Origin of the sequence: Roseivivax lentus, assembly GCF_900156805.1 — a bacterium.
Classification (GTDB): Bacteria; Pseudomonadota; Alphaproteobacteria; order Rhodobacterales; family Rhodobacteraceae; genus Roseivivax; species Roseivivax lentus.
Genome location: NZ_FTOQ01000007.1, coordinates 55,551 through 168,850 on the forward strand (window position 1 = coordinate 55,551; position 113,300 = coordinate 168,850).

The 113,300-nt window shown below is 65.5% G+C and carries 108 protein-coding genes (2 of these 108 cut by a window edge); 41 read left to right on the plus strand and 67 right to left on the minus strand.

Annotation, left to right across the window (positions count from 1 at the left end):
* From BW990_RS12605 to glpD, 10 genes are all read right to left on the minus strand, one after another.
* On the minus strand, positions 1–368 hold the 5' portion of the coding sequence (locus tag BW990_RS12605; protein ID WP_076448399.1) for a tripartite tricarboxylate transporter TctB family protein. 118 nt of this gene lie to the left of the window's left edge; only the first 368 of its 486 coding nucleotides appear in the window; it begins with the start codon at positions 366–368; the stop codon falls past the left edge of the window.
* A 126-nt stretch (positions 369–494) separates the two neighbouring features.
* On the minus strand, positions 495–1,481 hold the full coding sequence (locus BW990_RS12610; RefSeq protein ID WP_076448400.1) for a tripartite tricarboxylate transporter substrate binding protein: 987 nt from the start codon (positions 1,479–1,481) through the stop codon (positions 495–497).
* A 239-nt stretch (positions 1,482–1,720) separates the two neighbouring features.
* Positions 1,721–2,881, minus strand: a complete 1,161-nt coding sequence (locus tag BW990_RS12615) for an iron-containing alcohol dehydrogenase (protein ID WP_076448507.1) — start codon at positions 2,879–2,881, stop codon at positions 1,721–1,723.
* A 194-nt stretch (positions 2,882–3,075) separates the two neighbouring features.
* The gene (locus BW990_RS12620; RefSeq protein ID WP_076448401.1) at positions 3,076–4,797 is read right to left on the minus strand and encodes an ABC transporter substrate-binding protein; all 1,722 of its coding nucleotides are present in this window, start codon (positions 4,795–4,797) and stop codon (positions 3,076–3,078) included.
* Positions 4,798–4,886: 89 nt separating this feature from the next.
* The gene (locus tag BW990_RS12625; protein WP_076448402.1) at positions 4,887–5,159 is read right to left on the minus strand and encodes a DUF2160 domain-containing protein; all 273 of its coding nucleotides are present in this window, start codon (positions 5,157–5,159) and stop codon (positions 4,887–4,889) included.
* 237 nt (positions 5,160–5,396) lie between these two features.
* On the minus strand, positions 5,397–6,266 hold the full coding sequence (locus BW990_RS12630; protein ID WP_407690137.1) for a carbohydrate ABC transporter permease: 870 nt from the start codon (positions 6,264–6,266) through the stop codon (positions 5,397–5,399).
* A 4-nt stretch (positions 6,267–6,270) separates the two neighbouring features.
* Positions 6,271–7,140 carry a carbohydrate ABC transporter permease gene (locus BW990_RS12635; RefSeq protein WP_076448403.1) on the minus strand — a complete coding sequence of 290 codons (870 nt, stop codon included), beginning with the start codon at positions 7,138–7,140 and terminating at the stop codon, positions 6,271–6,273.
* Between the two features lie 346 nt (positions 7,141–7,486).
* Positions 7,487–8,563 (minus strand): ABC transporter ATP-binding protein, encoded by a 1,077-nt coding sequence (locus BW990_RS12640; protein ID WP_076448404.1) that lies wholly within the window; start codon positions 8,561–8,563, stop codon positions 7,487–7,489.
* Between the two features lie 12 nt (positions 8,564–8,575).
* Positions 8,576–9,664, minus strand: a complete 1,089-nt coding sequence (locus tag BW990_RS12645; protein WP_076448405.1) for an ABC transporter ATP-binding protein — start codon at positions 9,662–9,664, stop codon at positions 8,576–8,578.
* A gap of 13 nt (positions 9,665–9,677) precedes the next feature.
* Positions 9,678–11,276, minus strand: coding sequence for a glycerol-3-phosphate dehydrogenase (glpD, locus tag BW990_RS12650; RefSeq protein WP_076448406.1), 1,599 nt, complete (start codon positions 11,274–11,276; stop codon positions 9,678–9,680).
* Between the two features lie 269 nt (positions 11,277–11,545).
* On the opposite strand from glpD, the gene BW990_RS12655 reads away from it, so the two are divergent.
* Both BW990_RS12655 and BW990_RS12660 read left to right on the plus strand, forming a co-directional pair.
* Positions 11,546–12,337 (plus strand): DeoR/GlpR family DNA-binding transcription regulator, encoded by a 792-nt coding sequence (locus BW990_RS12655; protein WP_076448407.1) that lies wholly within the window; start codon positions 11,546–11,548, stop codon positions 12,335–12,337.
* A gap of 32 nt (positions 12,338–12,369) precedes the next feature.
* Positions 12,370–12,993 (plus strand): class I SAM-dependent DNA methyltransferase, encoded by a 624-nt coding sequence (locus BW990_RS12660; RefSeq protein ID WP_076448408.1) that lies wholly within the window; start codon positions 12,370–12,372, stop codon positions 12,991–12,993.
* A 9-nt stretch (positions 12,994–13,002) separates the two neighbouring features.
* Here the strand turns inward: BW990_RS12660 and BW990_RS12665 are convergent, their stop codons facing one another.
* A complete protein-coding gene (locus BW990_RS12665) occupies positions 13,003–15,537 on the minus strand; it encodes a hybrid sensor histidine kinase/response regulator (protein WP_076448409.1) in 2,535 nt (844 codons plus the stop codon).
* Between the two features lie 257 nt (positions 15,538–15,794).
* Between BW990_RS12665 and BW990_RS12670 the strand changes: the two genes are divergently transcribed.
* A complete protein-coding gene (locus tag BW990_RS12670; RefSeq protein WP_076448410.1) occupies positions 15,795–16,412 on the plus strand; it encodes a response regulator transcription factor in 618 nt (205 codons plus the stop codon).
* A gap of 115 nt (positions 16,413–16,527) precedes the next feature.
* Here BW990_RS12670 and BW990_RS12675 read toward each other — a convergent pair whose 3' ends face one another.
* The gene (locus tag BW990_RS12675) at positions 16,528–17,052 is read right to left on the minus strand and encodes a putative pterin-binding protein (protein ID WP_083950588.1); all 525 of its coding nucleotides are present in this window, start codon (positions 17,050–17,052) and stop codon (positions 16,528–16,530) included.
* A 96-nt stretch (positions 17,053–17,148) separates the two neighbouring features.
* On the minus strand, positions 17,149–17,295 hold the full coding sequence (locus tag BW990_RS21865; protein ID WP_159441647.1) for a hypothetical protein: 147 nt from the start codon (positions 17,293–17,295) through the stop codon (positions 17,149–17,151).
* Between BW990_RS21865 and BW990_RS12680 the strand changes: the two genes are divergently transcribed.
* The 4 genes from BW990_RS12680 to BW990_RS12695 all read left to right on the plus strand — a co-directional run bounded on the left by BW990_RS12680 (position 17,294) and on the right by BW990_RS12695 (position 22,498).
* Positions 17,294–18,247: a response regulator gene (locus tag BW990_RS12680; protein WP_076448411.1), complete on the plus strand. Its 954-nt coding sequence runs from the start codon at positions 17,294–17,296 to the stop codon at positions 18,245–18,247. The two genes, BW990_RS21865 and BW990_RS12680, sit on opposite strands and share 2 nt — an antisense overlap.
* Positions 18,248–18,553: 306 nt before the next feature.
* On the plus strand, positions 18,554–20,146 hold the full coding sequence (locus BW990_RS21870; RefSeq protein WP_076448412.1) for a hypothetical protein: 1,593 nt from the start codon (positions 18,554–18,556) through the stop codon (positions 20,144–20,146).
* Positions 20,147–20,258: 112 nt separating this feature from the next.
* Positions 20,259–21,278, plus strand: coding sequence for a phosphotransferase (locus tag BW990_RS12690; protein ID WP_076448413.1), 1,020 nt, complete (start codon positions 20,259–20,261; stop codon positions 21,276–21,278).
* 14 nt (positions 21,279–21,292) lie between these two features.
* Positions 21,293–22,498, plus strand: a complete 1,206-nt coding sequence (locus tag BW990_RS12695) for a GNAT family N-acetyltransferase (RefSeq protein WP_076448414.1) — start codon at positions 21,293–21,295, stop codon at positions 22,496–22,498.
* Between the two features lie 99 nt (positions 22,499–22,597).
* Here BW990_RS12695 and BW990_RS12700 read toward each other — a convergent pair whose 3' ends face one another.
* A complete protein-coding gene (locus BW990_RS12700) occupies positions 22,598–24,973 on the minus strand; it encodes a YbcC family protein (protein WP_076448415.1) in 2,376 nt (791 codons plus the stop codon).
* Between the two features lie 23 nt (positions 24,974–24,996).
* Positions 24,997–26,562, minus strand: a complete 1,566-nt coding sequence (locus BW990_RS12705) for a proton-conducting transporter transmembrane domain-containing protein (RefSeq protein WP_076448416.1) — start codon at positions 26,560–26,562, stop codon at positions 24,997–24,999.
* 107 nt (positions 26,563–26,669) lie between these two features.
* On the opposite strand from BW990_RS12705, the gene BW990_RS12710 reads away from it, so the two are divergent.
* Positions 26,670–27,566, plus strand: a complete 897-nt coding sequence (locus BW990_RS12710; RefSeq protein WP_076448417.1) for a LysR family transcriptional regulator — start codon at positions 26,670–26,672, stop codon at positions 27,564–27,566.
* Here the strand turns inward: BW990_RS12710 and pobA are convergent.
* Positions 27,539–28,726: a 4-hydroxybenzoate 3-monooxygenase gene (pobA, locus tag BW990_RS12715; protein WP_076448418.1), complete on the minus strand. Its 1,188-nt coding sequence runs from the start codon at positions 28,724–28,726 to the stop codon at positions 27,539–27,541. The genes BW990_RS12710 and pobA overlap by 28 nt on opposite strands.
* A 222-nt stretch (positions 28,727–28,948) precedes the next feature.
* On the opposite strand from pobA, the gene BW990_RS12720 reads away from it, so the two are divergent.
* The 6 genes from BW990_RS12720 (at position 28,949) to BW990_RS12745 (ending at position 33,829) form a co-directional block, all read left to right on the plus strand.
* Positions 28,949–29,833, plus strand: coding sequence for a helix-turn-helix domain-containing protein (locus BW990_RS12720; protein WP_076448419.1), 885 nt, complete (start codon positions 28,949–28,951; stop codon positions 29,831–29,833).
* 208 nt (positions 29,834–30,041) lie between these two features.
* Positions 30,042–30,356, plus strand: a complete 315-nt coding sequence (locus tag BW990_RS12725; protein ID WP_076448420.1) for a hypothetical protein — start codon at positions 30,042–30,044, stop codon at positions 30,354–30,356.
* 373 nt (positions 30,357–30,729) lie between these two features.
* Positions 30,730–31,734: an ABC transporter substrate-binding protein gene (locus BW990_RS12730; RefSeq protein WP_076448421.1), complete on the plus strand. Its 1,005-nt coding sequence runs from the start codon at positions 30,730–30,732 to the stop codon at positions 31,732–31,734.
* A gap of 54 nt (positions 31,735–31,788) precedes the next feature.
* Complete coding sequence (locus tag BW990_RS12735; protein ID WP_076448422.1) at positions 31,789–32,577, plus strand: ABC transporter ATP-binding protein; 789 nt, start codon at positions 31,789–31,791, stop codon at positions 32,575–32,577.
* Entirely contained in the window at positions 32,577–33,341 is a 765-nt protein-coding gene (locus BW990_RS12740; RefSeq protein ID WP_076448423.1) for an ABC transporter permease, read from the plus strand. The genes BW990_RS12735 and BW990_RS12740 overlap by 1 nt, the downstream gene beginning before the upstream one ends.
* Before the next feature lie 86 nt (positions 33,342–33,427).
* Entirely contained in the window at positions 33,428–33,829 is a 402-nt protein-coding gene (locus BW990_RS12745) for a hypothetical protein (RefSeq protein WP_076448424.1), read from the plus strand.
* Between the two features lie 83 nt (positions 33,830–33,912).
* On the opposite strand, the gene BW990_RS12750 is transcribed toward BW990_RS12745, so the two are convergent.
* On the minus strand, positions 33,913–35,202 hold the full coding sequence (locus BW990_RS12750; RefSeq protein WP_083950589.1) for a PQQ-dependent sugar dehydrogenase: 1,290 nt from the start codon (positions 35,200–35,202) through the stop codon (positions 33,913–33,915).
* 282 nt (positions 35,203–35,484) lie between these two features.
* Entirely contained in the window at positions 35,485–35,814 is a 330-nt protein-coding gene (locus BW990_RS12755) for a c-type cytochrome (RefSeq protein WP_076448426.1), read from the minus strand.
* Positions 35,815–36,030: 216 nt separating this feature from the next.
* Here BW990_RS12755 and BW990_RS12760 point away from each other — a divergent pair, with 216 nt between their 5' ends.
* Positions 36,031–36,705 (plus strand): DUF1045 domain-containing protein, encoded by a 675-nt coding sequence (locus BW990_RS12760; protein WP_076448427.1) that lies wholly within the window; start codon positions 36,031–36,033, stop codon positions 36,703–36,705.
* Between the two features lie 198 nt (positions 36,706–36,903).
* Here the strand turns inward: BW990_RS12760 and BW990_RS12765 are convergent, their stop codons facing one another.
* From BW990_RS12765 to BW990_RS12785, 5 genes are all read right to left on the minus strand, one after another.
* Positions 36,904–37,227 carry a DUF3775 domain-containing protein gene (locus BW990_RS12765; RefSeq protein WP_076448428.1) on the minus strand — a complete coding sequence of 108 codons (324 nt, stop codon included), beginning with the start codon at positions 37,225–37,227 and terminating at the stop codon, positions 36,904–36,906.
* A 208-nt stretch (positions 37,228–37,435) separates the two neighbouring features.
* Positions 37,436–39,031, minus strand: a complete 1,596-nt coding sequence (locus tag BW990_RS12770; protein WP_076448429.1) for a gamma-glutamyltransferase family protein — start codon at positions 39,029–39,031, stop codon at positions 37,436–37,438.
* Positions 39,028–40,542: a tripartite tricarboxylate transporter permease gene (locus tag BW990_RS12775; RefSeq protein ID WP_076448430.1), complete on the minus strand. Its 1,515-nt coding sequence runs from the start codon at positions 40,540–40,542 to the stop codon at positions 39,028–39,030. The genes BW990_RS12770 and BW990_RS12775 overlap by 4 nt, the downstream gene beginning before the upstream one ends.
* Before the next feature lie 3 nt (positions 40,543–40,545).
* A complete protein-coding gene (locus BW990_RS12780; RefSeq protein ID WP_234990245.1) occupies positions 40,546–41,052 on the minus strand; it encodes a tripartite tricarboxylate transporter TctB family protein in 507 nt (168 codons plus the stop codon).
* Positions 41,049–41,999, minus strand: a complete 951-nt coding sequence (locus BW990_RS12785; protein ID WP_076448431.1) for a Bug family tripartite tricarboxylate transporter substrate binding protein — start codon at positions 41,997–41,999, stop codon at positions 41,049–41,051. Before BW990_RS12785 ends, BW990_RS12780 begins: the two co-directional genes overlap by 4 nt.
* A gap of 130 nt (positions 42,000–42,129) precedes the next feature.
* Between BW990_RS12785 and BW990_RS12790 the strand changes: the two genes are divergently transcribed.
* From BW990_RS12790 to BW990_RS12805, 4 genes are all read left to right on the plus strand, one after another.
* Entirely contained in the window at positions 42,130–43,011 is an 882-nt protein-coding gene (locus BW990_RS12790; RefSeq protein ID WP_076448432.1) for a LysR family transcriptional regulator, read from the plus strand.
* A gap of 313 nt (positions 43,012–43,324) precedes the next feature.
* Positions 43,325–44,551 carry an ATP-grasp domain-containing protein gene (locus BW990_RS12795; RefSeq protein ID WP_076448433.1) on the plus strand — a complete coding sequence of 409 codons (1,227 nt, stop codon included), beginning with the start codon at positions 43,325–43,327 and terminating at the stop codon, positions 44,549–44,551.
* A 27-nt stretch (positions 44,552–44,578) separates the two neighbouring features.
* A complete protein-coding gene (locus BW990_RS12800) occupies positions 44,579–46,555 on the plus strand; it encodes a hypothetical protein (protein ID WP_143526177.1) in 1,977 nt (658 codons plus the stop codon).
* Positions 46,556–46,731: 176 nt separating this feature from the next.
* Positions 46,732–48,513 (plus strand): SLC13 family permease, encoded by a 1,782-nt coding sequence (locus tag BW990_RS12805; protein ID WP_076448434.1) that lies wholly within the window; start codon positions 46,732–46,734, stop codon positions 48,511–48,513.
* 144 nt (positions 48,514–48,657) lie between these two features.
* Here the strand turns inward: BW990_RS12805 and BW990_RS12810 are convergent, their stop codons facing one another.
* The 4 genes from BW990_RS12810 to BW990_RS12825 form a co-directional block, all read right to left on the minus strand.
* Positions 48,658–48,843, minus strand: coding sequence for a hypothetical protein (locus BW990_RS12810; protein ID WP_234990246.1), 186 nt, complete (start codon positions 48,841–48,843; stop codon positions 48,658–48,660).
* 300 nt (positions 48,844–49,143) lie between these two features.
* The gene (locus BW990_RS12815) at positions 49,144–50,499 is read right to left on the minus strand and encodes an arylsulfotransferase family protein (protein ID WP_076448435.1); all 1,356 of its coding nucleotides are present in this window, start codon (positions 50,497–50,499) and stop codon (positions 49,144–49,146) included.
* A gap of 4 nt (positions 50,500–50,503) precedes the next feature.
* Positions 50,504–52,024, minus strand: a complete 1,521-nt coding sequence (locus BW990_RS12820; RefSeq protein WP_076448436.1) for a sulfotransferase — start codon at positions 52,022–52,024, stop codon at positions 50,504–50,506.
* Positions 52,021–52,230 carry a hypothetical protein gene (locus tag BW990_RS12825; protein ID WP_234990247.1) on the minus strand — a complete coding sequence of 70 codons (210 nt, stop codon included), beginning with the start codon at positions 52,228–52,230 and terminating at the stop codon, positions 52,021–52,023. The genes BW990_RS12820 and BW990_RS12825 overlap by 4 nt, the downstream gene beginning before the upstream one ends.
* 330 nt (positions 52,231–52,560) lie before the next feature.
* On the opposite strand from BW990_RS12825, the gene BW990_RS12830 reads away from it, so the two are divergent.
* Positions 52,561–53,955 carry a tetratricopeptide repeat protein gene (locus tag BW990_RS12830; protein ID WP_076448437.1) on the plus strand — a complete coding sequence of 465 codons (1,395 nt, stop codon included), beginning with the start codon at positions 52,561–52,563 and terminating at the stop codon, positions 53,953–53,955.
* A 24-nt stretch (positions 53,956–53,979) separates the two neighbouring features.
* On the opposite strand, the gene BW990_RS12835 is transcribed toward BW990_RS12830, so the two are convergent.
* The 8 genes from BW990_RS12835 to BW990_RS12870 form a co-directional block, all read right to left on the minus strand.
* Positions 53,980–54,822, minus strand: coding sequence for a glycosyl hydrolase (locus tag BW990_RS12835; RefSeq protein WP_143526178.1), 843 nt, complete (start codon positions 54,820–54,822; stop codon positions 53,980–53,982).
* A 144-nt stretch (positions 54,823–54,966) separates the two neighbouring features.
* Entirely contained in the window at positions 54,967–55,248 is a 282-nt protein-coding gene (locus BW990_RS12840) for a hypothetical protein (protein WP_076448438.1), read from the minus strand.
* A 302-nt stretch (positions 55,249–55,550) separates the two neighbouring features.
* Positions 55,551–56,441, minus strand: coding sequence for a glycoside hydrolase family 26 protein (locus tag BW990_RS12845; RefSeq protein WP_076448439.1), 891 nt, complete (start codon positions 56,439–56,441; stop codon positions 55,551–55,553).
* A 4-nt stretch (positions 56,442–56,445) separates the two neighbouring features.
* Positions 56,446–58,311: a glycosyltransferase family 2 protein gene (locus tag BW990_RS12850; protein WP_076448440.1), complete on the minus strand. Its 1,866-nt coding sequence runs from the start codon at positions 58,309–58,311 to the stop codon at positions 56,446–56,448.
* On the minus strand, positions 58,295–59,293 hold the full coding sequence (gene galE / locus BW990_RS12855) for a UDP-glucose 4-epimerase GalE (RefSeq protein WP_076448441.1): 999 nt from the start codon (positions 59,291–59,293) through the stop codon (positions 58,295–58,297). Before galE ends, BW990_RS12850 begins: the two co-directional genes overlap by 17 nt.
* Entirely contained in the window at positions 59,290–60,345 is a 1,056-nt protein-coding gene (locus BW990_RS12860; protein WP_076448442.1) for a UDP-glucuronic acid decarboxylase family protein, read from the minus strand. Before BW990_RS12860 ends, galE begins: the two co-directional genes overlap by 4 nt.
* A 446-nt stretch (positions 60,346–60,791) precedes the next feature.
* The gene (locus BW990_RS12865) at positions 60,792–61,805 is read right to left on the minus strand and encodes an alpha/beta fold hydrolase (protein ID WP_076448443.1); all 1,014 of its coding nucleotides are present in this window, start codon (positions 61,803–61,805) and stop codon (positions 60,792–60,794) included.
* 199 nt (positions 61,806–62,004) lie between these two features.
* Positions 62,005–62,937 carry a LysR family transcriptional regulator ArgP gene (locus BW990_RS12870; protein ID WP_268794337.1) on the minus strand — a complete coding sequence of 311 codons (933 nt, stop codon included), beginning with the start codon at positions 62,935–62,937 and terminating at the stop codon, positions 62,005–62,007.
* A gap of 240 nt (positions 62,938–63,177) precedes the next feature.
* On the opposite strand from BW990_RS12870, the gene BW990_RS12875 reads away from it, so the two are divergent.
* The 3 genes from BW990_RS12875 (at position 63,178) to BW990_RS12885 (ending at position 66,593) form a co-directional block, all read left to right on the plus strand.
* Complete coding sequence (locus BW990_RS12875; RefSeq protein WP_159441648.1) at positions 63,178–64,050, plus strand: fatty acid desaturase family protein; 873 nt, start codon at positions 63,178–63,180, stop codon at positions 64,048–64,050.
* A 1,326-nt stretch (positions 64,051–65,376) separates the two neighbouring features.
* Complete coding sequence (locus tag BW990_RS12880; RefSeq protein ID WP_076448446.1) at positions 65,377–65,844, plus strand: hypothetical protein; 468 nt, start codon at positions 65,377–65,379, stop codon at positions 65,842–65,844.
* Positions 65,845–65,924: 80 nt separating this feature from the next.
* Positions 65,925–66,593 carry an invasion associated locus B family protein gene (locus BW990_RS12885; protein WP_083950593.1) on the plus strand — a complete coding sequence of 223 codons (669 nt, stop codon included), beginning with the start codon at positions 65,925–65,927 and terminating at the stop codon, positions 66,591–66,593.
* A 45-nt stretch (positions 66,594–66,638) separates the two neighbouring features.
* On the opposite strand, the gene BW990_RS21395 is transcribed toward BW990_RS12885, so the two are convergent.
* The 7 genes from BW990_RS21395 to BW990_RS12915 all read right to left on the minus strand — a co-directional run bounded on the left by BW990_RS21395 (position 66,639) and on the right by BW990_RS12915 (position 70,920).
* Positions 66,639–67,049: a hypothetical protein gene (locus BW990_RS21395; protein WP_159441649.1), complete on the minus strand. Its 411-nt coding sequence runs from the start codon at positions 67,047–67,049 to the stop codon at positions 66,639–66,641.
* An 11-nt stretch (positions 67,050–67,060) separates the two neighbouring features.
* Complete coding sequence (gene csgH / locus BW990_RS12890) at positions 67,061–67,423, minus strand: curli-like amyloid fiber formation chaperone CsgH (protein ID WP_076448448.1); 363 nt, start codon at positions 67,421–67,423, stop codon at positions 67,061–67,063.
* 245 nt (positions 67,424–67,668) lie between these two features.
* Positions 67,669–67,998, minus strand: coding sequence for a hypothetical protein (locus BW990_RS12895; RefSeq protein ID WP_143526180.1), 330 nt, complete (start codon positions 67,996–67,998; stop codon positions 67,669–67,671).
* Between the two features lie 156 nt (positions 67,999–68,154).
* Positions 68,155–69,081, minus strand: a complete 927-nt coding sequence (locus BW990_RS12900; protein WP_083950594.1) for a CsgG/HfaB family protein — start codon at positions 69,079–69,081, stop codon at positions 68,155–68,157.
* 78 nt (positions 69,082–69,159) lie between these two features.
* Complete coding sequence (locus tag BW990_RS12905) at positions 69,160–69,486, minus strand: curli assembly protein CsgF (RefSeq protein ID WP_076448450.1); 327 nt, start codon at positions 69,484–69,486, stop codon at positions 69,160–69,162.
* Positions 69,487–69,645: 159 nt separating this feature from the next.
* Positions 69,646–70,251, minus strand: coding sequence for a curlin repeat-containing protein (locus BW990_RS12910; RefSeq protein WP_083950595.1), 606 nt, complete (start codon positions 70,249–70,251; stop codon positions 69,646–69,648).
* Positions 70,252–70,329: 78 nt separating this feature from the next.
* On the minus strand, positions 70,330–70,920 hold the full coding sequence (locus BW990_RS12915; RefSeq protein WP_076448452.1) for a hypothetical protein: 591 nt from the start codon (positions 70,918–70,920) through the stop codon (positions 70,330–70,332).
* A 764-nt stretch (positions 70,921–71,684) separates the two neighbouring features.
* On the opposite strand from BW990_RS12915, the gene htpX reads away from it, so the two are divergent.
* Positions 71,685–72,611 carry a zinc metalloprotease HtpX gene (gene htpX / locus BW990_RS12920; RefSeq protein WP_076448453.1) on the plus strand — a complete coding sequence of 309 codons (927 nt, stop codon included), beginning with the start codon at positions 71,685–71,687 and terminating at the stop codon, positions 72,609–72,611.
* Between the two features lie 128 nt (positions 72,612–72,739).
* On the opposite strand, the gene BW990_RS12925 is transcribed toward htpX, so the two are convergent.
* The 5 genes from BW990_RS12925 to BW990_RS12945 form a co-directional block, all read right to left on the minus strand.
* Positions 72,740–75,040 carry a xanthine dehydrogenase family protein molybdopterin-binding subunit gene (locus BW990_RS12925; protein WP_076448454.1) on the minus strand — a complete coding sequence of 767 codons (2,301 nt, stop codon included), beginning with the start codon at positions 75,038–75,040 and terminating at the stop codon, positions 72,740–72,742.
* A gap of 3 nt (positions 75,041–75,043) precedes the next feature.
* Complete coding sequence (locus tag BW990_RS12930) at positions 75,044–75,496, minus strand: (2Fe-2S)-binding protein (RefSeq protein ID WP_076448455.1); 453 nt, start codon at positions 75,494–75,496, stop codon at positions 75,044–75,046.
* A 322-nt stretch (positions 75,497–75,818) separates the two neighbouring features.
* Positions 75,819–76,211 carry a VOC family protein gene (locus BW990_RS12935; protein WP_076448456.1) on the minus strand — a complete coding sequence of 131 codons (393 nt, stop codon included), beginning with the start codon at positions 76,209–76,211 and terminating at the stop codon, positions 75,819–75,821.
* A 218-nt stretch (positions 76,212–76,429) separates the two neighbouring features.
* Complete coding sequence (locus BW990_RS12940; RefSeq protein WP_234990249.1) at positions 76,430–77,176, minus strand: NHL repeat-containing protein; 747 nt, start codon at positions 77,174–77,176, stop codon at positions 76,430–76,432.
* A gap of 400 nt (positions 77,177–77,576) precedes the next feature.
* Positions 77,577–78,155, minus strand: coding sequence for a hypothetical protein (locus BW990_RS12945; protein ID WP_076448458.1), 579 nt, complete (start codon positions 78,153–78,155; stop codon positions 77,577–77,579).
* Between the two features lie 146 nt (positions 78,156–78,301).
* Here BW990_RS12945 and BW990_RS12950 point away from each other — a divergent pair, with 146 nt between their 5' ends.
* A complete protein-coding gene (locus BW990_RS12950) occupies positions 78,302–78,676 on the plus strand; it encodes a c-type cytochrome domain-containing protein (RefSeq protein WP_076448459.1) in 375 nt (124 codons plus the stop codon).
* Between the two features lie 97 nt (positions 78,677–78,773).
* Here BW990_RS12950 and amt read toward each other — a convergent pair whose 3' ends face one another.
* The gene (gene amt, locus BW990_RS12955; RefSeq protein ID WP_076448460.1) at positions 78,774–80,825 is read right to left on the minus strand and encodes an ammonium transporter; all 2,052 of its coding nucleotides are present in this window, start codon (positions 80,823–80,825) and stop codon (positions 78,774–78,776) included.
* A 416-nt stretch (positions 80,826–81,241) separates the two neighbouring features.
* Here amt and BW990_RS12960 point away from each other — a divergent pair, with 416 nt between their 5' ends.
* From BW990_RS12960 to BW990_RS21400, 3 genes are all read left to right on the plus strand, one after another.
* Positions 81,242–81,934, plus strand: a complete 693-nt coding sequence (locus BW990_RS12960; protein WP_143526181.1) for a cyclic nucleotide-binding domain-containing protein — start codon at positions 81,242–81,244, stop codon at positions 81,932–81,934.
* A gap of 135 nt (positions 81,935–82,069) precedes the next feature.
* Entirely contained in the window at positions 82,070–82,213 is a 144-nt protein-coding gene (locus tag BW990_RS21875; RefSeq protein WP_159441650.1) for a hypothetical protein, read from the plus strand.
* On the plus strand, positions 82,203–82,481 hold the full coding sequence (locus BW990_RS21400; RefSeq protein WP_143526182.1) for a hypothetical protein: 279 nt from the start codon (positions 82,203–82,205) through the stop codon (positions 82,479–82,481). Before BW990_RS21875 ends, BW990_RS21400 begins: the two co-directional genes overlap by 11 nt.
* Before the next feature lie 120 nt (positions 82,482–82,601).
* Here the strand turns inward: BW990_RS21400 and BW990_RS21050 are convergent, their stop codons facing one another.
* The 3 genes from BW990_RS21050 to BW990_RS12970 form a co-directional block, all read right to left on the minus strand.
* Positions 82,602–82,949: a sulfurtransferase gene (locus BW990_RS21050; RefSeq protein ID WP_143526183.1), complete on the minus strand. Its 348-nt coding sequence runs from the start codon at positions 82,947–82,949 to the stop codon at positions 82,602–82,604.
* Positions 82,924–83,529 carry a sulfurtransferase gene (locus BW990_RS12965; RefSeq protein ID WP_083950597.1) on the minus strand — a complete coding sequence of 202 codons (606 nt, stop codon included), beginning with the start codon at positions 83,527–83,529 and terminating at the stop codon, positions 82,924–82,926. The genes BW990_RS21050 and BW990_RS12965 overlap by 26 nt, the downstream gene beginning before the upstream one ends.
* 205 nt (positions 83,530–83,734) lie before the next feature.
* Complete coding sequence (locus BW990_RS12970; protein ID WP_076448462.1) at positions 83,735–84,631, minus strand: LysR family transcriptional regulator; 897 nt, start codon at positions 84,629–84,631, stop codon at positions 83,735–83,737.
* A 101-nt stretch (positions 84,632–84,732) separates the two neighbouring features.
* Here BW990_RS12970 and BW990_RS12975 point away from each other — a divergent pair, with 101 nt between their 5' ends.
* From BW990_RS12975 to BW990_RS13020, 9 genes are all read left to right on the plus strand, one after another.
* On the plus strand, positions 84,733–85,458 hold the full coding sequence (locus BW990_RS12975) for an SDR family NAD(P)-dependent oxidoreductase (protein WP_076448463.1): 726 nt from the start codon (positions 84,733–84,735) through the stop codon (positions 85,456–85,458).
* A gap of 560 nt (positions 85,459–86,018) precedes the next feature.
* Positions 86,019–86,642 carry a class I SAM-dependent methyltransferase gene (locus tag BW990_RS12985; RefSeq protein WP_234990250.1) on the plus strand — a complete coding sequence of 208 codons (624 nt, stop codon included), beginning with the start codon at positions 86,019–86,021 and terminating at the stop codon, positions 86,640–86,642.
* Positions 86,643–87,546: 904 nt separating this feature from the next.
* Entirely contained in the window at positions 87,547–89,556 is a 2,010-nt protein-coding gene (locus tag BW990_RS12990) for a TadE/TadG family type IV pilus assembly protein (RefSeq protein WP_076448465.1), read from the plus strand.
* 14 nt (positions 89,557–89,570) lie between these two features.
* Positions 89,571–90,083: a TadE/TadG family type IV pilus assembly protein gene (locus BW990_RS12995; protein WP_234990251.1), complete on the plus strand. Its 513-nt coding sequence runs from the start codon at positions 89,571–89,573 to the stop codon at positions 90,081–90,083.
* Positions 90,084–90,094: 11 nt separating this feature from the next.
* Positions 90,095–90,649 carry a TadE/TadG family type IV pilus assembly protein gene (locus BW990_RS13000; RefSeq protein WP_076448467.1) on the plus strand — a complete coding sequence of 185 codons (555 nt, stop codon included), beginning with the start codon at positions 90,095–90,097 and terminating at the stop codon, positions 90,647–90,649.
* A 267-nt stretch (positions 90,650–90,916) separates the two neighbouring features.
* Positions 90,917–91,450, plus strand: a complete 534-nt coding sequence (locus tag BW990_RS13005) for a ZrgA family zinc uptake protein (RefSeq protein ID WP_076448468.1) — start codon at positions 90,917–90,919, stop codon at positions 91,448–91,450.
* A gap of 6 nt (positions 91,451–91,456) precedes the next feature.
* On the plus strand, positions 91,457–92,152 hold the full coding sequence (locus BW990_RS13010; RefSeq protein ID WP_076448469.1) for an ABC transporter ATP-binding protein: 696 nt from the start codon (positions 91,457–91,459) through the stop codon (positions 92,150–92,152).
* Positions 92,149–93,399 (plus strand): ABC transporter permease, encoded by a 1,251-nt coding sequence (locus BW990_RS13015; RefSeq protein WP_076448470.1) that lies wholly within the window; start codon positions 92,149–92,151, stop codon positions 93,397–93,399. Before BW990_RS13010 ends, BW990_RS13015 begins: the two co-directional genes overlap by 4 nt.
* A gap of 178 nt (positions 93,400–93,577) precedes the next feature.
* Positions 93,578–94,042, plus strand: coding sequence for a DUF3299 domain-containing protein (locus BW990_RS13020; RefSeq protein ID WP_234990252.1), 465 nt, complete (start codon positions 93,578–93,580; stop codon positions 94,040–94,042).
* Positions 94,043–94,177: 135 nt separating this feature from the next.
* On the opposite strand, the gene BW990_RS13025 is transcribed toward BW990_RS13020, so the two are convergent.
* The 4 genes from BW990_RS13025 to gspD form a co-directional block, all read right to left on the minus strand.
* Positions 94,178–95,722, minus strand: a complete 1,545-nt coding sequence (locus tag BW990_RS13025) for a M28 family peptidase (RefSeq protein ID WP_076448472.1) — start codon at positions 95,720–95,722, stop codon at positions 94,178–94,180.
* 316 nt (positions 95,723–96,038) lie between these two features.
* A complete protein-coding gene (locus BW990_RS13030) occupies positions 96,039–97,244 on the minus strand; it encodes a type II secretion system F family protein (protein ID WP_076448473.1) in 1,206 nt (401 codons plus the stop codon).
* Positions 97,241–98,668 carry a GspE/PulE family protein gene (locus BW990_RS13035; protein WP_076448474.1) on the minus strand — a complete coding sequence of 476 codons (1,428 nt, stop codon included), beginning with the start codon at positions 98,666–98,668 and terminating at the stop codon, positions 97,241–97,243. Before BW990_RS13035 ends, BW990_RS13030 begins: the two co-directional genes overlap by 4 nt.
* A 1-nt stretch (position 98,669) precedes the next feature.
* Positions 98,670–100,532: a type II secretion system secretin GspD gene (gspD, locus tag BW990_RS13040; protein WP_268794338.1), complete on the minus strand. Its 1,863-nt coding sequence runs from the start codon at positions 100,530–100,532 to the stop codon at positions 98,670–98,672.
* A gap of 266 nt (positions 100,533–100,798) precedes the next feature.
* Between gspD and BW990_RS13045 the strand changes: the two genes are divergently transcribed.
* The gene (locus BW990_RS13045) at positions 100,799–101,332 is read left to right on the plus strand and encodes a hypothetical protein (RefSeq protein WP_076448476.1); all 534 of its coding nucleotides are present in this window, start codon (positions 100,799–100,801) and stop codon (positions 101,330–101,332) included.
* Here BW990_RS13045 and gspM read toward each other — a convergent pair.
* The 7 genes from gspM to gspG form a co-directional block, all read right to left on the minus strand.
* Entirely contained in the window at positions 101,329–101,790 is a 462-nt protein-coding gene (gspM, locus tag BW990_RS13050; RefSeq protein WP_076448477.1) for a type II secretion system protein GspM, read from the minus strand. The genes BW990_RS13045 and gspM overlap by 4 nt on opposite strands.
* A complete protein-coding gene (gene gspL, locus BW990_RS13055) occupies positions 101,787–102,767 on the minus strand; it encodes a type II secretion system protein GspL (protein ID WP_159441651.1) in 981 nt (326 codons plus the stop codon). Before gspL ends, gspM begins: the two co-directional genes overlap by 4 nt.
* A gap of 113 nt (positions 102,768–102,880) precedes the next feature.
* Entirely contained in the window at positions 102,881–103,777 is an 897-nt protein-coding gene (locus BW990_RS13060) for a type II secretion system minor pseudopilin (protein WP_076448479.1), read from the minus strand.
* The gene (locus BW990_RS13065) at positions 103,774–104,307 is read right to left on the minus strand and encodes a PulJ/GspJ family protein (RefSeq protein WP_076448480.1); all 534 of its coding nucleotides are present in this window, start codon (positions 104,305–104,307) and stop codon (positions 103,774–103,776) included. Before BW990_RS13065 ends, BW990_RS13060 begins: the two co-directional genes overlap by 4 nt.
* Positions 104,304–104,651, minus strand: coding sequence for a type II secretion system protein (locus tag BW990_RS21880; protein WP_159441654.1), 348 nt, complete (start codon positions 104,649–104,651; stop codon positions 104,304–104,306). Before BW990_RS21880 ends, BW990_RS13065 begins: the two co-directional genes overlap by 4 nt.
* Complete coding sequence (locus tag BW990_RS21885) at positions 104,651–105,076, minus strand: pilus assembly FimT family protein (RefSeq protein WP_076448482.1); 426 nt, start codon at positions 105,074–105,076, stop codon at positions 104,651–104,653. The genes BW990_RS21880 and BW990_RS21885 overlap by 1 nt, the downstream gene beginning before the upstream one ends.
* Positions 105,061–105,519: a type II secretion system major pseudopilin GspG gene (gene gspG / locus BW990_RS13080; RefSeq protein WP_076448483.1), complete on the minus strand. Its 459-nt coding sequence runs from the start codon at positions 105,517–105,519 to the stop codon at positions 105,061–105,063. The genes BW990_RS21885 and gspG overlap by 16 nt, the downstream gene beginning before the upstream one ends.
* Positions 105,520–105,599: 80 nt before the next feature.
* Here gspG and BW990_RS13085 point away from each other — a divergent pair, with 80 nt between their 5' ends.
* Positions 105,600–106,349 (plus strand): prepilin peptidase, encoded by a 750-nt coding sequence (locus BW990_RS13085; protein WP_076448484.1) that lies wholly within the window; start codon positions 105,600–105,602, stop codon positions 106,347–106,349.
* Here the strand turns inward: BW990_RS13085 and BW990_RS13090 are convergent.
* Entirely contained in the window at positions 106,341–106,964 is a 624-nt protein-coding gene (locus BW990_RS13090) for a hypothetical protein (protein ID WP_076448485.1), read from the minus strand. The genes BW990_RS13085 and BW990_RS13090 overlap by 9 nt on opposite strands.
* Positions 106,965–107,212: 248 nt before the next feature.
* Here BW990_RS13090 and BW990_RS13095 point away from each other — a divergent pair, with 248 nt between their 5' ends.
* Positions 107,213–108,934 (plus strand): hypothetical protein, encoded by a 1,722-nt coding sequence (locus BW990_RS13095; protein WP_076448486.1) that lies wholly within the window; start codon positions 107,213–107,215, stop codon positions 108,932–108,934.
* Between the two features lie 178 nt (positions 108,935–109,112).
* Here BW990_RS13095 and BW990_RS13100 read toward each other — a convergent pair whose 3' ends face one another.
* From BW990_RS13100 to BW990_RS13110, 3 genes are all read right to left on the minus strand, one after another.
* Positions 109,113–110,252 carry a patatin-like phospholipase family protein gene (locus tag BW990_RS13100; protein WP_076448487.1) on the minus strand — a complete coding sequence of 380 codons (1,140 nt, stop codon included), beginning with the start codon at positions 110,250–110,252 and terminating at the stop codon, positions 109,113–109,115.
* Between the two features lie 378 nt (positions 110,253–110,630).
* Positions 110,631–111,062, minus strand: a complete 432-nt coding sequence (locus BW990_RS13105) for a DUF302 domain-containing protein (RefSeq protein WP_076448488.1) — start codon at positions 111,060–111,062, stop codon at positions 110,631–110,633.
* A gap of 295 nt (positions 111,063–111,357) precedes the next feature.
* Complete coding sequence (locus tag BW990_RS13110; RefSeq protein ID WP_234990253.1) at positions 111,358–112,323, minus strand: LysR substrate-binding domain-containing protein; 966 nt, start codon at positions 112,321–112,323, stop codon at positions 111,358–111,360.
* 126 nt (positions 112,324–112,449) lie between these two features.
* On the opposite strand from BW990_RS13110, the gene BW990_RS13115 reads away from it, so the two are divergent.
* Entirely contained in the window at positions 112,450–112,935 is a 486-nt protein-coding gene (locus BW990_RS13115) for a cupin domain-containing protein (RefSeq protein WP_143526186.1), read from the plus strand.
* Positions 112,936–113,237: 302 nt separating this feature from the next.
* On the opposite strand, the gene BW990_RS13120 is transcribed toward BW990_RS13115, so the two are convergent.
* A protein-coding gene (locus tag BW990_RS13120) for a flavodoxin family protein (RefSeq protein ID WP_076448490.1) crosses the window boundary here: on the minus strand, positions 113,238–113,300 show its 3' portion. It continues 423 nt past the right edge of the window; only the last 63 of its 486 coding nucleotides appear in the window; the start codon falls outside the window, past its right edge; the stop codon is at positions 113,238–113,240.

Here is a 113,300-nt window from a genome sequence, read left to right on the forward strand (position 1 = left end):
CCGAGGATGATCGCGCCGCCCGCAAGAAAGCCGATCGTGGCCAGGATGAAGCCCGCGGGCCGCAGCATCAGCGCGTAGAGCACCATGAGCCCCAGCAGGGAAAGCGCTTTGTAGATGTGATAATCGCCCAGGCGGCGGTAGTCGATATCGGGGGTATTGGCCTCATCGGCGGGTTTCTCGAGCCCCAGAACGATGATGAGCGCGGTCAGGATCGCCAGCACCGACAGGACCTTGGGGAAGGTCGAGGGCCAGATCGGGTTGCGCTGCATGAAGGGCGGCAAGAGCTGGTCCATGGTGAAGAAGGCGGCATAGCCATAGGCGAGGCAGATGCCGAGGATGATGAGGGCGATCCAGCGGTCGAGAGCCATGGGATCCTCCGTTCGGGCAAGGGCGATCCGGTCACCGGGGGCGCGGATTTTTCGTGAAAAATCCGTTCGGAATTTTGCGAAAATTCCGGCGCGCCGGACCGGGATCGGGCGCGCCGGGGGCAGGGCTCAGAGGAAGCCCAGCTCGCGCATCAGGTCGCCGATTTCCTGCTCCTGGCTCTCCAGGAAGGCACGGAACTCGTCGCCCGGGTTGTGGATGTTGACCCAGCCGTTGCGGGCGCGCACCTCTTCCCATTCGGGCGTGTCGTACATCTTGGCGATGGCGTCCTGGAAGGCTGCGACCTTGGCCTCGTCGAGCCCCGGTGCCGCAAAGAAGCCGCGCCAGTTGATGAAGGTCGTGTCGATGCCCTGTTCCTGCATGGTCGGGGCATCCTCGTAGGCCGGCACGCGTTCATCCGCGGTCACGCCGAGGATCTTCACCTCGCCCTGTTCGGCCAGCGCCACGGCTTCCGAGAAGCCCGTGGACAGCGCCTGGATCTCGCCCGAGAGCAGCGCCGCCATGGCCTTGCCGCCCGCGTCGTAGGGGATGTACTTGACCGCCGTCGGATCCTCGCCCGCGGCCTTCATCGTCATCGCGGCGACGAGGTGGTCCATGCCGCCCGGCACCGAACCGCCGCCCACGGCGAAGGCGTTGGGATCGGCCTTGTAGGTTTCCAGAAGCTCACCCATCGAATTCAGAGGGCTGTCCGCGGGCACAACGATCGCGGCATAATCGCCGATCGTGCCGGCCACGAGCGTCAGGTCGCGGAAGCTTTGCGGGAAGACGCCGGTGAGCGAGCGGATCACGATGGGGGTGGAGTTCACCATCAGCACGTTGTCGAGGCTCTCGGCATTCTCGATCATGTAGCCGATGGCCTTGCCGCCACCGCCGCCCGACATGTTCTCGTAGGATGCGGTGCCCACGAGACCGGCATTGGTCAGCGCCTCGCCGGTGCCGCGCGCGGTGCCGTCCCAGCCGCCGCCGGCGCCGCCGGGGATCAGGAAATGGATGCTTTCGACAACCTGATGCCCGCCCGCGAAGACCGGCGTGCCGAAGCTCAGGGCAGCCGCCGTGGCGGCGATCAGGGCGCGGCGGCCCAGTGTGAATGTGGTCATGTTTTCCTCCCTTATGACGAGCGCCGCTGCGGGCGCTTGGCAAAAGCCTATGCGCCAAGCGCAGTTACGTCGAGGGGGGATTCGGCCAAAACGGGCGTTCGGCGCCGTCTCCGGGCCGTCGCCATTGCGGCGGGGCGTCCGGGACGCGGCTCATAGGGCGCCCCGGATGGCGCGGGGGCCGTCCCGGCGTTGGCGCGCCCGGGGCAGGCGCGGCGGATCGGCTTTTCCGCAAGGCTGGCTCAGGCGCGTGGATCGGCGCAGGCGGCATTGACCACCTGCATCAGCGCCTCGGTGCCAAGTTCGACCGGGTTGGCCTTCATCGAGGAGGAGGCCGCCGCATCCGCGACCCATTCGGCGCGTGTCGCCTCGTCGGGGTCGGGCCGGTCGATGAAGGGCAGGCCCTGCGCGTCGATCCAATCCTGCGCGGCATCGAGCGCGTCGCGCTTCGGCACGCCGAACTGGTTCGCCAGCACACGCAAGACCCAATCCATCCGTTCGGTTGCGGCGCGGTCGCTGGCAAGGGCCGCGGCATTGGCCCGCAGGACCGGCACCAGAAGCCGCCCGCAAAGCGCGCCATGGGCCATGCCCGTGCGCCCGCCGATCACGCCCGCAAGCCCGTGCACCGCACCGAGGCCCGCATTCGCCAGCGCGATGCCGCCCATGAGGCTGGCATAGGCCAGCTCGTCCCGCATCGCCGGGTTTTCCTCCGACATCAGCCAGTCCAGCGCCTCGAGCGCACGGGGGATCGCGTCGCGGCAGAGCGCGTCGGTCACCGGGTTGGCGCGCGCCGAGAGGAACGGCTCGATCACCTGCGTCAGCGCGTCGAGGCCCGAGGCCAGCGTCACGTCGCGGGGGCAGCCATCGGTCAGCGCGGGATCGACGATGGCGCGCCGGGGCAGCATCCGCGCATCGCGCAGGCTGACCTTGCGACTGTGCTCGGGCACGCCGATCACCGCGTTCTTGGTGGCCTCGGCCCCGGTTCCGGCGGTGGTCGGCAGGGCGATCAGCGGCAGCGGCGCCGCATCGAGCGCCCGGCCCGCGCCCACCACTTCGAGATAATCGAGCGGTGCCGCGGGCTGCGGCAGCAGCGCCGCCAGCGCCTTGCCGAGATCGATCACCGATCCGCCGCCGATGGCCAGCACGCCGTCGGGCGGGTCCGCGCGCAGGGCGGCGAGATGGGTTTCGAGATCGGGCAGGGCGGGCTCGCCCCGGCCCTCGATCACCCGGACGCGCAGCCCGCGCGCTTCGAGGTCGCGGACCGCCTGATCGGCGAAACCGGCCGACCGGGATCGGACCAGAAGGATGCTGTCGCCCAATTGGCTGGCATGCTCGGCGGCGCTTTGGGCGCTGCCACGGCCGAAATCGATCTGGCCGGGAAGGGTCAATGAAAAGCTTTGCATGAAATTGAAGTAATGCAGGGCCGGGGCATGGAAAGTCCCGCCGCGCGGCAATGGGCGTGGGGACGGGTGCGGAGGGGGGGGCGCTGCCGGGGCGGTCAATGGGGCAGTCGGTGGGAGCGGCCAGCCTGGGCGGGCCCGCGGGCCCAATCGCTCAAGGTGAAACGGGGCCCGCGCGGGGCCCCGTTCCGGATCGTTTACTGCCAGGACTTGATCAGCTCATCGTAGGAGATGGTGATCGGCTCTTCGTCCTCGTTCTCGAGCTTGGCCTTGGGCGAGCCTTCCTGGCTCAGCCAGTACTCGGGATCCTGCTCTTCGTTGAGCTTGGGACCGATATCGCCCTGGATGCCGGCACGCTCGAGACGCGCGAGCACGTCTTCCTGGTCCTCGCAGAGCGCATCGAGCGCTTCCTGCGGGGTCTTCGCACCGGACATCGCGTCGCCGATGTTCTGCCACCAGAGCTGCGCGAGCTTCGGGTAGTCCGGAACGTTGGTGCCGGTGGGCGACCACTGGGTCCGGGCCGGGGAGCGGTAGAATTCCACCAGGCCGCCGAGACGCGGTGCGCGCTCGGTGAAGCTTTCGTGCTGGATGGTGGATTCGCGGATGAAGGTCAGGCCCACATGCGCCTTCTTCACGTCCACGGTCTTCGAGGTGACGAACTGGGCGTAGAGCCAGGCCGCCTTCGCACGGTCTTCCGGCGTCGACTTCATCAGCGTCCAGGACCCCACGTCCTGGTAGCCGATCTTGGTGCCTTCGGTCCAGTAGACGCCGTGCGGCGAGGGGGCCATGCGCCACTTGGGCGTGCCGTCCTCGTTCATCACCGGCAGGTCGGGCTCGACCGTGGCGGCGGTGAAGGCGGTGTACCAGAACATCTGCTGGGCGACGTTGCCCTGCGCCGGGATCGGGCCGGCCTCGGAGAAGGTCATGCCGGCAGCGGCGGGCGGCGAGTACTTGTTGAGCCACTCGATCGCCTTGGTCACGGCATAGACCGCGGCGGGCGAGTTGGTGGCCCCACCGCGCGCGACGCAGGAACCCACGGGCTGCGAGTTCTCGTTCACCCGGATGCCCCATTCGTCAACCGGCAGGCCGTTCGGCTCCCCTTCGGATCCCATGCCGGCCATGGACATCCACGCATCGGTGTACCGCCAGCCGAGCGAGGGGTCCTTCTTGCCGTAATCCATGTTGCCGAAGACTTCGCCCTCGACGCCCATATGCGACAGGTCGCGGCCGGTGAAGAACTCCGCGATGTCCTCGTAGGCCGACCAGTTGACCGGAACGCCGAGCTCGTAGCCGTAAGCTTCCTGGAAGTCGGCCTTGTTCTTCTCGTCGTTGAACCAGTCGTAGCGGAACCAGTAGAGGTTCGCGAATTGCTGGTCGGGCAGCTGGTAGAGCTTGCCGTCGGGCGCGGTGGTGAATTCCGTGCCGATGAAGTCCTCGATGTCGAGGGTCGGCAGCGTCACGTCCGCGCCTTCGTTCGCCATCCAGTCGGTGAGGTTGCGCACCTGCTGGTAGCGCCAGTGGGTGCCGATGAGGTCGCTGTCGTTGATATAGGCGTCGTAGATGTTCTCGCCCGACTGCATCTGCGTCTGCAGCTTCTCGACCACGTCGCCTTCGCCGATCAGGTCATGGGTGACCTGAATGCCGGTGATGGCGCTGAATGCGGGGGCCAGGACCTGGCTCTCGTATTCATGGGTGGTGATGGTTTCGGAGACGACCTTGATCTCCATGCCCTGGAAGGGGGCTGCGGCGTCCACGAAGAACTGCATCTCCGCTTCCTGCTCCTCGCGGGTGAGCGAGGACAGCTCGCCGATTTCCTCGTCGAGGAAGGCGCGGGCCTCGTCCATCCCGGCAAAGGCCGGTCCGGATGCGAGGCCGAGCGCGAGCGCCATGGCCGTGGTTGATTTCAAACTCAGGTTCATTGGTTCCTCCCTGATTGAACCGTTATTCCGAGGAAGTGGACAGGACACGCGGACGTCCTCGTTCGTCGCGCGCGCATTCGGAGCCTCACCTAGACCCAGCGGAAGACCGCCGCGGCATAGATCAGGCAGACGATGAGGGCGAAGGGTTGGTTCGCCCCGATCAGTCCGAGCCAGGCCAGGTTGATGAAGGCCGAGCCCAGAAGGGTGATGAAAAGCCGGTCGCCCCGCGTGGTCTCGATGCGCAGGATGCCCACGCGCGGGGTTTCGGGAAACTTGATCGCGAGGATCGTGAAGGTGACCAGAAGGCCTGCGATGACCATGAAGAAGATCGCCGTGGGCCAGGTCCATGCCATCCATGCCATGTCAAAGGGTCTCCTTTTGCAACGGGTTGAACGGGGCACTTAGGCGCGGAACAAGGCCGGAGGCCGCCGCGCCAGCGCTGGACCGGCCCGACGGTCCGGCGCTCTGGGGCCGCTTGCACGCCGCTCGGGCAGCAGAGGTCCGTGGCCGGTATAAAGCGGCGACCTCGGCGGTTGCAGCGCCGAACCCCGGTCCAGCGCTGGCGCGGCTCCGCGCGTGGGGGAAAGCGTCGCGCCTCATCACACCCGCCCCAAGGCGAAGCCCTTCGCGATGTAGTTGCGCACGAAGTAGATCACGAGCGCGCCCGGCACGATGGTCAGAACCCCGGCCGCCGCCAGCACGCCCCAGTCGATGCCCGCGGCCCCTTGTGTCCGCGTCATGATCGCCGCGATGGGCTTCGCGTCCACCGTGGTCAGCGTCCGCGACAGAAGCAGCTCCACCCAGGAGAACATGAAGCAGAAGAACGCGGCCACGCCGATGCCCGAGGCGATCAGCGGCATGAAGATCTTCACGAAGAACCGCCCGAAGGAATAGCCGTCGAGATAGGCGGTCTCGTCGATCTCCTTCGGCACGCCGCGCATGAAGCCTTCGAGGATCCACACCGCGAGCGGCACGTTGAAGAGGCAATGCGCCAGCGCCACGGCGATATGCGTGTCGAACAGCCCGACCGATGAATAGAGCTGGAAGAAGGGCAGGGCGAAGACCGCCGGCGGGGCCATCCGGTTCGTCAGGAGCCAGAAGAACAGGTGCTTGTCGCCCATGAAGTGATAGCGCGAGAAGGCATAGGCCGCGGGCAGCGCCACGGCGAGGCTGATCACCGTGTTCATCACCACGTAGATGAGCGAGTTCACGTAACCCAGATACCAGGCCGGATCGGTGAGGATCGTGGCGTAATTCTCCAGCGTCAGGTTGTTCGGCCAGAGCGTGAAGGTGTTCAGGATCTCGGTGTTTGTCTTCAGGCTCATGTTCAGAAGCCAGTAGATCGGCAGCAGCAGGAAGGTGAGATAGAGCGTCATCACCACCGCACGGCTGTTGATCGACACGCGCGGGCGGCGGTTCGAGCCCTGCGCGGTCAGCTTGCCGGGGATCTGGTCGGTCGCATCGGTCACAGGTTCAGCCCTCCCGCTTATCGAGGTTGGTCATGACGGTGTAGAACACCCAGGAGATCAGCAGGATCACGAGGAAATACATGATCGAGAACGCCGCCGCCGGGCCGAGGTCGAACTGACCGAGCGCCATCTTCACGAGGTCGATCGACAGAAGCGTGGTGGCGTTGCCGGGTCCGCCGCCGGTGACCACGAAGGGCTCGGTATAGATCATGAAGCTGTCCATGAAGCGCAGGAGGATGGCGATCATCAGCACGCCCATCATCTTCGGCAGCTCAATGTAGCGGAACACCTTCCAGCGCGACGCCTGGTCGATCTTGGCGGCCTGGTAATAGGCATCCGGGATCGACTTGAGCCCCGCGAAGGCCAGAAGCGCCACGAGCGAGGTCCAGTGCCAGACATCCATGACGATGATCGTGACCCAGGCCGCGAAGATATCCTGCGTGTAGTTGTAGCTTATCCCGAGCGCATCGAGCGTGTGGCCGAGAAGGCCGATATCGACGCGGCCGAAGATCTGCCAGATCGTGCCCACCACGTTCCACGGAATGAGCAGCGGCAGCGACATCATCACGAGGCAGAAGGACGACCAGAAGCCCGATTTCGGCATATTGAGCGCCACGAAGATGCCGAGCGGGATCTCGATGGCAAGGATGATGCCCGAGAACATGAGCTGGCGCTGCAGCGCGTCCCACATGCGTTCGTCCTCGAGCATCTCCTCGAACCATTCGAGCCCGGCCCAGAAGAACTGGTTGTTCCCGAAGGTGTCCTGCACCGAGTAGTTCACCACGGTCATCAGCGGGATCACCGCCGAGAAGGCGACGAGGACCAGCACCGGGAGGACGAGGAACCAGGCTTTCTGATTGACGGTCTTTTCCATCACGGGGCCTTTCGGGAAATCGTTTGAATGGCGACACGCGGAGCGTTGCGTGCCGGGGCTGCGCCGGGCCGGTGCTCTGGCGCTGACCGGGGTGAGGGATGCGCTTTATCCCGCCACGCCATTGCGTTTGAGGAGCGGTGCGCTGTCGGCATCATTGCGCCAGACCGTCCGGGACTGGTCCGGCGAAGGCCCGGCACCTTCGGTGCTGTTCGGGCCAGGCACTTTACTCGGCCCGGTCCAGCGCCGGCGCGGCTCGTCCTCCGGTCGAACGAAGCGCCGTCATCCTCGGGCGTGACCCGAGGATCTCCCGCCGCCCCGACGCGCGGATAATCAAGGAACGCCCACATCACGCCGCTGCCCCCTGCACGCGCCAATCGTTGGCATAGACGTTCACATGGGCCGGATCGAACACCACGCGGTTCATATCCGCGCCGACCACATCATCCTCGCCGGCGATGATGTTGATATCGCTGCCGAAGAACTCCGCCCGGATGATCTTGTGCCGGCCCACATCCTCGACCCGGCGCACCTTCACCGGCAGCCCCTCATCAGCTGAAAGCCGCACGAATTCGGGCCGCACACCCAGCTCGACCTTGCCCTCGAGCGGGCCGTAGCCTGCCCCCAGAGGCACTTCGGAGCCTTCCACATAGGCCGTGCGCCCCTCGACCTTCGCGGGGATCACGTTCATGCCCGGCGAGCCGATGAAATAGCCCACGAAGGTGTGCTCGGGCCGCTCGAACAGCTCGTCGGGCGTGCCGATCTGCACGACGCGCCCGTCATACATGACCACCACCTTGTCGGCGAAGGTCAGCGCCTCGGTCTGGTCGTGGGTGACGTAGATCATGGTGTGGCCGAACTCGTGATGCAGCTTCTTCAGCTGGGTTCGAAGCTCCCACTTCATATGCGGGTCGATCACCGTCAGCGGCTCGTCGAAGAGAAGCGCGTTCACGTCCTTGCGTACCATGCCGCGCCCGAGCGAGATCTTCTGCTTGGCATCGGCGGTCAGCCCGCGTGCCTTGCGGTCGAGCATGTCCTCCATGTCGATCATGCGCCCGATTTCCTGCACGCGCTCGGCGATATAGGCCTCGTCATTGCCGCGATTGCGCAGCGGGAAGGCGAGGTTGTCGCGCACCGTCATGGTGTCGTAGACCACCGGGAACTGGAAGACTTGGGCGATGTTGCGCTCGGCGGTCGCCTGATGCGTCACGTCGCGGTCGTTGAAGAGAATGCGCCCCTGGCTCGGCTGCAGAAGCCCCGAGATGATGTTGAGAAGCGTGGATTTGCCGCAGCCCGAGGAGCCCAGAAGCGCATAGGCGGCGCCGTCCTCCCAATCGTGATTGAGCTCCTTCAGCGCGAAATCGTCCTCGCTGCCGGGATTGGGCAGATAGGAATGGGCGAGGTTGTCGAGGGTGATCTTGGCCATGTCTCTCTCTCCTCAAGCCGCAAGCGCGTAGGCGGCGGGCGCGATCAGCGCGCCGTCCTCGCCGAAGACATAGACATGCCGGGGATCGAGATAGACCGACAGATCCGCCCCCAGCTCGAGATGGTGAATGCCGTGGATCAAGCCGACCCATCGTTGTCCCTGATGGTCGAGATGCACGAAGGTCTCCGATCCGGTCAGCTCGGTCACAACGAGCCGCGTGGTGAATTTCATCGCGTCTTCGGCATGTTTGCCGAGCTCCAGATGATTGGGCCGGAACCCGGCGGTGAACCGTCCGTCTGGCAACTCGGCGAGCTTGCCGCGGGCCGGGGCGCTTTGGCCGTCGCCGAACATCAGCTTCGATCCGGTCTTCGAGACCGGCAGGAAATTCATCGGCGGGTCCGAGAAGACCCGCGCGGTGGTGGCATCCACCGGCTGGCGATAGACATGGGGCGTTGGGCCGAACTGCGTCACCCGGCCCTCCCACAAGGTCGCGGTATTGCCCCCAAGAAGCAGCGCCTCCTCGGGCTCGGTCGTGGCATAGACGAAGATCGAGCCGGATTTCTCGAAGATCTTCGGGATCTCCACGCGCAATTCCTCGCGCAGCTTGTAATCGAGGTTCGCCAGCGGCTCATCGAGCAGAACGAGCCCTGCATTCTTCACCAGCGCCCGCGCAAGCGCGCAGCGCTGCTGCTGGCCGCCGGACAATTCCAGCGGCTTGCGGTCGAGCATCGGCGTCAGCTGCATCAATTCGGCGGTCTCGCGCACGCGGCGGTCGATCTCGGCGGCGTCCACGCCCATCAGCTTCATCGGCGAGGCGACGTTGTCGTAGACCGTCATCGAGGGGTAGTTGATGAATTGCTGGTAGACCATGGCGACCTTGCGGTCCTGCACGCGCTGGCCGGTCACGTCCTGCCCCTGCCAGAAGATCTGCCCCGTGGCCGGCACGTCGAGCCCCGCCATGAGCCGCATCAGCGAGGTCTTGCCCGACGAGGTCGGCCCCAGCAGGACGTTCATCGTGCCTTTTTCCAGCGTCAGATCGGTGGGGTAGATATGCGTCTGGCCCTCGACCGTCTTCGATACGCCTTTGAGTTCGAGCGTCATCGCCTGTGTCCTCTCATTCCGCCGCGCGCGCGTGACCGTGATGCGCTTGGGCCATGAAGGCGTCGAGCGCGGCAATATCCTGTTCCGTCATGCGAAGGCCGAGTTTGCTGCGCCGCCAGACGACGTCCTCCGCAGTCTGAGCGTATTCGCGCGCCATGAGCCAGCGAATTTCGGCTTCCGTGAGGTCCGCGCCGAAGCTTTTCCCAAGTGCTCCGGCGTCCTTGGCGTCGCCCAGGACCTCCGCGGCCTCGGTGCCGTAGGCGCGCACGAGACGGCGGGCCCAGCGATCGGTCAGGAACGGGTAGCGGGCCTTCAGCGCCTCGATCCGGGCGGTCACGCCATCCACCGGAAAGTCCCCGCCGGGCAGGGGCACGCCCGCGGTCCACGGGCCCTTGGCCACGGAAAGATGGGCGCCGATCTTCTCGAGCGCGGCCTCGGCCAGCCGGCGATAGGTGGTGATCTTGCCGCCGAAGACGTTGAGCATCGGCGCGCCGCCATCGGCATCGACCTTGAGCGTGTAGTCGCGGGTGGCCGCCGTCGCGCTGGAGGCCCCGTCGTCATAGAGCGGCCGGACGCCCGAATAGGTCCAGACGATGTCGTTCGGGGTGATCTCGCGCTTGAAATACTGGTTGGAGAAGTCGATCAGGTAGCGTTGCTCGGCTTCCGTCGCGACCGGCTTTTCGGCGGGATCGGCATGTTCGGCATCGGTGGTGCCGATCAGGGTGAAATCGGTCTCGTAGGGAATGGCGAATATAATCCGCCCGTCGGTGCCCTGGAAGAAGTAGCACTTGTCGTGATCGTAGAGCTTGCGGGTCACGATATGGCTGCCGCGCACCAGCCGCACGCCTTCGCGGGTGTTGAGCCGCACCTTGGTCTGGATGATGTCGCCGACCCAGGGCCCGCCCGCATTGACCAGCATCCGGGCGTGATGCACCCGCACGGGGCCGTTTTCGTTTTCTTGCGTTTTGATCTGCCACAGATCGTCCGCGCGCTCGGCGCTCAGAACCTTCGTGCGGGTCAGGATCTCGGCGCCGCGCGCTTCGGCGTCGCGGGCATTCAGCACGACGAGGCGCGAATCCTCTATCCAGCAATCGGAATATTCGAACGCCTGCTCGAAGCGATCCTCGAGCGGCGCGCCCTCGGGAACGCCCGTCAGATCGAGGGTCGACGTGCCCGGCAGGATCTTCCGCCCGCCGAGAGTGTCGTACATGAAAAGCCCCAGCCGAATGAGCCAGGCCGGGCGGCGCCCCTTCATCCAGGGCATCACCACCGACAGCAGTTTCGAGGTCGGCGTCTCACTCTCGAACCGCATATCCTTATGATAAGGAAGCACGAATCGCATCGGCCAGCTGATATGCGGCATCGCGCGCAACAGCGTCTCGCGCTCGATCAGCCCTTCGCGGACCAGCCGGAATTCGAAATATTCGAGGTAGCGCAGACCGCCATGGAACAGCTTCGTCGAGGCAGAGGAGGTGGCGGAGGCCAGATCGTTCATCTCGGCCAGCGTGACGGACAGACCCCGGCCAGCCGCATCCCGAGCGATGCCGCATCCGTTGATGCCGCCGCCGATGATGAACAAATCGCTGATATCCGTATCTGGCCGCTGGGCCATGCCGCTCCTCCCAAAACAACAGGCAGGAAGATCGTCGCAAACCGGCATGCGGCAATCAAGCTCTTTTTCGTTTATTTTCGCTTTTGCTGATTTTTCTTGATTTTGTCGGCAGCGTCCGAACAATCCTGACACGGGACGTAATGCCTCAATTCTGGTCAGGTGTCTCAAAAACAGGCGGAAAAGCGAATCGCTTCCGGGTCCGGGGCCCGGCGCGCCATCCACTCACCGCGCGGCAGATGCGTGCCAAGCGAACGAAAACGAAAGCCACGATGTCCCAGACATTCCGGCATAGCGAGATCATCGACATCGCCCGGCGCGACGGGCGCGTCACCGTCGAGGGGCTCGCCGCGCATTTCGGCGTGACGCTGCAGACCATCCGGCGCGACCTTTCGGATCTGGCCGAGGCGGGGCGGCTCGACCGGGTGCATGGCGGCGCCGTGCTGCCGTCGGGCATCACCAATATCGGCTACGAGGAGCGCCGCGCGCTCAATACCGATGCCAAGACGGCCATCGCCGCGGCCTGCGCCGCCGAGATCCCCGACAACATCTCGATCTTTCTCAATATCGGCACCTCGACCGAGGCCGTCGCCCATGCGCTGGGCCAGCATGCGAACCTGCTCGTCGTGACCAACAACATGAACGTGGCCAATATCCTCGCCGCGAACGAAGGCTGCGAAGTCGTGGTGACGGGCGGCAGACTGAGACGCTCCGATGGCGGGCTGGTGGGCAACCTCGCGGCCGAGACGATCCGCAAGTTCAAGTTCGACCTTGCGGTGATCGGCTGCTCGGCGCTGAGCGAAGAGGGCGATCTTCTGGACTTCGACATCGAGGAGGTGGGCGTCAGCCAGACCATCCTCGCGCAGACCCGGCGCACCTTCCTGGTGGCCGATCGGTCGAAATTCACCCGCTCCGCGCCCGCGCTGATCGCCACGCTGGCTGAGATCGACACCTTCTTCACCGACGCCGTTCTGCCCGATGCGCTGGCCCGAAGCTGCGCGGAGTGGGAGACCGGCGTCGTCGTGGCCCCGCCTGGCGGGGGCTTGCCCCAGCCCGGGTCCTGACTAGGCTGGTCGGGCAGGAGAAGGGGAGCGCCATGTCCGACACACATCTCGACCGGGTCTACGGGGCGCGCACGCGCGACGAGGCGCGCGCCGCCTATGACGATTGGGCGGAGCGTTACGAGCGCGATCTCTGCGCGATGGGCTACCGCTTGCCGGCGGCCTTCGCGGCGGTCTTCGCGGCTTATGTGCCGCGCGGTGCGGGGCCCATCCTAGACGCGGGCTGCGGCGGCGGCATCCAGTCCGAGCCGCTGGCGCTTCTGGGGTATGGTCCGCTGATCGGCATCGACCTTTCCGAAGGCATGCTGGCCGTGGCCGAGGGCAAGGGTCTCTACGCGGAGCTGCGCGCGATGGCGCTGGGCGGACGGCTCGATTTCCCGGACGATCATTTCGCCGCGACCTTCGCCTGCGGATGCATCTCGCCGGGCCACGCGCCGGCCTCGTCCTTCGACGATCTGATCCGGGTGACGCGTCCGGGAGGGCTCGTGCTATTCTCGCTGCGCGCCGATGCGGGGCAGGACCCGGACTTCCCCGGCGCGGTCGCGCGGCTGGAGTCGGCCGGGCTCTGGCGCGAGGTCTTCTCGACGGCCCCGTTCCAGTCGATGCCTTACGGCGAGCCCGAGATCACCCACCGCGTGCATGTCTACGAAGTGCTCTGAAGGGGCGTCTCAGGCGCCTGCGCGGCGTGGCGCCGCCTGACGGATATCGTCGGGGCAATCCTGCGCGACGAGCCTCTGTAGGCGGATGACGAGGCGCCGGAACGCACCGGCATCGCCCTCCACAGCGGCTTCCTCGATGGCGATGAGCGCATCGCGCAGCGCGACGTGCTCCAGCGCGGCGGCGGTGCCTGCGATCTTGTGGCAACGCGCATCGACGCCCGGGGTTGTGGGATCGGCCTGCGACAACCAATCGGCGAGGTCGGCCACTTCGGCAGAGAGCGCGGCGTGCAGCTTTGCGACCGTCGCCTCGGAAGGGCCCGAGGGGCGCGCGTGCTGCGGGGCGGGTGCGGGATCCGAGACGGCGGGATCGAGGATCGCGCCGGTGATCGCCGCATGCAGCGCGTCCCGGGTGAAGGGTTTCTCGAGAAAGCCCTGCAGGCCCGCCGCGGCGAAGCGCGCCTGGTTGCGCGCCAGCACGTTGGCCGAGAGCGCCAAGATCGGCGAGCCCGCCGACGGACCTTCCGAGGCATGGATGCGGCGCGCGGCCTCCAGGCCGTCCATGACCGGCATCGCGATATCCATCAGGATCAGGTCGAAGCGCCGTGCCATGGCCATGGCGACCCCGGCCTGTCCGTCGGCGACCGTCACCGGGCGATGCCCCAGCGTCTCCAGCATCTCGCGCACGAGGTCGCGGTTGATGTCGTTATCCTCGACCACGAGGATGTCGAGCGGCCCCGGCGCTGCGTTGGGGGCCACATCCCTGGCCTCCCGGGGCGCGCCGTCGGCGGGGGCCGCCGCGCGCGGCAGCGTCAGACGCAGCCAGAAGACGCTGCCCACGCCCGGCGTGCTTTCCGCGCCGATCTCGCCGCCGAGGCTTTCGGTCAGGCGCCGCGCGATGGCAAGGCCGAGCCCGGTGCCGCCGGTCTTGCGCCGGTAGCTCGTATCGACGGTGGTGAAATCGTCGAACACCGTCTCTAGCGCCGCCTCCTCGATGCCGATCCCGGTGTCGATCACCCGCATTTCCACCGCGACCTGCCCCGGATCGGGTGCCTCGGGCAGCGCCTCGGCCTCGATGGTGACCTGGCCCGCCTCGGTGAACTTGATCGCGTTGCCCACGAGATTGAGCAGGATCTGCTCGAGCGGCACGGGATCGACCGAGACCCAGCCGACCGGCGCGCCGATCCAGTGCCAGGAAAGCTGCGTGCCGCGCGCCAAGGCCGCGCTGCTCTGCCCGTCCACCACGTCCTGCAGAAGCTGGCCCAGATGCACCGGCTCGGCGGGGCGGGGGGATGGCTGCGCCTCGAGTCTTGTGAGGTCCATCACCGCATCCACCTGCCGCATCAGGATATCGCCCGAGATGGCCATGTTGCGGGAATAGCGCGTCTGATCCTCCGACATTTCTGTGGTCTGCATCAGGTTCAGATTGCCCAGAAGGCCGGTGAGCGGCGTGCGGATCTCGTGCGTCATCACGGCAAGGAAGTCGGACTTGGCCTTCTCGCCCGCAACCGCCTGGTCATGGGCCTCAACAAGCTCGCGCGCCGCCGCGACGCTTTCGGAGATATCGCTTACCGAGCAGATGAAGATGTCCTCGCCGCCCGCTTCGGCGCGGGCGAGTGCGATCTCGATGGGAAAGGCGGTGCCATCGGGGCGCAGGCCTTCCATGGTCAATTGCCCGCGTCCGGCGAGATCCTGCAGGCGCAGGGTGCCGCCAGCGTCGCCCTTTCCGGGCCCTTCGCGCAGGAAACGCGTAAAGCGCAGCGTTGTCACCTCGGCGGCGGAGCGGCCGAACATGGCCTCGGCAGCGGCGTTGAATTGCAGGATACGGCCATGACGGTCGGCGACGACGATGCCGTCATGGGTGGTGTCGAGAATGGTGTTGAGCCGGGTATTGGCCGCGCCCAGCAACCGGCTGCGCTCCTGCAGCCGGTCCGTGATCCGGCGCAGCAGCACCAGCATCAACGCCATCGCCAGGATGAGTGCGGTGGTCAGCAGCGCCACCCGGCTGAGCGTCAGCGCGATCCTGTCGCGCCGCGCCTCGGAATTGGCGGCGAACACGCTCAGGCCCGATATTGCAAGCGCGCGCACCGCCGTGCGCAATTCTTCGAGCTGCGGCGGCCAGTTCCGGATCTCCGCGCGCAACACCGTGTCGGGGCCGTCGATGAGCGGAACGGCGGTGTCCAGAAATCCGCGCAGCTCGGCCAGCGCCGCGGCGAAATCGGGCTGCGCGCGCAGCGACGCGAATTGCGCGCTGACCTCGAGCGTGGCCACGCGGCTGTAGAAAATGTCGAACTCGGTGCGCACCTGCTCCAGCTCGCGGGTGCGCCCAAGCGCCACCAGGTAGGATTCGCGGCGGAATTCCTGGAACTCGATTTCGGCCTGGGACAGCGTCCAGAGCATGTTGTCGGTCGAGGCCGAGCGCAGCAGGCGCAGATCGCGCACCACATCCTGCACCATCACCGCGATCAGCGGCAGACAGACTGCAGCCAGCAGGACGAGGCCCGCAATGCCGCGTTTCGCGAGGAATCTTGAAATATCGAGTGCCATACACGCCGCGTCGGAAAATCGCCCCGAGCATAGCCGAAAGGATCTGCGCGACCAGAAAATTCCATCCTGTTGGCAAGCGGTTGTGGGGCTGTGGTGCGCCGCGCCGGGCCGTTTGGCCGCCGTGCCCCGGGCGCCGCACCTGTCGTGACGTGACGCTATGACATCTACCAAGTCTTGCCTTGAAGGGGATAGTATTGCATCCCGAGCGCCTCATCGGGCGGTCGGTGCCCGAATGTCTGGAACACCGGAGCCCTCATGTGCGCGTGCTGATTGCCGATGACCACGACCTTTTGCGCGACACGCTCGTCGCCTATCTCGCGGGTGAAGAGGGCGTCGAGGCCGAACAGGCCGCCTCCTACGACGAGGTCCGCACACGGGTCACAGAGGGTCCGCGCTTCGATCTGATCCTGCTCGATTTCCGGATGCCGGGCATGAAGGGCCTCGCGAGCCTCGCCGAGGCGATGACGCTGAGCGGCGGCGGTCAGCGTGTCGCGCTGATGTCGGGCGAGGCGTCGCGCGCGGTGGCGGAAGAGGCGCTGGGCATGGGGGCTGCGGGGTTCATCCCGAAGACGCTTGGCGCGCAATCGCTGGTGCGGGCGATCAAGTTCATGGCGATGGGCGAGCAATACGCGCCGATCGACTTCCTGACCGCCGACGCGCCGGCGCCCGGCCATCCGCTGGCCGAGACGCTGACTCCGCGCGAGCGGGACGTGCTGAGAGGTGTCGTCGCCGGCAAGTCCAACAAGGAAATCGCCCGCGACCTCGCGATCTCGGAGCCGACGGTCAAGCTTCACATGAAGACGTTATTCCGCAAGCTCGACGTGCGCAACCGCACCCAGGCGGCGCTGCTCGCCCGCGAGGCGCAGATCGACTGAGGGTGCTTGGCCCCAGCAGCTCGTATTTCTGACTCCATGCTGATCGGGTGGCGTGCTTCAGCGGCGCCCGCCTGAGGAGGCTCGACGCCGCTTGCCCGGCCGCGCGGATCGCGTGTCAGGGCAGGACGTGGATGCGGTCCAATTGCCAGATGCTGCGGGCATAGATCACTTCCGACCGGAATTGCGTGCCCGAGTCGAAGGGATAGACCAGCCAGAGCGGCCCCTTCTGCCGTCGTGAAATCGGACTGCCGTCGATGGCGAAGGCCAGGATCGCCGCCTGCGAGGTCGGATCGTCGAGCGGGATCTCGATGGCGTAATCGTTGATCGCCGTGGCCCTTATCGTGCCTTGGTCGACGCCGAGCCGTGCCATCAGCGCCTGCAGCGGCACGCCGGTGAAGCTTTGCGTACCTTCGGTCCAGATCGTGGAGGTTTCGAAGGTCTCGGTGCCGACTGCCTGCAGCATGTCCAGATCGAAATGTGCCGCGTCTTCGGCGTTCGTCGTGTCAATTGCGCCGGTCACCGTCAGAAGGACGGGACCCTCGGGCACGGGCAGGTCGTTGGCCGCGACAGGGGCGGGATGCCAGAACGCGGCGAGACCGAGCGCGGCAATGCAGAGGATGAGGCGGGCTAAAGAATTCATGGTTAACCAATTTGAGTTTACTTCGGGAAGGGCAGTATGCGGCACCAGAAATGGCAGAAAACAAGCGCGTTAACATCGGCGCGAATGGATCGTGAACTATACTTTGGGATAGTCGGCGTGAAATGCGCGAATATGCGCCTGTTTAAGCGGATTCTTCATGGAAGCGGCGGCAAAGTGTCCAACCTTCGCCGCATTCCCGGGGCCTTTTGACGCCTGATTTTTGCGCAAAAGGGGCAGCGACATGCGAATACTGGCCGTCGACGACGACCCCGTTGTCCGGGACCTTCTCAAGATTTCGCTGAGCCGCGCGGGCTATTTCGACGCGGTCTTCGCCGAAAGCGGCGCGGCGGCTTTGGCCATGATGGCGGCGACCGAGCGTCCCTTCGACTGCTTCCTTCTCGACGTGAGCATGCCGAAGATGGACGGGATCGAGCTGTGCCGCCGCATCCGCGCGCTGCCGCGCTATGCCGAGACCCCGGTCATCATGATCACCCGCCTCGACAAGAGCAAATACATCACCAAGGCCTTCGATGCGGGCGCCACCGATTACATCGTGAAACCCTTCGAGCAGGCCGAGATCGGCATCCGCGTTGATCTCGCACGGCGCCGGATGACCAGCCAGGCCGCCCCGGCCGCACCCGCGGGCACGGCACCGGCCAAGGATCTGCCCGCCGCGCTGTCCGACGCCTTCACCCTGCGCAAGGTGCCGGGGGCCGTCAGCTACGAGGACATGGAAAAGACGCTGCTGGGCCTGCCCAGCTTCTCGCGGTTCCGCATCTGCGTGCTCAAGATCGTCAATATCGAGGAGCTGCACGCGGAATGTCCGCTGCCGGTCTTCCGCCAGAACGTCCAGACGGTCGCGCAGATCCTGGCCGAGCTGCTCTGGGACGAGGACATGCAGATGACCTATATGGGCGGCGGCGCCATCGCCTTCGTGCTGCGCGGACCGAGCGCCGTGGATTGCCAGGCGCTGGCGGTCACGCTCAATGACTGGCTGGCGGATGCCATGTCGCCCGACGGGATCGAGCCCGTGGTCGCCGTCGCCAGCGACGGCCCGGCCCGCTACATCCCGAAGCTCGACCGCATCGCCTGCCTGACCTTCGCGCGCGAACTGGCCGACGACCTGGCCAGCGAGATCATCCTCAATGCCGGCATGCGCGCCCGGCACGTCCTGCCGCGCGTCGCCTCGAACTGAGCGTCCCGGCCTTTGGGCCCGGGGCATCCGGCCGCGCGTGATGCCCGGCCCGCTCTGCCGCAATTGGCCTGGTCTGAAGACGATTCGCCGGAACCGACGCGCGGCTCTGTTGACGCTTTGCCATCGGTGCTCGGGCGGGGTCTCCATTGATCCCGGGGCAGCGACAATGACACCCGCGAAACGGCTGAATTAAGGCAAATTATTGCAAAATTGTGGCGGTTTCCGACACTGGCTTCTCTCGGCTCCACCTGCGTTGGCGCGCAGGAACGGTGCCCGGGTCCACGGATCAATAAGGGGAATCAGGGGATGTCACTGAACAGCGGGACCGGTGCAACGGGCCATGACAGCGCCAGCACGACGCAATCCTATCACAACGGCGGGGTGGAGGGAGACTCCTTCGCCTCCTGGTACGACGAGAACCTGTCGCAGGACATGAGCGCGATGGGCGGCACGCCGTCCTCCACGCTCGATCTGTCGCAGGTGGGGACCGTCAAGATCATCAACGTGACCACCAATGCCGATGGCAGCCAGAACGGCTCCGTCGAATTCGTGGGACCGGACGGCACGCCCGTCGCATGGGGGCATTTCTCGGATGTGGACCAGATCATCCTGCCCGACCCGGCCGTGGCGCAGGGCGTCGAGATCGCCAGCCTGAACGTCATCGGAGAACACGGGCCGGGCCTGCCGGTGAAAGTGTCGCTCGATCCCTACCTGGGCGAGACCACGGATCCCGAGCCGGTGCCTTCCGGCTCCGGCGAGATGATGGGCTCCGGCTCCGGCGGCACCAAGGGTAGCGGCTCGGGTGGCACGCAGGGCTCTGGCTCCGGTGGCACCAAGGGGTCCGGTTCGGGTGGCACGCAGGGCTCTGGCTCCGGTGGCACCAAGGGTAGCGGCTCGGGCGGTACGCAGGGCTCCGGCTCCGGTGGCACGAAGGGCAGCGGTTCGGGTGGGACGCAGGGCTCCGGTTCGGGCGGCACGCAGGGCTCGGGCTCGGGCGGCACGCAGGGCTCCGGTTCCGGCGGCACCAAGGGTTCCGGCTCGGGCGGTACGCAGGGCTCCGGCTCGGGTGGCACGAAGGGCTCTGGCTCCGGCGGCACCAAGGGTTCCGGCTCGGGCGGTACGCAGGGCTCCGGCTCGGGTGGCACGCAGGGGTCCGGTTCCGGCGGCACCAAGGGTAGCGGCTCGGGTGGCACGCAGGGCTCTGGCTCCGGTGGCACCAAGGGGTCCGGCTCGGGTGGCACGCAGGGCTCTGGCTCCGGTGGCACCAAGGGCTCTGGCTCCGGTGGCACGAAGGGCTCTGGCTCCGGCGGCACCAAGGGTTCCGGCTCGGGCGGTACGCAGGGCTCCGGCTCGGGTGGCACGCAGGGGTCCGGTTCCGGCGGCACCAAGGGTAGCGGCTCGGGTGGCACGCAGGGCTCTGGCTCCGGTGGCACCAAGGGCTCCGGCTCGGGTGGCACGCAGGGCTCTGGCTCCGGCGGCACGAAGGGCTCGGGCTCGGGCGGCACGCAGGGCTCCGGTTCCGGCGGCACCAAGGGCTCCGGCTCCGGCGGCACGAAGGGCTCCGGCTCGGGTGGCACCAAGGGTTCCGGCTCGGGCGGGACGCAGGGCTCCGGCTCGGGTGGCACGAAGGGCTCCGGCTCCGGCTCGGGCGGCACGCAGGGCTCCGGCTCCGGCGGCACCAAGGGCAGCGGTTCGGGTGGCACGCAGGGTTCCGGCTCGGGCGGCACTTCCGGATCGACGAGCACGACGCTCGCGGGTGGCCTGCCGGCCTTCCACGCCTATGCCGAGGATGGCGACGATTATATCAGCCTCATGAACCAGGACATCTATGCCAGCGGTGGCGGGTCCGGCGGGGCGACACATTCGGGATCGACCGCGGAGGAGTGCGACATCTTCTGAACGTGAACCGAAAACGCCGGGTCACACCGGCTGGGGCTGGGCCTGTCAGGGGTCCGGCCCCGCATCATCGCTGGGGGGCGGGCCTTCGGGCCGAAATGACGGAGAGACGACCATGTCCGACACATCGCGCAAAGCGCGCCGCGCCCGCATCCTGCGCTCGGCCGAACGGCAATTCGGCGAGCCGGTCCGCGACATCGAATATCCCGGCGGCGAAGGCCGCTCGAGCTGCCGGCTGATCTTCGCCGAGCGCAGCGTCATCGCCACTCTGCGCCCGAATTTCCGCCGCGCACATCTGGAGGCCTTCGTGCTGAAGGCGCTGTCGCGCCACAGCGCCGATGCGCCGGCCTGCCTCGGCGTCGACGGCGAGATCATCTACCAGTCCGACGTGGGCGGACGCCGCCTCAACATGGAGATCGCCAAGGTAGGCGGGGCCCGCCGTCGCGCCCTTGCGGAGGAGGCTGTCGCTGCGATCTTCCGCATCCAGCGCGCCGGTGCGACCGCCGGGCTGAACACCGCGCTGCCGCATCTCGGTGTCAACGCGGCCTGGATCGACAACCTCGCGCGCGCCCGCGCCGCGCTCGAACCCTATTCGGCGGGCCGGTCCGCATCGGTCGATCACGCGCAGCTCTGCGCTGCGGTGCAGGTGCCCGCGCGGCAATTCGTGAAATGGGATTGCCGGTCGGGCAATGCGGCCATCGGCGCGGATGACCGCCTGCGCTGGTTCGATTTCGAATATGCCGGGGTTCGCCACGGCGCCGAGGATTTCGCCTGGCTGATCGGCGACGAGGCCTGGCCGGTGCCGCCGCAGGTCATGGAGGAGATCGTGCGCGACGGGCTGATCGCCCTGCCGGAGGCGGAGCGCCGGGACTGGCTCGATTACCTCGCGGTCTACACGACGCTGCATTGCATCCAGCGCTTCAAGCTGATCGTGAAGGAGGCCAAGAAGCGCGGCTGGCTGTCCAAGACCCGGGTGCGGCGCTTCGACGACGCGGGCGTGCATCCGGAATTCGCCGCGCATCTCTGCAGCGTGGGCGCCTATTTCGGCGATCGCGTGGCGCTGACTCGGCCCATCGCGCAGGATTTCGAGGAGGCACGCCGCGTCTTCGAACAGATGATCCGACAGGCGGCGTGAGGCCGGCGATGCACATGGACCCGACACCGATCACCGCGGCCGCACCCTCCGATCCGTTCGAGGTGGAAGTCGTCCATACCGAGGCGGGCCTCAAGGCGCTCAAGGCCGCGTGGGACGATCTTTGCCTGCGCGATCCCGACGCGCATATCTTTTTGTCTTGGGCCTGGACCCGCGCGTCCTTCCATGCGGCGGGGCAGGGCTGGAGCGTGCTCGTCGTGCGCCGGGCCGGGGACGGCGGTTGCGTCGCCATCCTGCCGCTGAGCCAGCGGACCCGCTGGAGCGAGAGCGCCGGCATGGTCCAGACCGAGCTGAAGGCGGGCGGGCGCGGGCTTCTGAGCCCCTTCACCGGATTTCTGTGCGACCCCGCCGAGGAAGCCCCGGCCATCGCCGCGCTGGCGCGGTCGCTGGCGGCCATGCCCTGGGCGCGGCTGTCGCTGCTCTATGCGGCACCCGCGGCGCGGATGGATGCGCTGGCGGCGGCGCTCGAGGCCGAGGGTCTGGAGACCGCGCAGAAGCGCTACGTCGATCGCGTCACCAAGGCCGACAAGCTGACCACGCCGGTCTTCTCGCTGCCCGCGAGTTTCGGCGCGGTCTTGGATACGCTGATCCCCGGCGACCTCGCGCGGGCCTACAGCGCCTGGCGCGACAAGCGCGGCGCGCCCGAGGCCCGGCTGACGCTGGTCAAACCGGCCTCCATCGAGGCGGCGCTCACCGTGCTCGAGGCGCTTGCCGCGCGTCTCGGACCGGAGGAGGCCGACCGCATCGCCCGCGCCGCGCCGCTCTTGCGGGCCGCGGCCGCGCAGGACCTGCTGTTTCTTCCGATCCTGTGGAAGGGCAAGATGCCGGTGGCCGCAGCGGCCCATGTCTTCGACGCGGATTTCGGCGACATGATCCGGCTTTTCGCGCTCGCGCCCGAGGATGCGGCGGGGCAGGAGGCGCTGCATTTCCTGACGCTCTACGCGCTGGAATGGACCTTCGCCAATGACGGGATCGATTTCCATTTCGGGCGGGATGCGGATTCGTCCGCTGCCCTGTTGCCGACGCGCGGGGTGGAGAGCCGCTATTTGAGCGTCCGCCGCCCGGGCGCCACGCCCGAGACGGGTTTCGATCCGCGCGCGCTGGGCGATGCGCTCGGGCTGATGCGGCGCTTCATCGAGGCGGGCGAGACCGCGAAGGCGCTGGCGCTTTGTACCCAGATCGAGGAAGTCGTGCAGGGCTGAGGCTGCGAGGGCAGCTGAGCTTTGCAAAAACACCCGTATGACGGACAGAAGAAAGCCCCGGCATCGCGAAGCATGCCGGGGCTTTGATGGTCGGGCAGGTCAAGCCGCCAGCTGTTCCGCCGCCGCCCGCTTGAAGGTGCCGCCCGGCTTGTAGCGCGCCGCGACCCGGCCTTCTTCCAGCGTGAAGAGGTGCAGCCAGCCATTGTCGAACAGCGCCCGCACCCCGTCATGCCGGTCGAGCACGTCGAGGATCGCGGCCTCGGGGGCCTCGATCATCACCGACAGACGCAGCGGTTCATGCGCGAAGGCATCGCCGTCATGGATCGCCTGCCAGGGCAGGCCGGTGCGCAGCCGCCCGCCATTGCCCTGCACCACGCCGATGCCGCCGGTGACGTTGTGGATCAGCTTGTTGCCGCCGCCGAAGGCCTCGGGCGCGACCGCGGAGCCGTAATATTGCAGGCTGATCCAGCTGGCCACGACCACGGGCGCGGTCAGGATCAGCTCCAGCGTGCCGAAGCCCTCATCGGCCTGCCAGTCGTAATTGTGCAGGAAGGCCCGCCCGCCGAGGTCGATGCCCTCGGTCGCGGCGCGCGGCGCAGCGATGAAGGCGGCACAGCCCGCGAGACCCCATTCGGGCCGGATCTCGGCCCAGTTCACCGCGCGGCGGGCGATGTCGTGGGCCTTCGCGCCCGGCAGCCGCGCCGCGCGTTCGGCCCGGGTCTGCGCGCCCGCGGCCTCGAGCGCTGCGCGCGCCTTTGCGAGATCGTCCGCGTGATCCGGCGTCGCCTCTTCGGTGAAGAGGGTGACCGCATCGGTGGTGGTCTCGTGCAGGCCCGCGACAAAGAGCGTGTCTTCCGGCAGCTCGATGCCCTGGGCGGGCAGGCCCGCGCGGGTTTCGGGATCGTTCAGCAACTGCGCCAGAAGCCGCGCCGAGACCTCGCCGGTCTGCCCGCCGCAGGCGCCGCAATGATAGGCGCTGGCATGGGGGTTGTTGGTGACCTCAGCGCCGTGGCCCAGCAGCAGCACCAGCCGGGCATGGTTGTGCGTGAAGCTCATCGCCCGCAGCACTTTCGCGGCGGTCGCGGCCTTCTCCTCGGCGGAGAATTGCGTGGTGAAGCGCGGCGCGGGGTTCGCCGCGGCCTTGCCACCGCGTCCCAGCGCGTCCTTGACCAGCTTGGCGCCATAGAACGGTCCCGCCGCCTCCACGAAGGCGAAGGAGGACACGGCGGCCTGCCGGAATCGGCCCCAGGCCCGCGCGGCCCGCGCCGAGATGCGGGCGTCCTGTTCGGCCTCGGGGGGGCGGTGGCTCGTGGCCTCCACGCCGGCCTGCAGCAGCACCGGCAGATGCGCCTCGTCGAGGTCGGAGCCATGCGCGCGGTGCGACACCGGCAGGCCGAAGAAGCCCGCGAAGCCGATGGTCTCGATATCCGGGCCGGTGCCTTCGAGCGCGCGGCGGAACACCTCGGACCGCACGTCGATGCAGAAGGCCGCCTGCAGGGCGGGCCTGGTGCCGCGCGGCGTGCCGCCCATGAGCTTCATCTCGAGCTGGCGCTGATGCGCCCGCTCGGCGGCGTCCTGCAGGATCGCGTCGGCGACTTCGTCCGGCGTGGGCGTGATCGGGGCGGCATGGGCCGCCAGCGTCGCCTCCCAACGGGGGGCGATCTCCGGCACATGGGCCGACAGCGCCTCTTCCCAGATCAGCCGGATCGCCAGGAGGTCGGTCAGCGCGGTGTCGCTGCCGCCCGCAAGCTCGGCCTGCCAGAGCTGCCAGCGCGCGTGATGCGCCCAGCCGCCCAGATCGACCAGCAGCCGGTGGAAGACCGTCTCAGCGGCGTCTTCGGTGATGCCGAGCGTCTCGCAGGCGCGCAGGATGGCGCGTTCGGGCGTGTCGGGGGCGTCGGCCACATGCGCGCAGAACCCCGTGAGACCCGCGATCTCGGGGGTGAGGTCGTTCGTCGCCCAGTCGCGCCAGGCGGCGAAGGCCGACCGGCCCGGCGCCGGGGTCCAGAGCGCCTGACCCTGGTCGAAATGCCCGCCCGCCCAGAGGCCCGTGGCGCGCAGGATGAGCGCGGGCCAGTCGGTGCCCTGCGCCTCGGCGGCCAGCTCGGCCACGGTCGGAAGCGCCTTCGGGGCCGGGTGCGGCCGCTTCATCCGGGCCTTGAGCGCGGCGAGGTCGACGGGCTTCAGCGGATCGTCGCTCTCGAACAGGGCGGCGGCGAGGTCGTCGTCGCTGATCGCGCCCTTGGCGATCTCGGCGGCGTAGTCGTCGCGGCTCCGGGTCAGGCGCACGCCGGCCACCCGGGCCAGCCGGGCCGCGGCCATGGCCAAGGGCTCGCCGGTCTGGCCGAGGAAGGGATTGACCGCGACATTGGCCGAGAGGGGAAAGGCCGGCGGGATGGCGCGGCCCGCCCGCTCGGCGGCCTTGAGAAGACCCGACACCCGGGCCGGGGCGATGGTGCTGTGCTTGAGAAACATTGGGGTCGCTCCGTCTTGAGGGATCAATTAGATTTCGCGGTCCGGAAGCCACCGATCAGGCGGTCCAGCACGGCATTGAGGTAAAGCCCGTTGGCGAGATGCACGCGCAACCCCGCCGTCGCCGGGTGATGGGCCCAGAGCGGGAAGAGCGACTGCGCCAGCGCGATGAGGCCGAAGGAGAAGAGCGCAAGCACGATGAGCGCCCATTCCAGCGGTCCCGGCGCTTGCGGGGCGGGCAGATGCGCGCCCCAGAGCATGTGGGCGCCCTGCTGGAAGGTGAAATAGGCCAGTGCCGCGCCGAGCGAGGCCAGCGCCGTGCGCTGCGTCAGCGCCTTCGGCGCCTTGTCGGCCAGGCCCTGCGCCACCAGGTAGGCGACCCCGAAGATCAGCATCGCGCCGAGTGCCAGCGCCTGTGCCGATTTGGGGGCGACGAAGGCCATGAAGCCCGCGGCCACCACCCCGTAAAGCACGAGCGCCAGGACGAAGGCGCGCGCCACGGCGCCCAGATCGGGCGCGGCCACCGGGCCGGGGCGGCGCGCATCGGTCACGGCTTTGACCGCGTTGCCCGATCCGAGGAAGGCATGCGCCTTGTAGAGCGAATGGGCCACGATATGCAGCAGCGCCAGCGTCCAGAGCCCGAGGCCGCATTGCAGCAGCATGAAGCCCATCTGGCTGATCGTCGACCAGGCAAGACCGGTCTTCACCGCGCTCTGGGTCAGCATCACCGCCGCGCCGAAAAGCGCGGTCAGCCCGCCGAGGATCACGAGAGCGGCCATCGCACCGGGGCTTTCGCGCATCGGCTCGGCCATCCGGATCAGCAGGAAGCCGCCCGAGTTGATGATGCCCGCATGCAGCAGCGCAGACACCGGGGTCGGCGCCTCCATCACCTCGGTCAGCCAGCCATGCAGCGGGAAGGCCGCGGTCTTCAGCGCCGCGGTCAGCACCAAGAGCGCCACCGCGACATGCGCCGTGGCGGGCAGGCCGGTCTGGGCCGCGGCGGCGCTGATCGCCGCGAGATCGGTGGTGCCGTATGCGATCCAGAAGAGCAGGCCCGCGACGATCAGGCTTGCATCGCCGAAGCCCCAGACGAGGCTGAATTTCGCCGCCGCGCGCCGGGCTTCGGGGCGGTCGGGATAAAAGAGCAGGAGCGCCCGGAGGCCCGCGCCGATGGCGAGGAAGGCCGCGATCAGCACGATGAAGGAGCCCGATTGCACGAGCACCAGAACCGCCGCCAGCGTCGCCAGCATCAGCCCGTGAAAGGCGCCCTCGCGCGGCTCGCCGTCGAGATAGCTGCGCGAATAGCGCAGGACGATCCAGCCGACGAAGCCCACGAGCACCGCCATGGTCGCGCTCAGCGCATCGAGCCGAAGCGCCAGCAGGCCGAGCCCGCCGCCGATGCTGGCCGTCGCGGGGCCCTGCATCAGAAGCTGGACCAGCCCGAGAAGGGTCAGGCCAAGCGCCGCCAGCGCCGCGGCCTCCGCCCAGCGGGTCAGCGCACCCGGACGTGCACCCGGGGTCAGGGACGCGCGGGCAGCCACGGCCAGAAGCACCAGCGGGGCGAGGAACGAGAGCGGTAGAAGCGATGACATGGCATGTCTCCGATCAGATCTGCGGTTGAGCGAGCAGATAGCGCGGCCGCGTATTCAAGAAAAATACTTATATTGAGAGATATCGTTCTGTTTGATAGAAGGGTCGCATGTTGAACCTGCATCACCTGCGCCTCTTCCGCGCCGTGGCCCGCGATGGCACCCTGACCGGCGCGGCGCGCGGGCTGAACCTGTCGCAATCGGCGGTCTCCACCCAGATCAAGACGCTGGAGGCGGCGCTGGGCCACGCGCTGTTCGAACGACGGGGCCGGGGCCTCGTGCTGACCGAGGCGGGGCGCATCGCGCTCGATCATGCGGAGGCGATTTTCCGCACCGCCGATGACCTGACCGCGACCCTGCGCGAGACCCGGGCGGCGCGGCGGCCGCTGCGCGTCGGCGCGCTGGCCACGCTGTCGCGCAACTTCCAGATCGAGTTCCTGCGCCCGCTGATCCAGCGCCCGGACGTGGAGGTGATCCTGCGTTCGGGGCCGCAATCGGCGCTGCTGTCGGGGCTCGAGGCGCTGTCGCTCGACGTGGTGCTGACCAACCTGGCCCCGGCGCGGGACGCGGCCAGCGCCTATCTGGTGCAAAGGCTCGACGCCCAGCCGGTCAGCCTGATCGGCACGCCCGCGCGTCTGGCCCATGCGCCCGACACGCTGGAGCGGATGCTCGCCACCATGCCGCTGATCCTGCCCACGCCCGAGACGGCCTTGCGCGCGGCCTTCGATGCGCTGATCGCGCGGCTGGGGATCGCGCCGCAGATCGCGGCGGAGGCCGACGACATGGCGATGCTGCGCCTTCTCGCGCGCGAGGATGCGGGTCTCGCGGTGATCCCGCCCATCGTCGTGCGCGACGAGCTCGGATCGGGCCTTCTGGCCGAAGCGATGCGCCTCAGCGACATGGAAGAGACGTTCTACGCGGTGACGCTGCAGCGCCGCTTCCCCAACCCGCTGGTGGCCGAGCTTCTGGGCGCGGCCCCTCAGCCTTCGAGGGGAAGTCCCACGTAGTTTTCCGCGATGGCGCGCGAGGCGGCCTCGGAACTCGCGAGATAGTCGAATTCCGCGCGCTGCATCCGCGCCTCGAAGGGGCTGTGATCGGGGAAGTGGTGCATCAGCATGGACAGCTGCCACGAGAAGCGCTCGACCTTCCAGACCCGGCGCAGCACCGTCTCGGAATAGGCCTCGAGATGGGTGTCGGTGCCATCGCGGTAATGCGCGATCAGCGCGCGGGACAAGAGCCGGATATCGGCGACGGCAAGGTTCAGCCCCTTGGCCCCGGTGGGCGGCACGATATGCGCCGCATCGCCCGCGAGAAACAGGGTCCCGTAGCGCATGGGCTCGGCCACGAAGGAGCGCAGCGGCGCGATGCTTTTCTCGAAGGAGGGGCCGGTCTGCAGATGCGCGGCGGTCTCGTCCCCCAGCCGCAGGCGCAACTCGTCCCAGAAGCGGTCGTCGGACCAGTTGTCGACATGGTCGTCCAGCGAGCATTGCAGGTAGTAGCGGCTGCGCGTCCCGGACCGCATCGAGGCCAGCGCGAAGCCGCGCGCGTGATTGGCGTAGATCAATTCGTGATGCACGGGCGGTTTCTCGACCAGGATGCCGAGCCAGCCGAAGGGATAGACCCGCTCGAAGGTCTTCAGGACATCCGGCGGGATCGCCTGCCGCGAGGCGCCGCGAAAGCCGTCGCAGCCCGCCACGTAATCGCAGCGGATCTCGATCTCCTCGCCGTTTTGGACGCAAAGCACGCCGGGCTTGGCGGTCTTCAGATCGACCGGACGGACGTCGGAGACGTTGAACAGGAAGTCCTGCCCGTCGGCCATGCGCGCCTCGAACAGGTCCCGGGTCACCTCGGTCTGCCCGTAGACCGTGACCCGGCGGCCCGTCAGCCCTTTCAGGTCGATCCGGTGCCGGTCGCCGTCGAAGGCCAGATCGAAGCCGTCATGGGGCAGCCCCTCGGCATGGAGCCGCGCGGAGACACCCGCCTCTTCCAGCGCATCGACCGTGCCCTGTTCCAGCACGCCCGCGCGGATCCGCCCCTCGATATAGGCGCGGTCGCGCCGGTCGAGCACGATGGAGGCGATGCCCGCCTGCGCCAGAAGCTGCGACAGCAACAGCCCGCTCGGGCCGGAGCCGATGATGCAGACGGAGGTGGTGAGACGACGTGCCATGCGCGCGGTCCTCGTTGCGGGACGAAAGGAAGGGCAGGGACACGCGCCGCGCATCGCCTGTCGGTGCGGGTGGCCGCCCGCAAAGATCGGCGCCCGGACCGATCGCGCTTCAGTATACAGCCAGCGCGCTGCGCCACCATGGACGCATCCACCAAAATATTGCACTTTACGATCCGAGTATCGCCTTTTTGCCCCGAATGGCGCCGCGAATCCGGAGTTTTCATGCCAAGCCGCATTCCCACATTCGAGCTTTACGGCGAGTTGCTTTCGGGCGAAATCACCGAGCCCTTGCACCACGAAACCATCCGGGAACGCAGCGATCCACTGGGCTGGACCATCCGGATGCACCGCCATGCGCGGCTTGCGCAGATCTTCCTCTTCCGCACCCCCGGGGTCGAGATCGCCGCGGACGAGATCGCCTTCCGGACCACCGGACCCACGCTGCTGATGATGCCGCCGGGGGCCGCCCACGGTTTCCGCTTTCCCGTAGGCACTGAGGGCGATGTGGTCAGCCTCGCCATGGCAGCGCTCGATCCCGACACCCGCGCGCGGTTCGACCGGCTGACCCAGGGCGGCGCGGTGATCCTGCTGCCGGACACGGCACGCCATTTCGACCGGATCACCGAGCTTCTGGGCCAGGTCCGCGCGGTCTTCGGGGCGATCACCGCCGAACGTGGCCCGCTTCTGGCCGCGCTTGCCCGGCTCATCGTGCTTTATGCGGGCGCCGAGCCTGCGCCCGTGACAGGGCGCGCCGCATCGGCGCCGCGCACCGAGCAGACCCGCCACGAGGCCCAGGCGCAGGCCTTCTGCGCCGCGGTCGAGGAGGGCTTCGCCGAGGATCGGGGCGTGGACGAGTATGCCCGCGCGCTGGGCATCTCGGCGCCGCATCTGACGCGGCTCTGCCGCCGCATCCTGGGCGCGCCGCCCAAGGCCATCATCCGCCAGCGCCGCATGGTCGAGGCGCGCCGTCTGCTGCAATTCACCCGCCACGCCATCGCCGATATCGCGCTGCGGTCGGGCTTTCACGATACCGGCTATTTCAGCCGCGCCTTCAAGGCCGAGACCGGCATGACGCCGTCCGAGTTCCGCCAGCGCCATGGGGCATGAACGCGCCGCCTGCGGATTCTGCCCGGTTTCGCGCCATTCCGCCGCTGCTTTCCGCGCCATCTGCCGCCCTTCGCGGCGTTCCTTGCGCAAAGCGCCGTCTTCTCACGCTGCAGTGCAGAAAATTTTAGATATTTCCGTCGGGTCAGGCTACGCTATCTCCCGAAGGAGCGCTGCACTTGCACGCGGTCCACGCGCGAAGGAGGGTCCGATGGATACCTATTGCGAGAACACCATGGAATTCGCCGATTTCATGTTCGAGCGCCAGAAAGTGGTCTGCTACGGGCTCAAGAACAACATGGGCGGAACGACGACGATCCTGAACTTTCCATCCCGCGCGCTGGCCGATGAATTCGTCAGCGCCTTCCTGCGGGGTCGCGCCTTCGACATCGTGCGCAACGATGCCCAGGTGATCTGCCTTGCGGATTACGACCGGGTGATGCGCCGCTCCGATGACGACCCGCGGGTGCGGTTTCTGAATTACAACCGCGATTTCATGATGGGCACGCTCGCTCACGTGGTGTGAGCCTGCGCGCTCGGTCCTTGGCGCGCCGCGCCTTGCATGTCGGCCCGGCCGCTGGGCAAGCCTGCCATCTTGCGGACGCCCCTGATTTTGGTACGCCAGATACCTGAGCGCGTGCCCGGGAAGCTCGCCGCGACCGGGTAGGGCATTTGCACTTCGTCATCAGGCCGCGTGCCGGTCGCGACTTCTGCGCGTGCCGGGCAAGCGGCACCGTGGCGCCGGTCCTTCGCGGGCGACTGCAAGAAATCCGACCGGATGCACAAAAAACGTTCACTCCCCGTGCAGGGATCGGATATCCCCTGTGGAAGCGGTGCATGGGGCTGGTTTTCGCCTGCGCGCCGCAGGACAAAAAACGCTCCAACAGGGGAAAACCGATATGCTGAAACACCTCGTTCTTGCCGGGAGCGTCGCCGTCACGGGCGCTGCCGCCTCGGCGCAAACCGAAATGCCCTTTGCGCTCGACTGGAAATTCGAGGGCCCCGCCGCGCCCTACACACATGCGGTCGATGCGGGCCTCTTCGAGGCGCAGGGCCTCACCGTCACGATCACCGAAGGGGCGGGCTCGCTCGACGCCATCCCGAAGGTCGCCACCGGCGCCTTCCCGGTGGGCTTTGCGGACATCAATTCGGTCATGCGCTTTCTCGACCAGAACCCGGGCGCGCCGGTGATGCCGGTGATGATGGTCTACGACAAGCCGCCCTTCGCGGTGGTGGGCCGGATCAGCCAGGGCGTGTCCGAGCCCTCCGATCTCGAGGGCCGGACCCTCGGCGCGCCGCCGCCCGATGGCGCCTGGGCGCAATTCCCGATCTTTGCTGCCGAGAACGATCTCGACATGGACGCGATCACCGTGGAGCCCGTGGGCTTCCCGACGCGCGAGCCGATGCTGGCGCAGGGCGAGGTGGATGCCGTGACCGGCTTCTCCTTCTCCTCGACGCTGAACCTGATCCGGCTGGGCGTGCCCGAAGACGACATCTCTGTCATCCTGATGGCCGATTACGGCGTCGATCTCTACGGCAACGCGATCATCGTCAACACCGACTTCGCCGAGGCCAATCCCGAGGCGGTGACCGGCTTCCTGACGGCCATCGCGCAGGGCTGGCAGGCCGCCATCGACGATCCCGACGCCGCCATCGACGCGCTGCTGAAGCGCAACCCGGCCGCCGATGCGGATCTCGAAAAGCGCCGTCTGCAACTGGCCATCGATGCCAACGTGATGACCGAATACGTGGGCGAGAACGGCATGGGCAACATCGATCCCGAGCGCTTCGCCGCGGCCATCGAGCAGACCAAGACCGTCTACGAGTTCCAGAACGAACCCGACGCGGCCAAGTTTTTCGATGACAGCTACCTGCCCGAGGGCGACGTGCTGATGCTGAAGTGACGGGCCGGGCGCCGGGCCTTTCATGGTCCGGCGCCTGCCGATACGGCGGGACAGATGGATAACCTCATAGAAATCAGGGGCGTGCGGCACGCCTACAAGACCAAGTCCGGGCCGCTTCCGGTGCTGGACGGCCTCGACATCACCGTGCCCGAGGGCGAGTTCTGCGCCGTGGTGGGCCCGTCGGGCTGCGGCAAGTCCACGCTGACGCGGCTTGTCGCGGGGCTGATGAAGCCCGATGCGGGCGAGGTCTGGCTGCACGGGCAGAAGGTCACCAGCCCGCGCAAGACCGTGGGCATGGCGTTCCAGAATCCCGTCCTGCTGGAATGGCGCACGATCCTCGACAACGTGATCCTGCCGCTCGAGATCGTGGCGCCGTCGATGCCGCGCCGCGACCGGGTGGCCCGCGCCGAGGCGCTGCTGGAGATGGTGGGCCTTGCGGGCTTCGAGGCCAAACGCCCGTCCGAATTGTCCGGCGGGATGCGCCAGCGCGCTTCGCTGTGCCGGGCCATCGTGCACAAGCCGGACGTGCTGATCATGGACGAGCCCTTCGGCGCGCTCGACAATTTCACCCGCGAGGACCTGTGGCAGACGATGCACGATCTGCGCGCCAAGGAACCCTTCACCGCCGTGCTGATCACCCATGATCTGCGCGAGTCGGTCTTTCTCGGCGATCAGGTGGTGGTGCTGTCGGGGCGCCCGGCGCGGACGCAATTCATCCTCAACGTCGACCTGACGCAGGACCGCGATATCGACGTGCTCTATACCCAGAAGGCCGCCGATATGCTGCATACGCTGCGCGACCAGATCAAGATCGCCCAGGGCCGCGATCCGGAGGCCGCCTGATGGACAGCCTGCGCAAGATCGCCGTCCCCGTGGGCGCCATCGTGGTCTTCCTGCTGTTCTGGGAAGCCCTGGTGCAGATCAACAACTGGCCGAACTACGTCATGGCCTCGCCCTCGGACCTGCCCGCCGCCTATGCGCAATTCTGGGAGCTGTTCCTCGTGGGGTCGTGGCAGACGCTGTGGCGCACCGTCGCGGGGCTGGCGCTGGCCGTGCTCTTCGGCCTGCTGCTCGGCATGATCATGGGCTTTTCGCGCATCGCGCGGGACGCGCTTTACCCGCTTCTGGTGGGCTTCAACGCCATCCCGAAGGCGACGCTGGTGCCGGTGCTGGCGCTCTTGTTCATCGGGCAGCACGATTTCAACACGGTGATGATGGCCTTCCTGATCTCGTTCTTTCCGATCGCCGTGTCGGTGGGGATCGGCCTGTCGACGCTGGAGCCGGAATACCGCGATATCCTGCGCTCGCTCGGCGCGTCGCGTTTCACCATCTTCCGCAAGATCGCGCTTCCGAAGACGCTGCCCGAGTTCTTCGGCGCGCTGAAAGTGTCGGTGACGCTGGCCTTCATCGGCACGAACCTCGTCGAGATCGTCTCGCCGCATGGGCGCGGGCTGGGCGCCTTGTTCCTGTCGGGGCAGACCAATTCCAACTACCCGCTGATGTTCGCCGTGCTGATCGCGCTCGCGATCCTCGGCATCGCGCTTTACTACGGGGTGGTGGCGCTGGAGCGGATCTTCGCGGGCTGGGCGGAGCGGCAGGCGACCTGAGCCGGGACGCTGCGAGAATGGCGCTTCGGTATCGGCGGGCCGCGCGCTTTCCTTGGCCGCGATCCGACCTCGAGAGGCGCGCCGCCATGCCCGACCGCAAGCCCCGGATCCTTCTTGCCGCGACTGTCGCGGCCTTGGCGTCGGTCGCGGCCGGCGCCACCGCCGCGGGCGAGAGCGCCGCGCACGCCAAGGCGGGCGATTTCGACGCCAAGGGCCGCATCGCCTGTGTCCAGCGCGACGGATTGCCCATCGGGACCTGCACGGCGCGCGTGGCGCGCGGACCGGCAGGCGAGGCCACCCTGGAGGCCACTTTCGAAAACGGTTTTGCGCGCATGCTGTTCTTCGAGGAGGGCGCCTTTCTGCGGGCCAATACCACCATGTCGGGCGTCGGCACCGATACCGACTGGCGCCTCGAAGAGGGCATGCTGTTTCTCAGGGTCGACGATCAGCGCTTCGAGGTTCCGGAGGCGCTGGTTTTCGGCGACTGAACCCTGCATCCCGGCGCCCGGACACGAAAACGCCGCCCGGAGGCGGCGCATCGCAGTTTTTCAGGCGAGCTCTCAGGCCAGCATCACATGCCGGGTGTGAGCTTGTGGATCATGCCTTCGTCCACGGCGGTGTAGAGGCTGCCATCCGGGCCCAGCACGACCGAGCGGAAGCGCGCCGGTTCCATGGGCAGCGTCATCTCGGTCACGTCCTCGACCTGCAGGTCGTCGGTCAGCTCGATCACGTCGATGCGCTGGCCGATGGGCGTGCCGCCGAAGCCGATGCCCATGATGCCGACGACCATCGCGCCGTCCCAGCTGCCCCATTGCTCGCCCTCGAGGAAGGCCGCCGAGGAGGTGCCTTGCGACCAGCCATTGTTGGTCCAGATGGGCGGCATGGCGTCGGGATAGGTCTCGAAGTCGGTCATCGGCATGAAGGCCGCCCGCTCGTAGCGGTTCATGCCCTCGCCCTGGTTGGGCATGTAGCCGCAATAGCCGTCCGGGCAGTCGCCGCGTCCGGCCATGTTGTCGCGCGGATCCCAGCCGGCATTGCCACCATTCTGCAGAACGGTGATCTCGTCCGAGTGCCACGGGCCGTGCTCGGCGGTGATCGGCGTGTCGGTTGCCGGGTGGAAGGCGATGCCCTGCACGTTGCGGTGCCCGTAGGTATAGGTCCGCGGATCGAAACCCTCGGGCGGGGTGTTGTCGGGATGGGCGTTGCCATCCGTGTCGATGCGCAGGACCTTGGAACCCATGAGCGTCGGGCTTTGGGGGATTTCCTCGTTGTGGTTGTCGCCAGTGGTCAGCCACAGCGCACCGCTGGAGTCGAAGCGGACGCGCCCGCCGTTATGAGCGCCCGGGCCGCCGAAGGGGTGATCCGAGGCTTCCATCTTGTAGGGCACGTCATCGACGATGTCGGTGCGGTTCGACACCGAGGTGAAATCCTCCGACACCTCGAAACGCATCAGCCGGTTGGTGTGCGGATCGGACATGTTGGAGGTCGAATAGACGTAGATCCGCCGGTTGTTGGCGAAGTCCGGATCGAAGGCGACGCCCATCATGCCCGCCTGTCCCTCGCAGAACAGATCCGCGCCGTTCGACGCATAGCCCTCGGTCTCGCCCATGCCGTAAAGCGCGTTCACGGTGCCGTCGGGCATGCGCACGGACAGGCCCTTGCACTTCTCGGTGAACAGCATCGTGCCATCGTCCAGGAAGGCCATGTCCCAGGGGCTCTCGAGATTGTCGAGCACCACTTCGTGCTGCAGGGCCGTCGTGTTCATGCCCGTCTGTGCCAATGCCGGTGCCGTGCTGAGCGCCGTGCCCATGAGCAGCGGCAGCAGCCAAGCGGATGTGCGAGCCTTTGATTTGTTAACCATTTTATCCTCCCTGATACGATGGTGGCCCGGGAGACGTGCGGCGCACCGAATATGGTGACGCTGCGTCAGCCCGGAGTTCAACCCTAGGCCGCCGTTCTTTTGTGCAGCAAGAAATTTTTCATAGGCCTGAAGTCGGATAAGCGAGAGCCCGCTCTTGCAAAATCCGAACGTTTTCGGGTGTTCCGGGCGTGTCCGAACACCCCACGGCACACGGCACACGGCCCACGGTCTCGGCCAAGCGGCCGGGCAGGCGTCGGTCGTGACCGGCGCCCGGCCAGTGGCTCAGTCGAAGGCGGTGGTCACGTAAAGGGCGAGGCCCGCGATCTCTTCGTCGGACAGGCGCATCGCATGCGGGATCATCAGCGCGGAATTGGGGCCGATCTTTTCGCCGTCGCGGTAGCGGATCAGCAGACCGGCGATGTAATCGGCATCCTTGTCGTTGAGCTTGGGATAGCTCGCCATGCCCTGCGCCTTGGGACCGTGGCAATTCTTGCAGACGCTCTGATACACGTCCTCGCCGATGGCCGCGTCCTGGGCGAATGCGCGCTCCGCCGTCGCGGCGGACAGCGAAACGGCAAGGGCGGTCAGCGTGAAAAGGCGGGTGAGGGGCATGGCATCTGTCCTTTCGCGAAAGCGCGCACACTGTTCATGGGGAGCGTCGTCCCGGGCCGCCATTGCTACGCATTCGCGGGCGGCATTCAAGGGGCGTCGTCACCGGGTACGACGCGCCGGGTGCGGGGACTTGGCAAGCGCCCGGGGCTTTGACAAGCAGAGCGGGGGCGTCGCGGGCGCCACAGAGCGCGCCAGCCCGGTCGAGAAAGGCACAGGATGACGGATCATTCCCGCCACGCGGTCTATTACATCCCGCCCGAGGGCCCGCTGGCGGAGTTCGGGGCGCGCTGGCTCGGATGGGACCCGGTGGCGGCGCGCGCGGTTCCGTCCTTCGACGTGGACCGGCTGGACGAGATGGTCGCCACGCCCCGGAAATACGGCTTTCACGCGACGCTGAAACCGCCGTTCCGGCTGGCGCCCGGCCGCACCGCGGCGGAGCTTGGCGCCGCAGTGGCCGCACTGGCGGCCCGAACGCCACCGGCGCGCGCGTCTGGGCTGCGGCTGGCGCGGCTCGGACGGTTCCTCGCGCTGGTGGTCGAGGGCGCGGAGGACGAGATCGCGCGCGTCGCGGCGGCCTGCGTGCGGGATCTCGATGCGTTCCGCGCGGCGCCGGGCCCGGAAGAGCTGGCGCGCCGGGACGGCCCGCATCTCGACGCCCGGCGGCGCGCGCTTCTGCACGAATGGGGCTATCCCCATGTGCTCGACGCCTTCCGCTCTCACATGACGCTGACCGGGAAGTTGCCCAAGGCCGATCTGCCTGCGGCGGAGGCGGCGCTGCGCGCCTACCTCCCGCCCTTGCCTGCGCCCTTCGTGATGGGGGAGATCGCGCTTCTGGGCGAACGGCCGGACGGGCGGTTCGAACTGATCTCGCGCCACGCGCTGACCGGGTGACGCGGCGCGCGTCGATTTCGTTGGGCGATGTGATGCCGGGGGGCGGGACCTGAGAGGGTGCACAGTATTGGGCAAAGCCTGTCGCTGAATTACCGGTGGGATAGGGGCGGACAGGAAGGCCGATGGGACGCCATCACCCGAACGCAACGTCGGGGCTGGCGGCGGCAACGGATCACGCCGGGGCCGCCCCGCGCAGTCTCACTTGTCGCGGAAATGATCTTCCGCATCGGTGACGTCGATGCCGAGCGCCTCGAGCCCTGCCTCGAGGTAATCGGCAAGCTCCGGCATGCCCGAGAGGTAATCCTCGGTCGGCGCGGTCGCCTCGGCGCGCGCGGTGGCCAGCGCCTCGTCCCATTCCTCCGCGTCGAAACTGTCGCGCCCGACCCAGAGGATCGCGACGAGGTTGTTGGCCTCGTCCTCGTTCAGACCCGAGATGTAGTCGCGCAGCGCGCGGCTTTCCGGCCCGTATTCCCGGGCGAGAAAGACGATTCGGACCACCTTGTTGACGCTGATATCTGGCATGGAGGCGGCCTTTCCTGCGAACCTGCGCCCGTATCCGCGAAGTGAAGCGCGCCGGGGCCGGATTTGCAAGGCCGCATGCCGAGGCGGAGGAGGGGGGCGTCCGGTTTCATGGGGGGGCCGGGCGGGCACGACGCAATTGGCCGTGTGTCGGGCAGGCAGCCGCCCGACGCGTCACGGGTTGCGATGCCGACCCCCCAGACGGCCGAATTCAGAACCCCGCCGCCTGTCCGTCCTTGCGCGGATCGGAGCCCGCCATGTAGCCGCCGCCTGGCAGTTTGCGGATCAGCTGCGCGCCGCCGAAACCGAAGGCGCTGTCAGGCGTCTCGACCTTGATCTCGTGGCCCATCCCGGCAAGTTGCGCCTGAGCTTCCACGGGCAGCGCTTCTTCGACGGCCACTTCGGCGCCCGCCACGAAGCGCCAGCGCGGCGCGTCGATGGCGGTCTGCACGTCCTGCCCCCAAAGCTGGGTGCGCAGCATCATCTGCACATGCCCCTGCGCCTGCATCGGCCCGCCCATCACGCCGAAGCTCATCTCGGGGGCGCCGTTCCTGGTCACGAAGCCCGGAATGATCGTGTGGAAGGGGCGTTTGCGCGGTCCGACATCGTTCTGATGACCTTTCTCGAGGGTGAAGCCCGCGCCGCGGTTCTGCAGGCTGATCCCCGTGCCCGGCACCACCACGCCCGAACCGAAGCCCGAATAGTTCGACTGGATGAAGGACACCATCATGCCGCTGGCATCCGCCGTGGTCAGGTAGACCGTGCCGCCATGTTTCGGAGCACCAGGGCCGGGATGCTGCGCGCGTGCGGGGTCGATCAGCGCCGCGCGGGCCTTGAGGTAGTCGGGCGCGATCAGGTCCTCGACCGTCGGGGCCGTCATCGCGCCGCGATCGGCCACGTAAGCGTAGAGGTCGGCGAAGGCCACCTTGATCGCCTCGATCTGCAGGTGAAGCGCCTGCGGATCGTCCGGGCCATGGTCGCGGATCCCGGTATGCTCCAGCATCCCCAGCGCCATGAGCGCGGCGATGCCCTGCCCGTTGGGCGGGATCTCGTGCAGGGTCCCGTCATCGAAACCGGTCTCGATCGTCCCGCACCATTCGGGCCGATGCGCGGCCATGTCCTCGACCGTCAGCGCCGCGCCATGCTCGGCGGCGAAGGCCGCGATCTTCTCGGCCAGTTCGCCCTCGTAGAAAACGCGGCCCCCGGTCGCGGCGATCTTGCGCAGGCTGTCGGCCTGGGCGGGGTTGGCGAAGCGCTCGCCCGCCCGCGGTGCGCGTCCGCCGGGCATGAAGGCCTCGGCGAAGCCCGGCTGCTCGCCCAGCATCTCGGCTCCCTTGGCCCAGAGCGTGCCGATCACCGGCGAGACGCTGAAGCCGGCCTCGGCATAGCCGATGGCGGGCGCCAGCACCGTCTCGAGATCGAGTTTGCCGAACTTGTCGATCAGCTCCACCCAGGCGGCGATGGCCCCCGGCACCGTCACGCTCTCCCAGCCCCTAAACGGGATCTCGGACATGCCCGCGAAGCGCTCGGGCGTCCAGGCGGCGGGCGAGGAGCCCGACGAGTTGAGCCCGTGCAGCTTCTCGCCATCCCACAGGATGCAGAACCCGTCCGAGCCCAGCCCGCAGCCCGTGGGCTCCACCACGGTCAGCACTGCCGCCGTGGCGATGGCCGCGTCAACCGCGTTGCCGCCTTTCGCCAACATCGCGACCCCGGCCTGCGTCGCCAGCGGATGCGAGGTGGCCACCACGTTCTCGGCGAGAACCGGAGAGCGGCGCGAGGCGTAAAGGGCATCGTGACGGAAATTCATGGTGCAGTTCCTTCTGCATTTTCTTGTGTCTTCTTGGATTTGAAATGCGCCCGCACCGCCCAGGCGACCGAGGCCACAGCCGCGATCAGGAAGATCAGGCTTACCGGGCGCGTCAGGAACAGCGACCAGTCGTCATCGGTCATCAGCGCCCGGCGCAGGTTGGTCTCGGCGATGGGGCCGAGGATCACGCCGAGAACGAGCGGCGCGAGCGGGTAGTCGAGCGCGCGCAGCGCGTAGCCGAAGAGCCCGATGAAGCCCAAGAGGTAGAGATCGTTCACCCGGTTGTTGAGCGCGAAGGACCCCACCACGCAGCAGACGAGCACCACGGGCACCACGACCCATTTCGGCACTTCCGCCACCCGCAGGAAGGCGCGCATCGACAGCACGCAGACCACGAGCATCATGAAGCTCGCCACCACCATCGCGATGAACATGCCGTAGACCAGATCGGCATTGTCCATGATGAGCCGCGGGCCGACCGAGATGCCGTGCACCATCAGAGAGGCCATCAGGATCGCATCGACCGCCGAGCCCGGAATGCCGAGCGCGATCAGCGGGATGAGCCCGCCGCCCGCGGTCGCCGAATTGCCCGCTTCCGAGGCCACGACCCCGTCGGTGATGCCGGTGCCGAATTTCTCGGGCGTTTTCGAGGCCCGCTTGGCCTGGTCATAGGCCACGAGGTTGGCGATGGAGCCGCCGGCCCCCGGCAGCGCCCCGATCAGCACGCCCACGATGGACGAGCGCACGAGGTTCACCGGGCGCATCAGCACCTCTTTCATCACCGCCCAGGTCTTGAAGTCGATCTCGCCGGTCACGAGCTTCTGGCCGGACTTGATCTTGCCCGCATCCTCGACCTCGGAGGCCAGCTGCGAGATCGCGAAGATGCCGATCAGCACGACGAGGAACGGAAGACCGGCGGCCAGCATCTCGATGCCGAAATCGAAGCGCGGGCGGCCGAGGATCGGGTCCGTGCCCACGGTCGAGATCGCGAGCCCGATGAGCGCCGCGATGAGGCCGCGCTGCAGCGAATGGCCCACAAGGCTCGCCACGATGGTCAGCGCGAAGACGATGAGCGAGAAATATTCCCAAGGGCCCAGCTTTACCGCGAAGATCGCCAGCGGCGGGGCTGCCACGATCAGCACCGCGGTCGAAATGACCGTGCCGAAGAACGACGCCCAGACGCCGATCGAGAGGGCCCGCCCCGGCTCGCCATTGCGCGACATCGGGAAGGCGTCGAAGGTCGTGGCGACCGAGGAGGGCGTGCCGGGAATGCCCAGAAGGGCCGCCGAGATCAGACCGCCCGTATACCCGCCTACATAGACCGACAGCATCACCGCGATGCCCTGCAACGGGTCCATGGTGAAGGTCAGCGGCAGCGTCAGCACGATGGCCATGGTGACCGTGAAGCCCGGGATCGCCGCGGCGATGATGCCCGCGATGGAACCCAGAAGCATGTAGATCAGCGTCTCGACGGACAGGACCTGTCCGGCGCCGAGAAGAAAGGCGTCCATGATTTACCCTCTGGGCAGGAAGACGTTGAACACTTCGGCGAAGAGCCAGTTCAGGCCGAAGGAGAACAGGATCGACAGCACGATCAGCACGGCCATCGCCCCCTTCGTCTTCGGCGCGAGCGCGAATTGCAGCACGGCGAGGAAGACGAGCGTCGCGATGGGATAGCCGATGACGGGCATCGCCGCGAGGTAGAGGCCGAGGCAGACGAAGACCACGAAGACCAGCCGCCGCTCGGAGACCCAGATCGAGAAGGCCGTCGCGAAGGCGGCATAGGACCCGGCGGGCAGGCCGCGGAGGGTCTGGACGATGGTGATGACCAGCAGCAGCATCAGGCAGCCATGCACGATCATCGGGAAGGCCCCGGCGCCGAGCGTCTCGAACCGCGAGGCGGGAATGTTCGTCGCCTCCCAGAACAGCCCCGCCGAGACCGCCAGAAGCGCGATGTAGGAGAGAAGCCGGGCAACCTCGCCCGGCTCCTTTCCACTCAGATCGGGCGCGGGCGCGCTCACGGGGCGAGGACCTCTGCGAGACGGTTCACCGTCTCGTCAAGCCGCGTGAGGTAGGCACCGTAGCCCTCCTGGCCGCGGAACTGCACCTCGGCCCCGGCATTGTTCACCTGCTCGATAAAGGTGGCGTCCTGCGACAGCTCCGAAAGGGCCGCCTCGAGCCCCGCGCGCGCCTCCTCCGGGGCACCCTTCGGCATCACGATGCCGCGGGTCACCGCAAGCTCCATATCCGCGCCAAGCTCCATGAAGGTCGGCACGTCGGGGGTCTGCGGCATGCGCTCGGGCGCGCCGGTCGCGAGGAAGATCAGGTCGCCGTTCTCGACGAACTGGCCGGCCGAGGACACGTCGCCGATGGCCACGTCGAGATTGCCGCCCACCAGCGCGCGGATGCGCTCGCCGGTGCCTTCGTACCCCACGTAGTTGAGCTCGAGATCGAAGGCTTCCTCGATCATCGCCGCATGCAGGTGCGGCACGCCGCCCAGGGTCACGCCGATGGACACTTCGCCGGGGTTTTCCTGGGCGTAGGTCACGAATTCCTCGAAGGTTTTGTAGGGCTGGTCGGCATTCGCCACGAGGAATTGCGGCGAGGCGGTCATCAGCGCGATGGGATCGAAATCCTGCCAGGTCAGATCGGTCAGCCCGGTGGCCGTGGCCGTCAGCAGACCCTCGTGCACCTGGCTGATCGTGTAGCCGTCCGCGTCGCGCTTCGACGCTTCGGTCAGGCCCACGGTGCCGCCCACGCCGGGCATGTTGATGACCGGCATCTCCGCGCCGAGATAGGGGGTCACGTTGTTGGCCACGATGCGCATCAGCGTGTCGCTGCCGCCGCCCGGCGACCAGGGCACGATGAATTCGACGGGGCGTTCGGGGTAGGATTGCGCCTGCGCGGTGCCGGCCACCGAGGCGATGGCAATGGCGGCGCCGGCGGCGATGCGGGACAAGTGTGTCATGTCGGACGGTCTCCCTGATATGTCGGTATGTGAGTCGTGGCTCGGTTGTGCCGCCTCGCTAGAAGATTAGCCATGCTATCGGTAGCGAATTGTTTTTGCGTTTTGATGAAGCGTTGCTTAACAAAGCCACATGGACCTGCGCCAATTGGAAACCCTCGTCGCCGTCGCCGAGACCCGGAGCTTTGCCGGCGCGGCGCGGATCGTGAACCTGACGGCTTCTGCCGTTAGTCAACAAATTCAAGCACTTGAGGCAGAGGTCGGGGTGTCGCTCTTCGACAGGCGCACGCGTCCGCCCCGGCTGAACGCGCAAGGCGAAGAGATGGTCCGGGCGGCGCGCCAGATGGTGCAGACCATGACCGAAACCCGGCGCACCATCACCGGGGGCCGCACGTCGGGTGTGCTCAATTTCGGGGCGATCCGCACCGTCTCGCTCTGGCTCGCGCCCCTGGCCTTCGCGGCGATGCGGGCGCAGTTTCCGGCCTTGTCCTTCGATCTGCGGGTCGGCGTGTCCGAGGCGCTGATGGCCGATGTCTCGGCGGGCCGCCTCGATGCGGCGGTGGTGGCCGAGCATGTGGGCGTGCCCGCGGGGCTGATCTGGACCCCGGTGGTGACCGAACCGCTGCTGCTGGTGGCGCCCCCCGGGGCGGAGGGGCAGGATGCGCGCGCGCTTCTCGCCGAATATCCCTTCATCCGCTACGAGACCGACGTGCCGCTCTCGCGCCAGATCGAAACCGAGCTGTCCCGGATCGGGGTGCGTCGCCGCGAGATCGCGGTGTCGAACACCATGCCCTCTATCGTCGGCTGCGTGCAGGCGGGCCTCGGCGTCGCGGTGGTGCCGAAACTCGCCACGCTGAACCTGCCCACGGGCAGCCTGCAGATCCTTCCCTTCGGCCAGGAGCCGATCACCCGCCGGATCGGGCTTGTCCAACGCGAAGTGTCCGCGCGTTCCAAGGTGCTGGGCGCCATGCGCGACACGCTCGCGGCCACGGCCGGGGAATACGGGCTCGTCTGAGAGTTGTTGGGGTCGGGCCGGGGTCTTCGGACCCGGCAATTCCGTTCGCGGGCGGCGCGCGGATCGGGCCCAACCTGCGAAGGCACGCACGTTCCGGCGCAACCGGACTTGCCGCAAGCCATTGAATAAAATTCGAAAACACCTTCGGGTTGTCATGCAGACCACCGCTTGATAGGCATGGGGCAGATAAAAAGCCCAACCGTCGAGAACGGGCTGTTCTTCCCTGCACATGACACGCTGCGGAAGTGACCGGTCGGTTACGGAGAGCGCGCATTTTGCGCGCCGCGACGCATTGGCACATGAAGGAGGCACTATGAACGACTTCAATCCGGAAAAGGGCTACGTCGCCCTCTTGGGCTGGTCCCTCAACGCCATCGACGCGGTCGACCGCTTCGACCGACGCTATGTCGTCGTGGCGCCGCCCTGGGCCGAGGATTACTGCAAACAGAACGACATCCCCTTCATTCCGTGGGATTTCGACCGCCTCAACGAACGCTCGCACGAGCTGGCGCACCGGCTGGCCGATGAAGGCGTCGACGTGGCGATCCCGCTCTACGAGGAGACGGTGGAATGGGCCGGCGCGATCAATGCCGTGCTGCTGAAGAACCCGCGCCTTCTGGGGCAGTCGATGCTGTTCCGCGACAAGTCGCTGATGAAGCGGCGCGCGCAGCTCGGTGGCATCCGCGTGGGCGTCTTCGAGGAAGCGCATGACCGCGGCGACGTGATCCGCTTTCTCAAGCGGGTGAACCAGACGCTGCTGAAGCTCGATGGCGATCCGAACGATCCCATCCATTTCAAGGCCTTCGACAAGTCGGGCACGGCCGGTCACCGAGTTATCCGGACGCCCGAGGACGTCGACAACATCCCCGATGACGAGTTCCCGGCGCTTCTGGAAAGCCATCTCGACGGCTGGGAATTCGCGGTCGAGGCATGGATCAAGGATGGCAAGATCCAGTTCCTCAATATCTCGGAATACGTCACGCTGGGCTATTCGGTCTTCGTGCCGGCCACGCCCGAGCTCGAGGCGCATCGCGCCCGGGTGACCGAGGAGATCGAGAAGCTGATCGAGGCCTTCGACATCGATTTCGGCTTCATCCACCCTGAATACTTCCTGACCAGCGACAACAAGCTCTATTTCGGCGAGGTCGCCTACCGCCCACCGGGCTTCAAGGCGCTGGAGCTGATCGAGCGCGCCTACGGCTTCAACGGCTATCAGGGCCTCGTGCTGATGTTCGATCCGAACACCACGCAGGATGAAATCGACGCCTTCTTCCCCGAGGAAGTCACCGGCGCGAAGGGTCACGCGGGCTGTTTCGGCGTCTATCCGCGCCGTCGCGTCGTCAGCCGTCTCGAAGTGCCCGAAGAGACCGCGAACCATCCCTATTTCGAGTTCCACGAGCTGGCCGAGCCCATGGAAAGCAAGGTCACGAAGCGCACCGCCTTCGGCACCCATTGGGGGCTTGCCTATTTCTTCGGCGAGGACCCGCATCAGCTGCGGGATCTCTTGAAGGCGCAGGAAGAGCTTGATTTCTATGTCTGAGGGAACAAACGAGGCGCCCAAGCGGTGATGAACCTGATGGACAAGGGTGTTGGCGATGTCGCGCGTCTGACTGCGACGCTCGATGTCGCGCTCGACCGGCTCGACCGGTCGCGCCCGTTTTCCAAGATGTCGAACCAGCGTCCCGTTCTCGACGTGCTGTCACGCATGATGGCCGCCGAGGGCGGGCTCGACGCGATCCTCGCGCGTGCGCCCGATCTCGACCGGGCGGGGCTGTTCGCCGGGTCCGACTGGGATGCGCCCAATGCGCTTCTGCCGCAACTCTCGGGCCAGACGCTCGAGGGCGAGGACCGGCTCTTGGCCGCGCTCGAAGTGGCGAGCGTCATGCGCTTTCTCGCTGTCGCCATGGGCGAAGCGCAGCATCCCGCGCTGCAGCAGGATCACGCGCGCCATTTTCTAACCCAGCTTCTGGCGCTCAACCTGCGGCGGTTCTTCGATTTCTCCGACGAGGCGAGCCGCGCCGCGGGTCCGCGCGCCGAGATCACCGCGCGCGTGCTGCGCATGATCGCCGACCGGATCGGCCTGCAGGACGTGCTGGGCCAGATGGTGCACGAGATCTGGCGCATCCTCGAACAGCGTCCGGTGCAGATGGGCCCGGTGAAGGACATGATCACCCAGATCGCCATCGTCCTTGCGCGCGAACACAGCCCCTCGGGGCCGGAGCGGCTGGGCGCCGAGCGGCTCGTCAGCGCGCTTTTCGGTCCGACCGGCGAAAGCCGCGACGATCCCGGCATCGACGCCTATGTGGCCCGGCTCGATCACCTCGACGAGGTGGCGCTGTCGCGGGAGGCGATGGGCTTTGCGCGCTCGATGCACGATACCGGGCTCGTCTCGGATTACCATGCGGGCTTTCTGGTCTGGGCGCTGGATTACCCCGACCGTCCCTTCGTGCCCGAGGCGCTGGGACTCGGGTCGACCGGTTCCAATTGCTGGCAGCAATTCCAGGGTCTGATTGCCGATCTGATCCGCATGAGCGTCACGCCCGCGACCGCGCAGGCGGTCTACGGCCTCGCGCAGCTTCTCGAACGCGGGGTGCTGCATGCCCCGCCCATCGCACCTGCGCTGCGCCGGGCGATGACCATCGACTTCGCGCCCGCGGTGTCGGACCGGCTGGCGCTGGGCTTCGGACCCAAGATCGACCCGCACAGCCTGATGATCGCCGGTATCCTCGACGTGCTCGGCAAGCCGCTGGGCGTGGGGCAGGGGGCCAACCCGACCTGCCAATCGGCGCGCGCGCTATCGATGTGGGCGCTGAACGATCCCGATTTCCTGCTGCACCTCGTGGTTCAGGCCGCCGAGGCCGAGACGGTCGTCATGCATTTCGAGGGCCACCGGATCAGCTCTGCCGATCTGCCCATGGGCCTTGCGGGCGCGGGGCCCATCGACGCCGATCCGGTCTCGGTGCTGCTGGTCCCGCATCTCGACCGCATCTATGCCGAGATGGGCCGTCTTTGCGCAGGGCGCGGCGGCGATCCGCATCGCTGGATCAATCCCGAATTTCACGGCTGGTGGGTGGCGCGGGACTGCGCGGTGGCGGTGGATGTCGCCACGGGCAAGCTCGACGATTACGAGCGCTTCGTCGCGCGCTTCCATGAAAGCTATCACCCGGAATACAACGGCGACCGCCCGCTCATTCACCCCCAGCCCGCGGGGATCGCCTTCACCGACCCCACCGGCGCCTTCATCGGCTGGCACGCCATCACGATCCTGCGCGTGGCACCGGGCCGGACCGGGGAAATGCGGGTCTATTTCTACAACCCGAACAACGACAGCGGGCAGGATTGGGGCCACGGGCTGACCGTGACCACGAGCGGCAACGGCGAGCGGCACGGCGAAGGGTCGCTGCCTTTCGAGGAATTCGCCTCGCGGCTCTATCTTTTTCACGACCAGCCGCACCGGACGGAGCGCCTCAAGGCGGTGCCGCCGGAGGTGATCGCCCGCATCCGCGACATGGCGGTCGAAAGCTGGGCCAAGACGCGGGTCTGATCGGGGCGGGGCATCTACGCCCAGACATTTTTTCCCTCGGTCAGGCTGGTTCTTCTGTATTGGAGCGACCCGAGCCCGCGACCGCGCGTAGATTTCCGCGCCCCGGGCCTTGATCCCGGCGCGCGGGCAGGCACGTTGAGGCGCGAAGAGACGCAGCGCGGCGGGATGCGGACGGCATGACACAGATCCAGACCATACTCGCGCAATACGACGCCTGGATCGCCCTCACGATGGTCGTGACCCTTTTCGCGATCCTGATTACCGAGATTTATCCGCCGGAGGTCCCCGCCGCCGGCTTCGCCGCGCTTTTCGTGGTGCTGGGCTTTGTCCAGCCGGACGAGCTGATGTCGGTCTTCTCGAACCCCGCGCCGCTGACCATCGCGGCGATGTTCGTGCTGTCGGGCGCGCTGGTGCGCACGGGCGTGCTGGAGGCGATTTCCAACCTCGCGATCTCGCGGGCGCAGACCCAACCGCGCCTCGCGCTCGGCGTGATCCTCGGCATCGCGCTCCTGGCCTCTGGCTTCATCAATAACACCGCGGTCGTGCTGGTGCTCATCCCCGTGATGATCCGGCTCGCCGCAGCCTTGGGCAAGTCGGCCACGCAGCTGCTGATGCCCTTGTCCTACATCGCGATCCTTGGCGGGACCTGCACGCTGATCGGCACCTCGACCAACCTGCTGGTGGACGGCGTCGCGCGGGATACGGGGCTCGCGCCCTTCCGCATATTCGAGATCACGCCGGTCGGCCTTTTCGTGGCGTTCTGCGGGGCGGCGACGCTTGCCCTCTTGGGACGGCGCCTTCTGCCCAACCGCGAGGCCACCGATCCCGACCAGATGCTGGGCGAGACCAACTTTCTCTCCGAGGCCCAGATACTCGAGGGCGGCTATGACGGTCTGCCGCTCGGCGAACTCGGCCCCTTCGATCGTTCCAGCGTCGAGGTGATCGCGCTGCGGCAGGGAGGCAAGCTTCACCGGTCGCCGTCACCGGAGATGACCGTGTCGAAGGGCGATACGGTGATCTTCCGCGCGCCGACTTCGGAGTTGCTGACCATGCGGGAGGATGCGGGCCTTGCCATCGGCCTCAACAATCGCCGTCAGGCCGATACGGATGATCTGCTCACGGTCGAGGTCATCGTCTCGCCGCGCAAGTCGAGCATCGGCAACGCGCTGGGGCGCATGTCGCTCGGTCGGCGCTACGGCGTGCGCGTGCTGGGCGCGCATCGCCACCGGCGCACCATCGGGCCGGAACTGAAGGATGTAAAGCTGCGCCCGGCGGACAAATTGCTGATCGAGGGGCCGTCCGAAGCCTACCAGATGCTGGCGGACGAGGCCGAGCTCGTCTCGGTCAGCCGACCGACGGGCCGGGCCTTCCGCCGCCGGCGCGCGCCCCTGGCGCTTGCCGCACTCGCCCTCGTGGTGGTGCTGTCGGCCTTCGGTCTCTTCGATATCGCGACGCTGTCGATCATCGCGGTCTGCGCCATCCTCGTCTTGCGCTGCATCGATGCCGATGAAGCCTGGGGGGCGGTGGACGGCTCCATTCTCGTGCTCATCTTCGCCATGCTGGTGATCGGGATCGGGTTGCAGAATGCCGGGGCGGTGGCGCTTCTGACCGGCTGGCTCTCGGGATTGATCAGCGATTTCCCGCCCTTCTTCGCGCTGTTGTCGGTCTATCTTCTGGCTTCCATTCTGACGGAAACGGTGACCAACAACGCCGTCGCCATCGTCTTCACGCCCATCGCCATCGGTCTTGCAGGCAGCACCGGGCTCGATCCGCGGGCGCTGACCATGGCGGTGATGTTCGGCGGCTCGGCGAGTTTCGCGACTCCGATCGGGTATCAGACGAACACGATGATCTACGGCGCCGCGAATTTCCGCTTCACGGATTTCCTGAAGATCGGCCTTGTGATGAATCTGACCACGGGTGTGGCGGCCTGCGCCGGGATCATCTGGATGTATTAGGACCGGGTTCGAGGGGGCGAGCATAGGCTCGGCAAAGCGCTCGGCACGCGCCGCCCCTGCGCCGGATGCAGACAGAGCGCGGCACGCCGGATCACGGGGCGGACACATCCGGTCCGCCCGTCCCGTCGGCGTCGCGGGGGTGGATCAGGCCTGGTGAGCCCCGCGCATTTCGCTGATCGACCGCTGGATCGCGCGCCAGATATCGGCCTCGGCCTTCGCGCCCGTCTCTTCGAGCTGGCGGGCTTTCTGGGCGGCTTCGGCCTGCGCCTTGGCCCCGCGGGCATGGTAGAGCGCGCGGGCATGTTCGTGGATCTTCATCATGTCGATCATGTATTTCCTCCTCCCGGGTGGGTCTGGAATCGGGACGACACAGCCTTGCATGGGCGTTGTGACGTCCTCATGACTTGCGTCAATCGCGAGGTCCCGGCGCGGCGGCGCCGGGATTCGCGCGGGGACACCCTAGCATATTTTGCGGCCCGGCGCGCGGTGTCCCGCCGGGGCGCCGCGTCCGGGCGAGGGCGCTGGCTGATCCGCAGGGCGCCGGATTGGGACTGACGCAGCGCATCCGAGACGCCAGGCCTTCGGCCCATTCGGTGGCACACGACCCGGACCTTGCCCGGCCATCCGGCATCACCGACTGCTGCAGTCGAGAGCCGGAAGTGCGCGTTGTCCGAGCTCTTCCGGCACGTATCGGCTCCAGCCCATGCGATGGGCCGCGCGCGCGGCGTCGTTGTTCACGAAGGCCGCGACGAAAGCGCCTTCGGGCGAGAACAGCAGCAGGCGGCCAGCGTTCTCTTCCTCGAGCAGCAGATGCCCGCTCGGCAGGATGTCGAAGAGCCCCTCGGTCGGCGTGCGCACCGCATAGGTCTCGAGCGTCTCGCGGAAGGGGCTCGTGGTCTGGCCGGTCTCGAAATCGTGGAACAGCACCTCCGAGATCCCCTCCACCCGCGCGCCGCGCCCGGTATTCGCGGTGTTGTTGTTGAAGACCGCGATGGTGTGGTCGTCGATCACGTCGACATCGTGCTGATCCATCCACGGACCTTCCTGCATCCAGACAATTTCATCCGTCCCGGGCCGGTAGAGCACGATCATCGAATAGCGCCGTAGGCTCAGAAACAGATCGCCCTTCCGCCAGAAGGGACCATCCGCGAGAACCGGCTCGATATCGTTGAGGTGCAGGGGATCATTGGCGTGCAGGCCGGCGGCGAAGATGCGGTGCCGCAGGCCGTTCTCGATGAAGATCTCCGGCAGGGAGCGTGCGAAGGTGACCGTGCCGTCATGGGACATGCGGGTCAGCGTGTCGTCGATGAACCACTCTTCCACGCCGGGCAGATCGGAGGGCGCCGCGGCGGTGGGGATCCAGAACCCGCCGGCGCCGTCCGGTTCGGTCGAATGGTGGTAATAGACGTCATCCTTCAGCCAGACCCGGTCCCCGCAGGCCGACACCCGCAGCAGCGGCGAATAATGGTCCTTCACGATCAGGTCGCCGTTTTCCAGCAGCAGCGGATGGATGGCGCGCCAGGCCGAACGGCGCCAGCCGGTATAGTCCATCCACGCCCAGTCCCGGCGGGCATCGGCCAGCAGCGTTTCGGCATCCGGCCACCAGCGATGGACGAGGGAGAAATCGCTGAGGTCGTACATCTCGATCACGTGCCGGCCGGCATCGCCGTCATGGCGACTGACCAGCACGTATCCCGGGATATCCGCGCCGACTTCCCCATCCTCGATCCACCAGCCGCCGGGCCCGTCGAAGCGCCCGGGCTCAAGTGCCAGGGTCCGCGTGTCTTCGTTGCGCATCTCCTCGAATGTCCAGGGCGCCCGGGCAAGGTGGACCGAGGCCGTGCCCAACGCCCCGAACCGCGCCTTGCCCTTCGTCGTGTCGTAGACCACGGCGGCAAGCCCGATGACGAGAAGGGCCGCGAGGACCAGGAGGAGCGCGACCGCCCAGAGCTCCACCTTGCGAAACAAAAGCCTTTCGATCCACATGCGCTCAGCCCCCGGAGGTCTGAGAGGTGGCGCCCTGCGGTGCGTTGGCGCGCGATTCCGGACCCAGAGCCCAGGCGGCGATCTCGTCGTAAAGTGTAGTGGCCTCGGACATGAGGGCCGGATCGAAGGGATCGGTCGGCGCCTGATCGGGCGTGGGGCGGAAATAGCGATCGAAGCGCATCTCTCCGGGTTCCGCGCCGATCGCGGCGCAAAGCCGGGTCATCGTCTCCTGCGGGGCCGCGCGAAGATCGTCCTGAAGCACGAAGAGGCACCGGTCGCGATAGGCGCCGAGATGCCGGAACGCCGATATCCAGTAGCACATCCAGTAATCGGGCTCTGCCAGGTCGAACGCCGCCAGCCGGGCCGGGTCGTACAGGATCGGCCTGTGCACCGCGCCGAACTCGAAATGACCGATATCGCGCATGTAGCGCCGGGTGAAATCATCCGCTTCGTGGCGCGCGGTGAAGTTCCGGTGCTGCCGGATCAGCGAGGCGACATGGCATTCCGGCCGCCTGAACGGTACGACGATGCGCGCATCCGGAAAGGTCTCGGCCAGAAAACCGATCCGGGCGATATTGGCATTGTTCTTCGACAGATAGCGCCCGGGCGCCGTCGCAGGCAGCCGCCCCTGATCGCGCCGGGCCAGCAGGACTTTCGCCATCTGACGGCTGAGAAACATTTCGCTTTCGGGCTCGTGCTGCGCGGATTGCCAGAGCCTGATCCCGTCGCCGGTATACATCTGCGGCCAGAGCAATTTCCAGATCACCTCCTCGAAGGCTTCGGGCGTGTCGAGATCGATGCTGAGGCCATCGCCATGCGCGCGGGGATGGCGCGCCACGGCCCGCCGCCTACCGCCCGAGAGCCGGTTCCACAGTATCGGCGCCGTCACGAAGGGCATGTCGCGATAGGTATGCGACGCCGTCCCCGGCAGGTCGTAAAGCGCATTCAGCAGCGCGGTCGTGCCCCCCCGGGCGAGCGATGTGATGAAGACCGGGCCCTGATCCGGCGCGGCCGGGCTGCGCGCAAAGGTCCTGTCCTCGATCCAGGAGGCGGCTTTGAGAACGGCGGGCGCGGCAAAGGCCAGTTCGTGAAAGAACCGGTCGGTGGCCGAATAATCGTTCAGCCGCTCGGGCGCCGCGTTGGGGCGCGCGCGCATCCAGAGCAGCGCCGCCGCCATCAGAACGAGCGAGGTGACGAGGATGACATCGACCCGAAGCAGGAACGCGAGCACATCGGCGCGCGCCCCGAGGCGCAATGCCTCGGCGGCGTAGATCACCAGCGCGGCGGCGCCGAAAGCCAGCGCGAAACGCCAGCTCAGGCCAAGGACGGCCATCAGAAGGGCAAGGCCCGCGCGGCGGGTGGCGACCTCCTTCGCGTCGTCCTGCAGCTCGGGGTCCAGCATGGCGGAGACGCCGCCAGATGCGGTCTGCACCGCGTGCCGCGCCAATGCGGCGATGCCGCTCATGCCGAGGGCAAGGCTGAAGGCAAGGATGGCGCCGACTGCGATGACCGGCACCGCGGTCATTCGGACCGGCCGTCCTGTCCCGCCACATCGGCGGTCGTGGTCCTGCGTCGCTTCAGGGCGCGTTTGAGGGGAAACCAGACAAGCCCGGCGATGAGCAGGGCAAACCCCACGACCAGCGACAGCGCCACGGCAATCGCGCCGAGCCCGACGCCCGGCCCGATATAGGCGAGGGCCGATTGCGGTATCGCGATTGCGGCCAGGGCCAACAGCCATGGACCAAACCGCGCGCGCCGCCCGTGACGATCCGACATGACGATACCCTTTCCCAAACGGCGCCATCATCGGTGATCTGCCGATCCGCGCGGTGCCTTGCGACGGGGCGTGCCGGGATCGCCGATCCACCCTCGCGCCGGACCCATTACAAGCGACCTCACCATGGCGCACCTTGATTAGGATCAAGGGAATAGGGCAAGATACGCGCCAGGATCCGCTGGTATGCGGCGCTGCGTATTGGCGTCTTGCCGCATGCACGGCAGAAGGGTGGGACAATGCACAGCGTCACGATTTTTTCGCCACGGGGACCGCGCGCCACCGGCATGCGCGCCGCGCTTCGGGCAGGCGGCCTGTCGCTCTGCCTTGTTTTCGCGGCCGGTGCCGCAGCCGCGCAGACGGCGGACGCGGTCGCACCCGATTTGCGGCAGGTGGAGGCCACGCTCTGGAACGATCCGGACGCGGACGCCATCCGATCCGTGCGCGGCGTGCTTGAGGAGGCCGCCGATGCAGGCGACGCCACCGCGCAATTCCTTCTGGGGCGGCATCTGCTGAACGGCTGGGTGCTGCCGCAGGACCGTGGCGCGGGCTTGCGGCTTCTCGAAGCCGCGGCGGCGGCTTCGCATGTCGAGGCGCAAGTGGATCTCGGCGAGGGCTATCTCTGGGGGTTGAACCTGCCGGTCGATCCGGCCCTCGCAGCGGAGTATCTCGGCGCGGCGGCGGAGGCGGGCAGCAACAAGGCAAAGCGCGTCCTCGGCGCGCAGCTCATCACCGGAGAGCGCCTTGCGCAGGACAAGGAGCGGGGCCTTTCGCTGATGCAACAGGCCATCGCGGCCGGCGATGCCGAGGCGCAGATCGCGCTCGGAAAGCTCTACATGTCGGGCCACGGCGTCCCGCGCGAGCCGCAGACGGCCTTGGCCCTGTTCGAGGGCGCGGCAGAGGCCGGGAACGGCCACGGGCTTGCGGCTTACGGCGATGCGCTGATGTGGTCGCAGGAGGATCCGGCCCGGGCCGAGGCAATCCTGAACCGCGCCGGGGAGCTTGGCGCTGGGGAAGCTTGGCTCAGTCTCGCCAACGGCGCAATGTACGGATATCTCGGCGGCGGGCGCGTGTCGCGGGCGAAATTCGACGGCTACGCGGAGAAGGCCCGCGCGGCGGGGCAGGAGCGGATCGCCGTGCTCGAGGCCGAGCGCAACATGTGGGGGATCAACATGCGCGCGAGCGGCCCCGAGACGCTGGCGCGTTTGCGCCAAGCGGCGGAAGAGGGCAATGCGGCGGCGGCGGGCACCCTGATCGAGCTTCTGCGCGACGGCAACAAGTTGAATATCCGGCGGGACAGGGCAGGCGCCCGCGACGCGCTGGAGGAATTCGGCGCGCTCTTTTCGGATCAGATGCGGGTGCAATATGCCCTGTCGATCGACGCCTCCGAGGCCCGCGCGGCGCGCGCATACGCGCCCATGGCCGAGATCATCAGCGCGCGGCCCGATTTGCACAATGCCTGGTTCGGCGCGCAGCTTGCGAAGGCCAATCCCAACCTCGCCTTCTACATGTTGCAGCAGCGGATGGCCGCGGACGGCGTCTATCGTGGCGCGATCAACGGCTACGCGACCCCGGCGACCCTGCGCGCGGTGCGGGATCTGTGCCGACAGGAAAGGCTCAGCGAAAACTGCGGCGACAACGTCCTGCAGCCGAGCGTGGTCGGTGCGCTGCTGCTGAACTAAGTTTCGGCGTACCGCGTCGGGATATCACTCGGCGCTGGCGATCTGTTCGGGTGCACGGCTGGCGACGAGGTCGGTGAAGACCTTGCCCAGCGAGGTCGGGCGCATGTTGTGATCGACGAGATTGATCTGCGGTGCCTTGCCCTTCCACGGATAGGGGTTTGCCGCGAACCAGGCGTGCCGTTCGACGAAGGGCAGATCCTCCATCATGCGGATCGCCTTCTGGGCGAAGACGGCATTGGCCTCGTAGGTCGCGCGGCCGGGCCGGTTCCAGTCGATCAGCGCGAATTCGGTGACCCAGATCGGGCGCTTATACGCCTTGTGCACCGCGATCAGCCAGTTCCGGAAGGCACGCACATCGCCATCGGGCGAGTAGTAATGCACCGCCATGAAATCGACCCGCAGGCCGCGTCGCTCCACCTCACGCATGAAGCGCCCCTGCCAGGAATCGGGGCCAAGGGTTCCGAATTGCGTGGTTGCCGGGCTGCCGAGGCGCAGGCCGCGCGCCTCGAGCTTGGGCCAGAGCGCGACCGCCTCGGCGACGGTCATGCCCGCCTGATGCTTGCCGCCGCGGCCATCGGGTTCGTTGAAGCCGAGCAGGGTCCGGACCTTCCGGCCCGACCGGATCCGATCGTTCACATTGCTCGCATTGTGGATCATCGGCACGAATTCGACGCTGCGGCGCTGTCCGCCGCGGGTCTGCATCTGGTCGGTGCGCCAGTTGTAATACCAGCTGAGCCCCTTCTGGCTTTCGATCCAGTTGAGCGTGGAGAGCGCCTTGTTCTCCCATGCGCCGATGCCGGCCTGCTGGGCCGGGGCTGCCTGTGCCATCAGCACCAGGCCAAACAGGAATACCAGCCGTTTCAGCATGTCGCACGCGCCTCCTTTTCGAGGAACGTGCCAGCCGATGAAGGCGTGGACGGGGCGCAAAGATGGCGGTGCTGTGCAACCGCGACCGGCGGCATGACGGGCTTCAGCCGATATGTCGGCGACAGGCGCGGCAAGGTCCTGCCGTCAGTTGCGGCTGCAGCGGGATTTCCGGCCGAGACCGGCGGGCGAGCAGACATAGCTGCCATTGCCCATCGAGTGGACGCGCACGGTTCGCGTTCCCTCGCGCGGCGCCCCCAGCAGGTTGAGCGAGGCAACCGCATCGACGCTCTTGGACGACAGATGGGCGGTGCGGGGGGTCTTGGTTTTCTCATGCGCCGATGCCGGGTTCGCCCCGGTGATCGTCAGCGCCAAGATGGATGCAAAAATGCTCGCGCAGATGCGCGCGGGTTTACGCGTCGTCTTCATGCCTGTTCCTCGCCTCGTGCCCATGGCCCTTGCGGTGGTCTTCGCCCCGCAGGATCCGGTTATTAGGTTAAGAATTTACCAAAATTAAGGCAGCGCGCCGAGAGACAAACATCTCGGCGGTGAATGTGTGGATGTTCTTGGGGAAAGTTGCGCGTCCGGGCCGCGTCATCGCGCTGCGGCGTGGATCCGACCGCGGCGATAAACGCTTGAACCCGGACCGTTTTCACACGGCCCGGGTCCAAGCTTTCATGACGAAAACCGGGTCGGCAGAATTTCGCCTGTCTGCCGGCCCGGGCGTGGCCTCACTCGAGGATGTTCTCTCCGAACCGCCAATCCGGAAGGCCGAATCCATCGGGCCAGGGATAGACCTCTTTCTGATTGAAATAGAGCACGGCCACGAGCTCGGTCAGCCCCTCGATGTCCTGGCGCACGTCCTGGAACCAGCGGTCGTAATAGGCCTGATCGCCGACGAAACCGAGTTCGGCCACCACGATGGGCAGATCGAAGACGAGCGCGCGGTTGTAGCGCGGCTCGAGGATTTCGCGGAACGTGCGCTCTCCGCCGAGGATCTCCTGCTCCCAGGGTTGCAGGCCGAAGACCGACAGGCCGACCACATCGGCATATTCCGGACCGGGGAAGTATTCCTCGAAATTCTCGATGCCGAGGGGCGACCACATGAAGTCGACATCCGGCGCCTCGGCGCGGCAGACATCGATCATCCGGCGATAGGCGGCGATGTACGTCTCGGGTTCCCATCCGGCCCAGATGAACTGGCCCGACAGGTCCTCCATCTCATGCGCCCAACGCACCGTCACCCGGCTCTGGAAATCGTCGAAGATGGCGCAGATCGTGGCCATGTTCTCATCGTATTCGCCGCTTTGGATGCCCGCGATCAGAACGTCAGGGGAATTGCGCTCGTCCCGGGTCCAGGTCCAGGGCTCGATCGTGGCCAGCACCGACCGGTTGCGTTCGGTCGCATAGGCGTCGGCATCGTAGAGCGATTGCAGAAGCACGTCCTCCCACGGCAGGAACAGATGCTCGATCGAGACGTCGGGATCGTCGGCGAAGGCGCCGCCCGGATCGTAGACGCCGAAGGGTAGGGAGCCCGGCGGTGCCGCGAGCGCGATGCTTGCCGAGAGCATCGGGCCCGCCAGACCGGCCAAGACTGCCTTGGTTGCTGTGAAATGGGCCATGGTTCTACTCCTTTTCAGAGGTGAAGAGCGACTTCAGGAAATCGGGATCCCAGCGGTAGCGGACGGTTCCCGCTTCGCCCAATCCCGCGCCCGAAACGACGTATTCGTAGCGGACCATCTGGTCCTGACCGATGCCCACCGACAGCGCGAGCAGGCTTTCGGGCCCCCGCAGGACAAGCGCGTGAACGACCAGCGCCAGAAGGATCGGGATCGACAGGACCTGAACGGGAATTGCCTTGAGCGCGCTCAAGGTTTTCATGCGGTTGTCACGCACGTGCCGCACGACGATGACCGCGGCGATGGCGGCATAGATCGACCCGTTGAGAAGGGTCAGGAAATAGAAGCCCTTGGCCTCGATCACATGGTCGACGAGAAGGACCGGCACGATGCAGCCCAGGGCCAGCACCAGGTAGGGCGCGAGCACGCGCAGCGGCAGCTTGGCCTCCGCTGCGGCGCCCTTGGGCGTGATGCGGAAATCCACGAAATGCCCGGTGAACCGGTCGCGGGCCGCCATCACGCAGCCCCACAGCACCCAGGGCCATTGCAGCGCGAGGAAGACCGCCTTCTCCCAGCCGAGGACCTTGGCGTCGGTGGGGCGGAAATGGCCGTCGTGCCGGATCAGGAAGGCGATGGCCGTCAGCACCGCGGGCGGCCAGATCGCATGCAGCAGAAAGTCCGGATAGGTCACCGCCGCGTAGCGCATGTCGAAGATCACCGCGAGGATCGGGATCAGGTAGAGCACCAGCATGAAGACCGCGAAGAGCGGGTACCAGGACTGGCAGAACACGAACTGGAACTTAAGCCGCGGCGGCAGGGCGGCGAAGTAATCCTTCGTGTAGCGCAGCAGGATCGTGAGCAGGCTGCGCGACCACTGGAACTCCTGCGTGCAGAGATCGCCGATATTGGCCGGGCCGTCGCCCACGGCGATGGCGTGCATCGCATGCACGCCGCGCCAACCGCCCGCATTCATCAGCACGGTGGTGGAATGGTCCTCGGCCAGCTCGGGGCCGAGCCCGCCCACCTGCCGCAGCGCGCTGGTGCGCACGGCATAATGCGACCCGATGCACATCGGGGCGAGGAGCCCGGCATATCCGGCCTGGAAGATGCCGTGAAACCCAGCCTCCGTATGCAGCCTCGTGCGCGCCGCCCAGCTTTCCTCGGCGTTGTTGGCGCAGATCGACGGGGCGCTGACATAGCCTACCCGGGGGTCGGCGAAGCCCCGCACGATCTCGTCGAGATAGCCGGGTTGCGGGACGTGATCGGCATCGAGTTGCGAGACGATGTCGTAACGCGCGTAGCCGACCTTGTCGTAGAAATAGGCGAGGTTGCCCTCCTTGCAGCGGGTGCGGCGGGGCCATTCGCTGCGATGGTACGCGTCCTGCCCCTTGCGCGAGGAGATCTGCACGCCGTGGGCTGCGCACCAGGCCACGGTCTCGGGCTGCGGATCCTCGTCGGCGAGCCAGGTGTCGTGCGGATAGCTCTGCCGCAGCATGGCCTCCAGCGTGCGGCGGACCACGTCGAAGGGCTCGGACGGGGTCTTGGTCACGATCATCGCGACCCGGGTTTCCGCGGGATCGGGCAGCGGGCCCGCCGGCACGACCGCGGCGCGGAAGACGAAGATGAAATAGGCCTGCATGAAGAACAGCCAGCCGAAGGCCACCGTCACCACCCAGTAGCGCATACCCGGCAGGATGCTTTGCGGGTCGAGCCACCATGTCCAGAAATAGGCCGTGGCCAGCACCCAGAGCAGGATCAGACCGTCATAGCGGGCGCGCTGCCATCCGGTCAGCAGGCGGCGGGAATGGCCCCCGCGCCTCCGCCCGGGCCGGTCGAGCCCTGCCGGGCCCTGGGCGTCAAGCGTCGACACCATGGCGGGCCTCCAGGCCGAAATGCGGGGCCGCGTCGCGGATGATCCGGTCGATCTCCGAATACCGCGCGGCAAAGCCGAGTTCCGCCTCGGCGCGTCCCGTGGCCGCGACCAGCTCCGCCGGATCGCCGGGACGGCGCGGGGCGGTCTCATGTGGCACGGGACGGCCGCTGACACGCTCCACCGCATCGAGGATCTCGCGGATCGACAGGCCGCGCCCGGTGCCGAGATTGGCCACCAGCCCCGGACCCCCAGCCGCGAGATGACGCACCGCGAGAAGATGCGCCTCGGCCAGGTCGGTGACGTGGATGTAGTCGCGGATGCAGGTGCCGTCGGGCGTCGGGTAATCGGTGCCGAACACCTTCAGCGGCGGACCCTTGCCCGAGGCCGCCAGCAGGGCCAGCGGAATGAGATGTGTCTCGGGGTCGTGGCGTTCGCCCAGACCGCCCGCGGCATCGGCCCCGGCGGCGTTGAAATACCGCAGCATGACGGCGCGCAGCTCGAACGCCGCGGCGTGATCGCGGACCATCATCTCGCCGATGAGCTTGGTCCGGCCGTATGGATTGATGGGAACCTGCGGCGTGGTCTCGGAAATCGGCAGGGTTTCCGGCACGCCGTAAGTCGCGCAGCTCGACGAGAAGACGAGCTGGCGGACACCCGCGCGGCGCATCGCGCCCAGAAGCGAGATCATGCCGCCCACGTTGTTGTCGTAATAGAGATCGGGCGCGGTGACGGATTCCCCGACATAGGCGCAGGCTGCGAAATGCATCACGACCTCTGCGCCGTGGCGCTGCAGCACCTTGGTCACCCCGTCGGTGTCGCGAATGTCCAACCGCTCCAGCGGCCCCCATCGCACCGCATCCGCATGACCGGTGCGCAGGTTGTCGATGGTGACCGGCAGGAAGCCGGCCTCGGACAGCCGCTTGCAGGCATGGCTGCCGATGAACCCCGCGCCTCCGGTGACGATGACGGGGGGCTGGGTCATCGTCCCAGCGCCTCCAGCCGCGTTGAATTGAGCGCCCGTTCGCTGACGAAATAGGGGATCGTCAGGCGCAGCCCGTCGCGCAGCGCGATCTTCGGCTCCCAGTCCAGCATCGCCTTGGCCCGGCCGATATCGGGGCGGCGGATCCTCGGATCGTCCTGGGGCAGGGGCAGCATGATCAGCTCGGAATTGGCCCCGGTCTCCTCGAGCACCAGCTGCGCGAGTTCCAGCATGGTGAACTCGCCGGGATTGCCCAGATTGACCGGGCTTGCGAGGTCGCCCTCGGTATGCATGAGCGCGACCAGTCCGGCGATCAGGTCGTCGCGATAGCAGAAGGACCGCGTCTGGGTGCCGTCGCCATAAACCGTCAGCGGCGCGCCCTCGAGCGCCTGCATCACGAAGTTCGACACCACGCGGCCATCCTCGGGGTCCATGCCGGGGCCGTAGGTGTTGAAGATCCGCGCCACCCGGATGTCGACGCCGCGCCGCTCGTGGTAGTCGTGAAACAGCGTCTCGGCGGCGCGCTTGCCCTCGTCGTAACAGGCGCGCGGCCCCATCGTGTTGACGCGGCCGCGATAGCTTTCGGATTGCGGCGAGACATCGGGATCGCCGTAGACCTCGGATGTCGAGGCCTCGAGGATCCGCGCGCCGGTTCGCTCGGCCAGAAGCAGCATGTTTTCCGAGCCGATGACGATCGTGTGGAAGGTTTCGATCGGATCGATCTGGTATTTCGGCGGCGAGGCCGGGCAGGCCATGTTGTAGATGAAATCGATCGGCTCGTGCAGATCGAGCGGCACCGCCACGTCGTGCTTGATGAAGGTGAACCCGGGCATGTCGCAGAGATGCGCGATGTTCCTCATCCGTCCGGTCGAGAGGTTGTCGACGCAGATGACGCGCAGCTTCCGCTCCGCGTAATAGTTGCAGAGCGTCGAGCCGAGAAACCCGGCCCCTCCCGTGATCAGTACGGTTTGCCCGGCTTGCGGCAGGCTTTGCAGCCGGCGCGACCCATAGGTTCTCGGTCCGGACGTTCCCGTCTGTTTACCATAAAGCACCATTTCCCCCTCCGCCCGTATCCGTTTGGCCGTCGAGGTCGTGGGACCGGTAAGGCATCGGTTTAAAGGCGATTTTTCTCAAACGCGTGCCCCTGCTGTGGCCGCCGTTAAAAGCAAACTATCTTTGAAGCGGGTTCTGCGGATTTGACACAAGTCAATAGCGTAACACGAATTTTTCGTTTGATCCCAGACATTTCGTGACTCGGTTGTGAAACAGTCCCGGGGAATTGTTTTTCGGCCCATTTCGGGTTTTTGGAATCGCGATAAGAAAATATCGGAAAAGTAGAGTGATATACGGCGATCATTACTTAAGCGGGATTTTTCCCTCGAATTGATGCCTCCCAATTCCGCCTTTTGGTTAATGCGTCCGGGCGCTTGCCTTCATGCGTGACATCCGCCGCGCACACCGGTCACCGGACTTCTGAAACCGCCGCCGCCGATGCGCGTCCCTAATGGGCCAGCAGCTCCTCAACCGCCTGCCGGATCACCGCCGCGTCGTCGGGGCTATGTTGCGGATTGCCCGCCCGATGCCCCCAGTCGGAATGTATCGGGCGCAACTCCGCGTTCGGCATCAGCGCGGTCTCGCGCCGGCTGTCCTCTTGCGTGAAATAGAGGTCCGTCGTCGAGGGCATGATGATCGTCGGTGCGGTGATGGCCCCGAGCGCCGCTTCGAGGTCGCCGCGGAAGACGGCGTTGTCCGAGATGTCGGAGGCGATCCAGGTGGCGATCATCGACAGCAGGTCCAGCGGATCGCGGCGCATGAAATTGCCCTCCCACGCGCGCAGGATGTAATCTTCGCGGGAGGTGAAGCCGGCCCCGGCCCAAAGCTCATCCCGGTAGAATGCCTGGCTCATCGCCCAGCCCGCATAGATCCGCGCGAAGGCCTGCAGGCCGCGCACCGGGCGGTCGGTGAACCAGGCGCCGTTCCAGCCCGCATCCGTCTTCAACGCGGCCGCCAGGCCTTCGAGAAAGAGCGCGTTATGCGGGCTCGTCCGGGCAGAGGTGCAGGTCACGCAGATGCGCGCAACCCGGTCCGGATGCAGCGCGCCCCAGTAAAGCGCCTGCTGGCCGCCCATCGACCAGCCGTAGATCAGCGCGATCCGCGTGACGCCGAAGACCTCGTCGAGCAGCCGTTTCTGCGCGGCGATGTTGTCGAGATGCGAGAAGGCGGGCGCGCGTCCGTGCCGGAAGGGCTCGGGCAGCGTGCTGGGGCTGCTCGACAGCCCGTTGCCGAGCTGGTTCGGGATGACGATGCAGTAGCGCTTGGGGTCGAGGATACGCCCGGGGCCGATCAGCCAGTCGATATCGCTGTGCTGCGCGCCGTAGGAGGTGGGATAGAGGATGAGGTTCGACTTGTCGGCGTTCAACTGCCCGTATGTCTTGTAGGCCAAGGTCAGGGACGGAAGCGTGACGCCGCAGGCGAGCCGCGTGGCGTCAAGCTCGAAGGTCTCGTGATCGCTCATGACGCTGCCCCTCGGTGCCGAAGCGGCAAGGGTAGGGAGCGTGCGTTGACCTGTCCAGTGCGCCGCGCTCAAGCGACGGATGCGTGGCGTCGGGAGGGGCTGGCGGAGAGGTGAAGGGCCCCGCACCCGGCTTGCCGACGCTTGAGAGGCCGGTGACCCCGTGGCGTTCACCCCGGCACGGCACCCGCAGGCCGCTCCCCTATTCCTCCCGGTACATGTCCGGCGAAAGGTATTCCTTCGCCACTTCCAGAACCAGATCGCCCAGCCGCCTCAGGATTTCGCTCGACTGCGTGCTGGTTTGCCAATGCAGCGAGACGCGGACCGCGTTTTCCGGGCTCAGTTCGACCAGTTCGCCCCGCTCGATATAGGCGCGCGCCGCAACGCTGGGCACGAGGCCCCAGGCGGTTCCGTTGACGCAACATGCGACGTAGCCCTCGTATGACGGGACCATATGCGTCAGCACGCGGACCGTCTCGCCGAAGCAGTTCATCATCCATTGGTCCTGAATGGTGTCCTTGCGGTCGAATGCGAGGCAGGCGGTGTTTTCCAGCGACTTCAGCGAGACGCCGTCGGGGAAGTTCTCCTCGAAGAATTCGGGTGAGGCCACGGCGATGTAATCCATCGCACCCAGCGACACGCGACGGCACCCCTGCACCGGCGTCTCGATCGCCGTGACGACGGCCAGCGCCTCGCCGGTCTTGAGGCGCGTCTCGGTATGCTCCTGATCGTCGGGAAAGATGTCGAAGCGAATGCCGAGCTCGTTCTTCGCGCGCTTGATGACGTGCGGAAACCAGGTGGCGAGGCTGTCGTTGTTCACCGAGATCCTGATCTGCGCCGCGACGGTGCCCGCGGTCCCGGCGAGCGCATTCATCCGGTCGTTCAGCTCGTGTTGCAGCAGTTCGACCTGTTCGGCGTAGCGGCACAGATGAAGCCCGGCCTCCGTCGGCACGCAGGGACGGCCGCGCACGATCAACACCGATCCCACCTTGTCTTCGAGTTGCTTGATTCGCTGAGAGATCGCCGATTGGGTCACGTTCAGCGAATTCGCAGCCAAATCGAATCGCCCTTCGCGCACCACGGCGGCCAAGGCAACGATCGCGTCATAGTCCAACTTTAACAATTTTCCATCCACCGCATTAGCCGGACTGATGGCAGACCAGTACTAAGACAACATCTATCATCACTATGTTCATACTGGCCATAATCCGCTAATTTCGGATTAGCAACGCTTATGAACGTAAGTCGGAAGCCCGGTATCCGATTTGGAAACACGATGTTTCCGGCTTATTTTACGCGCTACCCATCATACCGGAGAGAACAAGCCGTGTTAGGTCAACAACTAAGAAAAAGATACATGCGCCGCTTTGCGCGGATGACACGCCACTCGCAGACAAAGGCACGGTTCATCGTCTTTGCCTTCGTGTTTCAGGTGCTGATCGGTGTCCTTGTGGGGCACTACCTGATGCAGCAGGACGTCACCGTGCTCAGTGTCACCTTGATGGTGCTGACGGCGATCTTCATTGGCACGCGCCTGCGCGGGATCAACAATATCGTGCATGAATGCAGCCACTCGACCTTTGCCGAGGACCGGGCGGACAATGTCTTTCTGGGCAAATTCTGCGTCTCCCTGCTCTTGGGATGTTTCCGCAAGTACCGGGACGATCACCTGTCTCACCACGCCCATCTCGGCGATTACGAGAACGACAAGGAGCTGGCCGCGATCGAGAAGCTGCGGCTGCACGATCCCCTGACCGCCAAGACCATTCTGAGGCATTTCATAACGCCTCTGACCGGGCGCCACCTGAGCATGTATACCGGGATCAATCTGTCGCGCGAAGACGGGCTCGGCTTCTATCTCATGAAGATCGGGCTGATTGCGGGGATGTTTCTGTTCCTGCTGGTGGAGCCCGCCACCGCGTTCTTCTTCGTGTTCATGCCCTGGTTCTACGTGTTCCCGACGATCAATTTCTGGACCGATTGCATCGACCATGCCGGTCTGGTGGGAGAGCAGGACGCCCTCGCGGCCTCCCGCAACGTCCTTGCCTCGACACCCGTCCAGGTTCTGTTTTTCCCGCGGCACGATTGCTATCATCTCGTGCATCATCTCTTCCCCCAAGTGCCGGCACAGCACCTGAAGGACGCGCATGAACAGCTCTGCGAAGACCCGGATTACGCGAATCAGCCGCTCGCGGTTCGCCCGGTGCGCCTGACCCCGACAAGTCTGAAGCCGCGGGCGACGACGTGAGAGCTTTTGTCGGGACCGACGGATGGTGCCGTCTGGACCGGGTTGCGGGAGCAGATCGCGGGCGTCGCAGCCATCGCGTTGAAATCGCCCGGCTTTGAGAGGTGCTGACGCCAGTTCGAGAAGCGCCCGACGAGGTCGGGCGCTTCGGCGCGAGGACGGGCCCGGGGGGGCAAGGCAGGGCGCATGGTCGCAAGAGATTCGCCCTGTGGTCCGGGACCTGCGCTTTCACGCGCGCCGAAATCGCCATCGAGCCGTTGCAGAGCCCGAATCCGGGCGGAAAGCGTCAAATTTTTTCGTTTTCGGTTTCAAACGAGGGCTCTTGAAAATACTTGTCCGTGCTCGAAAGCCCACACGTTTGCCGACTTTTAATTGATCTAAATCAATATCTTAAAGTTTTTTCTTAAAAAGGGCGGACCTGCCCACAGGTTTGAGCTTGATGGGGTTTATTAGTCATGGTAATTCAATATAAGCTTGACTAATCCAGCGCTTTTTAGTGTACTGCCTGAGCTTCACGAGTGTTCTGGTTTTCGGTTTCGAAGGTAGCGTGTGTAAGAGTTTAGCGTGTGGATTGACGCTGGGCCGGAGCCATCTCGCAAGAGTGGCTTCGGTTCAGCTGAAGCCATCATCCGGCTGTCGATTTGGTCGCGCGTAGGTGTTACGCGGCGCATCGACCCTGCACCTTCTTCCAATTCTTTCCCCTTTGTTCATCTGCTCTGGTAGCGGGATGATCCCGTGTAGGCCATTGGCGATAGTCCGCCCGGGTGCGGCCATCGAGAATCGTCGGAGTGCGGTGCCGGTCTGATCGGAGTGCTGGACCGTGATCGGGGCGCCGGCATGATGTGTGTGATGAATTGAAGCTCGGGGTCCATTGCAGATCTCGATCAAGCCGTGATGCCGTGCCGGGCACCGGACTACTGCTCAAGAGGCTGAAATCCACCTCGGTAATGACGACCGAGACCGGGCGGGCAGGCGGTCCGTTCCAACCTCATCAGGTCCAAGATTTCGAAAGGCTGATCCTGCGCTTGCGGCGCAGGTCGGGCGCACTCATGCCCGCCCGGTGCGCTTCTTAAACGCCAACGCTTTGCACTTTGCCGAAGCTGCGTCCCAAAAGCTTCCGCCCCTTCAATCGGCCCACAGCAGGCTGGCGCATACGCAAAGCCCAAGGCCCGCCCGGTGCCAATCCGAACGGCCCGCAAACATCGCACATTCTGCAAAGTTCCGCCTCTTTAACGGCTTTTTCAGCCTCCAGTGTTCGACTGTCACCGTTTCGAAAAGGCACCGAAAGCGTGCCGGGGTGTCGTCAAATGCCGTCAAGAGGACAACGTCATGATCATTCGAGCAGCAAGCATTTTCATCGGGCTCACGAGCCTTCCCACCGTGGCGGCCGCACAAGAGGCTTTCATGACCCAGATATCCGTGCCGCAGGCGGGCTTCACGGCGACGCTGCCCGCCGGCGCCGCGACCCCCGACATTCAAGGCATCGTCGCCTCGCTGGAGGTTCCCGCGGGACCTTCTCCCGCGCCGACGATCGACCTCAGCGACTATCCGCTTGTGGCGGCGCCGACCAATGGCGCCATCGCCGATATCCAGAGCACCGGGGACAACAACACCGTCACTCTCGTGCAAAACGGCATTAACGCAGCATCGGCGGTGCAAAGCGGGAATTGGGGCACCATCCAGATGGTTCAGACCGGGCAGAACAATCGCGCCTCGGTCTACCAGGCCAGCAGCTATGCCAGCGCATCCGTCCTGCAAACCGGCAATAACAATTCGGCTCTCATCATTCAGCGCTAGGGCGTTTCTTCGCGATATTCCCGGAAGGGCCGGGGCGTGAATGTGTTTCGCCTTGGCCGCCAGTCCCTTTAACGGCTTGCATGAATTGCCCTTATGCCGGGCATCTGGATGGCGCTTGGCAAAGAAGCGGTTTTCGCGGACACTCCCGTAAAGTGATTTTACGAGTAAGAGGATTTGCGATGTCCGGTTTCTCCAAAGCGACCCTTTTTTCAGTTGCGCTGTCGGCGATGGTGGGTGCCACCGATCTGAGCGCGCGGGATCTGCCATCCACATCCGAACCCATCGGGGATTGGCGTTTCGAGTGTTTCGCCCTCGATGAACGCCCTGATGCGTGCCAGCTTCACCAGAGAATTGTCGCCGAGAACAGCAATTTTGTCGCCTTGGCCGCCGCGCTGACGGTGAATGCCGTCGGAGATATCGAGGCGCAGATCGCGCTTCCGCTCGGCATTACGCTTCTGGAGCCACCTCGATTGCGGCTCGATGGCGAAGTCGTGGCCTCTCTGCCGATCACGCGCTGCACCAATGACGGCTGCATCATCGAGGGGGTTCTGCCGACGGGGCTCGTCGCCCAGCTGCTTGACGCGGAAACGGCGGATATCATCGTTTTCAGCCCTGAAAACAACACGCTCACGCTGCCCTTCCCGTTGCGCGGGCTCGCCGATGGTTTGGCACGGCTCGAGACCGTCAAACCCGTTCCGGAGCCGGATCGCGATGCGACCGGAGACCCCGAGGCACTGGACCAATCGTGACCTTCAGGAGCTCGCGATAATAGCGCGCCCGATCCGGCCGGTTCCTCAATCGTCCAGGCGGGCCCGTGGGACGACGACGGTTCGGCCCCCGACATTGAGGATGACATTTTCCTCGACCGCGGGTTCGGCCGCTGCCGGTGCCGGGCTTTGCGGCTGGCTCGGTGCGGCCGGTGCGGATTGGCGCGGAGCAGATTGCCGCACCGGGCGGAACGCCGGGTATTTCTCGACCTGAGCGATATAGGCCTGTTCGGGCACGCCGGATATCGGCCGGGTATAGGTCAGAAATGCTTCACCCGATGCGGTTTGTGCAAAGACCGGCGTGGATAAAACACAGGCGAGACAGAGTGGAATTGCCGTTTTCTGCATTGAAACCCCCAGCCTCTTTTCTTGATGGATGCCCTGTCCGGTATGGGTGGTCGAAGACCTGAAAACAAGGCGCGAAAGACGAAATGCCAATTCGGACACCGCTATCGCTGAAATGATCCTTCGCAGGTGACTTGCTGCCCCGCATTCTCCACGACTAGATTGGCGGTCATTTCGCTGCCGGGCGATAAAGACATCGCGCTTCGCGCGAGTGCGGGCGCGGCCCCGTCAGCCGTAACATCCGGAACCGTTCCGCTCTGGACCGAGGTGGATCGATTCGAGCCGTTGATAAGCTCCACTTTCAGGAAGTAACGCCCGCCGATCCATTGCGGGTCGGTGGCATGTGCCTCGAGTGTCACGACATTGCTCGTCACGTCGAAGGACAGATCGCAAGGCGCGTCCTTGGCGAAAAGGGGAGGGGCCATCAGCACGCCCGAAAGGAGGCACATCGCGAAAATCCGGCGCATGGCGTTTCTCCCTTTTTGGCCCTGTCCATTTGCCGAATGTCGGCGCAACAGATGGCGGCGCAATGTCGATCCGGGCTCGCCCGACTATACCGGCGATCCCGACGCTTTCAAAACCTCGGGGAACGCGGGGCGCTATCACTCCAGAACGGTCCACCGAGAAGAGCGGATCGACACCGGCAACCCGTGAGGGAAAGGGTCGGCGTTCTCTCGCGGATAGACCGGGTTGCGGCCTGCGCAGTCGGGGATCAGGTGCCGCTCGTTCCAGACGTGCCGTTGGAGCCGCCATCGTCGTCGCCGCCGAGTGCGGAGATGATCGCGATGAAGGTGATGCCTGCCGTCGTCGTCGTCAACGGACCGAGGCCACCGCCCAGCGGGTTGTTCGCGCCAGCGGGGCGCACGCAGGTGACCCGGATCGTCGCGCCGTCGATATACTCGGCGGCCTCGATTGCGGCGGCCGTACCGCAGGCGCCTTGCTCTGCGGCGATGCGCAACGCGTCAAGCGTCGTGCCCTGGGCGGAAACGGACCCGGCGACCGTCAAGAGCGATGCCGACAAAACCAAAGTGCGACCAAACATGGAGAACCCCTTCAACAGTTCTGATAATTGATAAGTGCTTCGTATCGCTCTTGCCAGCGTGAACCTGCCTGCGCCTGAAGCTGCATCATTTTTGCCCGATGCCGATCTGCAAAGGCCGCGCGGCAGCGTTGGCTCCGGCGCTCCATGCGTACGCCATCAATTCCGCGCAATCACTCCCGTGTCGGACTTTTCGGCCTTCATGAATTGGCTGATCTGCGCCGGAGAATAGCCAAGGCGCGCCAGCTCGTAGCGGGTGCGGTAATCCGAGATGACCTCACGCCCGGCGGTCTCCGTCTTGAAGGCCCATTGGCCGCTTTCGGCGCCCTCTACGATCATCGCCATGACGGCCAGTTCCATGGCCTCTCTCACCGCGAAGATCTCGGGTTCGTTGCGCGTGAAGCCGGTCTCGTATTCCAGGATCTCGTCGACCGACACGTATTGGAAGACGTCGCCCTGAACCTGCACCGAATAGACGGTCTTGGTGGTGGTGACGGAGGTCAGAACCCGCCCGGTCGACACGCTGACGGCGCGCAGCGCGACGGTCACGATGTCCTTGCGGTACTGGCTGAAGCTGCCGACACCGAGAAACCGGGCGCCGACGCCACCGGTGACCGTATTGGTGTCGTATCCCACGATGGAGCCTTCCACGAGGGTGCCCGCGAACCGCAAGGGCGGAAGCGACACGCCACCGGTGAAGGCGGCCTGGGTCTGCTCGATGATGGCCCGCTCGCGAAGCAGGTTGTCGACCCGTGCCCGCTCGATCACGTTGAACCACTGGCCGCCACCGGCGGATTTCAGGACATCCGTGAGGATATCCGCGCCGCCTTGCGTGACCGCGCGCGACAGCTCGGCATATTCATCGACCGGCTCGTTCTGTCCCGTCAGATCGGGGAAGGCGTATACCCCGACGTCGAGCTGGCGCGCCGGAGGGGGGAGGCGTTCGAGCTTCAGCCCGGTTTGCGTCGCGGTCATGACCTGAGCCGATTCAATCAGCAGATCGTCGCTCAGCGGGACCGTGTACTCGCAGCCTGCCATTGCGGCCAAGGCGATGGCGCCGAGGCAAAGTCTCTTGAGTTTCGTCATGTCACACCATTCAGAGTACAGTCGCACCGTCAGTCCGGAGCTGACTGCGCCGCCGGTTCCGCGTTGTCGTTGGAAGGATCAATTACCGCCGCCGGCATCCACCGTGGGATCCGTCGGCGCGCCCGTATTGATCGGGATCACGATCGTCGGGCCGGTGACGCCACCGCCGCCGCCAATTCCCGGGATCGGTGCCTGTGCGGAGCCACCACCGGAATCAAGCTTGTCCGGATCGATGGTCGCGGTTTTCTGGACATCCGCGAGCCCGAACAGAAATGCCCCATTGTTGGGATTTCCGCCGAAATTTGGATTGTTGAATTGAAATTCGAGATTATTCGCGCTCACAAAAGGCGCCGAAAAGACAATCGACACGGCTGCAATCGCTGAACTCTTTAATAGGGTGCGCATGATTCCTCGCAGGTCATTCTATCACTGTGTGTCATCAACGGCGGGCACAATACAAGCCAATGTGCGCAAATTTTGCCTACATACAAGGCGTTGTTGCGACGGAGGCACATGACACAGGGCAACCAGAGGCGCGCGCCTGCGGGAACTTCGGTGTCTGTATTACGGTTGAATGATCAACGACCCGTTAGCAGTCCGCGTAATCGACGCGACGACCGGGGTCGACGTTGAAGCCTGGTAGACACCAACCTGAAAGCGATCGTTGTTCGCGGAACTGCGCGTGGCGCCAGGATTGGAAGAGCTGACCATCTGATCGGTGATGTTCAGATCGACTTCGCGCCCCATTCCGTATTGTTCGATCGTGACATCGGTATCATTTCCGTAAAGATTGACCGATGCCGTGTGAAACGACCCGACCTGCAGCGCCGTCACGGCATTGTTCATGCCGGAGATGCTGAAGACAGCCTGATTCGATGTTCCGAGCTGCACGATATTCGAGACGTTTCTCTGACCGAGTACCACGGACACGCCAATATTCTGCAGCCCGTCTTGAACGAGGTTGGATGTATTGTCAGACCCGTCAGTGATCTGGGCACCCGCATTCAATTCGCCGGTTTGCACGATATTCTGCGTATTTCCGGTCCCGAATGCGACATTTGCAGCACTGTGGGACATTCCGACTTGGGAGATGTAGGCTTCTTGCGCCGATGCTGAATTGCCAAGAAAGGCAAGCGCAATTGGCAGCAGCCATGCAATGGGCTGACGCATTTTGGGAACTCACAATGGATGGCACTGGTTAGGCAAAGTGCCCGGCGAATAAATCGCCGAGCACGCTATGATATCCGATTAGTTCGTGATGGACGAACCGTAGGGGAAGTTCACGTTGACGACAGGCGTCGGCAGCGGCGTGGTGCCGGGCGTGACATTCGCCGAGAGCGTGGTGGGCAAAAGCAGGCTGACGCCGGCCATGCCATTCGTATTGCCCTGATTCTGCGTCCAGTTCACGGCGGTGTTGTCGTTGCCTTCCTGGATGATCTGCGACAGGAAAGTCGAATTCTGGCTGCCGGGGCCCTGCTGGTTCAGCTGCACGGCAACAGCTGTGTTATAGCCATTCTGGAAACCGTCTCCGCTTTGCCAGATCAACGACTCAGCCGCCGGGCCACCCGCGGTGCTGCCTTCATTGGGCAGTGAGTTGATGAACGTATTGGTGCTGTCGATCTGGTAGGTGGTGGCAGAGTTTCCGGCACCGCGCGACAGCTGACCGGCCGAGTAGCCGACACCTTGCTGAACGATCACCTGGGTGGCGTCGTTGCCGGTGGAGTATTCGGCATAGTTCATGCCTGTCAGATTGTCACCGAGCTGGTTGACGTACGCATCCTGCGCATAAGCGGAACCAGCGAACGCGATGGCGAGAGCGGAAATCGTAAGAGTTTTCATAGGAGAAGTCCCCATTGGTAAAAAAGCTACTATTTGATGTCGACATTTTACTGGCCAACTACAGTCCAGTTGACTGCTCACAACTGTTAATTCCTTGTTAGTACTGAGGCCGCCACGGTTATGCAACCTTATTGCCTTAATTTCGCCACACGTTTCCGAAACCTGCATGATCCCGATTTTGCGACGTTGTTGATCGCGGGAGACTTACAAAGAAAAGCCCGAGACTCTCGTTCAGGTAGAATTATTGCAATCATAATGTTCTCGGGATTGAATCGGGGCTCGTATTTACACGGCGTATTCACACGGTCGCCGGGTATCGCGCAGATCGCGGGTCCGGAATGCGCGTGTTTCTTATCCCGCTGACGCAATGCCCGACGACGGAATATCGGCGGTGCCGCGGGCTGGCAAGCCAACGATGAATGCGGCTCGAAAGAGGATTCCGAAGTCCTCGCGGTCGGAGGCATGACGGTGCGCGCGTCGAAGGCGTGAAGGACAGGGCCTCCCCGATTCGCTGACGGGCCTGCGAGGCGGCAGCGTTTCCGGATTGCCGCTCCGACTGCCGGGACGGGCGGCGGGGAGCGTTTCCCGCACGCGCTCCCGCACCGCCATGATACATCGCCGCCCGGTCTTGCGGTCCGCATCCGGGGCGAAAGCTGCTGGTCCCATCATCGCCTCGCGGCACCCGGACTGCGTCGCACGCGCTTGCTCATCCGCAAGGCCGACCCCATATCCGCAACGCGGTTTATCCTCACGGGTCGAATGCAATGAATGGTTACCTGAAGACGGCAGTTCTCATGGCGGCGATGACCGCGCTGTTCATGAGCGTTGGCTATCTCATCGGTGGAACGGGCGGGGCGATGATCGCGCTGGTCGTCGCAGCCGCCATGAACATCTTCACCTGGTGGAACTCGGACCGGATGGTCCTGCGGATGCATGATGCACAGGCGGTGATGCCCGGCGATCGCCTGGGCCTGCATGCCATGGTGTCCGGGCTTGCGCGCAAGGCGGGCTTGCCCGAGCCCAAGGTCTACCTGATCGACACGGCGCAGCCCAACGCCTTCGCGACGGGGCGAAACCCGGCCAATGCCGCGGTGGCGGTCACGTCGGGGCTCGTGCGCACCTTGACGCGCGAAGAGCTGGCGGGCGTGGTCGCCCACGAGCTCGCGCATATCCGCAACCACGACACGGCGATCATGACCGTGACCGCCACCTTTGCCGGTGCGATCTCGATGCTGGCGAATTTCGCGCTGTTCTTCGGGGGCTCGCGCGAGCGGCTCGGCTTGATCGGCACGCTTCTGATGATGGTCCTCGCCCCCATGGCGGCGGCTCTGGTGCAAATGGCGATCAGCCGGACGCGCGAATATGCCGCCGACAAGGCAGGGGCCGACATCTGCGGCGAGCCGTTATGGCTCGCATCCGCGCTGGAGAAGATCTCGGTGGGCGCGGCCCGGATCGACAACGACGCCGCCGAGCGCAACCCGGCGACGGCCCACATGTTCATCATCAACCCGCTGCATGCGCATAGCCGCGACAAGCTCTTCGCGACCCATCCCGCAACCGAGAACCGCATTGCCGCCTTGCGAGACCTCGCAGCGCAATCCCGGTCGGCTGGTCGCGCGTCCATGGCGTCCCTGTCGCCCAGTCGCATTCCCAAGACCGGAAACCGCCGGCCGTCGGGGCCGTGGTCCTAGGCGGTGCGACCCTGCACGGTGCCCGCCGAGTGGAAGCCGAGCGCATCAAGACAGAGCCCGCCGCGACAAGGCTTTGAAATGGTCGAAGGGCAGGGCCGGGCCGGCATGATCGCCGGCCCGGCCCGAACTTACACGTTGACGCCCATCGGCAGGGACCTGCGGCGGTCGCCGGTGGCCGCGTAGAGCCCGTTGGCGATGGCGGGGGCCACGGGTGGCACGCCCGGCTCGCCCACGCCGGTCGCATGGACCGAGAACGGGTGCGGGATGATGTGCGTGGTCACCGTCGGGTAATTGTCGGACCGCACGACGTCGTAATCGTAGAAGTTCGACTGCACCACGGCGCCGTTCTCGAAGGTGATCCCGGAATGCAGGGCGACCGACATGCCCATGACGGCAGCCCCCTGGATCTGGCTCTCGACCCGCTCCGGATTGGCGCAGAAGCCGCAATCGATCGCCATGTGCATCTCCGGAACGGTGATCCTTCCGTCCACGATCTTCACATGAGCCGCGCAGGCGACGTAGGAGACGAAGCTGCGGTGAACCGCGAGGCCGATCCCTTCGCCCTCCGGAAGATCCTTGCCGTAGCCGATACCGTCTGCGGCCACGTTCAGCACATGGGCCATCTTCCCGGTGTCGATGGGAAACTCCGCCATCGGCTCGCCGTAGTTCCAGAAGTTGTCCGGCAACCCGGAATTCTGCGGATCGAGCTGCCGCGGCGCACCGATGAGTTCGAGCCACATGGTGCGCTGGTCCTTGCCAAGCTCGTCGGCCAGTTCACCGACGAAGGACCCGATGGCCCAGGCATGCGGGATGTTCGACACCGCCCGGAACCAGCCGATCCGCGTATGCGCCAGCGCCTTGCCGCTTTCGCACCGGATATTGGCGATGTCGAAGGGCACGTCGTTCAGCCCCATCCCCTGTTCCAGCGGCAGGACGTTGCCCTCGTCAGGTGCGAAGGTCGATAGGATCGAAGGCGCCACGGACCGGTGCAGCCAGCCGGTGACATTGTCCTCGGCGTCGAGGGACACCTCGATCCGTTCCGCCGAGGTGGTGTGGTAGAAGGAGTGGCGCACGTCGTCCTCCCGCGTCCATTGCATGCGGACGGGCGCACCGACCTCGCGCGACAGGAGTGCCGCCTCGGTCACGAAATCGGCCTTCGACTTGCGACCGAAACCGCCGCCCAGAAGGGTGACATTCACTCTCACATTCTCGGGGTCGAGCGCCATGGCCTCGGCGATATCGTTGCGCACGGTATAGGGGCTTTGCACCGGTGCCCAGATCTCGAGCCCCTCCGCCGTATAGCTGGCGATTGCTGCCGGTGGCTCCATCGGAATGTGGGCGATATGGGCCTGGGTGTAGGTCCGGGTGAATGTGCGCGCGGCATCGCCGAAGGCGGCATCGAGATCGCCTTGATCCCGGGCCAGGCTGCCCGGCTGTTCGGAGGTCGCGATCATCTCCTCCATATAGGCGTCGGAATTGTAGCTGCCGTGTTCACCGGCCTCCCACTCGATCTTGAGCGCGTCGCGGCCCTTGAGCGCGGCCCAGGTGTTCGACGCGACGACGGCAATGCCGCCCAGCGGTGCGAACTTCTGGGCGAGCCCGCCATAGGGGATTTCATGCACGCTCTCGACGCCCGGTACCGCGAGGGCCTCGGTCGCGTCGAAGGACGCGGCCTTGCCGCCCACGACCGGCGGGCGCGCGACGACGGCGAACTTCATGCCGTCGAGCATCACGTCGCCGCCATAGACAGCAGCACCCGTGGTGATGTCGCGCAGGTCGGTGATCTGCACCTCACCCTTGCCGATATACCGGAACTGGTCCTCGGACTTGTAGGCGATCTCCTCATGGGTGGGGACCGGCAGGGCCATGGCCGCCGCCGCCAGATCGCCGAAACCGGCACTCTGCCCGGCCGGGCCTTTGACCTCGTGCATTTCCACGGTCACGGTGGCCGGGTCGACCCCCCACTCATTGGCGGCGGCTTGGGCCAGCATCGTGCGCACGGAGCCGCCGATCTTGCGCGCCATCTGGATGTGATGGCGCATGGAGCGCGATCCGTCGGTGTCCTGGTTGCCGTATTTCGGCTCGTCGCCCGGGGCCTGGACGATCTTCACGAGGTTCCAGTCGGCCTCCATCTCGTCGGCCATGACCATCGGGATCGAGGTGCGGCTGCCGGTGCCCATTTCGGACCGGTGCGCGACCAGCGTGACCGTGCCGTCGGCATCGATGGACACGAAGACCAGCGGGTCCTCGACAACGCCGTGCGGCATCCCTTCGGCACCGGTGGGGTATTTGTCGAAGGCACGCGCGGGCATCGCATAGGCCGCCAGCGCGAATGCGCCGGTCGTGCCGAGAAAGCCGCGTCTCGATACTTTCGCGATGCGGAGCGTTTCGACGACGGGTTCGGAATGTGGTTCGAGATATTTCAGCATGGCTCAGATCCCCGTGCTTGCAAGACGGACGGCATCGACGATTCGCTGGTAGCAGCCGCAGCGGCAGACATTATTCGACATCGCGGCGAGAATTTCGTCGTCCGAGGGTTTGGGGTTTTCATCGAGAAGGGCGACCGCCTGCATGATCTGACCGGTCTGGCAGAACCCGCATTGCGGCACATTGAGATCGCGCCACGCCGCCTGGACCCGGTGGTTCCCGTCGGGATCGAGCCCTTCGATCGTGGTGATCTCGGCGCCCTCGACCTCGTCGAGGCGCAACTGGCAGGCGCGTTCGGCCTTGCCGTTCACATGCACGGTGCAGGCACCGCAGAGGCCGACGCCGCAGCCGTATTTCGTGCCGTTCAGGCCCGCCAAGTCGCGGATCGCCCAGAGAAGCGGCATGTCCGGTGCCTCGTTGAACTCCCTTTCGGAGCCGTTCAGAATGATCTTGGTCATATTCCCTCCCTAAGAAAAAAGTGTTCTCTCGCCGCGTGTTACGCGGCGTATCGAGCAACATTATCCAACGAAAAAAGAAAACTTTTGAATCACCAGGTGCCGTCAATATAGCACACTCGGCCTTGTTTTTCGGAATTCTGAGCGGGTCGCAGAGTGGGGGGCGATGTGTCCGCCCGGCAGCCTGCGCGCGCAGTTTCTGTCGGGGATCACCGACCGCAACGGGCGGGCATGCGGGTCACTTCATCATTGCCTGTCGATGTCGCTCGGGGCAGGGGCGATCAGGGGCATCCGGCGCCGAATAAGACGGGGCAACCTGCAGGTTTCACACCAGCTGCGCGGCCTCGGCTTCCTCGCGGCTGAAATCGATATGGATGTGGTTGCCGTCCGGATCGTGGCAGTTGATCTGCACCAGCGGAAAGCCCGGAACCGGATCAACCGAATAGGCGATGCCGCGACGATCGAGCTTGGCCGCGAATTCGGCCATCCCGGTCGCGTCGAAGGCATAATGCTCGATCTTGGGCTCCCGCGCCTGCGGTTCCGCCGCGACCTCGACGAGGTGAATGAACGGATTGTCGCCGATGTAAAGCCACGCGCCGGCGAACCTGAAATCGGGGCGCGGGCCGGGGTGCATGTCGAGAATGTCGCCGTACCAGGCGACCATCTCATCCAGCCGCGACGTGCGGACGTTCACATGGCTGAAGCCGGTCAGTGTCATGATGCTCCCCCTCGTATGTCCGAAGGTAGCACGCGCCCGGAACCGACGGAAGGCGGCCTGGCGTCCGTCCGGGTCGTCGACGTCTTGGGCGGCAGGTGGTTGAAATGCGCGGCATCCGGCGAGACAGGCGCGCGGAGGTCGGGGTGCCTTCTGCAGACAATAGGCCCCGAACAGCGGACAACCGCCACGAGGCCGCCCGTTCCGTTTCGCGCGATGTCTCAGAACAACATGCAGTCCGCACCCGGGGGCAGGGTGTCCGCGCCCCCGGGCAGCGTCGGGGTGTAGTCGAAGCTCGCGATCTTCGCGCCGCTGTCGAAGGCGATGAAAAGCTGGCCGGAGCCCGGGCGGATGGCGATCCCCTCGGGGTCGATCCCGTAGGGCACCAGCGACTCGGTGGCGAGCAAGCGTCCCTCGGCATCGAATTCGTAGAGCGCGTTCGTGCCTTCCCAGTCGTCGACGATCAGCAGATGCCCGGTGCGGGGATCGCGGGCGATGCCCTGCGCTTCGGAAAGCGGCGGCTCGAGTTCCATGGTGTCGATGCGCCGGATGATCCGCCCGTCCGGCGAGAGCCAGCTCAGGTATTCGGGATCGTCTTCGACGGTGATCAGGGTGCCATCGGCGTCCACGGCGATGCCTTCGGTATCGGCCCAGCCGGTCTCGATGCGAAAGGGCGCGGCGATCGGATCGCCCGACTTGCTCAAGCGCTGGAACAGCCCGAGACCATCCGCGACGATCAGATTGTCGCCCTCGATCGAGATGGCCTTGATCCGGCTGAGGTCCGAGGAAATGCGCCGCAACTCCTCGCCTTGCAGCGTGACGAGCACGGCTTCCGGACCCTCGTTGGCGATCCAGAGCCCGCAAAAGGTCGGATCGTAGTCGAGGCTCGCGGGGCGGTTGAGCGCGTAAGTTCCGCTCAGCTTCAGCTCCAGCGCGGGGACGTGGGACGCGCAGAGGAGGAATGCCATCGCGGCAGCAATTCGCATCGTCGAGGCTCCGGAGTGATGAATGGGTCGGACCCGGCCGGGGTGATCGAAGGATGGCACGGTTTCGGGAATGTGGCGCACAGAAAATGCCGCTCGGTGGCTGCTGGCGTTGGTATTGCTGACGTTGCAATCAGGTGATCCGGAAACCGGGCGGCTTAGAAAGTGCTGAAGACCGCCGAAAGGGGACGATCCCCTCTGCGCTCTCTAAAAGATGCGCGCGCAATCACGGCCCCATGCGCGTGCCGTGCCTGCGACGCGGCGTTGGGGTTCGGCCTCGCGCAATCACACGCATCGCGCGAGGCCGCGCCTGGATTTAAACCCGGCCTAAATTAGCGCGCGAAACCCGCAGCGCATCACTGCGCCGACGCCACCGGACGCGAAATCACATCTGGTGATGTTCGCAGGTGACGTTCGGGTTGAACGGCATCAGGACGCCCATCGGGTTTTCCCGGAACAGCCAGACATGCTGGTCGAAATGGGGCATGAAGCCGTGGGCCTCGTCGCCCGGCGTGTTCGGATCGTCGGCCATGTGGTCCCAGCCGCGCCCGTTCAGCACAAGCTCCTCGGTCTTGCCCGATGTCTCCCAGGCCTCCTGGAAGACGAGGTTCTCCACGGCGACAAGCTCCATCGACCCGTCGGCCTGCGGCTCGTAGATCAGCACGGAAGGCCGCATCCAGTCGGTATGCGTGCCGTTCCCGTTCACCCGTGGCTCTGTCCCGGTGATTTCCAGCAGGGCGGGGTGGATGAAATGCATGCCCATGGCGCCAAGCTCGGCGGGCAAGCCTTCTCCGGCAGCCGACACGCAATGATTGTCCGGGGTAATGTAGCCCTCTGCCAGCGCGACCTCGATATCCTGGTATTTCGAGACCGCATCGCGCATCGCATCGAGGTCAACGTCCCCGGCCCATGCGCTCATCGGCAATGCAAGCGCCGCGAGGGCACACGAAAATGTCCACTTCATTAAACTATCCTCCCTTGGCATCCAGACCGCGGCGCCTCCTCGGCCCGCGGGCTGTGAGCACGATAATCTTAGCATAATTCGGCCCTCCCGGCTAAGTTTCTCGTCGCGTGCCGGCAGGGGGGCAGGGGGGCTCGGATGGGCAGGAGATGAGGAAGCTTGGCGAATTGGCCGTCTGGTCCGTCCTGACGCTGACCCCGCAGCCCGCGCGGGCCGATGAGCTTGCGGCGCCCACTTGGGCGGATGTCTTCCCGATCTTCGAGCTGCGCTGCGTCAATTGCCACGCGGAACACGGCGCGTCCAAAGGACTGCGCCTCGACAGCTACGCCGCGATCCTCGCCGGAAGCGACAGGGGGGCCGTGGTCCTGCCCGGCCTTGCTGCAAAAAGCGAGCTGATCCGTCGGCTGACGGGCGAAAGCGCACCGAGGATGCCGTTTCTGAGCACGCCCTTGCCGGACGAAGAGGTCGCATTGATCGTGCGATGGATCGACGGAGGTGCGCGGGAGGCACCTTCGGTAAAGTAAGGCAACGGCGCCTGCCGCGCCGAGCCGAAGGCGCTCATTTCGGGGAACGGGGCCAAGTGCGATTCCCTCACAAAAGCCGGATGCGCACGCCGCCTGCTCAGCCCGCTGTCCCGGTCTCCGGTTTGCGCCGAAGCTTGCGGGCCGGGCCCGCGCGCCGTCCTTCCACGCTGTAAAGCACCGTCGGGCCGATGCCTTTCAGCCGGGCGCGGCCCTGACGCTCATAGACGAATTCGGAACCGATGCGGTCGATCACGCCCTGGCTCACGCTGATCTTGCCCGGCTTGCCGGCTTCCTCGATGCGCGATGCCATGTTTACGGTCATGCCCCAGAGGTCATAGACGAAGCGCAGGTCTCCGACGACGCCGGCCACCAGCGGGCCGCTGTGAATGCCGATCCGGACCTGAAGCGGCCGTCCGATCCGCTGGCCGATCTGCCGGGTTTCGAACAGGACCTCGACGGCCGCATCCACCGCGACAGCGCAGTGATCGGCCATGTCCGACGTGACGCCAGAGACATACATGTAGCTGTCGCCCACCGTCTTGATCTTCTCGAGGTCGTATTTCTGGATCACCGCATCGAAGCGCCGGAACAGATCCCGCAACAGGCCAAGGGATTCCTCGGGCGGAACCGAGGCGGTGTATTCGGTGAAATCGACGATATCGACGAACACGACGGTGGCATCGGTGACCTGGTCCACGATCTGGTCCGCGCCGCCGTTCATGCGCGCGGCGATCCGCTTCGGCAGGATGTTCTCGAGAAGCGCGCTTTTCTGTTCGACCGCCTCGGAGAGGTCGTTCTTCTGCGATTGGATCAGCTCGAAGGATCTCTCCAGCTCGAACAGGACGGAATTGTAGAAAAGCCCGATCTGGCCGACCTCGGTGAAGGGCGATTGCGGCGCGCGGGTCGACAGGTCCCGGTCGCGGGCCTGCCGCTGCATCACCTCGAAAAGCTCGTTCAGGTCGGTATTCGCCCCGTGCTCACCCACATTCAGCCCGATCGATTCCACGTGCTGGGTGACCCGCAGCGGCATCACCCGGTCGATGGCGAAAAGGATGCCCAGCGGCAGGGCGAAGGCGAAGAGGATCAGCACCGCCACGCCCAGAAGCTGCGCGGTCAGCTGCGACAGGAACGAGGCCGCAAGCACGTCCCCGCCGAAGAACGCGACCGCCAGGACGCCCCAGAGACCGGCCATGAAATGCACGGGCACGGCGCCCACCACATCGTCGATGCGGAACCGCTCGAGCAGACGGTCGCCGAAGATCGCGATGAGCGCGCCGACGCCGCCGATCATCACCGCCTCGCGCACCGAGACGACATCGCAGCTTGCGGTGATCGAGACGAGCCCCGCGAGGCCGCCATTCATGGCGTAGAACACGCTCGCCTTCTTCTCGAGGATCCAGGTCACGCAGAGGCCGGTCAGCACGCCGCTCGCCCCGCTGGCAATCGTGTTCAGCAGAAGGCGCGGAACGGCATCGGTCAGGCCGAAGGCGCTTCCCCCGTTGAAGCCGAACCAGCCGAACCAGATCAGCAGCACGCCCAGCATTGTCAGGGGCAGGTTGGAGCCGTTGAAGCGGCGCGCCTGACCGGAGTCGAGAAAGCGCCCCTCGCGCGGGCCGATCACGATGATCGCAGCCAGCGCGATGCCGCCGCCCACCGCATGCACGACGCCGGAGCCCGCGAAATCGTGGTATCCCAGCCGGCCGAGCCAACCGGCCGCACCGCCATCCGGGGCGTCGGCCCAGGCCCAGTGGCCGAAGATCGGATAGATCAGCGCGACGGTCAGCGCGGTGATGACGAGATAGGCGTGAAACGCGCAGCGTTCGGCGACGGCGCCGGACAGGATGGTCGCCGCGGTGCCGCAGAAAACCAGCTGGAACAGGAAGAAGGCATAGGCGCTGGCGTCGCCGAGACCGTCGAAGGCGAAGCCCGAGGTTCCGATCACGCCGCCATAGCTTTGACCGTACATGAGGCCGTAGCCCAGCAGCCAGAACAGCATCACCGAAAGCGCGAAATCCGAGATGTTCTTGATGGCGACGCTGATATTGTTCTTGGCGCGGGTGATCCCCGCCTCGACGCACATGAAACCGGCCTGCATCATGAAGACGAGCGCGGTGCAGATCAGCACCCAGACAAGGTCAACCTGACTCATGCAAAGGCGCCCCGATATCGGCCGCAATGGACTGGCAAAAAACGGGCGCAATCATCAATGAAGCCTTGGCCAAACAGGAACGGAGAAATTTCCGTTGAGAAATTGGTATCCGATGAAAGCCCGTTTTCACAATCGGCAAATGTGATTTCGGTCTGTGATACATGGAGTGTGCGGCTGCGACAGACCGACGCCTGCAAAATATCGCTGACCGGGCAATGGTTTACGGATGGGCTTTGCCGCGTCCGACCGCAGATGCGGCCTTGCGTCGGTCCCGCCTAGCCGTTCAAATGGTGCGCTTGACGTCGGGGCGCCGGCGGCTTCTGCCTGCACCGGACACATGCCCGGACGGGGCAGGACTTGCGCGTCGGGTTTCGGCCCTCAAAGCGATATCGAAGGAGCATCTCGAAGAGATGGAAATGGTTCAACAAGTGATAAGTCCGAGTTCGCTTCTCATTATCGGCGCCGTCGGCACCTATGTGATCGGCTTTCTGTGCCGCGATCAGCTCTACATCCGGACGCTCATCGTGATCGGCAGCGTGTTCTACGCGATCTATTACTGGACGGTGCCCGCAGAGCCGCTCTGGGAGGCGATGATCGGCACCACGCTTATCGGCGCGGCCAGTCTGCAAGGGGCCATCCAGATCGTCTGGAGCCGCACGATGATCTCCGCCCCGCGCGGCACCCGGCACGTTCTCGAACGCCTGGGATATATCGAGCCGGGCCTCTTCCGTCACCTGATGCGTCTGGGCGAGCGGCAAACGATCCGGGAAGCGACCGAACTCGTGACCGAGGGCGTGCGGCCCGACAGCCTGTGGCTGCTGCTCGATGGGGACCTCATGTTGAACCGGCACGGTCAGGCCCCGACCCAAATCACCGGCCCCTGCTTTATCGGTGAGGTCGCATGGCTGCAGGGCGGTGGCGCCTCGGCGACCGTCACCGTTAATCCGGGGGCGGACGTGGTGCGCTGGCGGCATGACAGCTTGAACCGGGGCCTGCGCCGGAACCATCGCCTCGAACTCGCGCTCGAAGCCCTGATCGCCCGGGATCTCGCATCCAAGCTGTCCAGGAGCGCGCCGATAGATGCGGCGCCGCGGAGTGTCTCGGCCTGATCGCGCGCGGTGCGCCCCGCTTTCAGAACCTGGCCTCGATCTGCGTCGGCTGAGGCCTTCTCCGCCGGTTTTCGCCCGAGAACTTTCGTAATAGGGCCGCCGATCTTAGGTCTGTCCTCCCGAAAGGAGGTCCGTTTGGACGGAGAACGCGATCAAGCTTCCGCGCCTATTGGCGCGCAGGTCTCGGAAAGACACCTCGCATCCAGCGACACGCTGCCACCCGACGTCATCGACATGCTCGAGCACGCGATGCCGCAGCGCGGCTCTGGTGTTCAGTAACGAGACGCCGCTCGACGCGAACCATATCCTGCGCGCCTTTGTCTCTGGAGCGTGCGGGACTTCCACGGCACCCGTGCAGCGCACCCGGAAACACCCGGAAGCGCACATTCGGGAGGCGCAACTGGTCTTGCCGATCAAGCACCGCAGCACGGTGAAGGGCGGTAAGGACCCCGCGCCATGCTTCGGCCCGCCGCGTCATGGGCAGATTGGCGGCCTGAGCCCCATCGGCGACGGCGTCTGGCTGGGGGGCGGCGTCGGATTCCGATGAGAAACCGACCTGACCTCTGATCGCTCAGCGGTCAGGTCGATCTGCGTCCGTCAGGCGGGTCGGTTTCCATGTCAGGACCCGCACCGGATATGCTCTGCGAGGGGCGCGGCGGGCGCCGCCTCAGAACCGGATCTTTTGCTCGGCCTCGCGGCCCGAATGGGTCCAGTCCGCCATCGAGCCGTCATAGAGCAGCGCCTCGTCGTTGCCGAGAAGCTCGTGACTGACGAACCAGCCGATGCTCGCCAGGTGTCCTGTGTTGCAGAAGTTGACCTGAGGCCCCGAGACGGGAATGCCGGCCGCTTGATAAAGCTTGCCGAGCGCGCCGGTGTCGCGGAACGCGCCTTCTGCATTCGTCGTGATCCAGGTATGCGGCAGGTTCTTCGCGCCCGGCAGGGTTCCGGCTTCCGTTGCCGCGCCCGACTTGCTCAACCCGAGATGAAAATCATCCGTGCGATTGTCGACGAGCAATGCGCCCCGGGGCCGCCAACCCCTCGACAACCTCGGCGGACAGCAGCATTTCGGGACGGGGCATCGCGACAAAGTCTTCTTCGTCAACGTCCACGGCGCCCGCCTGCAGGGGGTTCCGGGGCTTCTTGTCCGCGTCGAGAACCGCGACATAGGCCGCCATTCCACCGTTCAGGATGGAAACCTCGTCATGGCCCAGATAATTCATCGTCCAGTAGATGCGCGTCGCCGCACCCATGTCCGACGATGACGTGCCGGCGGGGATCAGGACGACATGATCGTCATTGGAAATGCCGATCTCTCCCAAATGCTCGGCGATCAGATCATGGTCTCTGACAAGACCGCGCACCGCACCGACCTTCGTCCGCCATTCGTCCTCCAGCCCGCCATATTGCGTGTGGACGGCCCCCGGAATGTGCGCTTCGAGGTAGGAGGGCTTCGGACGCAGATCGACGAAAACGACGTCTTCGGCGTCCAGATTGGCCTTGACCCAGTCCACGTCGACGAGGGGGTCCGCTGCAAATGCCGCGGACGCCGACAGCAACACGCACGCCGCAACGGACAGCCTGAGAAAAGAATGCATCACGTCCTCCTCCTGAAACGGTGGCTGTCAGCGGCGACGCTCGCCGATCATCCGCCGAAGACGCGCGCGCTGAACACCCACGCGGATTGTGCCCATTCTCGGCACCGGGGGCGTTGATGAAGATCAAGTCACGGGACCTCTGGGCAGAAGGCAGGGTGTCTTGCGTGCCAGTCTTGGAGCGCGGACGCGACAGCGCTCTCCGGGATCAGTTTCCCAAGCGGTCCCTCAGGAAGTCGATCATGGCGCGCACCTTGCGGGGCAGGAATGCGCGGCTGGGGTAAAGCGCGAAGGCGCCGGTATCGAAGTCGGTCGCGGTGGCGTCGTGATCGGGGAAGAGGTCGACCAGACGGCCCGCAGAGAGGTCGCGCCCCACGAGCCAGTCGGCCAGCAGGACGGGCCCCAATCCGTCGAGCGCCGCCCGGCGCAGCGACAGCGCGTTGGCGATGATCGTGCGCCCGGAAACCGGCACCTCGAAGGGCGTCCCGCCCGGCCGCCGAAACCGCCAGCGGGTGCGGAATTCCGGCAACGCGAAGCGCAGGCAATCATGCGCCGCCAGGTCTTCCGGCTTGCGGACCGGCGGATGCGTCGCGACGTAGCCGGGCGACACGCAGACCACATACCGGGTCGTCAGAAGCCGCGTGCTGATGAGGTCGCCGGCCGGGGCTGCCCCCAGCCGGATGGCGAGATCGACGGCATTGGCGGCGATGTCGAGATTTGCATCCGTCGGCAGAAGCTCCACCGACACGTCCGGGTAAAGCGCATGGAACGCGCCCAGATGGGGCACGATGCATTCATGCGCAAAGGCGACCGAGGCGGTCATCCTGAGCGTGCCCGAAGGCGCGCGCTGCGCCTGCGTCGCGGCCTCGCGCGCGGCGTCCAGCTCCTCGAGAAGGGGGGCAATACGGCGCAGGTAAATCTCGCCCTCTTCGGTGACGGTCAGCGAGCGGGTGGTGCGGCGAAAGAGGCGCAGCCCGAGTGCGGCTTCGGCCGCGGCCACGGCGCGCGAGACCGAGGACGGATCGACATTCAGCACGCGCGCGGCGGCGGCGAAGCTGCCCTGTTGCGCGACCAGCGAGACCGTTCGCAGAAGTTCGGTGTCCATTCATGCAGGATGCGCATGACTATACTGCTCATCAAGTTATTTTTCGGCGCAGATCGCATGGGTAAGTGAAGGTCATCGCTTCAACACAAAGGATGAATCCCATGAACTTCGAAAACACCATCGCCCTTGTCACCGGGGCCAATCGCGGCGTCGGTCGCGTCTATGTTGCCGAGCTGCTCGCCCGCGGCGCCGCCAAGGTCTATGCCGCCGCGCGCAATCCCGACAGCCTCGCCGCCACCGTCGCGCTCGATTCGGCCCGCGTCGTGCCGCTTCGGCTGGACGTGACCCGGGCAGACGAGATCGCCGCAGCGGTCCGCACGGCCTCCGACGTCACGCTGCTCGTCAACAACGCGGGCGCGCTCAGCTTCGGCGGCGCGCTGGAGGTGGGCCAGGACGCGATCGACCGCGACATGGCCGTGAACCACGGCGGCCTGCGCGACGTGACCCGCGCCTTCACGCCGGTGCTCGAGGCCAACGGCGGCGGCACATTCGTCAACATGCTGACGCTGCTCTCGTTCGTCAGCGCGCCGGGCTTCTCGGCCTACAACGCCTCCAAGGCGGCGGCCTGGTCGATGTCGATGTCGCTGCGCGCCTATCTGCGGCCCAAGGGCATCGCGGTCGTCAACGCCTTCCCGGCCGGGATCGACACCGACATGCTGGCCGGGATCGAGGCGTCCAAGGATACCCCCGAGGCCGTCGTGCGCGACGTGCTCGACGCGGTCGCGGCCGGGGAGGAAGACGTCTATCCGGCCTCGGCGGCTGACATCTTCGCGGGCTGGCGCGCGGATCCCAAGCAGGTCGAGGCCGCCTTCGCCGCCATGATGTGATCCCGGCGGCCGGGGCCTCAGGCTCTGACCGCGCGGCTCCGGCGTTCACCGGGGCCGCTATCCTGCAACGGCCAGGACGGTTCGGGCCGGTCCGGGGTCCGGCCATTTAAATCCTCAGCAATACGCGAAGATGGAAGGCCGGTGAAAGATAGGGGTCGCTATCGCAATTCGCGGCGCATCTCGACACGGCGACGATGTCGACGCGGGTCATGAGGAGGTCTTTCAGTCCGATCATCGTCCAAGCCCTTGGGGCTCCGTGCCCAGCCTGTGTTTTACTCGGGAACCTGTCCAGAATGAGAGGATATTGTGGCCATTTTGGAAACAATGAAGAGGCGCGAATAACCGGGATCGCCAATCCGCGGGCGAGGGACGCGGTTTCCAAGCTTACCTTCGGCATGGGGCGATCATCAATGACCCTCGGGAGCGGGCCGCAGCGGTCCTGCGTGTCGGATGCCGCGAGGGGCAGGTCCGAGCCCATAGCGACGGATCCTGCGCAAGGCTCCAACGTCTTCTTTGGTGGGATGCTGGCAAAGTGCATTCCATAATGGCAGGGTCCTCAAATGACGGAGCCCGCTAGACAAGAAAAGAGTGCTTACGACGCTGTCGCACCCCGCTGGGGCGACAAGATGAGGGCGCTTGGATACTACGATGCTTATCTGGGCTTTCTCTCGGCACAACGGCGGCACATCGATAATGACTTGCGGGTCATCGACGTGGGCGCAGGGACCGGGTCCTTTGCAGAAGCCTGGGTTGCAATCCATGGTCCCCCCCGTGAATTGGTACTGTTGGAGCCGAGTCCAGCAATGCTCGAACGGGGTCAGGCAGCATTGCGCAGGCGCGGGGCAGAGCCGCTGTTGGTCAAGGCAGTGTTGGGGGAGACAGAACTGGCCCCGTCAAACGAAGTGTTGGCGGCGCATGTGATCGAGCATTGTCCCGACCCATTGCTTGCACTCCGCCAGATGCGTGATCTTCTCCATCCGGGCGGGCGGCTTCACCTCGTGGTTTCCAAGCCCCATTGGTGCAACGCAATCATCTGGTTTCAATGGCGTCATCGTACGTTTCAAGAGAACGAGATACTGACGCTTCTCACCGAGGCCGGTTTGAATGTCGAGCGAGTATATCGCTTTCCCTCCGGCCCTCCCTCACGGACGAGTCGCGGAATTGTTGCCATCCGTCGGAACTGAACGCTCATTGCGGAATCGCCTGTCTTGTATGCCCTAACTACGCCATTCGAGCTCACCTAACGCATGTCAGCTTCGTCCCGCTAGGCAGACCGTCGTTGTTTGCGCCGAGGAACGGCGCTGTTCCGCACTTGATCGAAGGGTGCCCAATCGGGACACCGGGTCGAACGTCCCGAAGGCCCAAGCAGACCGGAAGGGGCGTGCCGGTGGTTCTTCGCGGTGTGATCTGGCCCGGTCTTGGTCGCAGGGAGCGGCTGGCAGGAGTGGCGCGAGACCCGTTGCGACCGCCTTTGCAGGAACTCTGCCTGCCGAAGGCCATGGTGGAGGGCCCAGTTGAGGGCAGTTCCTAATTGCGGCACCTTCTGCGCTTGAGGGAGGGTGGGCAAAAGCACCCGCGCCATGTCCGGATCGCGTCGAAGAGGCCGTCAGCCACGCGGCTTCAGGGCATCCGAAAAGCCCAGAAAAGCCCTGGCCGCGCCGCTTCGCGTGAAGCGCCCGCTCTTGCAGAACACGGATCATGCCGGACGCATGAGGCCTATCCCTATCGGTCTGCGCCCAAATGCGCCCGAATGCCTTATTCTCTCCAACCCGGCCGATGGATCGTGAAAAACCGGCCAAATCCGAATCGCCGGATCCGCTCAATAGGCCCAATTATGGCGATATGCGGACTTATGACCGGGCCCATTGCAAACTGATCCAAGCACAATCCCCCAAGACGTCCCGGACTGTCGCCCATCCTCTTCCAAAGACAGCCAATTTCGACAAACTTCTCCAATCCCGCCACATGTTGGGCTAAATTGTGGCGGGGGCCTGAGCGACGAAGGGCATCTTCGATTTGCGGATCGGCAGATGTAACGCGATGGGCAAGTTTTTTGGTAATCCGACACCGCGTTGCACGCAGACATGCGTGGCGCGCGATATCATTCAGGACTGCGCCAGCCGGTTCTGGACCGAGCAGCATGGCAGCATGTCCTATCTGGGTCTGACCACCGCTTTCGTGATGATGGCGTTCGGGGGCATCGGCGCGGATCTGATGCATGCCGAACTCAAGCGCACCAAGATGCAGAACGCGCTCGACCGCGCGGTGCTCGCGGCGGCGTCCATCGAAAACGAGCGGGACGCCGAATCCGTGGTGCGCGAATATTTCCGCGTGCAGGACATGGAGGAGGCGCTGGTCGGCGTCACGCCCGTCGAGGACAAGGCTTACCGGCAAGTCACCGCAGGCGGACGGCAGGTCATGCCGACGAACTTCATTCAACTGCTCGGGATCGACAACCTGCAGGCCGAGGGTCTGGCCACCGCCGAAAACGGCGTGACGAATATCGAGATCGCGCTGATCCTCGATATCTCCGGCTCGATGACGGGGCGCAAGATCGAGCAGCTGAAGCAGGCGGCGAGCACCTTTGTCGACAACGTGTTGGGCCCCGAGGCGTCGCAGCAATCCACCTCGGTGTCGATCGTGCCCTATAATGCGACGGTCAACATGGGCACGGTCCTGCCGGGCTATATCGCACTCGACCGGCAGCACGATTATTCCAACTGCGCCGTATTCGCGGAAGCGGCCTTTTCGGGCACCGCGCTCGATGCATCGGCCCCGCTGGAACAGCTCGGGCAATTCGACCCCTATTCCAATGACGTGATTGCGGGGCAGGCGGATCGGCACTGGTGCCACGGTGGAGATACAGCCGCCATCGTGGTGCACAGCTCCGACCCCGCAGCCCTCAAGGATCAGATCGCCACGCTGACCGCAGGCGGAAATACCGCGATCGATGTCGGGATGAAGTGGGGGGTCGCGTTGCTCGACCCTGCCGCGCGCGGCGTTGTCGGTGCGATGGCCGATGACGGTCTGGTCGATGCCGGTCACGCGCAGCGCCCGGATGCCTATGGCACCAAGGAGACGCAGAAATTCATCGTGCTGATGACGGATGGCAAGAACACCACGCAATACGATCTGAAGCCCGGATTGAAATCCTCGGACGCGCTGACGGGCATCTTCGTGAACACATACGGGACCGAGGATCTCTCGGATGACGATTATTCCGTGCGTGTCGACCCGGTTCCCGGGCTTGCGGCCGACCACTTCCCGGCCTGGTCGCAGGCGATTTCGAACTTCGTGATGTATTTCGACACCGACCATGACGGCGCCTTGGATTTCGCGCACAAGATCGAGGCCATGCCGGACACGGCGCCCCGCGATCTGGACGTGTTCCTCGACAAGGCCGTCAGGCTTGCCGCACTCAACGATCCGCGCATCGACGGCGTCCAGCAGCTTCTGGGCGTGTCGATCGAGGGTGGTCCGGCGACGAGCCTGCATTTCGCGGTTCGCGGCGACCGAAACGGCCCCTTGGCCGATCCGGGCCCGGTCATGAATACCGGCCCGGTGCCCGGCGAGACATGGAGCTTCGCCGACCTCCAGGCCGCGGCCGCCTCCGCGGCGGGGGCGGGTCTTGGCAACGGTCCCCACAGCTACTTCTGGACGCGCCTCGGCGGGGACGAAGACGCGCGCTACCAGCCGCGCATCGACGGCCTCGAGACCAACTCGGCCCATGTATACGAGCTGACCTACAACGATCTCTTTCATCGTTTCGGCACCCGCGTGGCCGCGGATCTGCTGTTCGCGAGACCCTACGCGGACGGCCTGATCGACTGGGACCGCTATCAGGCCCTGCGGTCGCCCTATCGCGCCATTGCCGGGGGCGCTGCCGCCGATGCCCGGCTGTCGCGGATTTGCGGCGCCGCCAAGCGGGAAGGCGTGGTCGTCTACGCCATCGGCGTGGAGGCCCCGGAGGAAGGGCGCCGGGCCATGCGGGATTGTGCCTCCTCGGCCTCCCATTTCTTCGACGTGGAGGGCGACGAGCTGGAGAACACGTTTTCCGGCATTGCCCGCAACCTGACCCAGTTGAGGCTGATCCAATGACGCGCTTTTGCCAGATGCTTCGCCATTTCCGCCAGAACGAGGACGGTACGATGGTGCTGCCCTTCACGCTCTGGATCACCATCTTCCTCTCGCTGATCGTGTCGACCATCGAGCTTGGCACGATGACCATTCGCCAGACGGTCATGGAACGCGCGGTCGATACCGCGATGCGCGACCTGAAGATCGGCAAGCTGCCGGGGGATGCGGCGACGCTCAAGGCGGCGATCTGCGACGGCGCTTCGATCCTGCCGTCCTGCGCGGAAAACCTGCATCTCGAGATGATCCGCCTCGATATGGAAGAATGGCAGCAACCCGCCGCCCGGGCCGATTGCGTCGATACCGGCGCGGTCGCGACGCCGCACCGCACGTTCCAGCAGGGGGACGCACATGAGGTCATGCTGGTCAGGGCCTGCTTCAAGTACAAGCCGATCACACCCCTGGGCGGCTTCAATGCCAGCCTGCCCAAGGACGAGAACGGCTACACGGCACTCGTCTCGAGCAGTGCCTTCGTCAACGAACCGCTGTGAGGATTGGGTAAATGATCAGGTTTCTTCAAGGCCGGCTGGCCGCCTTCGCCAAGGACACGCGCGGCTATGTCAATGTCGAGGCGGTGATCGTGCTGCCGATCCTGCTGTCGCTCTTCGGGGTCGGGTGGGTCTATTTCGACGCCTTCCGTCAGCAGAACGTGAACCAGAAAGCCAATTACGCGATTAGCGATATCCTGTCGCGGCAGACCGATTACATCGACGCGGGCTTCATCGACAGCACCTTCCGCCTGTTCCAGACGCTGACCCTGAGCAATGGCTCCGACGGCGCGCTGCGCGTAAGCCTTGTCGAGTATGACGGCGCGCTGGGCGCCTGGGATGTCGTCTGGTCCCAGACGCGGTCCGCCGACGGCGCCTTCGACGGTGCGGGGCCCGAGGCCCTGGAGACCCGCTTGCCGCAGGTCATCGACGGCGACCAGCTCTTCGTGGTCGAGACGGTGGACCGCTACCAACCGGCTCTGCAGATCGGCCTCGATCCCTTCGACATCACCACTTTCAGTTTCACCCGGCCGCGTTACGCCGCGAAAGCCGCCGAGGCGGCGGGCTGAGGCGCACACGTGTCGCCATGGCTTGGTGGCCTGAGCGCAGCGAAGGCAGATGACCTGCTTCCGGGCGGCTCCCGCTTCCGGCAGTCCAACTTGGGGGCAGAGCGCACGGGATCACGCGACGTGATGCAACAACCCGCCGCAAAGCAGGTGCATCGCATTTCGGCGGCTGCTAGAGTTCGACGGACTGAAGCCTCATTGCGGTGGCGGCAAAACCATCTGCGCCATTCCTAGTGATCGGAACGCCGTGTGACAAAACAAATCTCCCTGATGGCGCTCTTGTTGGCGGCACCTGCCTTGGCAGACGACACCCGTCAGCTCGATGCCCACGAACATGGGGTCGGCACGCTCGACATGGCACTTGACGGCGAAACGATCGTCATCGCGTTTCAGGCACCCGGCTCCGATATTGTCGGCTTCGAATATGCAGCGCGGAGTGACGCGGACGTGGCGGCCGTCGATGCGGCCAAAAAGGCGCTTGGGGATCCGCTTGCGCTCTTCGGCCTGCCGGATGCCGCCGGTTGCGAGGTCGAGGATGCGAAGGTCGAGGTCGAAGGCGGTGAACACGGTGACGATCACGCCGGTCACGACGATGATGGGCATCGCGACGAGACCGGCCATACCGAGTTTCACGCAGCCTACGAGATCACCTGCAGCAATCCCGACCGCATCGACGCTCTGACGTTTTTCTACTTCGACGTCTTCGCCAATGCGCGAGAGGTCGAGGTGCAGATCATCGACCCGACAGGCGCCCGGGCCTTCGAAGTGGACCGGGATCGACCCGTCCTCGACCTGGGGCGCTGACAGCCATTGGCGGAGCCGGTTCTTGAACTGACGGATGTTGCGTATCGCTGGCCGGGGCCTGCAAGCTTCGGTCTTGGCGTGTCCGATTTGCGGGTCGAGAAGGGTGAGACTGTCTTGCTGCTCGGGGAAAGCGGCTCGGGGAAATCCACCTTGTTGTCCCTGATCTGCGGCACAATCCTGCCCGACCGAGGCATCGTGAGGGTCGCCGGAACGGACCTGACCGCCCTGGGAGGAGGGGCCCGTGACACGTTCCGCGCCGAGCAGATCGGGGTTATCTTCCAGCAATTCAATCTTCTGCCCTTCGGCACGGTGGCCGATAACATATTGCTGCCACTGTGTTTTGCCCGGACGCGACGCATGCGCACCGGGGACGGCCCGGCCGCGGTCGCGGCACTGTGCCAGGCGCTGGGCCTTCCGCCGGACGTCCCGGCCATGAAGGCCAGCGCCCTCAGTGTGGGCCAGCAACAGCGCGTCGCCATCGCGCGCGCCTTGATCGGGCGGCCACCCCTGATCATCGCCGATGAACCCACATCGGCTCTGGATGCTGACAGCCAGGGGGCGTTTCTCGATCTGCTCTTTGAGCAAGCCGTCGGGCACGGGATGTCCCTTGTCATGGTCAGTCACGACCAGCGCATCAGCGACCGGTTTGACCGGGTCATGCGCATGGAAGATATCGCCCGGATGTCCAGGGGGCACAAATGATCCTGCGGCTGGCCATCGCCTCGCTCTGGGCCCGGGCCCTGACCGTGGGCATGACGGTTCTTGCCATCGCGCTGTCGGTGGCGCTGTTTCTGGGCGTCGAGAAGGTGCGGACCGGGGCGAAATCCAGCTTTGCCGACACGATATCGGGGACGGACCTGATTGTCGGGGCGAGATCGGGGTCGGTCCAGCTCCTGCTCTATTCCGTGTTCCGCATCGGCAATGCGACCAACAACGTCACCTGGGAAAGCTATCAGGACATCGCGTCCCGTCCCGAGATCGACTGGATCGTCCCGATTTCGCTGGGCGACAGCCACCGCCAGTTTCGGGTGATGGGAACGACCACGGCCTTTTTCGAGCATTACAGATACCGCCAGGACAGATCGCTGGAGCTGTCCAGCGGGGCTCTGATGGAGGACCTCTTCGATGCCGTGATCGGCGCCGACGTCGCCGCCACATTGGATTACGGCGTGGGGGACCCGATGGTCGTCGCACATGGGCTCGCGTCCTTTTCCGAACACGAGAACCAGCCGTTCCGCGTGGCGGGCATCCTTGCCAAGACCGGCACTCCGGTGGATCGGACCGTGATCGTCAGCATGGAAGCCATGGAGGCGATCCACGTCGATTGGGCGCAGGGCGCGCAGATACCGGGCCAGGCGACGCCGACCGACGCGATCCGCGCGATGGACCTGACCCCGCAAGCCGTCACGGCGGCACTGGTCGGCGTCAAAAGCCCCTTGCAGACCTTCGCACTGCAGAGAGCCATCAACGAATACCCCGAGGAGCCCCTGCTGGCGATCTTGCCCGGTGTCGCCCTGCAAGAGCTTTGGGGGATTGTCGGGATTGCCGAAACCGCGCTGCTCGCGGTCTCCGCCATGGTCGTCGTGACGGCATTGATCGGGATGATGGCCACCATATTCTCCGGGCTCAACGAACGCCGCCGGGAGATGGCGATCTTTCGTGCGATGGGCGCCCGCCCGATCACGATCCTCGGCCTGCTCGTGCTGGAAGCCATGCTGATGGCCGCGGTCGGTGCCTTGCTGGGGATGGCCTTGCTCTATGTCGGCCTGCTTGTCTCGCAGCCCATACTCGACCATGCCTTCGGCCTGTGGTTGCCCATCACCACGCCAAGCCTGCAGGAGGCCTATGTCATGGCCGGGGTCGTCATTGCCGGTGCGGTCGTCAGCATGATCCCCGCGCTGCGGGCCTACCGGATGTCGCTGGCCGATGGCATGATGGTCCGATCCTGACCCGATCTTGCGCCGTCCCGAGGCCGGGCGAGGGGGCAACTCCCGCCAAGGCAGTATTGCGAACCCGCCCGCGATCGCGCATCCTCGGCGTGCCGGATCGCAGCGGGGCGACCGAATGAGGGAACGCAGAGCCATGATGTCTCAGGGAGTGAAGCGCCGAACTGTTCTTGCCGGCGCCTTGGCCGCACTTGCCATGCCCCGGGCCGCTTTGGCCGAAGAGATCTACGATATTCGCTGGAAAGACCTCTTGCCCGCCGATCAGCCGGTCCTGAGAAACGCCTTTCGCGACGTGATCGACCATGACGGCGCGCCGCTTTCCAGCCTGCAGCCGGAATCCAGCGGCGCCCGGCATGAATGGGACGGCAAGATCGTCCGTATTCCCGGCTTTGTCGTTCCGCTCGATTATGCCGGGTCCGGCGTCACGACCTTCATCCTTGTGCCGTATGCCGGTGCCTGCATCCACGTCCCGCCGCCGCCCGCCAATCAGCTCGTCCTCGTCACGACGGAGGAGCCTTATGAAAGCGGTGGTCTGTTCGAGGCAGTGAGTGTCACGGGCCGTCTGGGTATCACGACGGTGTCCACGGAGCTTGCCGAAGTCGGCTATTCGCTGGTCGCGGACAAGATAGAGCTTTATCGCTCCTGACCTTTTTCGACATCCGATGATCCTTGCCGGTTCGAACCGGACGCCAGTCGTTTCCATCGCCTGAAACGAAATCACCCCGGGGAAAACCCCGGGGTGACGAGGGCCGCGCAAGGCAGGCCGTGAGTTCGGGTTCGATTACTTCTGGAACCGCTTGCCGAGCATTTCCATGCCGGTCATGAAGCCGACCTGGCGCAGCGCGGCACCGTTCGTAAAGTTGCCTTTGCCTTCGACGCCGTTGATTTCGCTCGTGTTCATTCCGTAATAGAGCGTCGACGCAGCGATCGCATCGGAGTTGATGTCCAGTGCCTTGTCGCTGTTGTTGTCGAAGGTATCGCAGACCAGGTGGTAGCAGGGATCGAGCTGTTCGCCCGCCGTGCCGCCCCAGATCGCGGCCTCTTCGTCCGACTTGATTTCCTCGGCGCCGGTGAACAATCCGCCGGCCGGGATGCCGACCAGATCGATGAAGGGACCGTAGTCGGACCGACCGGAGAAGTCGGTGCCCTTGTACGGCTCGCCGCGGGATTCATAGAAACCCTCGAAGAAGGCTTCGATCTGCGCAGACCCGTCCGGGCCGGGGCCGGCGCCGACTTCGTCGGAATCATCGCCATCGTAGATCTTGAAGACGTAGTTGGGCGAACCGACCATGTCGAAGTTCAGGTAGAGCGCGATATCGAAGATCTGGTCGTCGCCCGCGAAGAACTTGTCGATCAGGTCGTTGACGTAGAATGTCGACCCGATCAGGCCGGATTCCTCGGCGCCCCACCATGCAAAGCGGACCTTGTTGACCAGGTTCACCTTGCTCATCTGGATCGCGGTCTCGAGGATCGCCGCGGATCCGGAGCCGTTGTCGTTGATGCCCGGACCGGGGTTCACGGAATCGAGGTGGGCCCCCACCATGACGATGTTTTCCGGATCGCCGGTATTGGTTTCCGCAAGGACGTTGACGGTGGTGAACGGCTCACGCGTCGTGTCCGTCGTCAGCGTCATTTCGAGGCCGGCCGTGCCTGCCCATTCGACACCGCGGTCGTATGTTGCGGACACGACGGGAAGGTCGCCAACATAGCTGTCGGAGAGCGTACCGCCGAACAGCACGTCGCGGCTCCCATCGTCTGCATTGCCCTGGTTGAAGATGATGACTCCGATTGCGCCCGATGCTTCGGCGTTGTTGGCCTTTTGCTCGAAGGAGCACGCGCCACGCTGGATCAGCGCGATGCTTCCGGCCGTGAACCCGGCAAAGTCCGCGATTTCACAGCCCGACGAAGAGGCATTGCCGCGCCCGAGATCGAGGTCGACGGGTTCGACAGGGCCGGAGGCCGTGCCGCTGCCCGAATAGGACATCGTGAAGAAGTCCACGAGGTACTCGTAGGTCGTGGCGACCGGCGCCGTTTGCTCGAGCATGGCGTCCGAGTTTTCGTTGAAGATCACGAAATCAAACGGCTGGATGACCGGGGAATATCCCGCAGCCGTCAGTTGTTCGACGACGTAATCGACGGATCTGTCATATCCTTCGAAACCCGACGCCCTGTTATTGGGGAAAGAGTCGTTTGCGATCTCCTGCAACGCGCTTTGGTGCGCCCGGACGCCTTCGAGGGTGACGCATTCGGTAAGCTTCGCGATGTTGTTATTCGACCGGTTTTCACAACTCTTCGGTCCTGCGGCAGCAGCGCTGGCGAGCGCCATGGAACTGGCTCCTGCCATAAGTCCCAATATCAATGTGCGATTGCGCATGTCTTGTCCCTCCCAGAATGGGGAACACGTCAATTCGACGTGCAGTTGTTGTTGTTTGCGTCTGAGCAGTCGTGGTCACAAAAAATTTAAACAAGAAAGCTGGACTGCATCGGCGAAGTCTAGGAAGCGCCCGCGATTCCATCAATAGGCATGAACGCGAAACAAGGCTGCCCATACGTAAACACAAGATTTGGCGTGGTATTCCACCCGAATATCCAAGATATGCGGCGCGCGCCGCTGCGGCATACCGGAATCCGCTGAAGCCCGACTAGGGTTGGATCGCGCCCTGAATGTCGAATATCGGCAGCAATACCGACAGGACAATCGTGAGAACGAAAGCCCCGATGAGCAGCATCAGCATCGGGTCAATCAGGGTCGCAATGCGTTTTCGATCGTTCGCCAATCCGGTTTCAATCATCAGCGCCGCGCGCTCCGTCATCTGCGCCACGCGCGCCGATTTCTCACCTGCTTCGACGAGTTGCAGGGCAATGGGCGGCACGAAACTGGTCAGGGCCAAAGCCGCCGACAATCGACTGCCGCTTTCTATGGCCTGCGTCACGCGCTCGCTTTCCATCCTGAAATCCCGGATCGCCAGAACATCGGTGGCATAGCGGGCGCCCTCGATCACCGGCTGGCGACTGCCGATCACCAATGCAAGCGTGCGCAGGTATCGGGCCGCCGCATCCTGTCTGAGAAGGCTCCCTACAATCGGCAGGGTCAACAAGGCGCGGTGCCATCTATCCCTGATCGGCGAATGACGCAGCAAGAGCGGAATTCCGACAATCAGCCCGAGCAGCCCGGACAGAAGCACCACGTAGTTGCGAGCGATCCATTCGGTCGCCCCGAGCATGAAGCGGGTGATGCCGGGCAGGGGGCGGTTGGTTGCCTCGAACATGGCCGCCAGTTGCGGCGCCACGGTGACCATCAGGATGCCACAGACGAAGAACGCAAAAATGGCGACGAAGGCGGGATAGATCAGGGCGGTCGCCAAGACGGCCCGATCCGCCCTCTTGGTTTCCAGATGCGACGCGACGGTGTCGAGCACCGCGGCAAGATCGCGAGAGGCCTCGCCAACCCGGATCGCCGATATGACGTAGGACGGAAAACCGGTTTGCGCCTGCTCCAGCGCCTCGGACAATGGCGCGCCTTCGCGGACCAGCGCGCGGGTCTGCCGCACAGCGACATCGATCGCGCCCGTGCCGCTTGCGCTTTGCGCCACCGAAAGCGCTTCGTCCACCGGCAGACCGGACTCGATCAGGACCGCCAATTGCCGGGCAAGGACGGCCTGCATATCCCCGTCGAGGCGCTTGCGGCGCCCGCGCGGCAAGCGGCCCTTGACGTCCTCGTCGATCGTTTCCGGAAAAAGCCCCTCGGCCTTCAGCTTCGACGACACTTCGGACCGGTCCGACGCGATGTCGAGGCCGGTCTTGAGTTTGCCGTCGCCGGTATAGGCGCGCCAGGTGAAGCTTTTCATCGGCCCGTCCCGAGCACCCGCTCGACCTCGGCCAGATCGGTGACGCCGGACGCGACCTTGCCGAGCGCCTCGCGCATCAGGCCGCTTCCGCCGGTCAGGTCGCGCAATTCGGCTTCGGGGGCGGCGCGGTCGATCGCGGCCCGGACCGCGTCGTCGATCTCGACCAGATCGTATATGCCGATTCGTCCGCGATAGCCCGCGCCGCCGCAACTCTCACAGCCTTTCGCGCGGAAAAGGACATCGGGCGGCGCGATGTCTTCGGCCGCGAAAAGCGCCACGTGTTCAGGCGTCGGGCTGTGGGCTTCCTTGCAGTCATCACAGAGATTGCGCAGCAAACGCTGGGCGATCACACCCCGCACCGTGGCGGATATCAGGTAATCCTCGATCCCCAGATCGCGCAGACGAATGACGGCACCCACAGCCGAGTTGGTGTGCAGGGACGAGAATACGAGATGCCCGGTCAGGGCGGCCTGACCGGCGATGGACGCGGTTTCCTGATCGCGGATTTCGCCGACCAGAATAACATCCGGATCCTGCCGCAGCGCCGCCCGCAACCCCGCGGCGAAGGTCATGCCGATATCGGCATTGATCTGGGTCTGGTTGAGCCCGTCGAGATTGAATTCGACCGGGTCTTCCACGGTGATCAGGTTCCGTTCGTCCCGGTTGGCGAGTTTGAGGAGCGAATAGAGCGTCGTGGTCTTCCCCGACCCCGTCGGTCCGGTCGCGAGGATGATCCCGTCGGGGCGTGCCGCGAGCCGTTCGAGGATGCGAACGTGCCGGTCCGAGATCCCCAACGCCTCGAGCGGCATCAGGTTTGCGTCGCGGTCGAGAATGCGCAGGACGACGCGCTCTCCATAGCTGGAGGGCAGGGTGGAGACGCGGGTGTCGATCTTGCGTCCGCCGACACGCAAGCCCACGCGGCCATCCTGCGGCAGCCGGGTTTCGGCGATATCGAGGCCCGACATGACCTTGAGACGGGACACCACGCGGGCGAGGGGGACATCGGCCTCATCGTAGATCGGCAACAGGAACCCGTCGATGCGCGCCCGGACACGCAGGCCGCCTTCGTAGGGTTCGAAATGCAGATCGGACGCGCCGCGCTGCACGGCTTTTTTCAACAGCTGGTTCACGAGCCGAATGACCGGAGCGTCCGAGGGATCATCCAGCAGGTCGCGTTGCTGCAACGCCGCCTCGTCGGCATCGCCCAGATCGAACAGCACGGCGTCCTCGTCGCCGCTATTGCCGTAGAGCTTCGCGATGGCGCTTGCGAAGGCCTTCTCATCGAGATGAGCGGGCGGGGTCGGAGTGGGAAAGCGCCGCAGCATTTCGCGCAATCCGAAGCTCGTGGCCTCCGGTCCGATCAGAAGGCGCGTGCCATCGTGGGCGACCTGTTCGGCCTGCGCAAAGCCATAGCTGACGCGCATGTCACTCAAGCCCGCCCTCCCCGAAGCGCAGGGGCGACGGCAAGGGCGGGAACATGCGCTCGCGCGCGACGCTGTCGACGAAGAGCGCGTCGAACGGCTGGTTCAGATCCGCCCCGTCGAAGGGCAGCCGCCCGTCGGGAACCCGGGGGAACCGTCCGTCATCAAGCGGCTGGATCAGGTTGGAGGCCGCGCGGGCGTCCCGTGCGGCCTGCGCGGACAGCGCGGCCGCCTCCGCATCGGTCGACACGATCCGGGGGCGCAGCATCACCAGAAGGACCCGTTGATCGGCATTGGCAGACCGGCCCCGGAACAGGTTGCCGATGATCGGAAGATTGCTGGCGCCGGGCACTCTCTGGCCGACGGAGCCGTTGCCGTCCTCCAGAAGCCCGCCAAGCATGATGACCGAACCGTCGCGCACGATGACGTTGGTCCGGATGGACCGCTTCGCGGTGATCTCGCCCCCGGCATCGGAGGACGCGTTGGTGAGGTTGGACACTTCCTGGCTGATCGACATCCGCACCGTGTCGTCCAGGGTGATTTGCGGCACCACGCGCAGCGTCAGGCCGACATCCTGACGTTCGATCGTCTGGAAGGGCTGCTCGGGCACGGCGCTGTCGCCCACGGTCGAGAAGGACCCCGTGACGAACGGCACGTTCTGCGCGACGATGATCTCGGCTTCCTGATTGTCCAGCGTCAGGATCGAGGGCGTCGACAGGACGCGCGTCGTGCTCGACCGGCTGAGCGCCGTCAGGAAACCGGCGATGCGGTTGTCGCCCGATTGCTGCTCTCCGGCGATGAAGCCGCCGGAGCCCGGATCCGCGACCTGACCGTCATCCGCCGCAGACAGCACGCCGGACAATGTCTGCCGGCCATCGAGACTGAATTGCGCGCCGCCCGCGACCGCATCGTTCAAAACGGCGCCGAATTGCACCGAGAGGTCTGAAAAGGTCTGGACGGACAGCTCGAAAATGAGCGCTTCGATCAGGACCTGATCCGGGCGCCGGTCCAGCGCCTGGATGGCCTGCACGATGGAATGGGAGCGGTCGGCGGGCGCGGTGATGATCAGCGCGTTTGACTGCGTGTCCGCCACGACCGTCACGGTCCCGGCCTGAGGCGTGCCTTCGGCATCCGTCGTCGCGCCGAAGCTGCGCGAGACGACATCGGCGAGCTGGGTCGCATCCGCGTAGGCAAGCCGGACGACCCGCGTGAGCAGGGTCCGTTGCGGCGTGTCCAGCTCCCGCACGAGCTGGCGGACCCGATCCCGGAAGGCGGCGGGGCCCGCGACGACGAGCGTGTTGGCGCGCGCATCCGCGGACAGGGTCGCACCGACCGGCGCGATGTTCAGGCTCAGGATCGTCTGTACCATCTCGGGCGCGCTGCCGTTTCGCACGGGTATCGTCTCGACCGATTGGCTCTGGCTGTCGAGCCGCGCGATCACGGCCTCGATCCGGGCGAAGTTCTCGGCCCTGTCCGAGATGATCAGGGACTGGCTGTTCTCGACTACCGACAGCACCGCGTCGTCCGGCAGAAGCGGCCTGATGACGGAGGCCACGTCGTTGGGGTCCGCGCTTAGAAGCCGGATCACCCGCGTTTCGAAACCGCCGGGAGGGCTCGGGGTGCGTTCCTGCGCCGAAAGGGTGCTGGCGCTGGAGATGGGCACGATCCGGTCCGCTTCGCGGCCTTCCACGATCGTCAGCCCGTTGAGCTCCAGGACGTTGAGAAAGATCTCATACAAGGCATCCGGCGAGACGTTGCTCGGTCCCACGACATTGACCTGACCGTTGACCGACGGGTCCAGAACGAAGGTGCGGTTGGATTCCTCGGCGACGATCCGGACAAAGCCCTTCAGGTCCACATTGCGCAAATCCAGGCTTTCCTGCGCCGTTGACGGACTCGCGCAGGCGAGCGCCAGAAATAGCGCACCGCACAAGTTTCTGAACATGGCTTTGCCCCTTGAACTGCCTGTCTCGACCTCCCGTTTACTATCGCGGCAATTCGCCCATGTGTCCATCGCCCTGTCCGCACCGGTGCGGCGATGATGCATCCTCCGCCTATTCTCGCGCATGGCGTGAAAAAATCTCGACGGGGCCCGGCGAAGTGTCTAAATTCCGGCCCAGAGCAGGAAAAAAAATGAACAAATCGACGAGATACAGCATTGGTGCGGTCGCCGCTTCATGGCTGCTGCTTTTAGCCGCTTGTGACGGCATCGATTTCAGTCAGGACAACAGCCGCAGTTTCGCCGCGACCTATTCCCAAGCCCGCGGTTCGCTCGAGGCCGGGAATTTCGAAACCGCGGCCAAGCGATACGACGCGATGCTTGCGACAGCCGGTCCCCTTGAGACGCGGTTGAGGCTGGAAAAATCCCATGCCCTGCTGCGCGCGGACCGTTACGCGGCGGCCTCCCAGGAAGCGCGCATCGTGGCGGAAAGCCATTCCGACAATCGGCGCGCGGCGGCGCTCGCGGTGGTTGGTACGGCCGAACACCGGCTGGCGCAGGAAGCCATGTCGCAAGGCGATTTCGGCCCCACCACGGTCGGCCATCTGACCCGGGCGCGGAACGCCCTGAAGGAAATGCTGGCCACCGCACCGGATCTCGACCCGCTGGGATCGATGGCGAACCGGCTTGCGATGGTGGAAGCCTCGCTCAAGAACCTCGGCGCCTAGAACGGCTCGAATCCGAGACTTGCATTGACCTGACCGGCGCTGTCCGTCGGGTCGATCGTCAGCTCCGAGATCGCATATCCCAGCTCTTGCCCGGCCGCGTCCAGAAAACGCCCCAGGGTGTCGAAAGGCACGTTTCTGATCTGCAGCCGGATATTCCCGTTTGGCGCGGTCTCAAGCGCCGTGGCAGCCTGCCGAAGGCCGCTCTCCATCAAGGCCGCCTCGAGCCCGGCTATTCCGACCGGACCGGTGGAGGGTTGCGACATGGCCGCGTATTGCTGCGCCTTCTCGGCGACCCAGATGTAATCCGCCTGCGCGCCGGCAAGTGCCGCGACAGCGCGATCGCGGGATTCCTGCAAGGGAACCGCGACGAGCGCCCAGAGCGCTAAAGGCACCGCGACCAGGAAACACAGCGCCAGCAGCACCTTTTCGCGACGGCTGAGGCGGCCGATTGCAGTCATTGCGTCACCTCCTGGAACGTCATTCGCAACTGGGCGACGACCCCGCCATCGGGCCCGTTGCGCATACCTGTCGCCACGGCCTCGAGACCGCTGCCATCGAGCGAGGCGACAAGTGCATCGACGTCGGCGAACGTCCCGGCGCTGACGTCGATATCAAGCGCGTTCGCGGCGCGTTCATAAGAGATCGTCCGCACCTCAAGGCCCGTTCCGAACAAGGCGATTGTCGCCCGGCTCAGCAGATCGACAGCGGACCCGGCGCTGCTCCGGCTTTCACCGCTTTGCCGGGTCATGGCCTGGGCGACCTGCTGGCGGATATCGAGGATTGGCGCATTGGGGATCAGGCCCTCGCGCAGCACCGCAACGGTTTCGGCGCGGACCTGAGCGGCATTGTCCCTCAGGTTGCGGGTTTCGAGCCAGATGCCCGCCGCCCAGAGGCCAAAGGCCACGAACGCGAAGCCCGCGGCGGCGCCCCAAAGCCAGAGGCCGGTGCTGTCGGAGGCCGCCAGCGCATCGCGCAGATCGATTGCGGGGCGGGTCGGGCCGTTCGGGGGGGCGGCGGGTTCGAGATCGAAGCGATCAAAGAGCCCCTGAAGGTCGTTTGAAACATCCCCTGCCACGTGGACCCGTGTCAGCGCGTTGCCGGCAATCAGCCGGTCCATGAGAGGCGCGGCCAGCGATATCGGCGCTGCAAGTCCGTCGTCGAGCCCGCCGCGCGCCAGAAGCCTGTCGCCTCTTACCTCGGCGACAAGCGTCTCTTCGGCAGAGGGCAGGGTGAGCATGTCGGGCAGCACGGCGACACAGCGCGCATCGCGCGCCGCCTCGGTCTCGCACCAGCTTTGCAGATCCTTGCGACTGCACACGACCGCACGGGTCCAATCCGCCCCGCCCATCGGGATGACGTCGAGCCCGCCTGCGCCTGAGCCCAGACGGTCGGTCAGTTGCTGGCGTGCAATGGCAATCCGCGCCGCCCCTTTCACAGCCTTCGGCAAGTCAAATCGCTGGATCGGGGCAAGCTCACCGGGGACGGCAAGGATATACTTGCCACGCTCAGGCGGGGGGGCGCCGACGGCGATGATGCTGGGCTGTCCCGTCATCCCTCGACCTCGATCACATGAAGATGCACACGGACGTCGCCCGTGGACGGTTTGCGGGCCAGAATTGTCCGGCCGATATAGGTCAGACCGTCGAGCTCGGTCGCGGTCTCAACCTCGAACCAGTGTGATCGCGTTTCAAGCAGGGATGCGAGCTCGTTCGCCTCCGGTGCCATTTGCTGCAGCAAGGCCGAGATTGCGGCGGCGTCCTCAAGGGGCGCGGCCCGCCGGGCGGCGTTCAGGGCCGTCAGCACCTCGGGCGTGACACCCGGCAGCGCAGAGAACACACGGTCGCTTGCCGTGTTGACGTTGATGCCGCGGTCGCGGGGCAGGGTGGCGAAGACGTCTTCGGGCAGGGTGACGGCGTCTTCGCCACCGTCGATGGCCGTCACCGCCGCAAGGTTCGTGAAGTCTCCCACCTGATGGGTGATGTCCGCATCCCGGTTTGGCGCTTGTGGTTGATCCGAGCGCATCCGGAGGGTCCGGGCGATCAGGGCCGCGGCAAGGTCTGGCGCATCTGCGGTCCCGGCGATCAGGTCGGTGACGGCGGTCTGGATGGCGGCACCGTCGAACGCCAGTGGTCTGTTCAGGTTCATGCGGCTTTCAAGGTCGGTGACGTTGATCCGGACCGGACCGTTTTCCGTGTCGGCGACGAAGTTGGTCAGCGCCCAGCTTTCGTCCCGGTGATCCACTTCGTTCGAGGCCCCATCCTCTTCGAGCAATTGCCGCGCGAAGGCAACTCCGGCGTCTAGGATCAGCGGCGCCTGTGCCGCGGTTTGCGCGACGCCAAGCCGTTGGGTGGCGCGGGTCGTCAGTTGCAGCAGACCGACCGCCACCACCGACAAGGCCGCGACCAGGAGAAGCACGTTGACCAGAACGAAGCCGCGATCCGTCATCGCGCCACCACGATGGGCACGTCGCCCATGTCGTTCAGGGACAGAACCACCCTGACCCCGTCGGGCAGGTCCGCGGGCCCGTCCGCCCGCCAGGTCTGGCCGTCGCTCCAGCCGGTCTCGCCGAAAATGTCGACGCGCATTGCGCCGACATCCGCAAGTTGCAGCGTCGCGGCGTCGCCTGTCGCCCCTTCGCGAACAAGACGATCCGCGCTCGGGTCATGGCGCCAGAGGATCGCGGTGCTGCCAGCCCCGTCCGGAGCGGCAAGGCGTATGGAATTCCCGGCAATCGCAAACACGGGCAGTTTCCCGGATCTGTCGGGCTGCGGGATGGCCTGTTCGAGATCCCGCCGAAGCACGGCGATCACCGCCGTCAGCGCCGTCACGCGCGCATCTGCACGCAGCAGCCTGTCGCGGTTCGACATCGCTTGAGACAGCAGCTGCACGCCCATCAACGCCACGACCGAGAAGATCGCGAGGACAGCGACCAATTCGAGCAGCGAGAGACCCGCATCTCTCTGCGGCGCTTTCATCGGGCGATGTCCGAGGCGTAGGTCGTGAGCAGCGCCGCTGGTCCGCCGGAGGCAGGTGACACGCGGATCGACACTTCCGAGAACCCGCCGCTGGTGGTCAGTGCGCGCGTCTCCACAGTCCAATCCCGGTCCGCGAGGCGTTCCACGGCAGGCAGATCGCGAAGACCGAGCGCGATGCTCTCGGCCCGGTTCTGCGCGACGATCAGGGCCAGCGCGCGGTCCCGTTGGCCCGCGGAATTCCGGAGATTGGCGTCGAATACCCGAAACAGGCCGACCACCGCAATCGACAGGATCAAGACGGCGACCACCATTTCGATGAGTGAAACACCGGCATCATCGCGCATCAGCGACACTCCAGCATCGGCTTCGTGGCGGCCCGGCAATCCCTCGCATCCCCGTTCGAACTGATCCGAAGATCGAAGTCGGCAACCGCGCCGTCTGGGCGCATGATCCAGTCCGCCCGGCTGAACGCAAAGGACACCCCCGCCGGTCTTTGGGACGAAAGCATTGTCCAGCCGTCGCCGGATCTCCGCGAAACCTCCCAGCCCGTGCCCGAAAAGACCAGCGCATGATCGAGCCCGGACAGCATCGCGAGATGCCGGGCCGCCATCGCGTCCGTTTGCAGGAGATCCGTCGTCCGCGGCAGCGCCCCGCCCGAGCGGACCGCCAGAACGCTGGCTCCCACGGCAAGTACCGACAGGATGGACACGACGACCAGCATTTCGACAAGCCCGAAACCCGGGGCCGATCGCGTCAATCGAACGACCATGTTCCCAGGTCCGCGTCCGCGCCATCGCCGCCCGTCCGACCGTCCGCGCCATAGGAGAAGACATCGAAGTCCCCATGCACGCCCGGTGACAGGTATTGATACGCGCCGCCCCAGGGGTCCGAAGGCAGGCGGTCGATATAGCCGCCCGCGGCCCAGTTCTGCGGCTCCGGCGGACGGGTGGGGCGTTCGACCAGCGCGGTTAGCCCTTGTTCGGTCGTTGGATATTGCAGATTGTCCAGCTTGTAGAGATTGAGCGCGTTTTGCAGCACCGCGAGGTCCGACTGCACCCGCGCGATGCGCGCCTGATCGGGCCGGTCGATCACGCGGGGCACGATGACCAGGGCCAGGATCGACATGATGACCACGACGACCATCAATTCCAGCAGCGAAAAGCCTGAATCCCTGGAAGACCGGCGACGGGTTTGGTGGCACGATTTTGGCACGAAATCTCCTGTGGCGCGGGCCGCGTGGTGAAAGCTATCGCGGGATACTCCGTGCAACAAGCCATTGTTCGCGTCGGCCCATGAGCGTGCCGGGCGATCTGATTTTCGCCGTCTGGCTGATGGCCCTCGGCGCGGTCGGAGGCTCCGCGATGGGCGCTTGTGCGGACCGGCTGAAGGCGGGGCGGTCGTGGGTGCGCGGCCGGTCCGCCTGCGAGGATTGCGCGCATCCGATCGCGTCCGCGGACCTGGTGCCGATCGTTTCCTTCCTCAGGCTGAAAGGCCAGTGCCGCAATTGCCACGCCGCCCTGCCCGGAAGGTTGCTGGCGGTCGAGATCGCGGGCGTGCTCTGCGCGGTGCTGGCACTGGTCGTCGCGCAGGGGCCCGCGGCCCAGATCGCGGGAACCGTGTTCCTGCTCTCGCTTCTCGGGCTCTTCCTCTGCGATCTGCGAACCATGCGGCTGCCTGATGTCCTGACCGGCGCGCTTGCCATTGCCGGTCTCTGGGTGGGCGCGCTGGCGCATGGTCTCGCGAATGCGGCGCTGGCGGCGATCATCGGTGTCGCGGCGTTTTACGCGCTTGCCGCGGGCTATCGCTTTCTTCGTGGCCGCGAGGGGCTGGGCCAGGGCGACATCAAGATGATGGCGGGGCTCTCCGCCATGGCCGGTCCGCTGGGCATTCCCTGGCTCACCCTGCTTGCCGCTCTGTCGGCCCTCATCGTGACTGCGGTGCGAAATGAACCGATGAGCGCGACAAGCCGTGTTCCCTTGGGCTGCTACCTCGCGGTGGCGGGCGCCGCCGTCTGGGTCGCAACGTCGGTCGGACTACTCTGAATTCGTCACCCAGCCGCGCGCGATCCGGCGTTCTTCGGCCTGTTCCAGCGCCGCGAGAATCTCGTCCGAGGACATGTCCTGAAAGAGGACCGCCTTGGGCGCGCCCGAGGCGAAGTTGCCTTTCGGGTCCGAAGGGCCGTCCGGGGTGGGTCCCGCTGCGATCTGCGTCAGCGCGACGGGCGCATCGGCATTGAAACCCAGCTCCATCGGCCCGGCTTCCGTGCCAAGCTCGATGCCTTCCGCCCGCACGCGGGTCACCGTCGCGCCGCCCTCGAGGACCTCGCCTTCGCGCACGACCACATCGACGCCGTCGCGCGACAGCACGGCCCATCGAACCTCGCCCACTGCGATCAGGCCCTTCAGCACGAACGCCGGAGGCTCGACGGCCGGCTCCGCGACGGTAGGGCGTGTCTCGGGCGCGGAGGGTGTCCCGTAGATCGCAAGAAAAGGCGGGCTGGTCCGGCTCGTCACTTCGACCGACGCGGATGTTTCGGTCTGCCCGATCTGCGGCAGGACGTATTCGGGTGCCGTCGCGGTTTCGACAAGGCCGAAGGCGGCCCATCCGGCGACGGCGACGCTGCCGATCAATGCAAGATAGGAAACCGCGTTTTTCATAATCGTCTGCCGCAGGTGAGGTCGCCTGCCACAGTCACAGAAATCCCCGCGTCGGGCAAGTCGGCCCGTCGGGGCAGGCAGGCTCGATCGCGGCACGAAGCCGTGTGTCGCGCGCCGTTCCGCCCGTCAAAAAAACCGGTGCTGCCCGCCGCAGACCGGGACGGAACGGTTTGACGAAAACGAAAAAACGGATCTAGCTTGACGTATAAGCGGCTTTCATCGCCGTAAAATCATTTGGGAGGGACATAATGAAACAAGTCGTTTACGCCGCAGCGGCGGCAGGGATGGCGATGTGGTCGCAGGCTGCAATGGCCGATCCGGCCGGATACGAGGTCTGGGCCTCGGATCAATCGAACTCGGTTGCGGGCGAGGCCGGGGTCGGTGTGAAGGGAAGCAACCTCTGGATCTGGGACAGCGCCGACATCGAAGCCCAACTGGCCGGAGGTCCCGACGCGCAGCCGCTGGCCTGCGAACGCTTCGATCAAGGCAATTCGGCCCGCAATGTCGGCCCGTGCAATCTGCTCGATGTCTTTCCGCAATCCCTGGTCGAGATGGATGCCGACGGCAATCCGACGGGCCAGACACTGGCGGACCTGCCAAACTTCGGTCGCCTTCACGGCATGATCGCCGATCCTCAGAACCGCTATGTGAACGCCAATATCTTCGCGCCCGGAGGCGGCTATGTCGGCGTGATCGACACGCGGACGAAAGAAGCCGTCGGGCTGTTCCGGGTGCCGGAAACCGGCACCGGACGATCCGTGCACATGTCCTTCTGGGCCGCTGACGGCTCCGCGATCCTCATTGCCAATCTCAACGGCAAACTGCTCGACCGGATCGACGTGACCCGCAACGGGTCCGGCAAGATCATGTCGCTGACGCTCAATCGCTCGGCGACGCTCGGGGTCGGGAAATCGATCCAGATCACCGACGAGCCCACGGTTTTTGCAGGGAAAAACGCCCATGGCCGTCCCATGCTGGGCGCAATCTCGGGCACTTACGATCAAGCCGATCTCGGCGATCTGACGCCCAACGGCTATTGCAAGGAAAACGGCTGTGGCACCGGCGCGGATGGCCCGCGCGGAGGGCGGCCCAACAACGTGATCATCTGCCCGATCCCTTCGACCAACGGCAATGTCTACATCACCATGGGGGGCGGTGGTCTCTTGGTGGCCGATTATACCAGCACGCCGATGCGGATCCTGGGCGAATACGGCAATCAGGAAATCAACGGTGCCGGATGCGGTGGCGTTCAGGTGGGCAACCAGATGTTCGTCAACGCGGGCGTCTCGGCCTCCGGTGCCGGCGCGACGTGGTCGACCTTCTCGATCTGGTCGCTCGCCGACAACCAGCTGGCGCTTGGCCCCAACGCGCCGGGTGTTCCGGTTCCGGTCGAGGTCTTCGTCGACAGCAGCAACACCGCGACCGGCGGACGCCAATTGGGCGATGCGAGCAACGCGACCGGGCAATTGCCCGGTGTCACCAACCGGCGTGACAGCCACGGCATGGTCGCCACGGTGGATGGCCGGTACATCCACACGGTCGACCGGATCCAGAACGTGGTCGAAGCGATCGACACCTCGACTTACACGCGCAGAACCTACGACCTGACCTCTGCCGATGGCCAGGGCAACGGGCAGGGCGGGTGCGCCGCGCGGTCCGTGGCCGACGATGCCGGATTGCCGGGCAATGATCCGGCACCTGACCTGCTGGACCGCACGCCCGACGGCAAGTACCTCATGGTCGCTCTGCGCGGACCCGCACCCGTCTCGGTCCAGCACTCGGCGCAGGGAAGCTGCCCGGGCGTCGGGATCGTGGAGTTGCGCGAAGACGGCAGCACCGGGGCGCTCGTCGACGTGCTGCGCGCGACCAACACGGTGGACACGGCCGCGGCCAATGCCCCGAACGGTCATGCCTATCAGGGCCGTGAGCGCAGCGATGTGCACGGCGCGATCGTCGTTTCCAAGAAGTGACGCGTGACCGGAGCCGGATCTGCGCGTACAGGATCCGGCTCCGATGAAACCTGACCAGCCTTTTCTCGCGGTCATAGAAACGCGGTCTGAGCTGCCATCGCCGGTCAGATCAGGATAATAAGCCCGTCTTCCGACACCGGGCCTCGGCGCATCTCGACCGGCCATGACCCGTGAGAGCCTAGTTCACGAAGAAGGCTTCGATCTCGTCCGCCCGCGCAAGGGTGTCTGCGTGTCCCAGATCGATCAGGCTGCCCACATAGGCAGGCTCGAACATCAGGTAGCTCTCAAGCCTTCCGTCCTTGCGCCATGCCCCGGCGCTGCGCATCAGGATGCGCACGGCGCGCGGCAGGTCCTGCGCATGCGGCCGGGCGAGGTCGCGCACATCCTGCGACGGGGTCAGCAGCAACGGCCTGATGGGTTTCAGCGGTGTCTTTTTGCGCGCCTCGTCCGTCAGCAGGCTGAGCGTCTTGTTGATGCGCTCCATGCGCTCGTAATCGAGCTCCAGATTGTCGTTGAACAGGATATCGAGGGCGTGTCCGGCCACCTCGCCGAAAGTCGGCGGGTGCGATCCGGTATCGTCCGGTGGCCGCTCGTGCTTGGTGTCCCGCGTTCCGATCACGAGGATGCGCTCCGCCCCGGTATGGATGGCGGGCGACAGGGGAGAGTTGGAGCGCAAGGCACCATCCCCGAAATATTCGTTCTCGATCCGGACCGGCGGGAAGGCGAAGGAAAGCGCCGAGGAGGCAAGAAGGTGCTCCGGACCGATCTTCGTGCGGCGGCCCATTCTGCGCGCCCGGGTCCAGTCCCGGATCTCGTCCACGCCCTCGTAGAACGACACCGCATTGCCCTGGTCGTAGCTTGACGCGGTGATGGCAAGCGCGTGCAGGGCGCCGGTCTTGATCGCCCGCTCGAGCTGAGGGCGATTGAATTCGCTTTCGAGAAGACGCCTCAGCGGCGCGTAGTCGAGAAATCCGCCCGTGGAGCGCAATCCGAGAAACCCGAACATCATCGTGGCCGCCCAGCGAGAGCTGTTCACGAATAACGGCAATCCTCCTGTCTCGTAGATGCTGTCGCAATGCAGCGCCCGCCAGAGGGTTTCGAGGTGACGAGTTGCCGCCTGGAAATCCCGGGACATCACGGCGATGGATGCCGCGTTGATGGCGCCGACCGACGATCCGCACACGATGTGAAACGGCGATATTCTGGCCTTGGTGATCTCGGCGATCGCCTTGAGCGTGCCCACGTGATAGGCGCCGCGCGCGCCGCCGCCTTGCAGGATCAGAGCGGTCTTTTCACTTGCCGGTTTAAGCCGTCCCATCGTGCCCTCACTGAGTATCTTGAACGATAGGTGGGGCGTCCGAAGTCAGAAAGAAAAAAGTAGTGCTGCCAAAGGCATGAAGCCCGATGTGTCGCTGCCTGGTATCTGTCCGGCTGCTGTGAGGCGGCAGGTTTCACGGAAGGCCGGTCCGGTCCGGCGATGGATCGGGGTCGGGCATGGTCACGCCGTCAGGGCGGTTCCGATCCGAGCAATGCCTCGCGCTTTCAGGGCCCCGCCAACCGAGAGGCGAATGCGGTCATCGCAGGCGGAAACGTTCCTAGCAGGAAGCTGTCGCCGATTGACGCAAGACGTCTTGCGCCAATCATGCCCGCGGGCGGCAGGGAAGTCCCGTGACCCGTCGCGGTTCGACCCGATCCGCTACTGCGCCACCGCCTCCTTGGCAATTCCGTCGAGCAGCGCCTGCACCTCCTGCATCGCGCCATCCGGGAAGTTGCGATACCCCACCACCACTTCGGAGCCGGTATCGGCCACGAAGATCCCATAGGGACAATAGGCGATGTTCATCAGGTCCGCTTCCATCACCGAGCGCGAAGTGACCGCTGAGCAGAACAGGAATACATCGGCAGCCTCGAACAGCGTCACGTCGCTGCCCACGTCTGCCCCCGTTCGCGCAAGCATGTCGCCCACGTGACTGACGTAATCGATGACCAATCCACGGCCCACGATGGCGCTTTCTACGGCGAAGGTCGCATCCTCGAACGACGTGCCCGCCGTGTATGTCGTGATCCCTTCCGCGGCAACCGAACTGCCAGCTGCGGCAAGCGCCAGGATTGCAAGGACGTGTTTCATGGAAGCCTCTCCCAAATCATGTCCCAAGATCATGCGTGCGGGCAGGCTTCGCAGCCTTGACATGCGTCAATCGCGCGCGGGGTCGGTGCGAGAGGGCGCGGAGCTATGCACACTTTTCCAGACGCCGCTGCCATAAGCGGAGAGGCGTGCCTGTGAGCCATCTAGTTCCTCCGGGCTTTACTAGGCAATCGAAGTAGCTCTCTCTCTGGCCGAAGCGTCTCGCAAGAAAATGTCGCACCTCCGCATGGCTGAGCGTGCCGTCACGTCACGGATGAAACAGGGGCCCTCGATGCTCTCACCAAGCGTTGGACTGCGCCAAGCCGCGCTCGGCCGCGACCCCTTCCGCGGCGACTTGGGCGTGCAGCCAATCCGAAAATTCCCGCACCATGGGATCGTTCTTGCGCGCAATCTTGTAGGCGACCGAATAGATAACGAATGGCATGGTCACAGTATCGAAGAGCCGCACCAGCGCGCCGTCTTCAAGCGTTCCGCGCACGACCGCGTCATAGGCAAGTGCAACGCCCTGGCCTTTTTCGGCGGCCGTGGTCGCCAGTTCGCAATTGGGAAAAGTCGGGCCGCGCGGAAAGGCAGGGGGCGCCACACCTGCCGCTGCGAACCATTCCTCCCAGGCATCCATCGTCTCGTCGTGCATCAGGGTGGCGCGTTGCAGATCTTCGGGTTTGCGGAGGTTCTGAGCCTCCCTCAGCGCCGGGCTCGCCACCGGGTAGCGCGCGGATCGCATCAGCGGCTCGGTGATCACGCCGGGCACGTGCGCGTCGGCCCATTGGATGACGACGTCGGCGCCATTCGACGAGAAATCGGTCGATGGTGCGCCGTTTGAGACGGAAATGCGCACCCGATCCCCGAAAGCGAGGTCATTGAGGCGGGGAACAAGCCAACGGGCGGCGAAACCCGGCGTGCAATGCACGCGGAACGGCTTCTGACCCGCCTCCTTCACGGTGCGGGTCGTCTCGTCGAAGAGATCGAGCAGCGCGGTCATCTTGCGCGCATAGGCCCGGCCCGTGAGTGTCAGTTCCACGCTGTTGCCCGTCCGGATGAAGAGATCGGTATCGAGATTGGTCTCGAGGGCGCGGATCTGGTGGCTCACGGCCGATGCGGTCAGGAACAGCTCTTCGGCCGCGCCCTTGACGCTGCCGTTCCTGGCCGTTGCCTCGAAGGCACGAACCGCCGCGAACGGTGGATATTTCCGGCTCATCGATCTCTCCCCCTGGAATGCGGGCGAAGCCTCTTGCGCGACCAAAGTATGTCACAATCCGTGCGTTGGCTCAAAGTTCGGGCGGGGCAGGACGGCGAGACTGAAAGGAATTCAGCCTGCTTTGAAAATTGATCATTTGAGCCAAATGGCTGATCCGAAGACACTTTTCATATGCGAAATCTGCATTTGAAAAGGAACAATGAGATGAAGACATTGGCAACGCGGAGCAATTTCCGCACCTGTTTTCCGCGCGTTTCGGTAATCGCCAGCGCCACGCTGGCCTTCTCGGCCTTCTCGGCCTCCTCGTCCGCAGCCGAGGAGCATTTTCCGACCGAACATGCCGGCCTGCAGGTTGAAGAACTCGCCGTCGTGTCCGCAGCATCAATGGAGCGGCAACTGGGTCTTGAGGGCCGCATCCTGCTGGCACGCCGGATCACCATCGAGCCCGGCGGTCAGATCGCGCGACACGGACATGAAACCGTACCCGGCATCGTCTTCATGGAAAGCGGCTCTTGGACGGAAGGCACGCCCGATAGAGAAATCGTCCATTCCGCTGGCGATACCTTCATCGAGGATGCCGATACGACGCACTGGTTCTACAACCGCGGCGACGAGCCTGCCTCCGGCCTCGTGTTCGACATCAAGCCAGCGGGTTGATGTTTTGAGGATGAGAAGCAATCGCCGCGGCGGGCGCGACGACCGGCCGCGGCATTACGTGGAGAGAGCTGGACGAAGAAACCGCTATCAACGGGCGGCGGCAATCGGAAATGGAAGCGGTGCCCTGCGGGCGAAATCGAACAAACGACACGAACACTCTCAATCCTGTCCTGCGAAGCAGTGGCCCGCCGAACACCTTGAAACGCACATGCCCAGCGGTGCTGTTTCTGCGAGCGCTGATCTGACGGCGAAAGCGACGTTTTCGCGGGTTTCCTCCTGCCAATGATGCCACGCCCTGCAATTCAGAACACGCCAAGAGCGAGCCCCGCACGCATGGCCGCCCCGAGGTCGCGACACTTGGCGAG

Excerpts from the sequence above, each read along its gene's own strand:
- BW990_RS13045 (WP_076448476.1), top strand. The coding sequence starts at position 100,799 with ATGAACAAATCGACGAGATACAGCATTGGTGCGGTCGCCGCTTCATGG.
- BW990_RS12865 (WP_076448443.1), bottom strand. The coding sequence starts at position 61,805 with ATGAGCGATCACGAGACCTTCGAGCTTGACGCCACGCGGCTCGCCTGC.
- BW990_RS12960 (WP_143526181.1), top strand. The coding sequence starts at position 81,242 with ATGGTTCAACAAGTGATAAGTCCGAGTTCGCTTCTCATTATCGGCGCC.
- BW990_RS12845 (WP_076448439.1), bottom strand. The coding sequence starts at position 56,441 with ATGGCCCATTTCACAGCAACCAAGGCAGTCTTGGCCGGTCTGGCGGGC.
- BW990_RS12805 (WP_076448434.1), top strand. The coding sequence starts at position 46,732 with ATGACACAGATCCAGACCATACTCGCGCAATACGACGCCTGGATCGCC.
- BW990_RS12770 (WP_076448429.1), bottom strand. The coding sequence starts at position 39,031 with ATGAATTTCCGTCACGATGCCCTTTACGCCTCGCGCCGCTCTCCGGTT.
- gspM (WP_076448477.1), bottom strand. The coding sequence starts at position 101,790 with ATGACTGCAATCGGCCGCCTCAGCCGTCGCGAAAAGGTGCTGCTGGCG.
- htpX (WP_076448453.1), top strand. The coding sequence starts at position 71,685 with ATGAATGGTTACCTGAAGACGGCAGTTCTCATGGCGGCGATGACCGCG.
- BW990_RS12665 (WP_076448409.1), bottom strand. The coding sequence starts at position 15,537 with ATGGCACTCGATATTTCAAGATTCCTCGCGAAACGCGGCATTGCGGGC.
- BW990_RS13030 (WP_076448473.1), bottom strand. The coding sequence starts at position 97,244 with ATGAAAAGCTTCACCTGGCGCGCCTATACCGGCGACGGCAAACTCAAG.
- BW990_RS12935 (WP_076448456.1), bottom strand. The coding sequence starts at position 76,211 with ATGACACTGACCGGCTTCAGCCATGTGAACGTCCGCACGTCGCGGCTG.
- BW990_RS12915 (WP_076448452.1), bottom strand. The coding sequence starts at position 70,920 with ATGAAAACTCTTACGATTTCCGCTCTCGCCATCGCGTTCGCTGGTTCC.
- BW990_RS12795 (WP_076448433.1), top strand. The coding sequence starts at position 43,325 with ATGAACGACTTCAATCCGGAAAAGGGCTACGTCGCCCTCTTGGGCTGG.
- BW990_RS12720 (WP_076448419.1), top strand. The coding sequence starts at position 28,949 with ATGCCAAGCCGCATTCCCACATTCGAGCTTTACGGCGAGTTGCTTTCG.
- BW990_RS13000 (WP_076448467.1), top strand. The coding sequence starts at position 90,095 with ATGATCAGGTTTCTTCAAGGCCGGCTGGCCGCCTTCGCCAAGGACACG.
- BW990_RS12875 (WP_159441648.1), top strand. The coding sequence starts at position 63,178 with ATGACACGCCACTCGCAGACAAAGGCACGGTTCATCGTCTTTGCCTTC.
- BW990_RS12925 (WP_076448454.1), bottom strand. The coding sequence starts at position 75,040 with ATGCTGAAATATCTCGAACCACATTCCGAACCCGTCGTCGAAACGCTC.
- BW990_RS13035 (WP_076448474.1), bottom strand. The coding sequence starts at position 98,668 with ATGCGCGTCAGCTATGGCTTTGCGCAGGCCGAACAGGTCGCCCACGAT.
- csgH (WP_076448448.1), bottom strand. The coding sequence starts at position 67,423 with ATGCGCCGGATTTTCGCGATGTGCCTCCTTTCGGGCGTGCTGATGGCC.
- BW990_RS13095 (WP_076448486.1), top strand. The coding sequence starts at position 107,213 with ATGAAACAAGTCGTTTACGCCGCAGCGGCGGCAGGGATGGCGATGTGG.
- BW990_RS21870 (WP_076448412.1), top strand. The coding sequence starts at position 18,554 with ATGTCACTGAACAGCGGGACCGGTGCAACGGGCCATGACAGCGCCAGC.
- BW990_RS12965 (WP_083950597.1), bottom strand. The coding sequence starts at position 83,529 with ATGCATTCTTTTCTCAGGCTGTCCGTTGCGGCGTGCGTGTTGCTGTCG.
- BW990_RS12975 (WP_076448463.1), top strand. The coding sequence starts at position 84,733 with ATGAACTTCGAAAACACCATCGCCCTTGTCACCGGGGCCAATCGCGGC.
- BW990_RS21885 (WP_076448482.1), bottom strand. The coding sequence starts at position 105,076 with ATGGTCGTTCGATTGACGCGATCGGCCCCGGGTTTCGGGCTTGTCGAA.
- BW990_RS12940 (WP_234990249.1), bottom strand. The coding sequence starts at position 77,176 with ATGGCATTCCTCCTCTGCGCGTCCCACGTCCCCGCGCTGGAGCTGAAG.
- BW990_RS12625 (WP_076448402.1), bottom strand. The coding sequence starts at position 5,159 with ATGGCATGGATGGCATGGACCTGGCCCACGGCGATCTTCTTCATGGTC.
- BW990_RS12615 (WP_076448507.1), bottom strand. The coding sequence starts at position 2,881 with ATGCAAAGCTTTTCATTGACCCTTCCCGGCCAGATCGATTTCGGCCGT.
- BW990_RS12810 (WP_234990246.1), bottom strand. The coding sequence starts at position 48,843 with ATGATCGACATGATGAAGATCCACGAACATGCCCGCGCGCTCTACCAT.
- BW990_RS13060 (WP_076448479.1), bottom strand. The coding sequence starts at position 103,777 with ATGACGGATCGCGGCTTCGTTCTGGTCAACGTGCTTCTCCTGGTCGCG.
- BW990_RS13065 (WP_076448480.1), bottom strand. The coding sequence starts at position 104,307 with ATGAAAGCGCCGCAGAGAGATGCGGGTCTCTCGCTGCTCGAATTGGTC.
- BW990_RS12860 (WP_076448442.1), bottom strand. The coding sequence starts at position 60,345 with ATGGTGCTTTATGGTAAACAGACGGGAACGTCCGGACCGAGAACCTAT.
- BW990_RS12700 (WP_076448415.1), bottom strand. The coding sequence starts at position 24,973 with ATGTTTCTCAAGCACAGCACCATCGCCCCGGCCCGGGTGTCGGGTCTT.
- BW990_RS12985 (WP_234990250.1), top strand. The coding sequence starts at position 86,019 with ATGACGGAGCCCGCTAGACAAGAAAAGAGTGCTTACGACGCTGTCGCA.
- BW990_RS12900 (WP_083950594.1), bottom strand. The coding sequence starts at position 69,081 with ATGACGAAACTCAAGAGACTTTGCCTCGGCGCCATCGCCTTGGCCGCA.
- BW990_RS12735 (WP_076448422.1), top strand. The coding sequence starts at position 31,789 with ATGGATAACCTCATAGAAATCAGGGGCGTGCGGCACGCCTACAAGACC.
- BW990_RS12620 (WP_076448401.1), bottom strand. The coding sequence starts at position 4,797 with ATGAACCTGAGTTTGAAATCAACCACGGCCATGGCGCTCGCGCTCGGC.
- BW990_RS12790 (WP_076448432.1), top strand. The coding sequence starts at position 42,130 with ATGGACCTGCGCCAATTGGAAACCCTCGTCGCCGTCGCCGAGACCCGG.
- BW990_RS13105 (WP_076448488.1), bottom strand. The coding sequence starts at position 111,062 with ATGAAACACGTCCTTGCAATCCTGGCGCTTGCCGCAGCTGGCAGTTCG.
- BW990_RS12645 (WP_076448405.1), bottom strand. The coding sequence starts at position 9,664 with ATGACGCTCGAACTCAAAGGCGTATCGAAGACGGTCGAGGGCCAGACG.
- BW990_RS12745 (WP_076448424.1), top strand. The coding sequence starts at position 33,428 with ATGCCCGACCGCAAGCCCCGGATCCTTCTTGCCGCGACTGTCGCGGCC.
- BW990_RS12815 (WP_076448435.1), bottom strand. The coding sequence starts at position 50,499 with ATGTGGATCGAAAGGCTTTTGTTTCGCAAGGTGGAGCTCTGGGCGGTC.
- BW990_RS12905 (WP_076448450.1), bottom strand. The coding sequence starts at position 69,486 with ATGCGCACCCTATTAAAGAGTTCAGCGATTGCAGCCGTGTCGATTGTC.
- BW990_RS12850 (WP_076448440.1), bottom strand. The coding sequence starts at position 58,311 with ATGGTGTCGACGCTTGACGCCCAGGGCCCGGCAGGGCTCGACCGGCCC.
- amt (WP_076448460.1), bottom strand. The coding sequence starts at position 80,825 with ATGAGTCAGGTTGACCTTGTCTGGGTGCTGATCTGCACCGCGCTCGTC.
- BW990_RS12725 (WP_076448420.1), top strand. The coding sequence starts at position 30,042 with ATGGATACCTATTGCGAGAACACCATGGAATTCGCCGATTTCATGTTC.
- BW990_RS12800 (WP_143526177.1), top strand. The coding sequence starts at position 44,579 with ATGAACCTGATGGACAAGGGTGTTGGCGATGTCGCGCGTCTGACTGCG.
- BW990_RS12705 (WP_076448416.1), bottom strand. The coding sequence starts at position 26,562 with ATGTCATCGCTTCTACCGCTCTCGTTCCTCGCCCCGCTGGTGCTTCTG.
- BW990_RS12880 (WP_076448446.1), top strand. The coding sequence starts at position 65,377 with ATGATCATTCGAGCAGCAAGCATTTTCATCGGGCTCACGAGCCTTCCC.
- BW990_RS12730 (WP_076448421.1), top strand. The coding sequence starts at position 30,730 with ATGCTGAAACACCTCGTTCTTGCCGGGAGCGTCGCCGTCACGGGCGCT.
- BW990_RS12950 (WP_076448459.1), top strand. The coding sequence starts at position 78,302 with ATGAGGAAGCTTGGCGAATTGGCCGTCTGGTCCGTCCTGACGCTGACC.
- galE (WP_076448441.1), bottom strand. The coding sequence starts at position 59,293 with ATGACCCAGCCCCCCGTCATCGTCACCGGAGGCGCGGGGTTCATCGGC.
- glpD (WP_076448406.1), bottom strand. The coding sequence starts at position 11,276 with ATGGCCCAGCGGCCAGATACGGATATCAGCGATTTGTTCATCATCGGC.
- BW990_RS12910 (WP_083950595.1), bottom strand. The coding sequence starts at position 70,251 with ATGCGTCAGCCCATTGCATGGCTGCTGCCAATTGCGCTTGCCTTTCTT.
- BW990_RS12820 (WP_076448436.1), bottom strand. The coding sequence starts at position 52,024 with ATGACCGCGGTGCCGGTCATCGCAGTCGGCGCCATCCTTGCCTTCAGC.
- BW990_RS12610 (WP_076448400.1), bottom strand. The coding sequence starts at position 1,481 with ATGACCACATTCACACTGGGCCGCCGCGCCCTGATCGCCGCCACGGCG.
- BW990_RS13025 (WP_076448472.1), bottom strand. The coding sequence starts at position 95,722 with ATGGCGCTCGCCAGCGCTGCTGCCGCAGGACCGAAGAGTTGTGAAAAC.
- BW990_RS12945 (WP_076448458.1), bottom strand. The coding sequence starts at position 78,155 with ATGAAGTGGACATTTTCGTGTGCCCTCGCGGCGCTTGCATTGCCGATG.
- BW990_RS12695 (WP_076448414.1), top strand. The coding sequence starts at position 21,293 with ATGGACCCGACACCGATCACCGCGGCCGCACCCTCCGATCCGTTCGAG.
- BW990_RS12750 (WP_083950589.1), bottom strand. The coding sequence starts at position 35,202 with ATGGTTAACAAATCAAAGGCTCGCACATCCGCTTGGCTGCTGCCGCTG.
- BW990_RS12680 (WP_076448411.1), top strand. The coding sequence starts at position 17,294 with ATGCGAATACTGGCCGTCGACGACGACCCCGTTGTCCGGGACCTTCTC.
- BW990_RS12655 (WP_076448407.1), top strand. The coding sequence starts at position 11,546 with ATGTCCCAGACATTCCGGCATAGCGAGATCATCGACATCGCCCGGCGC.
- BW990_RS12840 (WP_076448438.1), bottom strand. The coding sequence starts at position 55,248 with ATGAAGACGACGCGTAAACCCGCGCGCATCTGCGCGAGCATTTTTGCA.
- BW990_RS13100 (WP_076448487.1), bottom strand. The coding sequence starts at position 110,252 with ATGGGACGGCTTAAACCGGCAAGTGAAAAGACCGCTCTGATCCTGCAA.
- BW990_RS21880 (WP_159441654.1), bottom strand. The coding sequence starts at position 104,651 with ATGCGCGATGATGCCGGTGTTTCACTCATCGAAATGGTGGTCGCCGTC.
- BW990_RS13015 (WP_076448470.1), top strand. The coding sequence starts at position 92,149 with ATGATCCTGCGGCTGGCCATCGCCTCGCTCTGGGCCCGGGCCCTGACC.
- BW990_RS12995 (WP_234990251.1), top strand. The coding sequence starts at position 89,571 with ATGCTTCGCCATTTCCGCCAGAACGAGGACGGTACGATGGTGCTGCCC.
- BW990_RS12690 (WP_076448413.1), top strand. The coding sequence starts at position 20,259 with ATGTCCGACACATCGCGCAAAGCGCGCCGCGCCCGCATCCTGCGCTCG.
- BW990_RS12885 (WP_083950593.1), top strand. The coding sequence starts at position 65,925 with ATGAATTGCCCTTATGCCGGGCATCTGGATGGCGCTTGGCAAAGAAGC.
- pobA (WP_076448418.1), bottom strand. The coding sequence starts at position 28,726 with ATGGCACGTCGTCTCACCACCTCCGTCTGCATCATCGGCTCCGGCCCG.
- BW990_RS12760 (WP_076448427.1), top strand. The coding sequence starts at position 36,031 with ATGACGGATCATTCCCGCCACGCGGTCTATTACATCCCGCCCGAGGGC.
- BW990_RS12710 (WP_076448417.1), top strand. The coding sequence starts at position 26,670 with ATGTTGAACCTGCATCACCTGCGCCTCTTCCGCGCCGTGGCCCGCGAT.
- BW990_RS12785 (WP_076448431.1), bottom strand. The coding sequence starts at position 41,999 with ATGACACACTTGTCCCGCATCGCCGCCGGCGCCGCCATTGCCATCGCC.
- BW990_RS12775 (WP_076448430.1), bottom strand. The coding sequence starts at position 40,542 with ATGGACGCCTTTCTTCTCGGCGCCGGACAGGTCCTGTCCGTCGAGACG.
- BW990_RS12640 (WP_076448404.1), bottom strand. The coding sequence starts at position 8,563 with ATGGCCAAGATCACCCTCGACAACCTCGCCCATTCCTATCTGCCCAAT.
- BW990_RS12765 (WP_076448428.1), bottom strand. The coding sequence starts at position 37,227 with ATGCCAGATATCAGCGTCAACAAGGTGGTCCGAATCGTCTTTCTCGCC.
- BW990_RS13005 (WP_076448468.1), top strand. The coding sequence starts at position 90,917 with ATGGCGCTCTTGTTGGCGGCACCTGCCTTGGCAGACGACACCCGTCAG.
- BW990_RS12830 (WP_076448437.1), top strand. The coding sequence starts at position 52,561 with ATGCGCGCCGCGCTTCGGGCAGGCGGCCTGTCGCTCTGCCTTGTTTTC.
- BW990_RS12660 (WP_076448408.1), top strand. The coding sequence starts at position 12,370 with ATGTCCGACACACATCTCGACCGGGTCTACGGGGCGCGCACGCGCGAC.
- BW990_RS12635 (WP_076448403.1), bottom strand. The coding sequence starts at position 7,140 with ATGGAAAAGACCGTCAATCAGAAAGCCTGGTTCCTCGTCCTCCCGGTG.
- BW990_RS12930 (WP_076448455.1), bottom strand. The coding sequence starts at position 75,496 with ATGACCAAGATCATTCTGAACGGCTCCGAAAGGGAGTTCAACGAGGCA.
- BW990_RS13085 (WP_076448484.1), top strand. The coding sequence starts at position 105,600 with ATGAGCGTGCCGGGCGATCTGATTTTCGCCGTCTGGCTGATGGCCCTC.
- BW990_RS13090 (WP_076448485.1), bottom strand. The coding sequence starts at position 106,964 with ATGAAAAACGCGGTTTCCTATCTTGCATTGATCGGCAGCGTCGCCGTC.
- BW990_RS12740 (WP_076448423.1), top strand. The coding sequence starts at position 32,577 with ATGGACAGCCTGCGCAAGATCGCCGTCCCCGTGGGCGCCATCGTGGTC.
- BW990_RS12970 (WP_076448462.1), bottom strand. The coding sequence starts at position 84,631 with ATGGACACCGAACTTCTGCGAACGGTCTCGCTGGTCGCGCAACAGGGC.
- BW990_RS21865 (WP_159441647.1), bottom strand. The coding sequence starts at position 17,295 with ATGTCGCTGCCCCTTTTGCGCAAAAATCAGGCGTCAAAAGGCCCCGGG.
- BW990_RS12835 (WP_143526178.1), bottom strand. The coding sequence starts at position 54,822 with ATGCTGAAACGGCTGGTATTCCTGTTTGGCCTGGTGCTGATGGCACAG.
- BW990_RS13115 (WP_143526186.1), top strand. The coding sequence starts at position 112,450 with ATGCGAAATCTGCATTTGAAAAGGAACAATGAGATGAAGACATTGGCA.
- BW990_RS12675 (WP_083950588.1), bottom strand. The coding sequence starts at position 17,052 with ATGAATTCTTTAGCCCGCCTCATCCTCTGCATTGCCGCGCTCGGTCTC.
- BW990_RS12755 (WP_076448426.1), bottom strand. The coding sequence starts at position 35,814 with ATGCCCCTCACCCGCCTTTTCACGCTGACCGCCCTTGCCGTTTCGCTG.
- BW990_RS12895 (WP_143526180.1), bottom strand. The coding sequence starts at position 67,998 with ATGTTTGGTCGCACTTTGGTTTTGTCGGCATCGCTCTTGACGGTCGCC.